Raw genomic sequence first — 85689 nt, 5'->3', positions numbered from 1 at the left:
GAGGATGGTACTAATTGGGGAGAGCATCATTTCGAGATTTATGGAGATGGGGAATTGATTGCAACATATGATCTAAAAGTTGCTGACTTGCCAGCAAATGTTGATTTACAAATTGAAAATATAACAAAACTGGAAGTTGTCTTCAGTGGACAAATAGATAACGGTGTAATGAATTTTGCAAATGTCATTATAAAATAATAAAAATGATTAAAAAAAGCATCCTTCGGGGTGCTTTTTATTTTGTACAAAGAAGGTGATGAGGTGAAGATAGTTGACCACTTAAAAGATTCTGAAAGAAAGAAGCTTAAGCAGATGACAGGACAGATGAAGAAGAGGAAGGGTAAATCTTACCGCGGTAAACCACCGGATAAAAAGAAGAAGGAAGAAAAGGTAAACTGGGTGGACATCATGGGGATGAATCGTGATACATACAAGCGTGTGGGTGGAGCGTTAAGGAGGAAATAAAAAACCTCACCTTTCACAGTGAGGTCCCGATCTCCAATGTTATGCGCATAAATTGGAATAGTCTCCAATATATAGGACAAAAGTTGTAAAGTCAAATACTCTTCTTCATTCCGCAATTGCTGCATTCTCTAAGGAACTTATTATCTTTCGCAGAGCTTTTAAATAGTGAGTGATCACAATTGTCACATCGTCCGCTCTTGATATCAGGATACTCTTTGTAGTCATAAACAATGGTTGTGTCATAGCCATTGAGTTCTTTAGTTTCTTCAATCAGTGTAATCACCTTCATATGGAATTTAACTTATACATCATAACAAGGAGGCTGTCCATTGGATAGCTATTTTTTATGGGAGGGATTAGATAAGGGCACGATTACCTGAAGGAAAGCAAAGGCTTGCATTAGGTTGTTACTACACCATGAATCCAACTAAGGGTTTGGCTTTTGATATGAATCTTGTAATCAAATGGTATGGCTGGCCATTCATGATGTGGAAGACAGCACACAAGGAGTACATCTTCAGATGGTATGAGTACCCAAGATTAATCGTTCTAATCACCAAACACACACTGGTTAAATGGATCAGGAGTGAGTAACGTGGCACTCAGACCATTGAAACCATGCAACAGAACAGGCTGCAATCAACTCACCCGTCAACGGTACTGTGAACAGCATGAGGCAGCCTACCAACAGTACAAGCTGGAGCAAGACAAGCAGAGAGGGACAGCCACTCAACGAGGATACAACAGCAAGTGGAGGAAGGCACGAGCCATGCACCTGGCACGGTTACCTCTATGCGTTGAGTGTGGAAGACCCGGCACGGACGTTGACCACATCAAGCCACATAAGGGCAATCAAGCCCTATTCTGGGACTCGAGCAACTGGCAGACCCTATGCAAGCCATGTCATAGCCACAAGACAGCCACAAAAGACGGAGGATTCGGAAGGGGGTAGGGGGGATCAAATGCCTGTTAAATACCTTGGCAGTTACTTTGGCCAGAATTTGCTAACTACCATGTTATCTACCTTGTTAGGTACCATGATAGGTGCCTTGATAAAGGATATACAGACTGCTTGTACACGTTTCCCAATTTCTCGAAATTTTTTTGTTGAGTGATGAATGTTCACCAAACGCTGTGAAAGATTGTTAGCAGATGGAAACCTTTCGTATAAATAATAAAAACTTCGTCAATAATGCATCTAAGAAATCAAGGGAGAGATCCATCATGTTTTGGGAAAGGAAAACAAGGAGTAAATTAGGGAAATTCTTAGATAAAGAGGGTTATAGCCAAGAGGAATTAGTGAAAGCATCAAAAGTTAGCAGGAATACTGTTTCACGTATTTGTACTAATCCTGATTATGTTCCATCGGGAAACGTGATTAAGAAAATAATGAAAGCTATAAGGCAAATAGATCCTGGGGCTAAAACGGAGGATTTTTTTGATATATAAACAACGCGGAGTATCAGACATCGTCAGAAAGGAAAGACTGCTGCAGCATTAAACACTGGAGGTTTATGTATGATTGGTGCGGCAGTCTTCTTTCTATTGCTTTTCTCTGCCTTTTTCTTTTATTTAAAGGCAAAAAAAGAATTTGTTCTTAAAGAGCAGATCACAGGGGATCTAGAGCGTGAAAAGTTAGAGTCACCTATTGAACGAAGGTTAGATGATGCATTGATTTTAAGGGGCGAATATGTCAAATCGCAGGTACCATGTGGTAAATACCGTATTGATCTAACGCTTCCTGCTTATAGAATTGCTATTGAATGTGATGGCAAGGCGTATCATAGTAGTCCAGAACAAAAAGCGCAAGACCGAAGAAAAAATGCTTATTTGCGGAGAGTGGCTGGAAGGTACTGCGGTTTAGTGGCCGGCAAATATATAAGGATCTGCCGACCGTCTTTCTTTATTTGTCCATTAGTGACATCCTCCCTTATAAAGATGCCCTCTAAAGGTATGACAAGATTCTATACATCTAATGTACCACCTATACCAACAATAGTTCCCATAGGAATCCCCCCGCATTTGTAATTTGCAAACATTCGGAAGGCCGTAATCAAATGGACATTCCGAAGCATTCGGAAGGACCAGGCGCCCTTTCGAAACCAGGTTCCGAAACATTCGGAAGGACCAGGCTCCCTTTCGAAACCAGGTTCTGAAACATTCGAAAGGGCTAGGCTGGCACTTTCGAACCCTGGATGTGTGCTCTTTAGGGAAATACGCGGGGGAGGGATAAGAGTTAAGTCGAAATGAAAAACTTTGATTTGAAGAAATTGTTTCTTAACTGTTTGTGACCCCCCTCGTATAAACCCAATACAGGCGATGAAATTCGCTAAATTTAATACGGAAGGGGACAAGTTCTTATAGATATATATAAGAACTTGTCCCTTTAAGAGGGGATATTACCTCACACTTCCTCTTCCTCGGATAGTGTCAGGCACCTCAACCAGGAGAACCTTCTCTAACCTTCCCTGGAAGGCGTGACGTAAGGATTAGTATCAAACAGCCAATAATCAAACCGGAAACGGCTACCAGATGAAATCCTGCTAAAGATACACGATCAGCAAAAAATAGGCCGAGCAAGCTTGATGAAAAAATCGTTCCGATGTAGCGTGAAGTCATAAATAAGCCAGATGCGATACCAGTTTCTTCACGTTTGACGAATGTATACAGGGCTGTTTGAAGTCCGAGATTGTTGAACCCATTGGTACAGCCTAGTATGCATAAAACAAAAAAAATGTAAACAGGAGAAGTCGCTTCATGGAAGGTCATGAGCAATCCTGTTCCAATAATGGCTGTAAAACTGCCTGCAATTAAAGCAGGCTTGGACGTCCCAGTTTGATCAATCCATTTGCCAGCTATTGGTGAGACGATAACACCGAATCCAGCAACGGAAAGCATCATGATTCCAGTGAAGCTGGCACTATAATGCATGACCTGCTGCAAATAGGAAGGTACCCCGAAAAACAACGAGTAAAACAGAATGTTGACTAAAATGTATTGTAAATAAACGATGCTGGCATTTCGATTACTCCGAAACGATTTTACATCAATAAAGGGATCCAGCCTTTTTGCTTCATATGTATAAAAAGCTATTCCAACTAGAATAAACAAACCCAAACTGACCCAATTGGGTTTCATCTCTAATGATAATAAAAAGAATAACAAACTGATTAGAGTGAGAGAAAATAAGACAACCCCAGCATAATCCAGCGAGGTTTTTCTTTTCTCTACAGTATTACTAGGGAAGAATTTAAGCGTTAAAATAAAAGAAAGAATGATAATCGGAAAATTAATCCAAAATATCGCTTCCCAATCTGCTGCCCCGATGACTAGACCGCCAATGGTTGGTCCAAAGGCAGCGGATATGGACGAGAACATGTTTAAAATCGCAAACATCCGCGCTTGATTCTTCGTTATTTGTTTTCTAACAGTGGCCATCCCTGCCGGATAAAGCATGGAACTGCCAACCGCCTGAATCATCCGAATGGCTACAAGGCTCTCGAAGTTTGGAGAAAAAGGCGCCAAAAGACAAGAGACAGCCACAAAGGTTAAACCGATTAAAAATAAATATTTCCGGTTAAACGTATCACTTAATTTACCCATAATCGGCTGTCCAATAGAGCTGGTTAAATAATAGGTAGAAATAAGCCATGATGCATCTACAAAAGATAAGTCAAACTGAACTTGCAGCCGTGCTAAAGCCACTGAAATCATCGATGAATTCAGGGGATTTAACAAAATACCCAAGGCTATAGCCCATATTAAAGGCATGGGAACAGATCCCCTTCCTGTTTACGATTGTTTGAGCATATTAAAGTATTCTAATACTCTATTGACCGATACCACATCGGCATATTTCGCTTGTAAGTCAAATAGGCTTTGTTTATGGGCCGCTTCTGACCGGTCCCCTACCGCTTCCTCTACAACCATTGGTCTAAAGCCATAAGACAGCGCATCGACAGCACTTGCCCGCACGCACCCGCTGGTCGTGCAGCCAGTCATAATCACCGTATCCACTTGTTGGGAAACGAGACGTGATACCATATCAGTTCCAAAGAAAGCAGACGCATACTTTTTCACAATCGTTGTATGTTTTGGATTTGTATGTAATCGTTCATCTACTTCTACTGCCTTTGTATTTGTCCGCAATGTCATGACACCGCTTTGTTTTAACGCCCAAATTCCCGCCTCCTTAAAATTGTCATCATAACTTACTGATGTGTAAATGACAGGAATGTCTAGTGTGGAAGCAGCATCCAATAAACGGTTTGTTTCAGAGATTTGCTGGTCTAAATCTGCAGCAAGTACCATCTCAGGATTTTGATAATCGGTAAAAGCATGAATTAAATCAATCACCAGTATGGCTGGTTTATCCCCAAAACCAATTTGTTTTCCAAAACCTCTTTGTTCAAAAAACGCTGTTTCCTTATTATTTTCCACTAGAATCATCTCCCTATTTCAAAATCATAAAACTTACCAAACTTAACCAAAATATATCATAATGCTAAAAAACTAGTCAAAATATTTTTTTGACTTTTCTTACAACTTTTTTCTGTTAAGATAGGATTAGATTTACAGAAAAAGGAGAGGAACTCTTATTTTAGTACCTATCAAAGAGGCAGCAAAATTACTAGGAATTTCTCCTACAACGCTTAGAAGATTAGAAACGGATAATGAAGTAAGAGGTTATGGTATTCGTGTTTACTATACCCCAGGAGGCCAAAGGAGATATTCCACCTCGGAGATTGAGCATTTCTTTTTAAATAAAGGGTTCTCTGGAAAAATAGGATTTGGAACGCAACCTGTTCTGCTCGTCATTGACTGTAATACGGCGTTTACCAATAAAGAATATCCGCTTCACGGCAGCTGGGACAAAGAAATAGAGGAAATCTCCAGACTGGTTGATACCGCACATCAAACGGATTGTCCCGTTATTTTTGCCCATTCGATTTTTGTTGAAAACGATCCAGGACTAGAGATTTATCAAAAAAAAATCCCCATTATTAGTTCCTTAAAACGGGGAATAGAGGAGATCGAATTAGATCCCCGCATCAAGGGCCGGGAAAGAGATACGCACCTTCTTTCTAAGTATTTCTCCATCTACTACGAGACAGAATTATTGAATCTTTTGAGGAAACAAAATTGCGATACGCTGATTATCTGTGGATTTTCAACTAGCGGTGCAGTCCGGGCTGTGGCTACAGAAACATTACAATATGGGATTAAGCCGATTGTCCCTCTGGACGCTGTTGGCGACCGCGATGAATTTATTCACCGGAGCAATATCGAAGACATCAGCAGAAAACTAGGAGATGTCGTATCGACTCAAGAGGTAGTACGATTTTTATATGGGAGAAAATAAGCTTTGCAGACGATGCAAAGCTTATTTGTTTGGGCAAATAGTTGATAAAAATCACTGTTAGGTTATCTAACAGTTTAGTAGAAATCCTTTAAAGGTTCCATTAGGATGGCAATAGAAAGTCAAGTTTGAATAAGTTTATTAACTTTTAACAAACTTTCAACTTCTCAGATGATACAACCATTTCATTTAAGAGGAGAATGTATGATGAATAATACTCGGTTTGATTTTTCCCCTATTATCAGTCGTAAACCTTTGAAATTACCAAATGGCGCAAGAGTTGCCTTATGGGTAATACCGAATATTGAACATTTTCACATCGATCAGCCATCGACTTCGATTTATGGAGGAACGGCGAGTTTTAATCCAGATATACTAAACTACTCTTGGCGTGATTACGGTGTTCGCGTAGGTATTTGGCGAATGATGGAGGTCATGCAGAAGTACAATGTGAAAGGTACAGTTGCACTGAACTCGGAAGTTTGCGAGAATTATCCTGAAATCATCGAAGCAGCTAAAAAATTAGATTGGGAGTTTATGGGTCACGGCAAAACAAACTCTACTCTTCTCACAGGGATTAGCGAAGAAGAGGAAAAGCAAATCATTGAAAATGTGCTTTCAACGATCGAAGCGAGTACGGGACAAAGACCACAAGGCTGGCTTGGACCGGCACTAACGGAAACCTATCATACTCCAGATTTACTAGCGGAAGCAGGGGTAGAATATGTGGCTGATTGGGTAAACGATGATCAGCCGTACCCAATGAAAGTCAGAAATAACGGGTCACTTTACTCTATCCCCTATTCGATTGAAATGAATGACATCACGTCCTTCCTAAGCTTCGGGCATACTCCAGAGCAATTCGGCCAAATGATTATTGACCAATTTGATGTCCTTTACCAGGAAGGTGCGGAGAACGGCAGGGTAATGTCGATTTGTTTACATCCCTTCTTAATCGGACATCCATTCAGAAGTAAATATTTTGAAAAAGCATTACAACACATTACCAGCCACGAAGACGTATGGGTGGCCACCGGTTCGGAAATCATTGAACATTGCAGACACGAACTATATGCAGAAGTTAAATAGAAGGTTGATACCCTTGATTGGAAGAGAAATTCCTAGGGTTTAGCTTTACAAGTAACCTAAAACCAAAGGTAGGAATGTCACGTCAATTCTTTAAAAGGATTAAGAAAATAAGGGAGGTGACAAAACCCTCCCTTTAGTCTTTTTAAACCATATTTTATAAGAAAACCTCGTTTCATTCGGATGTACGATCATCCGGTCTTCCAGATGCTATTTTACCGCACGGGCCAGAAAAACGCTTCTTTCAATTCTTCGGCCATTTTTTTACACTGTCGGAATTATTGCGGTATTCGACACGGCCGAGGTTCTGCTCAATGATCGGCCCTTCATTAAGATAATTGTTTACATAGTCAGAGGTCTCCCTTATGAGTTTGACACCTCGCCCCTGCATTAACAAGAACACTACGATTAAATATTAGTTTAGTCCGTTTCCCAATAGTATCATCATTTTTTCTAAGCCGCGTGTAGCTGCTCTACTATGGAAGAAGACATTCCAACAATGGTCTGATTGATGTTTCCGCCACTATTCGCTTGCAGAGGACTATTATCGTTCGGCTATTGCCATCCGTGCAGGTTATCTCCGAGAGGACCATGCGGGGGTAGGGGAGGTGCTGGTTGACCTAGCTGATTAATGGCTGCAAAAGGCGATTTAGTCCAGGATATTGAATGCTATCGGCGCTTCCAATTGAACAAACGGAGCAGTAATGTTTAATAAGAATAATGGATTTTCATGATAATTTTAAAGGTGGAGGGAGAGTTATATAAAAAATATATTTTTCATTACTTTTGTCGTACTCATTACACTATCGGCTTATAGTACAGGAGAAACTTATACATATTGGACAGATAAAGCCGATAATCAAATTCAGCGTTTAGATGAAGCAAATATAAAGTATGAAATAAGAGAAGATGAAATTTGGGAAGTGAGAAAGATATGGACAGAGTAGTAGCATGCAGTTCTTAAAGTAAAGGGTGGGCCAATTATCGAACAAAATAACGGCCTAAAAGATTGCCAACTAGGAAAACCAGGATCAAAATCAAACTAACCGGAAGACTGGTGAATATCAAATGCCAGTCCATCTGTCCATATTCGACTAAAAAATAATATGTAACGAGGCAGTATGGGGTAAGGAGGAACAGTGAAGTTATGATGCCAGGCGTGTAGCCCCTGAACATGATGGTTTGAACAATATGCATCAATGCCTGCAAAACAAATAAATTAAGAATGGCTGTAAATAAAAGAAAACCCGCTCCGTTAGATGAAAAATGGGCGGTCATCACTGCAGTGAATGATATAATCAATAAAATCCATGTAGCCGAAACAGCAAGCTGGGCAGCGGTCGAACCTAGTTTCTCCCTCATTCTTAATGTTAGTTCGACAAAGTTAGTTTTCGGATAGCTGTCTTTGTTTGCAGCCATAGAAGATTCAATGGTTATGATCTCTTCTAAGTCATGGAATATAAAAATGATGGGAAACAACCAAATTAATGTTTTAAGATCCAAAAATTGGTGGAGCGCCCCTAGCATCTTTTGTCTGCCTCCTTTTAGTTGGTAAGATTTCTTTTTTGCCCAAGACTGCCGTCGGTTGTGGTTTGTTCATTTTATGGGAAAGGATATAAAAGTATGCCAAAGGTCACTCAAGAGTTTTTTTGAATACACAAATCTTAATTAAAATCCTTGTGTGACAAACCTGTTAGGAGCTGTCCACCAGTTAATTTTTGATAATGGGCCAGGGAAATCAATGGAAAAACATATTCATAACAATGATAATTGAGATAAAAGGATCCTGCCATTCCCCTTCCTTTAGGGTAGGTCGTCGTCCAATCTTTTTCCTTCTTATCCACTAAAAAAGCTGCACCGTTTTCAATTTCAGGCGTAACTCCAGTTGCGGCCGAGATGAGTGCGTCAAGGGCCCAAGCGGTATGAGTGCGGGTACTTTCGCCCAAGGGCACATAACAATTTTTGATATCACTTTTACAGGATTCTCCCCAACCCCCGTCGGGATTCTGAATTTTCCGCAACCAAGTTAGAGCGTTTTGAATAGCTGGATGATTCGTGGGAACCCCAACTGCAACCAATCCCGTTACGGCCGCCCATGTGCCATAAATATACACGCCCCATCGCCCCACCCAGGAACCATCTGAATTTTGATGCCGTAACAGCCAACGAATTCCACCTTTCACCATCGGATGGTGAAGATCCAAATGGGTATAGTTTCCGAAGAACTCTAAAGTCCTTCCCGTCAAATCAGCAGTCGACGGATCAATCAATAAATCTTTTCCACCCTCTATCGGTAACAAGTTCAACACTTTCTTGTCCACATTCTTTTCGAATGCCGCCCAACCGCCGTCATTGTTTTGCATGGAAATGAGCCAGTTTACTCCACGATCCCATGCTTGCCGGCAATCCACTTGCTCTATGGCCAAAGTACGTATCGCTCTCAGTGCAGCAGTGGTGTCGTCAATATCTGGTTGGATCGTGTTACTGTCCCCAAACCCCCAACCTCCCGGTAACAGGTTCGGTTCATGAATGACCCAATCCCCGTATTTGAGATGCTGACGGGAGAGAATGTAATGATTTGCTTTTTGAATAGTGTTGGATGAATAGGGAACTCCTGATTCTTGCAGAGCATAATTGATTAAAGTCGTATTCCAGACCGAAGCCGTCGTATACTGGCAGTGAAGTTCTCCGTCAATCCGGCAGGTCATCTCTTTTAAACCTTGCACAGCACGAGTAATCACTGGATGTGTATTGGGATACCCCCTCGCCAGTAAGGCAAAAATCATTAGAAAAGTTGAGCTGGAATAATTACAAAAGGTGCCGTCCGGTTCGATTCGGTCCAGCATATATTTTTCGGCGCGATATAATGACAATTCGCGAAGGTTTCCAGGGTTTTTTAGAGCCTGAATGCCCTGTTTAATCAAATTGATCACCGAGCGGGCCTCTTCTGATGGATTCTCTGTAAAAAAACGAACTTCTCTTTTTTGAAACAAATCTGAGAGATCGGGCGATCTTTGCGTTCTCCTACGATAATTCAAATTGGCGAGAATTAAAAAAGGGATAATGTTGGCTCTTCCGTACACGGAGAGGTCAAAAAGATTGATTAGAAAGGAGTCTGGTAAAAGCATCACTTCAATATTAATGGGGAAGTGCGGCCACTCACATTGTCCTGTTATGGCCAACATGATTTTCAAAAACATATGGACCTCCGTGGCCCCTCCGTTGGCCATAATAAACTGTCTCGCTGCCAGGATTTCCTGGTCCTTTCGATCCCGGTAACCAGAATAAAGAAGGGCATAATAAGCTTCCACAGTAGCTGTTAGATTCCCTTTTTCCTCATCATGAAACAGCTTCCAAGACCCATCTTCCTGCTGTTTTCCGGCGATACGTTTCACCAATTCTTTTATGAACTCCTCATCATTTATCTCCAATGTCCGTAATAAGATAATCATACTGCAGTCCGTAGCGATCCCGGTCTCGAAAGGATAATGCCAGGCCCCGTCCTCTGATTGGTCTTGGACGAACTGGTTGGCGATTCTGTTAATTTCCTTATATACCCGATGCCTCATATTTCCCATCCTCTCCCAAATATTCATCTTTGTATTCATATTCCGTGTGCAATATGAATATGCATTCCTTTGAAGGGGGTGACCGATACAGTCAAAATGAACTTTGATAAGGGATGATGCCGTTTTTGCTGGATTCTTTGTCAGATGTAAAAAAAGAATTAAAAAAAAAGATGAAAAAGAAATCTTCCGACCTACTGCCCTGTTTATCAGAATATGAGAAACAATGTATTCACCTTATAAGAGAACAGACGAGACAACTTAACCAAAACAATGTAACACGGACGCAAGCTTATTTTCAGTTTTACCTTCAGCACCCTGAAATACATTGGGCCCTTCTCGGACATATGGTATCGCGAAACGTCGGATGGAACATGACGGATTTAAAAGGGGAATTACTGACAAAACTTCTGCCTGAAAGAGATCAGAAAGCTTTTTTTTCTTTTTTGGAACGCGGCAGTTGGTTGATTTTTCAAGATGTGTTTCCTCAATTTTTGGTTTATGACCTGAGTGTGAGGGGTAGCCAAGGGATGTTCCATCTTTTACCTTTTTTTTACACTTCCACCTTCATGGAAACGATGTGGCGTTATTTTTGGCGCAGCGGGGATAGCTATACGTTGGCGATTGCGATGGTGATAAATGAACAAAACTATTTGGAAAAAGGATTGATTCAAAATAATCATTTCAAAAAAACCGTAACCGGTACGGTCAGCTTCAAAGCGTATGATTTTTTGCGTCTCAATAACATTCTTTTTCCCTACTGGGCAGGGGAAAAAAGGGAGAAAACTTCACTTGCCGGCGCCACTTCACGGTATTTCACTTCGCTCCACGAAAGAATTTTATTCGGAAAAAAATTGTATTCCCTTCTTTTTCAGCGTGAAAAGATTCTGGCGGGGGTCTTGACATGGGCGCATGCACGCCCTCACACGGGATCACGGAAAGATTATTGGCCTGATTTGTTTAATGATGTATATGAATCTTTTCCCCGATCCCTTTATAAGCGACGGGTCAAGAATTGCGTATTGAGAAAGGGCGCCGAGCGGCTGTACAGCCCGCCTTTAAAATACGCCTGGCCGAATACCCCTCATGAAGATGCGAAGAGCGGAGATTGGTTTCGGGATTGGCATGTTCTGGATTATATTCATAAAGAAGTCAGTTTGAATGGAGAGATTTTAAATAATTATTGCAAAACCCTTGAAACAATTGAACTTGCGGTTATGGCGAAGGAAGCCCTTCTGTTACGAGAAGAAGAATAATCATTAACGAGCGGTGGTCCTGACACTGTTCAAATGATGCCGGTGTAATGTGGAATGATTATTGTATAAATTTTGATAAAAAATCCACCTAATATCTATTATAAGTTTTGTTGCTACTCTGTTTTGTACCTTTGTAATTAGGATCACAGGTTCGTAATAAGGAAATAAGTTTGTGAACTTTTGTACTTAAACAAACGGTTTAAGTACGTTTGGATGCTGCCACTATTTAGTGGCTTTTTTCTTTTTATGTCATAAAAAAACTGGTATGTCAACACTAAACTAGACAACTTTTTTAAGGTGTTCAAGTTTGTAATCAATCGGACTTACATAACGTTGGATTTTTTATCATAGTTCCATCTCTAATCAATGGTTAATATATTGTATTGTTCTAAATACCGTTTGAATGAGGTGGACCGATGTATTTTTTTAACTCAATTTCAGTTGATGTTCGATTTGCCCAATTAGAATTTCGTAAACATACAAAAGTGAAGAGGCTGGTTTTAGGATCCTTTCTCGCCTGTATGGCTGCTTTACTTCAAGCAGCAGGTGGCTTCTTACTAGGAATCGGATATTTGATTAGCCCATTTGCCATTTTACCCATTCTGATTGGTACCATGTTTTCCCTTCAGATGGGGGTGATGTCTTATTTTCTTACCATCCTGTTGCTATTCATTCTGTTTCCAACTGAACTAGTCGTTTTTCCTTTTACAACAGGGTTGTTAGGGGTTGGTATAGGCGCAGCTTTTTCCTTTTTCAAGAAGAGATTAAGCATTATTTCTATTGGTGCCATTCTCTTAACAATAGGAATTATGAGTCTACTATATGTTTTCCACTTTCCCGTTCTTGGTCCAGCCGTATCCGATTCCTTTTCATTCCTTACAGCAGCAAGTATTTTTTTATTTTCTTTCCTTTATACCTGGTTATGGGTTGAGATGGCTTTATTCTTTTTTAAAAAATTAAAGACCATTCTAATTTAGTGACTCTCAAAATCGCCAGTATTTTGAACGGCATAGATTTTTGTCCGGGTGGCCATTAGATTCCAAAGTCAGTAATAACATTTCATTTTGTTTTTCGAAAGGTAACATCAATGGGTCTTTCCAAGCCTCCTCCACCGGTTGCTGATGTAGGACGTCCCTCTATTGTGAGGAGAAATACAAATATTTGAGATGAAATCAAGGTGTTCAGCTTTTGAATACCCGGAAAAAAAACAAACGAGACAGCATATTGCTCTCTTGTTTGTTTTATATTTCGATTCAAATCCAAGAAAGGGATTTGTCTGGTATTAAATAGAAATTTATAGTTATCAATCATGGAACAATTTCAAAAACAGTACCTTGATTAAAATCAGTCACATTCGTAGAGCCATAAACCCCTAAATATAGTCTTGTTTGATCCAAATTCGTTCCCAAATTAACATAATAAGCTGATTGAGACCCGAAATTATAATCGGTTTCAATAACACTAAAATCATTTAGTTTACAATCTGTTCTTACTCTGGTATAAGCTAAAACCCCTCTACCCGTAGGTTGAGATTTTTCATCCCGGGCAAGATCGGTAAACACAACGCTACCCGTTAAATCTGGGATTCCTTTTCCCATATAGGCTTGCACTCCTGTAAGTGCAGTTCCTCCGAATTTATCAGGTCGGGGATCTTTCTGAAAATAACTAGTTAAAGGCTGAAGGCGACTCACTGAAGTTTTTATTGCTTCATTGTAATAAGCAATTGTTTTCTCATCCATAGTCGGATTTGCAGAGCAGCCCCTAATAATTGAAGTAGGAAAAGCACCTTCCCATCCTCGCCAGCCAAAGTTAATGAATCCTTCTTGGTCAGGTTCAGATTTCATTAAAGAAGCTTGTATAAGCTGAGTAACCGGTATTGGTTGATAATGCACAAATGAAAAAATAGACTCTACCAAATCCTGTCCGACATTTCCTGCATATTTAATATATTGGTTATAAAACCTTTGAAATGAAATACCTGGTATATTGCGAACCCCTTTGGCAATTACCGTAAGAGTTTCATGGATAGGTGCGGGAAGTTCATTAAAACGTGAGACCACGGGTGGATTAAAGATAAATGTATTCTTACCTACATCAATTTCAATTATTTTACCAGCGATTTCCATGCTGTCCTGGCTTAAATTAAATGGATCATAGCCTGATCCACCATCTCCGGTTGTTAAAACAAGTTTTCCTGTTTCAGGTGAAAAGTTTAAGCTATTGACACCATTATGATTAAAAAATGGTCTTCTTAAGTTAAGTAATGTCCGTCGTTTTTCAGGTTGACCATTCGATTGTAAAATCCATTCTTCAACAGTATCAATATGATCATATTGAGTCTCTCTATTTAGCCACCTTAGGTTTAAAGTTCTAGGATCACACGGGTTGGGCTTAAAAGGTTCAGGAAGTGCACCTGGACCTTGAGTTCCAGCCACTGAATAATGAAGATAAAACAGACCGTTATAATAAAATTCGGGATGAAACGCTAATCCTAGCAATCCCCGTTCATCATATCCACCACCAGAAATACCTAGCTTTATGATTCGCGGGCGAATATTTAAAAAAGTCCTTATCACTCCGTTTCCGATGTAAAAGATTTCTCCTACTTGGGTTGCGATAAATAATCTTTCAATTGAGTCACCTGGAAGTATAGTAGTTTTCAAAACAGTGGGTAAATTTATCTTACTTACAATGGGCCGTAAACTAACCTTAACTTTTCTCAACTAATCTTTACACTCCCTTCTTATTTTTTTCTTTTATAAGAATATTGTTAGAACTGTTCTATTAGTACCAAATTAGGGCAGGGGAATTTGTCAAGGGATTTGTCAATACATTTTTCGATTTATTTATAGTGTTCAACCTTACCAATTTAAATTTCAGTATTGACATGATAATCATTATCATCTATAATTGAGAATGAAAATCATTATTACATATAAAAAGGAGAAACCGACTATGATTAGAAAAAAGTTTTTACAAGTTTTTGCTCTAATCTCCTTACTATCACTTGCCATACTAGCAGGATGTGGAGCGGGTGAAGAAAAAGCTAATTCTACAAAAAAAGAAAGCGCTCCAAAAAGTGAAGACAAAGGTGAAGTGAACCTTTACACTAGCCGTCATTATGAAACGGATGATGCACTATACGCTGAATTTACTAAGCAAACAGGTATTAAAGTAAATGTAGTAAAAGGTGAAGAAAATGAATTAATTGAACGTCTGTCTCGAGAAGGCGCAGCTACTCAAGGAGATTTGTTCTTGACTTCTGACGCTGGCAGACTACATTGGGCTAAAGAAAAGAATTTATTACAAAGTGTAGAGAGCAAGACTCTTTCTGAAAACGTTCCTGAAAACTTAAGAGATAAAGATAAAGAGTGGTACGGGTTAACAAAAAGAGCTCGTGTTATTGTGTATTCAAAGGATCGTGTAGATCCTAAGCAACTATCTACCTATGAAAATCTTACAGATCCAGAATGGAAGGGCAAAGTGCTTGTGCGTCCATCTGATAATGTGTATAACCAATCACTTTTAGCTTCTTTTATCTCATTAAATGGTGAAGAGAAAGCAAAGGAATGGGCTAAAGGCATCGTTAACAACATGGCCAGAAGCCCTCAAGGAAATGACCGCGATCAAGCAAAAGCGATCGTTGCTGGTGAAGGTGACGTTGCGATCATGAACACTTATTATGTAGGAGTTATGTTAAATTCTGAAGATCCTGAAGAAAGAAAGGTCGCAGAACAAGTAGGTGTTTTCTTCCCGAACCAGGAGACAAACGGAACTCATATCAATGTGAGTGGGATTGGACTTACTAAGCATGCAAAGAATAAGGAAAATGCAGTAAAATTAATGGAGTTCTTGTCTAGCAAAGAAGCTCAGGGCAAATTTGCTGAAGCCAATTTTGAGTACCCGGTGAATCCAGAGGTTGAACCATCTGAATTGTTAAAATCATGGGGAGAATTTAAATCCCAGGATCTTAATTTATCTGAGCTTGGCGAGAACAATGCAGACGCAGTAAAGATTTTTAATGAGGTAGGCTGGAAATAATATATCTTTCCTTCCTAACCTAAAAAAGCTAGAATATTCAAGAAGGATGCCGTATTGCATAGCGATACGGCATCCGCTTTATAAAAACACAAAATGAATCTTCTCTTCAAAAGGTAAGGAATGATGGATTTGTTGCAGCAAGTGAAACGTTACCTGAATAGTTGGTCGATCTTAAGTATCCTTTTTATTATGATTGTCTTGCTTCCTACTGTATTTATCGGTGTGCAAATCTTCTCTGAATCTAGTGAAAACTGGGAACATATTAAAGAGTTTCTTTTGACCCGTTTTGTTCAAAATACAATAATTATCGTAATCTTCACAGGAATCATAACGACATTAATTGGTGTGAGCATGGCATGGTTTGTTTCGGCTTTTGAATTTCCGTTTAGACGTTTTTTTAAATGGGGGATTATTCTGCCACTAGCTATTCCTCCGTACATTGGTGCTTACACTTATCATGGAATCTTAAATTATACGGGTGTCATTCAAGTGACACTCAGAAACACATTTGATTTATCAGTGGATCAAAAGTATTTTAATATCATGAATATTCCTGGAGTTATTTTTATTTATTCAATCTTTTTATTCCCTTATGTCTATATCGTAACAAAGAGCTTTTTGGAAAAACAATCTGCCTCCCTGGTTGAAAACGCTAGAATTTTGGGAAGAAATCCTTATGAAATTTTCTTTCGTGTTATCCTTCCCATTTCAAGGGCTTCCATCATTGGTGGAGTGAGTTTGGTCATATTAGAAGTATTAAATGACTATGGTGTGGTCAAGTATTTTGGAATCCAGACATTTAGTACGGCAATTTTCCAAACATGGTTTGGTATGGGTGACATTGGATCGGCCATTAAGCTATCGGGCTTGTTAATGTCACTGGTTGTTATTGTTTTACTTGTAGAGAGACTTTTAAGAAGCCGGAAAAGGTTTAGCTATACCACATCTAAAGTCCGGCCACTTCAACCAATAAGATTAACAGGTGTTAAAGCTTGGGCTGTTATTGCATATTTTTGCTTCATTTTTTTGGTTTCTTTTATGATTCCATTTATACAATTAATTCAATGGACATTTATGACGTATGAAAAGGTAGTAAGTACAGAATTCCTGACACTAATCTGGAATTCTACCTATGTTGCGCTTATGGCGTCTTCTGCGATAGTCATTATCTCACTGGTGATAGCGAACTTTAATCGCTTATTTAGCGGACATGTTACGAATGTCACTTCTAAAATTGTTGTATTTGGATACGCAGTTCCTGGAGCAGTGATTGCAATGGGCGTTCTGTCACTTTTTCTTTCTCTTGATAGACAAATCGCTGCTATTTCTGCAAGGCTTGGATTTACGCCAACGGTAGCTCTAAGTATAACGATTTTCATGTTGATATTTGCTTATGTGATTCGATTCTTGGCTTTAGGGTTTAACTCCATTGAGTCAGGATTTGATAAAATTGGTTTAAGCTTCACAGAAGCATCTCGAACACTGGGCATGTCAGTCACTCAGACCTTCTTTAGAGTTGACCTGAGGATGATTTCAGGCTCGATATTCGGGGCGTTTATTCTTGTCTTTATTGAGATATTAAAAGAACTGCCTTTGACAATGATCTTACAACCTTTTAATTTTTATACGCTGGCAACAAAGGCGTTCCAGTATGCTGGAAATGAACAAATACATGAGGCAGCCTCAGCATCCATTTTAATCATTCTTATTAGTGCTTTATCCATCTTTTTCTTTTATAAAGTTTTGGAAAGGGAGCCAAGCTGATGTTTGTAGAGATACAGAATTTAAATTTTCGATATAAAAATGCAAATAATCATACCATCCAAGATTTTAGGTTATCTATTGAAGAGGGGGAGATTGTTTCTATCCTCGGAAATAGCGGAAGTGGTAAAAGTACCGTTCTTAGGTTAATTGCTGGTCTTGAAGTGCCTAATAGTGGTTCCATTGTGATAAATAACAATATTGTATCTGATGAGCGCCATTTTGTTCAGCCTGAAAAAAGGGGAGTAGGGCTTGTGTTCCAGGACTATGCTCTTTTTCCTCATTTAAATGTAGCGGATAATATAAAATTTGGGCTAAAGAAAATGAGCAGTAAGAAAAAAAATGAGCGTCTATACGAGGTCTTACATTTAGTTGGGCTTGGGGAATTTGCAAAACGCTATCCTCATGAACTAAGCGGCGGTCAGCAACAGCGTGTGGCACTAGCACGGGCACTTGCTCCAAATCCGTCCTTACTCATGTTGGATGAACCATTTAGTAATCTTGATGCTGAGCTTCAATATAAAATTCGTGATGAATTACACACTATCCTAAAACAAACCGGCATTACGTGTATTTTTGTTACACACGACCGGGAGGATGCACGGTCGCTTGCAGATCGTATCGTAATTATGAAAGACGGAAAAATTGCTCAGATAGGTAGACCATGTGATCTTCTATCGGAAGATATAGAAACACACCTTCAGGTTAATCTAGGACGAGTAACTAACTAAAGGAATGTAAATGTAAAGACGATTACCTTGACCAGGTGACCGTCTTTTTTGTGCAGTTAAAAGTAAATCCCTATAAGTTGTAAAATGATTATGGGGTTGATTCATATCGTTCTTGATAGCTATGATCGCTGTTTGAGTAAACTGATTGAAAAATTCAGCGATTTCACTTAAAAATGCTTCTTGGCCTTTTCCCGTCACACAATAGAACCGGAGGAGATAAAACGAAGGACTGGATACAGCCCTCTTCATACTGTGCACTGCGGGCCAGAAGGAATTTTTATCAGCGCACTTGGAGCAGCGGAAGGCGATGGAGGACCGGGAGGCATATTGCTGGCATGGGCTATCCTGCATACTGGGGTGGGTGTATTCCTACTCTTGATGAATAGTTACGTTACAAGTCCTGTCCACATTCATTCAGGACATTAAGGAAAAATTTCTGAAAAAATAGTTATAACAGACAGTTGGGAAAAAATAGCCCCCGAAACGGTTGCAATGAAACGTTTCGGGCTTTTTTATTTTGTACCAAAGTTCCGCCCAACACGAAACATTCAAGGGAAAATTCATTCTGATTGATATAGGGTTGGGGGGTATTTTACTATATAGGCGAGGGAAGAAAACTAAAGGATTCGAATAAAAGCCATTCTACCGTCTAACAACAAGGGGATAATGTTGAATAAGTAGAAAGGTTTGATTCAGCCACGTTAGCAAAATTATACTTCTCCCAGTATGGCGAAAAGGCGTAATCAACACTTCGAAAATGAAACGATAGACGAATGCCTGTAAAGTAAATGAATGAAATGATAGGAGGAGATAGTAATGAAAGGTAAAAAGATTACACTTGTTCTTATATCCTTAATCATGGCGTTATTTTTAGCCGCATGTGGAAATGGCGGAAACGACAAGCAGGAAAGTAATAATTATGAGAACGGAAGCCATGGCAATATGAAAGACGAAAACATGGATCACTCAGAAATGAATCATTCTGGTTCAGGAGAAGTCCCTGAAGGTTTAAAAGAGGCGGAGAATCCTACCTATCAAGTAGGAAGTAAGGCGATACTAGAAACTGATCACATGGAAGGCATGAAGGGTGCGGAAGCTGAGATAGTTGGTGCTTATGATACGACTGTCTATGCCGTTTCTTATACACCAACAACAGGTGGAGAAAGAGTGAAAAATCATAAATGGGTTATTCACGAGGAATTGATGGATGCTAGTGATACACCTTTTAAGCCTGGAGATGAAGTTACTCTAGAAGCTGGTCACATGGAAGGTATGAAAGGTGCCAAAGCTACCATTAAGACTGCACAACAAATGACGATTTATATGGTTGACTACATATCAACAATAGATGGAAAAGAAGTGGAAAATCACCAATGGGTCACAGAAGATGAAATTTATCCTTTGGAAGGTGACGATCTAGGGCACACTGGTCATTAATAATGGTGGATTAACAAGGGCATCTATCGAGGTGCCCTTTTTTGTGTAATTAACTGCCCTATTAATACCCACAAGGAAATTATAGGTCAAATTCCCCACATGTGTCGAAGATTGGTTTTACTAGTTTTTATTTGTAATATAAGTGTAATATTCCTGTGATGCTAATGTTACCAACTTTCAGTTAATATAGGTTTAGCAAAGCACACCAGGGGGAATAAATATTGTTAAAGAAAATTATTGCAGCTCTTTCTATCGCATCTGTATTAGCCACTGCTGCACCAACCATGAGTGAAGCAGCTACTTATCATACGAAAGCAATTTCAGTTGCCAAAAGCAACTTAGGAGTTAAATATAGATGGGGCGGAATTACGCCAAGCGGTTTCGATTGTTCAGGTCTTATCAAATATTCTTTTGGCAAGGCAGGAAAGACTTTGCCTCGCACTGCAGCAGAAATGTACAAAAAAGGTACTCGTGTTAGTATAAGTTCAGCAAGACCGGGAGATCTAATGTTTTTTGCTCCAAATAGAGCTTCAAGAGTAACTCATGCTTCGATTTATCTTGGTAGCGGAAAAATGATTCATTCTGCATCTTCTAAAGGTGTCTCTATTACAAGCACAAGCAATGTTTACTGGAAACCAAAACTAGTTGGTATTAAGCGTATATAAAAAAGAGAGCCAATGGCTCTCTTTTTTGCGTCTCACTACATCTGATTTCTGTACTTTTTAATTCTTTCCGCGTCTTTAAATTTAAATGGTAATGCAGTCGATAAAGAACATTTTTTGGTTTAAGCTGCCATTTGGCGGCATAGCTCTGCACACTTAAAGCATGATTCTGCACATTTTTGGCAATGTTCATGGTCATGTTTTTTACATTCATTTCCACATGCTTCGCAAATTTCTGCGCATAGGGCGCAGATTTGTTTAGCAAATGGACTATTCGTTTGCATAGCTTTAGCTGCGAAGCTGCACATATCCGCACATTCTTGATCCAGACGAATGCATTCCGCCATCATGTGAACATGATCTTCTCGTAAACATGCGTCGAAACAATTATTGCAAGCTTCCATGCAGTCTAAACACGCTTTAATACATTCTTCATATTGTTGCTGAGTCATATCAGATCCTCCTTTAAAAATGTTCACTTTCTTTCTACCCAGTTGGAAGTTTGAAAAACGGAATAAACAAAAATCCCTGGAAACAGCTAGAAATTGGGCTTGCGTAAAGCCTTGAATAATAATGAACTGAAACTTGTTTATCAACCGCAAATCTACTGCAATTTCGGTCCAAGAAATCATTGTGAAGTAGGAAAAGTCTGATAATAGGTTCAACCTATTATCAGGCTTTAAATGATGATAATGAATAACCGCCGCAAACTGTGCAACCGATAATTACCAGTATTATGAAGATGACAAGGATAAAAGCAAATGGACCGCCATAGCCACCGCTAGCGTATTCACCCATAGATTCTCCTCCTTTGTGTGTTAGTGGAAAAGCTAACTTGCAATTTACATACTGTGTACAAACCAGTTGAACGGACAGGGTAGAGGGTTTGTCCTAGTGAAAAGTGTGTCTTTTTATCAATTAAATAAATGCTTTTAATGGAACTGGTGCATAGGATACTGTATAAATCTATGAAGGGAATGAAAAAGATGGACTATTCCTCTTTCAAGTATCCAGAGCAGTCTCCACGAAATACCTATTATGGTGATTTCCAAATGTATAATAATGTGAGACAGCCACATTACCGGACTATTCTTGATGAAGCTCACAGATTGGGTTTGTATCAATCAGGAGAAGGACGAAATCAAATTGAGCTAAAAGACTATGGATCGAATCCGTATGTAGTTAATATCAATGAGGCAACAAAGCAGAATAATACCTATCGTACCGCCTTGTGGACAGGAAAGCATTTGCAGGTTACATTGATGAGTATTAACGTTGGAGAAGATATCGGATTAGAAATTCACCCGAATGTTGACCAATTCTTAAGGATTGAACAAGGTCGAGGGGTTGTTCAAATGGGTAAAAGAAAAGATGATTTAAACTATGTGCGCAATGTTTATGATGATTTTGCGATTATGGTTCCTGCTGGAACGTGGCATAATGTAACCAATACAGGGAATATCCCTCTAAAGCTATATTCTATATATGCTCCTCCACAGCATCCATTTGGAACCGTTCATGTAACGAAAGCACAGGCAATGGCAGTGGAATAAAAATAGGATTAATCATTATTTGCTTTATTTAACTAACAAACGGAACTTTTTTTAACAAGGGGGGAAGGATTACTCGACTTCCCTTAAGCCCTTCCCTTCAATGATCTCTTGAACACCTTCTTCACATACCCCATATTTCCTCCAAGAACAAGATTCACATACACCTTCAATGTCAGAGGGAACAATATGCTTTCGAATTCTCGCCTCAATATCCTCCCAATATAGAATTTGTCCGATTTGGAGCCCTAATTTCTTTAGTATAGCGGCATCTCTCTCATAAATATGGACGTCTTGGCAGTGGTATTCACCTGAGTTGGGGTACTTTTCACATAAATGGTCGGGACCCTTTACTATTTCAATTCCCGTTGAGGGGTTGACTCTCAAGGTTTGATGCAGCCGTGTCATATTTTCCACGTATTCTTGAGAATAGCCCATTCCACGATACCCCAAAAGACAAAAAAGATGATGGCCTCGCAGCTTGTACATAGTTATCCTCCCAAATTTCAGATTCGATTCTAAAGTAAATGTTAACAACGAAGATTAAGAGGTTAACAAATCTTAATTATCATAACATATCTTAACAAATCATTTAGAAAGTTTTGATCATTATCCTGTGCATCACCTTTTTATCTATAGGAATTATATTCTGGAAAAAAAGAAGAATATCATTCATGTTTCCTTTTTGTACTAGTATTTTTTAAACATACATTTTTTTCTATGTATAAAGGACATATTAGAACAAACTATTAACATGCCTTAAGGGGAGGGTGATACGTTCGAGGATTTAGTAATCAGTATCAATACGGTTACATGGAAACCATTATTGTTTATTATTTATTATCCTTTCAGTTCAAGATTAGTTATGGCAATTAGTATGACAATCAAATTTATTAATATTCTCCTATTTTATTTTTCTCCTTCAGCCAGTCAAATACCTGCGCTCCGGATACATCTGGATGTTCAGTTCAATCAGTAATTTCAGTCATTTAACTTTAGGAAGTTCTAGAGGTTAGTTCATATACACATTTTTGATGAATTTCAGTCTTATTGATAGAAGATGGACAATTACCACAAACAATGTCATTCCATGACACATATACATACAGGGTAAAAGATTATATAGGAAGGGGCAACATTATCAATAAGGAATGGTTAACTAATTTGGTTGGGAAAGTTCTAAAGGTAGATAGAAGAGGGCCGGAATCTCGGACAGGATTATTATTAGGCATATACGATGATCACTTATCGATTTTAACTGAGCAAGAAGGTGTTATCTACTATAAAACCGACCATATGAAAAGTATTACCGAGAATGTAAAGAAGGGGTTCCAATTTCAACTGGAAATTCCCGGAGATTTTACTTTTAAAACAGCTGCAACTTTTAAGGGCTTACTTAATGACCTCAGAAATCAATGGGTAAATATTAACCTAGGCGGTCTAGAGAAGCTTCAAGGCGTACTTCATGATATTAATGATGAATTCGTAACGTTAATACTAAACGAAGAAAGTATTCTCCTGTCAATGTTCCATATCCGCAGCATCAGTTACGGGGCAAGAGTAGAGAAACAAAATGAAGATGAAAAATCAGAAAAAAATAAAGATAATAAGGACAATGGAAAAGCGGAAAACAATACAAATAATAAAGCAGAAGAAAAAGAAAAATAGTATATCTAATAAATGATATGTCGCTTCTGGGCCAATTAATAAGGGGGACTCATCAGATGAAAAAACAAAATTTTCAAAAGGCACTTAATTCACTGATAGGTTTTAATATAAGTATTATTTCCGATGATAAAACCGTTCATAATGGGATGGTACTTGATGTGAAAAGCGACTTTATTGTGATTCAAAACGAATCTAAATAAACATTGTTATTTTAACTTAAATCAGGTTTATGCCTTACAAAAAAACGAATATTATTCATTGATGAAATTTGCTGAAAGAATGCATGGGAAATTGAAGGCAAAAAGGTTAAAGCCTTAAGATACAATTCAAGGCTAATTGAAAGGAGGACATGGAATGATGATTTTGTTTTTTTCTGTAATTGGGGGAGTCTTCTATTCTTTTTTTGTAAAACCTCAAGACCAAACCACTCCTGATACCGTAAAACTTACACCATCCAAAAACAAGGTGGCGGAGGTAAATGCTTAGTTCACAAATTGTCTTGATGTCAATAATTTTTACTTTAACAATTATTCTCATGTTATGGAGACCATTTGGGATTAATGAAACGATACCTACTACAATAGGTGCCTTGACTGTATTAGTTGCAGGCATTGTTCCTTGGATGGATGTTTTATATATATTTGATATTATCAGGGGTGCTTCTTTAACCATATTATCCACCATAATGATGTCTATTGTACTTGAGAGCATTGGGTTTTTTAGGTGGATTGCTTTAAATATCATCATCCGGTCTAAGGGTTCAGGGATTAGATTATTCGTTTATACTAATCTCCTATGTTTTTTCATGACAATGTTTTTCAATAACGATGGAAGTATCCTTATCACAACACCTATCATTATTCATATTGTAACGTTACTAAAGATTAAACCTCACCAAAAAATCCCCTTTCTAATATCAGGAGCTCTAATTGCAACGGCAGCGAGTGCCCCAATAGCAGTAAGCAATATTTCCAATTTGATTGCACTAAAAATTGTAGGACTGAGCCTTAATAGTTATCTCAATTTGATGTTTGTTCCTTCAATGATAGGGATTTTAACAATCGGGTTATTACTTTATCTATATTTTAAGAAGGACCTTCCAAGGAAAATTGCCAGTGTACCTGTAAAATGGGATAAAACCTTTTCACGCTATGTACAAACTCATCCACTCGATGTTAAACAACAATCCGAAGATAATGATTGGAAGTTGTTTAAAATGAGTTTTGCAATCGTCATTTTAACTCGGGCGAGCTTCTTCGCACTTACACCATTTGGGGTTCCCTTGGAATTGATCGGTATGGTGGGAGCGTTCCTTTTGATAATTCTCAGATGGTATAAAACCAAAACTGGTCTTACCGATATTGTAAAGAAAACACCCTGGCATGTTCTTTTATTTGCTTTCAATATGTACGTGCTGGTATATGGTTTGAAGAATGTTGGCTTGAATGATTATATAGTCAGCAATTTAAAACCCTTAATTATGGACAGCCCATTCAACGCTACCATGATAATGGGCATATTATTAACTATCCTATCCAATTTATTCAATAATCTTCCTGCAGTTATGATAGGGACTCTGTCGATAACAGAGATGGGATTGGATCCTCACCTTGTACAAATTGCTTATCTTGCTAACGTGATTGGAAGCGATATAGGTGCTTTGTTAACGCCTGTTGGTACGCTGGCTACATTAATTTGGATGTATATGTTGAAGAAACACTCCATCGATATCTCCTGGGGAAAGTATCTTAAAGTTACCTTTTTGATAATTCCTATAGGATTAATCATAAGTTTATTTTCGCTGTATTTTTGGACCACTTGGTTATTAATGTAGGAAGGAGAAATGATTATGAGTAAAATCTTACAATATCTCAGAGAAAAAACAATTAAAATAGAAATTTCCGGAAAAAAATTCCTTTTTGGTACACTGGTTGATACTGGTATTGATGTAGTGGTTATCTTTAATGGACAGGATTTTGTGTATGTTCCAATAATTCATATTCAAAATTGCAAAGTAAATACTACGGAAAACGAGGAGATTTCCCTTCCTGTAGACTCACCTGGAATTGAAGCTGAGGAAGAATTATCACTACGAAAAACTCTTTTATCCACGAAAGGGATGTTCACGGAAATATACGTAACTGGTAACCAGCCTTTACATGGTTATATAACAAGGGTGATGAATAATTACTTTGAATTCTATTCACCAGTTTACAAGACTATGTATATACCTTTAATTCATTTAAAGTGGATTATCCCATACACAGACAATCAAACTCCTTATGGTTTAAGTAACAAGGATCTTCCTGTACATCCATCAAAACTATCAATGGCAAGAAGCTTTGACGTACAAGTGGAAAAACTGGTCGGTAGCTTAATTATTATTAATATAGGAGAAAACTCCAATTTAATTGGACAAATTAATAAGTTAGAAGATAATTTTATTGAACTTATTACGGCAAGGGAGGAACCTGTATATTTAAATCTTCATCATATTAAAACAGTTCACCTACCCTGAATTAAAGGCAGCAAATATGCTGCCTTTTTGATATTCCTTCTCTAAAGCTTAAACAAGGTGAGAATCCTTTACGAAAAACCCACTTCCTACATATCTATCTTTTAGTAAAAAAATGGGGACTCAATCCGCTTTATTTTTCCCTCATTTTATTATGGCTGTTGGCTTTTTCCATGGAGTGGTCGGTACCAAGAGAGTTTTTGTACTACCGATGAGATTGTGAATTAAAGTACTTAAAGTAACGGATGCTTTACTTCAATAAGGAGTAAGGCTTTTTCTTCTTCAACTAAAGGGGCAGTATATTTTAAGTACATTTTTTTGATTTATTCTGTTATTTATAGCTGATAGACAAGTGTGCTTGCAACCAATATACTTAAGAAAAAATAGACACTTAGGAGTAATGCTCTATGGGTTTTGAAAAGGTAAATTCAATTGAAGAATTCGCACATTTTTTAAGTAAGAGTGCTGAATCAATAAGCAGGGAAATTGTTAATTATAATCTGAGTAAGATAGAAATAACATTACCACAAGAAATAATAGATAAATCAATTGATACTAATGCTGAATTTCTTAAATTTTTAGGGATTACGCTTAAATTTTCGAATGAAGAGGTTGAACCTAGATTCATTGAATGGCTCATCAAACAGGAAACACCGGAAGATGCTCAATATATTGAGGAATTATCGAGTCTTATAAAACCCTATGCGGAAACTAGACAGCTATTAATAAAAATTTTGTCTCAATTATGCATTGACCATGGACTAACTACTGAGGAAGTTATCACTGTTACCAGTAGATTAAGTTATTTTCTCGATTTAAGTATTACTGAAACTATTCTTAAGCGAGAGAGAATAACAAAAGAAACCAAAGCAAAGCAGGACCAGAAGATCACAGAACTATCTTCACCTATAATCCCTATACAAAATGGTATCGCGGTTCTTCCGATAATTGGAGATATTGATGTAGAAAAAAGTGAATTTATTATGAATAGAGTCATACCCAGAGTCACTGAGTTGAAAATTGAATGTGTTATTATTGACTTCTCATCCATTGCCTCTATCGATACCGAAACTGCGGCTCGAATCTTTACAATATATGATGTTCTTAGGTTGCTAGGGATTAATGCAGTGTTTACAGGGATTAGAACGGATTTAGTATCAAGAATTATCAACTCAGGCATCAATTTTTCGAGTATTAAAACTTACGCCACACTTCAACAAGCTCTAGAAGATATTGGGTAATTGTTGTCTCCATAATGGGTAAGTTAGCTAAAAAGTAGTCGAAGCAGTGCGAACCATAATCACAGGTGACAGGTATTACCAAACAGCATATAGAACATCAAAGGATCGCTGCGGCGGTTCTTTTCTTTTTGCGACCCGGAAGTTAAATTGAAAATTCGAATATATGGTAAAATGGTGTGAAACCTGTGCCATTATAAGATTTTTAAATGAAAAAATTTCAAAGTACTAATTTCTAAGTGCATTTTCTTTCTCTTCGTCTTTACAACAGGTCAGATTCTTCAAGGGTAAGATCATTTTTATTGTGAATTATTACTCTTAAGCTAACGTGTGCAAGAGCTAAACAAAGAGTCGTATCTGCGGCTCTTTTTTCTTGTTAAACTAAAGGATGCAGGTTAGTGCAAGAAGGACTTTTGGGAATGCTAAATAAAACCTCATATACAAATAGAATCAAGGTGAGTTAAATGAAAAATAAAGTGAAACCTATTTTGATAACAATAATCACAATCCTTGCTGTATTTATGGTTGGTAAATATGTATTGGATACATTATTTGGAGATATGTGTGGAAATGATATTGTACAAAAAGTCCCTTCTCCTAGAGGTGAGAATGTGGCTTATGTTTTCAAAAGAAGTTGTGGAGCAACAACGGGATTTTCACCTCAATTATCCATTTTAGATAAAGATGACGATTTTCAAAATGAATCGGGAAATACATTTAGGTCAGATAAAGACTTTTCTATTGAATGGCTTGATGAAAAGAACCTAAAAGTTATTTATGAAAAATCCTCTGAAACTTACGAAATGGATAAAAAAGTGAATGGGATTGTGATTGATTATGTAGAAAAACAAGATTCATTTGTCTATTTCAATAAAAAAGCAGTAAGCAAAGCAGAATTCAAATTCATTTTAAGTTCCTTAAATCGGATGGAAGCGAGCATTTTTAGAAAGATTTTTGCTACTAACAAGGGTATATATAAAATCAGTGATAAAGAGGCACTTGAGTTTCTGGTGAATCTTTCAGTTAAGGATTTGTTCTTTGTGGATTTTTTCTTTCCTTCTTTAGAAACCGTTTTATCAGGAAATTATGACCTTTGTTTTCCGATATATAGCAAAACAAAGGCAGGATTTGAGCAATGCCGAGAAATTATTGAACTAAATAAGTGATTTATACGCGAGTAAACAGAGGGGCAGGCTAGAAAATATCTTCAAAAAGTACATTTTTTATTTATGATTAATACTTTTAATTGATTTAGAAGGAGTTTTTAGATGGATATTCTCGACGATATAAAGAATAAAGTAAAGGACTTGCCAGAACAGGAAGTAAGGTCATACTTGCAATTTATTCTTTATAGGATTGCATTGTTAGAGGATAAAGAGAATTCTTTAGTTGAGTTGGCAAAAGACCTTAAAGAAATCTTTAATGAAATTCTCTATCCAAAAGTTACAGACCCAGATCCATTTGGAAAAGGTAATTACAAAAAAGTTCATATACAATTTGGATACCCATTTTTAAGACAGCCATTAAAAGAATTAAACTTACTTGAAGAAGAGTTTATTATTGCTTTCCACGATAATTTTTCTATTGCTCCTATATACAGTTTAGATTCCGAAAAGGGTCAAACAGATAGAATCGATTGGTTAAAAAACAACCTTACTAATGAATATGAAGTTGAATTTTATAAAGAAAGTTTTCCGAGAGTAATTGCTCAATTATCATCAATTCCAGAAAATGTTCCAATTTACATATGGGTATCTGAAAATGCACATGAACATACAGCTCTTCTTTTTACAATGTATTTGTTGCGGGAACAAAAAATCAATATTTCAATCATTGATACTGCAAAATTGTATAGAGAATTGTATAAAAAAAATGCTAAGAGGTATGTACCCGTATTTTCGGGTGAAATAATTGAAGAAGAATTACAAACCATATATAAATATAGCCAAGAAAACAAGCAGATTTTATCAGACATAGAGCGTAAGCATTTTGAAAAAGAGTGGTTAGACCTCTCAAACAATTTCGGTACATTAAGAATATGGGAAAACGGAGAAATAAAAGTTGTAGCTGAAAACTACTACGATGATTTTATAATTGAAAAAGCTAAGAAGCTGATTGGGAAGAAAAAGGGGTTTCTTATGTGTGCAAGATTAGTCGGTGAAGTTTATGGACATATTCTTCAATATATCGGTGACAGCTTTTTGGAATATAGGGTTAGGAAATTAATTGAAAAGGGAATTTTTGAATATAAAGGTAGCCTAGAAGCAATGCGTTATTACAGTATTAAATTTAAGTAAATGTTCTGCTGGAGGGAAGCACTAAAAATGCTTCTCTTTTTTGTGGTAAATTCATAACAACTTAAAATATTACAACAAAAAGGACAATACCTAAATAAAGGTATTATCCTTTTTCTTTATTACAGTAGAGAATGTTCTTTTAATTATTTACTTGAAATCTTCGGAGCCTCATTTCACTAATAAAAGTAGAACCTAATAAGAGAATTCCACCTATGATTTGTAAGTGCGTGAATTGCTCTTGTAAAATTATTCCGGATATTAAAATAGCTACAAATGGGTCAACATAACTCAACATAGCTATACTTTGACCTTTTAATTTTTCCATACCAGAGAAATACAACCAAAACCCTACTCCTGTATTTACTACTCCTAATAAAATGATAAAAGGAATGGAGGGTGTTGATATATTTAGTATGTTAAATCCTTCTGTAATAAGAACGTAAGGTATTAGAATAAAAGCTGTTGTAGCCAGTTGAATAATGGTTACTTCCAACCTGTCTATTTCTTTGATAAACTTATTTAACAACATCAATGCAGAATAAAATGCTGCTGCAAATAACCCCAAAATTATTCCAAGTAGATCATCTTTTCCAGATGCGCTTATACCATTTCCCACAATGAACATCATCCCTATTACTGCTATAACAATACATATTAATTTTTTTATAGGTAGTGGTTCCTTTAAAACAATGGGTGAAAGTAACATCACAAAAACAGGTGCAAAGTAATAACCTAATGTAGCATTTGCTAGAGATGTGTAATCATAGGATTGATAAAGAAAAATCCAGTTTCCTCCCAAGGCTATTCCTGATGCCAAAAGAACTAACGCATTACTCTTAATCTTGTTCCAAGTAAATGTTTTTCTCTGATTAAAGAATACAAGTAGTAAAAAGAGACAACCAATTGAGCTGCTTAAAAATGCTGTTTCCCTCGAAGATAAGTCAATGTATCTTATAACTAAACCAATTGTTCCAAAAATAATCATCGATAATATAAACTGAATGTTAGATTTCATTTCCTACTCCTTCGAATCTGCGAAACAGCTTATATTTCGCAGATTCTTAATCTGTTTTAAATATAAGCGTGTTTATGAGCAGAAACGGTGGTGGTGGAGAAGTAGCCAGTCTAACACTTGGATTAGAAATTGATTTTGATAATGGCATAATAAACTAACCTCCATTTTCTTAAGTTTAAATAAGTATACAATAAAAAAGACGTTTGTATTAACAGATACTTGAAGTTTACTGCTTTAATTACAAAAAGGGGGTAGCATTTCTGTAATAAAGAACTGTAAAATAGGACAAGTTTGTGAAGAATTGTACTAAAAGTAAATGTGCTTGAGTATAAGATCCTAGCTGCTTTGAAGCAGCTTTTCTTTTTCCACTAAAGGGGCAGGTTAGTTGAAGAATACATTCACTTTGAAGGAGGAAAAAAGGACCTCCTTCCTATTAAAGGGACTGTAAGTGTTTTGACCTTATATCTCTTGCTTAAGCTCTTTATGCTTTCCTCAATTTTAGACAGAGAGGATTGTAACTCACAACTATTAAGGTGGTGTGGAATCTCCACAATAGCATTTAGAAGAAAACACCTATGGGTATATCTCAGCCATTAGTAAAAGTAATGGAATTGGAAAGAAACGTTTTATTGTTTGGCAAAAAATCACATACAGCGATATGAGTTAGGCTAATTTCAGTTCGATTCATTGGTTCATCTGTCTTAATCCAATCAATATTCTCAAAACTGAATATCGCTTCTCCAAACGGGTAAGTCCTCGAAATCTTTGTGGCGACCTCTTCCAAAGTTGAAGAATCCACCCTTTTGTGGTGTCCATTAGTGTTATAACTATGCCAATAGCCTTTAACCATATTGGATACTGCTTTTTTTAAAAGGCAGTTTCTCCTTTAGAATAATCAAGTTCATATGGAAATCCTCGTATAAGAAAGGTGATAATTCAGGAAAACTCCTAATGGCCTTTTCAACTGCGGTTGCTGTTTTTGGATATAATAGATCAACGAAATAGAAACAATTATTTACAGGCTGATTATTGTTTTGGATAATGATATCTTTATGTGTTCAAATAGTAAGCTAACATTTTCTTTACGAAATAGTTTTAATTAGTATAAGTAACTAGAACGGTGGATTTAATAAAGGTACTTCATGTAGAACTGATTTATTGAAACCTAAATGATGCATGTATGCTAAAATAAACGGGTGTATTAATAGCCGGGAGGGAATACTATGACGTTTGTAAAGGACAAAGTTACGGTTAAAGTAAACAGTAACGAGTTCGTCTGGGACCCAAAAAACGGGCTCTTTACCTTTGATGGTGCACCAGCACTTTTGTTTTGGGATTCAGCAATAGAATTATTTTTAAAAACCATTGAAGAAGTTTCTGGTGAAGTTGTATCTAAAACTGTTTACGAAGCAACAGGGTACCGAATGGGTCACTTAGTATCATCTTATTATAGTGGCCGAAGGGACCTCGAACAACTCCTTGAAGAATATAGCGACATATACAGAAACGCAGGCTGGGGTAATGTTAATATTGCTTACTATAATTTTGAGGAAAAGAGAGCAGTCGTTCAGTTGACCAACAGCTGGGAACATAGAATTTTTAATAATACAGACAAGGAAACTGCTGGCGTGTTATTGCCTAGCCATTGGGCAGGGGTTTTTACAGGTTTATTTGAACAAAAGGTATGGTACAAGATCAATAAAAGTCAATTGGATGGAAATGAATACGATGAAATTGAAATATTTCCTTCTGATGTGACACCCTCAAGAAACATTTTCGAATTGGCAAGACAAAAAGAGACAGAACATATTTTAGAGTTGGAGCAAAAGGTAAAAGAAAGAACTGAAGAACTTTCCACCCTTGTAAAAGAATTATCAACTCCTATTATTCCAGTTTTAAAAGGTATTCTTGTTGTACCACTTATAGGTAATTTTAATGAAGAACGCGTGGCAAATTTTATTGAACGTTCACTGCTTGAATTTACCAGACAACAAGGCAGTTATCTGCTAATTGACCTAACGGGTGTGAAAGGATTGGACAGCTACACTATGGATGGGATACAAAAGCTGATTCTTTCTATCCGCTTAGTAGGTGGGGAATGCTTTGTTGTAGGTATCTCCGGAGAACAAGCAATTATGATGTCAAAAACAAACATTCAACTGAATAATGTACATACCTTTGCTACGCTACAACAAGGGGTAGAATTTGCAATTGAACAAATCGGTTTTGAAATAAAAAGAAAGAAGGCAAAATAAAACGCCTTCTTTTTGTATTTTTATTCGACTGAATTTGTGCATTCAACACCGTCTAAATCCTCCTCTAAACTAATAATTTTCCCAGTACCCCTAATTCCTCCATGCAGTGTCACAGCTTCGCTTGTTATACGAGATCTATGCCCCAACCAGCCTCAATCATGTTTCTGCAAGCAGGGGGCGAACGGTTTAGCTGACGGGGTCAAAGCCCCACAGGCAGGTACGTTCTACGTTCCTTACTGCACTAACGGGGCGGTTAGTGGAAGTGGACAATAGACTCATACTGTAAAATAGAATAAGACTTCCCTAGGGGAAAAGAGAGGAGTCAAAGAGAAGATCAACAAAGTTCTACTTACTCATTTTTCGAAAAAAATTTCGTTACAAATCATCATTCGGTTTCTTCTGAATGTAATCAGGAATAATGATTAAAGGGCCGATAAAGAATAATGAGCCACCGATCCAGTGTGTGTACATCAATTCTGGATATACAAATTGAGTGTGTATAATAACTATTAATGCACCCATGAAGGTAAGGAAAATACCCAATTTCTTTCTTGAAATCATTTAACTCTAGTCCTTTCTTTCTAATTTTCCATCCTTATTTATTTTTAACAGTATTATAAATATTTGGAAGTTTTAATTAAGCAATCAAAAAACTGTAAAGGTGATATACAGTGCGTTTTTACTATCAGACATCTGATAATCTAACTGACATCGCAAGACAAATGTAGTGAACCTAATGAAATTTGTATGATTCGTTGCGATCAAAATTTAAGGAACCTTATAGATTGTATATTGATACATATACAAAAAGAATAGCTCCAGTATTTGATAACATTGAAGAAGAAGCAAAACAAATTGCTGATGAACATTATAGAGAAATGGGTGCCTATTTCAATCCGGATTATCACGACGAAGGAGATTTCGCTGAAGCCGCTTGGGAAAAAGGATTAGAGCATTTCGAAGGATTATCCTTGATTCGATATAATACTAAATTAATGTGGATTTCTACAATGTATCAGTTTTGGGAGCAGCAAGTAAGAAAATTTTTATTTCGAAGAAATTTCTCGTACTCATAAAATGTACGACAAAAAGAATAATGAAATCACTTTTAAAAATTTCTGTACCAGAGGTATAGATGAAATAAAGGAAGCGTTTTTAGAATTCAATTACAATTTAGAGACGCTTACTATATGGTCTAATATTGATGAATTAAGATTATTAGCAAATGTAATTAAACACGGAGATGGGCGATCAGCGTCACAATTGGAATAGTTGAACCCAAGTTTTTTTAAAAGCCAAGTATCAAATTCAAATTTATTAGAGCTATATAAAAGCACATTAACAGAAATAGTCTTAAATATTGGTGAATCAGACTTTTTAAGATATGGCGATGCACTAATAAAGTTTTGGAACGAACTTCCTGAAAGAATGTATTCAAAATAATTAATCCTGATGACATATCTAAAACAGAATGAACTTGTTGACTATCGGTTGCTAGAGTTTAAGAAAAGAGCTGTCATTGAGACAGCTTTTCTTATTGTGCTAACGAAGCAGGTTACTTTAAGAAAATGTGGTATTTTATAAATAACAAAAGAAAGGGGATTAGGTATGGAGGACAAAAAGAAAATTTATTACGAACGAGGTACGGATGAACTAAGGTTGAAAAATATTATTGCCCATAAACTTGTTCAAGAGTTTAACAATTGTCCAATCGAAGATTCAGAAAGAAAAGAGGAAATTATTAAGGAAGTGTTCGGAAGTGTCGGAATAAATCCGAGTATTGAACATAATTTTCACTGTGATTTAGGATACAACATCCACGTTGGAGACAATTTCTATGCTGGTTATAACTGTACGATATTAGATATGGCAGAAGTAAGGATTGGTGACAACTGTATGATTGGTCCTAATGTTGGACTATACACGGCTGGTCATTCAATCGAACCTAAAGATAGACACAAGAGTGGTTATGCGATTCCAATAAAGATAGGCAATGATGTCTGGATAGGTGGTAGTTGTGTTATCTTACCTGGAATCACTATTGGAGATAATTCAATAATTGCTGCTGGTTCTGTTGTTACGAAAGATGTACCTACTAATTCAATAGTGGCAGGAAATCCTGCAAAGATACTGAAAAATATATAAAGTTCCTATGCTACAAGAAAGATTGTGAAATATTGTACTTAAACTAACAGGTGCTAGAGTTGGACAAAGTTGCGGTTAAAACATATTTCATAGGGGAGTTTAGAATAATGCTTGAACTTGTTAAAGAAATATACTCACCTAGTAAGGCATATAAAGTGGAAATAAATAAACGTTTGAGAGATGGACTTTTAGAAATTGACGTTTATTTTGGGATAGTGAATGGGAAACTTGGCTACAAAAGTCGACTGGATTATCACTTACTGACAACTTAAACAATGCAATGGAAATTGCTAATGAAAAACTGAAGGTTTATTCAGGTGAGTTAAATTGAATAGATATGTGAAATATTGCACTTAAACTAAAGTGGGCAAGAGTTAAACATCTGCGGCTCTTTTTTCTAGTTAAACTAAAGGATGCAGTTTAGCTCAAGAAGGTGTTTTTATCAGTATTGGAGAATATGTAAAATGCCTTGTTAAATGCAGTAACTGGAGGATTTAATATGAACCAAAAAGAATTTGAATCGGTCATTAAACAGCCACCAAATATAAGATATGAGTATTTTATTAAAAAGGTTACTGATTATGAGGAAGTTTGGGGGTTATATGACGATGGTTGGGCAACAACACAGGATGATGATGGAAATATGTTGATTCCTTTCTTTCCTAAAAAAGAATTTGCGGAATACTGTGCAGTTAATGAGTGGAATAAATTCAAAGCTGAACCAATTGACTTATATGAGTTTATTGAAAACTGGCTTGTTGGTATGAAGGAAGATAGAGTTAAACCATCCATTTTCCCAATAAATGAAGATTCAGTAATGGTCAAGATAGATGTGTTATTAAGAGATTTAAATAATGAGTTAGAGAATTATTAAGGCAGGAAAAGAAATTCAACATACTAAGGGATAAGATTGTGAAAAAGTGTACTTAAAGTAATGGGTGCTTTAATTCAATAAGGAGTAAGGCTTTTTCTTATTGAACTAAAGGGGCAGGATAGCTGAAAAAATAAAAAATAAATTAAACCAAGTAAAGTACCTCGATATGGTATAATAATTAAGTTACTTCGCCGTTATTTGTCCAATTGATTGGGCTCTTATACGGCTTCTTTTATGTTAAGAATATCTTGTTTTAACTTAAATAACTTAGCTCTTAGCTGTCAGTCTTGGCAGCTTTTTCTTCTTGTACAGAAGGTGCAGATTAGTTGAATAAGGATTCAACACCAAAGATAGATATATTCCAACAAAAGTTCAAAATGTGTTATTGCTTGTATACGAATTGTATGGTGGAGAAACATGTGAAAGGTGTGCAGAAATGTGAACAAAAGAGTAATTTCCGTTGTAGCGACAGTGGTTTTGCTATCCTTCCTTGCGGGTTGCGGAACCATTACCGAACAGGCTTCGACAAAAAAAGTGCAATCCCAAACAAGTGCGGCCGCTAAGACTGTTAAAACTAATGACACGGAAAAACCAAAGAGTGACAGTGAACCCACCAAAGCGGCTCCTGCATCCAGCACGCCAAAGGCAACAGGCACAGCGGGCGGATTTGATGACAGCAAATATACCCTACTTAAAGTAGACGGCGGGGACATGTCAGGATATAGACAGCCAAATGCCAAAGTGGATGTCGGTTTCGGAGGACGGGAATATTGGGCGTATGCAAATGACTACGGTCAGCTCATTCGTGTTGAGGCGAAAAAAGTAACACTCCAAAATCCGAATACTGAACATGTTTCATCGTCTGGGAGATACTATTCCGATGAAGCAAACGTTCCCGGCACAGAGAGTCCAACGCTAGATGAAGGGCATGTAATTGCTGATTCACTTGGGGGAGTATCTAACGCATATAACATTACACCTCAAGACAGCATTCTCAATAGGCACGGCAATCAATCTTATATGGAAAAAGTAATTCGAGATGCTGGAGGTTGTACAGATTTCGTAGCAGTGATTCAATATCCAAATACTCAGACGCAAATTCCTAACCATTATAAATTCACATACAAAATTCAGGGCAGAACCATTACAGATGAATTTGACAATGTAAACCCAGATGAAGTGAACAAAAATTTAGGGAAAACGACAGGTACGAGCAGTACGCCACCGAAAACAAACAATGTACCGGTAAACGAACCGGTAAGTAGCAATGAAGTTGTTAGTAAGGTGGATACCAATCATAATGGAAGTGTTACGATCTCTGAAGCCAAAGCTGCTGGCTTTAAAATGCCAATTACGCGAGATTCATGGCTCTATCAATATATGGATGATAGAGATGGTGATGGCTTAGTAGGTGAATAAATGGGGTTATGCGGCGATTCTTTTCTTCTTATTGAAGTAACGGAGCAGTTTAGTAGCATAAAAAATATTAATTAAGTGCAACCAATCAATATGATAGATGGTAAAATTATGTATATAAAAATGTGTATTTTCTAAATAAATAGAATAGGGGCATGAATGAAATGACTGAAGAATTTTTTGTATGCGGAAACACGAACGAAGAAAGAGATTGAGTATAAAACGGTATTTCTTGACGACGGTTGCAAAGAAGTTAAGAAAAAAGTTTGGGTATGCAAAGATGAAGATGATTGTGGCATGAGAATGTTTGGAAACAAGAACTAGTTTTAGAAACTATACAGGAAAAAACTGATCAATCATTAATGAATAACCAGAATGTTCAATAACCTATTACTTATTAAATAACAATTATTTTATAGAACTAACGGGTGCTTTACTAAACTAATTAAGAGGGATAGAAAAATGACGAACTATATGACACTTAACTCCAATGCTGTACATCCTATTTTAGAGAACTACTTAAAATTTATTCCTGTAGTTCATTCTATGTTACCGGATATCGCTATTGGGTTAACAGATACTAATGAATGGCTGTGTTATCACCCAGGGAGAAAAATTGATATAGGAGCACGGCGAGGCTTGAAAATAAACCCAGGAGAACCCTTGGCTGCCTGTATAAAATATAATAAATCTATTGAGGAAGAAGTCCCCGAGATGTTTTTTGGTATTCCATTTACTGGCTTAGCAACCCCTATTGTTGCAGAAGGAAAAGTGATTGGTTCAGTAGCTATTCAGCTCCAGAAACAAAATGAAAGAGCATTAAGAAGGATTTCAGAGGAGATTGTCCAATCACTTGAACAAGCAAATACTCGTGTCACTAACATTACAGAAGGTTCTGAAACTCTTGCGGGTATCAGTAACGTTCTTCTTGAACAAGCCAAAGAAGGTTCAGAAGAAGTAAAAAAAACCGATGAAGTCTTAAAATTTATAAAGAAAGTGGCGGATCAAACGAACCTATTGGGTTTAAATGCATCTATTGAGGCCGCGAGAGCTGGTCAGCAAGGGGCTGGATTTACAGTAGTTGCTAACGAGATTAGAAAACTTTCAGCTGAAACAATGTCCTCTACTGAAAAAATAAGGGAAACTCTAACAAATATCCAAAAGTCAATGGACGATATCACTACATCCATCCAGAAAGTGGTTTCCGTTGGCAAGGAGCAAGCGATGTCCACAGAGGACATTTCAATGTTTATATCAAAAATCGAAACTATGAGTAAAGAATTAAACAAGTACGCCTCGGAATTATAATGCAAAAATGAAGTTGCATAGAATAGCAACTTCATTTAGTTTTGTTGTTGAACTAGAACAGATACAAGTTAAAGGGGAGTAAATATGTGCCTTAAAATTGCTCTTGGATGTTGTTGATGAATTGAAAGAAGCTAATTGAATAGGCTGATGAATTTTAGGGTGCTGGGTTTCCAGGACCTTTTTTTATGGTTCTTAAACGAAATTTCCCATTAACTGGTTTTTGTAAAATGAATTATTATTCCTTTAAAACAAATAAAACTCCCATGAAAATAAAAACTGAAAAAAGGCATACAAAATAGACCCAGAAAAACCAGTTTTTAAAAAGAGGCTGGGCCTCATAAAAGTTAGATATAAAATTAGTGGTACATGGCTTGGATTCAGACCTTTCTCGTTGGAGTAAAATAAGTGCAGCTGGAGCAACAACCAGAATTAGGATTAATCTCCCATGAGTGCTATCCATCAAGGGTGCGACAGTCGGTGTACACCGTGGTAGTTGGAGTCAGCCTAACGGATGGGCTCAATGGCACCATAGTGTATCGACCTTCCTCTCCGGCCATAGAAACAGTATGGACGGCTTAGGAGCATTTTCATTCTCTGTGGTGAATCGCTGTTTTTGTGATTTATAGGTGGCTAACGGGCAGTTAGTTTGAATAATAAATCAAAGTTTCTTATAGGTATGAATATATTGATAAAATTGGAGAGAGGAATGGATGGGGATTAGATAAGCCGATCTTGAGGATTGGAAGCAAATTTCTTCTTTATTAACCCAGTTAGAGTATCCAGATACGGAGCAATTTATAAAAGATAAAGTGGAAACACTTCTTATGGAAACCAATGAGGAATTATTAGTGTTTGAAGAAGATGAAAAGGTTATTGCTTTAATTTCCATTCATTTTATACCTCAATTAGCTGTAAAAGGAGACTTCGCAAGGATAAGTTATTTTGCAGTTGATACAAACATTAGAAGTAAGGGGATAGGACCAAAGATTGAAGAATACTCTACTGATTTAGCAATAAAAAGAAATTGCGATAGAATCGAAGTCCATTGCCATTCAAGGAGAAAAGATGCACATAGGTTTTATATGCGACAAGGGTTTACTGAATCCCCAAAATACTTTATTAAAATGTTACCTCAATCTGACTAATATCTGTAATCTTCTTCAGCAAACGGGTGCGTTGATCCAGGAAGAATTAACGGCCTTTTTTATTGAATTCCTCTTATTGAGCTAAAGGGGCAGGTTAGTTCAAGAAGAATACAGTTAAAATTATAAAATTGAATAAAAAAGGAGCAAGTGTGCCTATATACTTGTCATTGACAAGGTCATATAAGCACTCGAGCTCAACTTCTTGCTATTTTTGTAAGGGAGCGGGAAGCAATGATTGTTAAAGCTGATAGCATTGTAAAAGCTATTGTCCAATAAAATAAAGGTAAAAATTTAACATTCTGTGAAGTCATATAGATATTGTGACAGAAAAACGATAGAAAAAAGAATAAAGGGACATATTTTGGTTTCTTAATTTTATGAGAAAGAACCAATGAGATAATAATAATAAGCATTGGGATAATTAAAGGCATACTTTTCCTCCTTTTTTATTCTATGGAATATTATACCATATTTACATACAGTGACTATAACAAGGTTATTAATCCGGACGGATTAATGCCTTTGTTGTTGAGTACGCTTATTAGGGATAGTTTAGAAGCAGGCTAATGTTGAAGCCCTAACAAGTGTTAAAATGAACTTAAAAGGAGGTAAAAGATGAAAAAACATTCCCTGTTCGGAAAAGTAACTTTTTGGTTAGGTTTTTTATCTTTTATATTCGGGATTGCTCCTCCTATCACAGGTACATTTAAATATTCAGAGATAACTCCAAATCAATCAATGGCCAGTACCTATATAGGAATTGCAGCGTTTATGATTTTATCATCGAGTTTTTTAAGAAAGGAAGTAATGGATCTTAACATTCCAAGTGTTTTTTTTGTTTCTTAATACGGTACAACTGCTTAAGATCTAGCTCCAATTGGCTGGATTTTTCTTCTTCAGCTAACGGGGCAGGTTAGCTGAAGTACATTTCTTCACAAACTTATGGAAAAAGTGGGAATTCGTCTCAAGTAAAATTAACGAACTCAAAAATAATAAAATCAAAAGGAGAGAAGTAAAATGAATATTTTTGAAAAAATTATCGGAAGTCTGGATGACAAGCGGGAATGGAGGGAGATGGAGGCACGTGCGAAGGCACTTCCAAGTGAGTACTGCAATGCTTACAAAGCTATTCAAAAATATATGTGGACTGCTGGTGGTGGTCCCACCGACTGGAAGGACAGCAGCCGTATCTTTGTCGGCATTCTCGACCTCTTCGAGGAAGGAGCAGCAGAAGGCAAGAAAGTCACTGACCTTACGGGCGAGGACGTGGCTGCTTTCTGCGACGACCTAGTGAAGGATGAGCAAACTTGGAATGACAAGTATCACAAGAAGTTGAACGATACCATTGGTCGTGGTTAACGGCGAAATCCTAGTGAATTTTCGCCTAGCATCGACACTAACGATTTAACGAGTTGTTCGAAGCAACTATGTACTAACTTTTGTATAAAGAATGTACTTAAAGTAACGGGTACTTGAGTTTAAGAAGGATTGCTGCTGCAATCCATTTTTCTTATTCAACTAAAGGGCAGGTTAGTTTAATAAAGGATATTTGAAGTTGAGAGAGGATATATCCATAAAAAGGGTGGTGTAGTGTTTATGTTTAAAAAAAGTTTTGTTTTAATTATTTCAATTATTGTTATCTTAACTACTGTTGGATGTACAAATAAGAATAAGGAAACCATAACTACAAATGTAGAAAATAAAAATCAAGCACAAAAATGGAATCAAAGTCCTCTGTTCAAATCTGGTAATTACACTATGATTGGTGAAAAAGGGCGTTTAGGTTTTATTTATGATGATAGTGAGGTTGTTAGATTTTATCCAAATAAAACCCAAAAATATATGTGGCATTTTTGGGGAGAAGACCAAGAGTTTGATGGCAAACTAAAAGTAGTTGCCCTACACGAAAATGATAATGAACAAATAACTGTGTTAGAAGATATAGATATAGGTGGTGGTGCAAATAATGGGGCAGACCGACACACGCCATCACAGATGTTACTACCAAAGAGTGGAATGTGGAAGTTAGATGCTTATTTTGGAGATAAACTATTTGGAACTGTATTTGTTAAGGTTCATAAGAAATAAACAGCTTCTTCAACTAACGGGTGCTTGTCTTCAACAAAGGAGCAAGGCTTTTTTTCTTATTCAAGTAAAGGCAGGTAGTGGAAGAACATCCTTTGTGGTGCATCCGCGGCTGCCGGATTTTCCTTTTGTAAGGCATGTAACACTGACATCGTGCGGATAAACGACTCACGTACGGCAGGCTACATTTTTAGTAATACCCTTTGTCCATCTTTATCTTCAAGATTCAAATTGAAATCTCCTGTCCATAAAAAATTCCGCGGACTACTTAAGTCCAGCGGATTTTTTGAAATAATTATTGATTCCATTGAAAATTCCTGTGCTGATTTGGGTCTGAAATGTGCTGGAAGCAAGACGTTTCTCGTCAACGGGATTGGATAGGAACCCTAGTTCCAGCAGTACTGCTGGACGCTTGTTCTCACGTATCACATGGAAGTTTCCAAAATGAACCCCTTTATCATTCATTTTGGTTGCAGCAATCATTCCTTCCTGGATAGACTTCGCGAGCTCCAATTCTTTGGAAGACGTATAGTAGAATGACATAATCCCGCTGCTAGTTTTGCCGGCTGCATTGTAATGAATGCTGATGAACGCATCAGCATTATTTTTATTGCTGACCTCTACCCGTTGTTGCAGGGTCAGATACGTATCGTTTGTTCGGGTCAGGATCACTTTTGCCCCGGCTTTTTGAAGAAGGGCAGCTACCTTTTGTGTAGATATGAGGGAAAGATTCTTTTCTAAGTTTTCCTTTCCACTTGTACCAGAATCTTTTCCTCCATGTCCGGCATCCAGGACAATCACTTTTCCTTTTACCGCATTGGAAGAAGAGACGGGCGGGATACTAGGCACGGTCTTCGTCAAGTATGCCATGGATACCCAACCTGTTCCAAAAGATGATTGGACTTTACCCCAATCATTCTTCTTTTCTAGCAATTGAACACTGGCATTGGTCGGTAATTTAAACAATAGTGGAGAGCTTGTGCCAGGCTGTGTTCGGACGTTTAAATACGCCTTTGTATAATAGATATCCAGTGAAGTGTCACTAGCCGGTTTCGATGCTACAACCGCCTTTTTGGAAACATAACTGGCTGCCACCCATCCACGGAGTTTTTTGGATGAAACATACACCTTTAACCAAGTTCCTTGCTGACCTTCGACGGTTAGGGTAGTTCCTTTGACCAAAGAGGCAAGTATTTGGCTGGTTGAACTTGATGACTTGCGAAGACTCAAGGAAGTGGCATTTACATATCCAGTCCATGTTTTATAGGAATTTGTATTTGTATTAGTATTAGTATTAGTATTTGTATTGGTTGTCGCAGCCGTTTTCGTTAGATAGGAAGAGGATACCCATCCATACGTTTTTCCGAAACTGATTTTGCTCCAACTCGACTGTTTTTCATAGACCGTAACGACCTGGTTCTTCTTCAAGGAACCGATTGTGGAATACTGGGTTCCTGGTTTGGAACGGACATTTAAACTATCCACGTTTACCTTCATTTGAACGGAAGCAGCCTCAGCAAATTTTGGGATAAAAGAAACGAAAAACAAAAATGCAAGCAGGATAAAGATCAATTTACTAGAAGACTTTCCTTTCATTCACTCACCTACCTGATATGTCTATTGCTGTCGATATATAACAGTTGTCTCCAATGATAGAGGAAATAGGTGAAGAGAATGAGAGTCTAAAGTCCTGTTTTAGGCAAGAATATGAAAAAAGCACCAGGTTCTGCGGGAGAAATTGTGCTTCACGCCAACCTTTCGGCATAGGAGTAGGGGGCGGTGGCGTTCCTCCATCCTTGTATTTTTCATCAATCATGTTTCGTATGTCCTTCAAAGGTTTTCGCTATTCAAACTGTGATTTAGCCTATGTTTACGCAGACCGGTCAGCCAAACCCATGGAATCCAAGGTGACTTGCTTATTCTAAACTTTTTTCACGAAGCAATTTGTATTTTGGTATGCCCATCTTTATCATAGCACCAGGAATAACAAGGCATATAGTTCAACACATTGTTGTAAATTCCCTGGATCTTTCAATGCCTGTTCCATTTTTAAAATCAAGTATAACTTTCCTTACTTAAATGCAAAAAGCCGTTGCCTTAAATAAAAACATTAATTCTTTTTTTAACTATCATGTGATTTCTCTCTTTTCTTTATCAAATAATAGGCATTAATCCAGGAGGTGATTGGAATAATGAGAGCGATGCCAATTCCTGCACAAAATATAGAAATCATCTCGGCACTGAATAATTTTGAATTTATGATTTCTCCTATGGAATAAGATAAGTCTTTAAACCCAACGCCATAGAACCTCCAAAAAAGGCAAAAAACAGCGTATTTGTATTTGTACCTAATATATCCTTCCCAATGCTAAGAAAATGTTATCCGCTTGGTTTCTTTTTACGTTAAGAGGCTATATTTCATAATGAATGCAATCAAGGTTTCAAATTATAGATTGCTTTATGTTCTTTTAAATCGTTATATTCCTATCCTTTTATCAGCATCCTAATTTATTTACTACATGATTTTCCACGGCTCGGGGTTCTTTTCTACAGACCATAAGATTTTCACTGTACGGATGATCAACTCACGTGGTTAAATAGAAAATTCCCCTTCAAAGTATTTTACATAATTTAAACAATGCCTTAAGATTATAAGTAGCTATATTTTGCCTTAGGGAAACTTTTTTGAAACAAGGTTAATATTGGGTAGGGGGGAAACAGTTTGAAAAAACGAAAGCTCGAAACCATCTTACTAAAAAATAAGACATTAATTTCCGCGGAGGCAGTTTTAAGAGGGGATGTAACTGGTTTTAAAAGGATTTTACCCTTCCTCGGACCGGCTTTCATTGCCTCTGTTGCGTATATAGATCCTGGTAATTTTGCAACCAATATAACGGCTGGTTCAAAATTCGGTTATCTTTTGCTATGGGTGATTGCCGTATCTAATATAATGGCCGTGTTAATACAATCCTTATCTGCCAAACTGGGAATTGCGACGGGTATGAATTTACCGGAAGTAGCACGTGATTTATTCCCAACATCCGTAGCTCTTTTTTTGTGGATACAAAGTGAACTGGTTATCATTGCAACCGATTTGGCAGAATTTATTGGAGCGGCTCTAGGACTTAATTTACTATTTGATATACCTATGCTTCCTGCTGCACTCATCACTGCGGGTGCATCTTTCCTTATTTTGGAATTGCAGCGTCGTGGATACCGCTCATTGGAGGCCGGCATAGCAGCGATGGTTATGATTGTGGTAGTAGCATTCGCCTGTCAGGTAGTTTTGGCAAAGCCTGATATAAGTGCTGTAGCGGAAGGGGTTTTTACTCCAAAGTTTGAAGGGGTAGACAGCATTCTTTTAGCTTCCGGCATTCTGGGGGCGACGGTCATGCCTCATGCCATCTATCTCCATTCCTCCCTCACTCAAAAGCGTGTGGTAGGACAGAACGATTTCGACAAAAAGCAAATATTCAAACTGGAATTTTTGGATATCATTATTGCCATGATGCTGGCTGGGGCCATTAACATGAGTATGCTGATCGTTTCTGCATCGCTTTTTTTCAAAAACGGTCTAATCATTGAAGATTTGTCTACAGCCTTCCATCAATTTGGCCATTTAGTTGGTCCTGTTGCGTCGATTTCTTTCGGACTAAGCCTATTAATTGCCGGGTTGTCCAGTTCTTCAGTAGGTACGATGGCCGGCGATGTGGTGATGCAAGGATTTATAAACAAGAAAATAAATCTGTATTTACGGCGTGCTATCACGGTGGTGCCACCTTTACTCATTATCATATCTGGTATTAATCCGACAAATGCCTTGGTTATGAGTCAAGTCATTCTATCCTTTGGCATTGCGTTCGCTCTGATTCCGTTGATTATTTTTACGAGCAACAAAAAAATCATGGGCGGGCTGACCAATCATAGGCTGACAACAGTAGTAGGCTGGGTCATAGCAGCAATCGTTATTTTATTAAATATTTTTCTGCTTTTTGAGACTTTTCATTAATCTCAATCTATATGAGCAAAGTAATGTTTAAGTGTCAAATGTTTATCAAAGGAAACAGTTTGGCACAAAGTCAATGTTTTCAGTGTAGTATGTAATAAGGTGAAAATGGCTGCAACTGTTCGCAGGGGGAGATAGACCGATGGAAGAAAACGTGATTTTGGCTTTTAGCCTTACATTGTTAGCCGGACTGGCAACCGGAATTGGAAGTGTTATCGCGTTACTTACAAGAAAGACGAACAAAAAATTTTTATCTTTGACGCTCGGTTTTTCGGCGGGTGTTATGATTTATGTTTCATTGGTAGAAATTTTTGTGAAAGCCAAGACTGCCCTGGTTGATAGTGTTGGGGTCCAGTTAGGTAACTGGCTGACCGTTGGCGGGTTCTTTGCAGGCATGCTCCTTATCGCATTCATTGACAAATTTATACCTACACATGGGAATCCTCATGAACACCAGAAGGTAGAGGATATGAATTCCTCCGTTGAAGAGACTGCATTATTGAAAATGGGTACATTTACTGCGTTAGCCATTGCCATTCATAATTTTCCCGAGGGAATTGCTACATTCACGTCAGCCCTGCAAGACCCGTCTTTGGGTATGGCAATAGCCTTTGCGATAGCAATTCATAATATTCCAGAGGGCATTGCAGTGGCCGTGCCGATATACTTTGCCACGGGAAACAAGAAGAAAGCCTTTAAACTGTCATTTTTATCAGGATTATCGGAGCCTGTCGGTGCAGTTATTGCCTACCTGATCTTAATGCCGTTCCTTAACGATGTAATGTTTGGAATGGTTTTTGCTGCGGTGGCTGGCATCATGGTTTTTATATCACTTGATGGATTAATTCCTGCTGCTAAAAAATATGATGAAGGTCATGTATCCATTTATGGATTGATTGCCGGGATGGCAGTAATGGCTCTCAGTTTATTGTTGTTCATTTAATATTAATTGAAATGTCTAATCCTTCACACTACTGTCGGACACTGATGAAAACAGGCCTGACATGCAAATAAGAAGACTACTCCCGAAAAAGAGCAGTCTTTGAAACCTTTTCTAAGTATAATCATGCTACTCCTAATTTAATTGGTCATCCTCTCATTGGCCATATCATGTCGATCCCTGTCTGAAATAGTAGGTAGGCCAGTTGATGATTTGACCAATAAAGCTGCACGGTCGTCACCTCCAAAACACAAGTATGTGAAAAGTTGCACTTAAACTATAGGGGGCGTTAGTTGAATAAAGAAAAGACGATTTTTGCCATATCAATTTTGAATCCTTCCAATCCCTATTTTGAGTTTTATACACTTTTATACATCTTAACAAGTTTCTCGACACCCTGGAAAAAGCCTTCATTCCCCCGAATGAAGGCTTTTTGTGATGTTGTACAGCGCTGTTGTAAATTTAGATTTTGCTGAACGATGTTATTTATTCAAGGAGGTTAGAAGGTTTTTATTTATAGATGAACAGCAAAATTACATACTCCAAAAATCTAATGAAAAATGTGCATTCTCATCAATTTAATAGATACTCATTAAAAACACTGTCACTTTGATAGCCTGTACATATGATGAGATTGAGTAAAAGGAAAGGAGTGAATAGTATGGGTGAAGAATACGGACGTGGCAGAGAGGCTGCATTTGTTCTGGTTATTTTCGTTCTGTTGGTGATTATTTTAGGTTTCTCTTTTATCTACTAGAAAAAGCCTAATAATAGGTCAAGCCCATGTGGTACAACCCTATTCTTAGGCTTTTTGATAAATGGAATGTCATACAAACTTAAAAAGTAAGGAGTGCTATTATGGGAGAAGAATACGGACGTGGTCGTGAAGCTGCATTCGTTCTTGTTATTTTCGTTTTGTTGGTCATCATTATAGGAGCAGGTTTCTGTACTTGGGGTTGCTAATCTAACTAATAAGGCCTAATAATTTGGTGTAAACCTTATTATTAGGCTTTCTCTTTTAAATAAAAGGCTGTCAGTTGGAGAGCTTGTACATATTATATATTAAGCCATCGCGTTTTTTGTACCAAAGACATTCAGAAAGCCATCCACAACCCCTTCTCTGATATTCCGCCCCATCTTACATTGACCGCCATAATGATTGAGAGCTGTATAAGAGGCCCTGAGGAAATTACGGAGAATAGATGAAAACTCACCTCTAATCCGCTTTTTATTTTCCAAAAAAAGTAAAGCGGAAGGGTTAATAAAAAACTGACTCAGAAAGTCGTCGTTTAACGACCTTTTGAGTCAGCCTCTTTTGTGTAACTGTGTGGGCTAAAGACTAAGTGTCCATATCAGTGTATTAAAGGTTGAATCATGTTTGTGCTATTATCCTATAGGATATTTTTTCAAGTTTATCTAACTTATACTTGAAATTCATCTGATTAGTAGTAATATAGTCCTAGTTGCTTATTGAACACGGTACCTTTTTGTTTCGGGTCTGCATATGACTGGGGGCAAAACGAGTTGACATTAAGTTTGGTCGTTTAAGTGTTAACCGATGAATATTTCTAAGAGAGCTAAAAAAAGATACTTACATTTACATAATTTTAACCGCAGTTAGGACTTTATTGATTTGAATGTATGTTAATCTTATACAGTAGTGGAAAATCGAACTAATTTTTAGAAAGCTTATGTAGTTATTAATATAAGGGGGATGCTATATGGAAACATTCCATGGTACCTATCAAATCTCACTTGTCACACTTTCTATAATCATTGCCATCCTTGCATCTTATGCTGGATTGGCGTTAGGTATACAAATCAATAAAGCAAAAGGCATGTTACGGCACATTTGGCTGTGGACAGGCGCGTTTGCTATGGGTATGGGTATATGGGCCATGCATTTTATCGCAATGCTTGCTTTCCATTTATCCATACCCGTCTCTTATGATCTTGTATTGGTAATTCTTTCTATTTTTCCAGCCGTTATATCTTCCGGCATTGCTTTTTTTATTATCAGTCGGACTGCGATGGGGAAATGGCAAGTCATACCGGGAGCCCTTTTTATGGCCATAGGAATTGTATCCATGCATTATACCGGAATGGAAGCCATGAAGATGGGAGCAGAGATTGAGTACAACCTCCTATTATGGGTTCTTTCCGCTATTATTGCATTTATCGCCTCAATGGTGGCCTTGTACCTTTTATTTTTCATCAGCCAAAATTCACACACTCCCAATATGCGGTGGAGAAAAATGGGTAGTTCATTAGTGATGGGAGTCGCGATATCTGGCATGCATTACACTGGAATGAGTTCTGCTAGCTTTAAGGGTCACGTGCACGTGCACAGTTCAGAATCTGTACCTGAAAGCACATTTCTCGCGTATGGTATTGGCATGGGAATGCTTATCATTTTCGGGCTAGTATTCATTAGTATTTTCGTAGATAAGAAATTTGAATCTCAATCGATTAAGTTCGAGAGTAAGTTTCGGTCGGTTATAGAATCAGCAACAGATGCCATTATTTTAGCCGATAGCCATGGAACCATCATTTCATGGAATAAGGGTGCAGAAGAGATGTTTGGCTATTTAGAAAAAGAAGTTTTAGGGGAAAATTTACAACTGATCATTCCCAAAAATTTTAGAGAGGCCATTCAAATAGGAATGGAACGAAACTTTTCTGCTCAAGAAACTGAAACAATCGGGAAAATGGTAGAATTACAAGGTTTAAAAAAAGGGGGCAAAATCTTTCCCATTGAACTTTCTATCGGGACGTGGCAGGAAGAAGGAAATCTGTATTTTAGCAGTATCATTCGGGATATTACAGAAAGAAAACAATCTGAGGAAAAAATTAACCAAATGGTGTACCGTGATCCTTTGACTGGTTTGCCCAACCGTCGCTTATTAAATGACCGTCTTAATACGGCATTAGGTCAAGCACATGAGCATAAACAATCTCTTAGTGTGATGTTCATCGATCTAGATCGTTTTAAGTACATTAATGATACGTTAGGACACGCCATAGGTGATCAATTATTAATAGAAGTAGCCAAGCGAATTAAAGCCTGCGTGGGAACATCAGATACAGTTTCTCGTCAAGGCGGTGATGAATTTATTGTGCTCGTTCCACAGTGTGATACAGATAAAATGACTAAGATTGCGCAAAAGATTGTTGATTTATTTAGAAGCCCTATAATGCTAGGCACACATGAACTATTTGTAACGCCATCGATTGGTATCTCTGTTTATCCAACTGATGGAAGAGATACAGAAACACTGATTAAAAATGCCGATACTGCTATGTACCGGGTAAAAGAAGACGGAAAAAATAATTTTCAGTTTTACACTCCAGATATGAATGAGGCCATAACCAAGAAAATGAAGCTGGAAATTAGCTTACGTAAAGCTTTGGATCTTAATGAATTTAAAATTTATTATCAGCCACAAATGGATGTGAAGACCGGGAAATTACGTGGAGTTGAAGCCCTGATTCGGTGGCAGCATCCAGAGTGGGGCATGGTGTCTCCAGCTGAATTTATTCCTTTGGCGGAAGAAACCGGATTAATATTGCCCATAGGAGAATGGGTGCTGAAAACTGCCTGCCTTCAGAACAAGGCCTGGCAGGAGGATGGGTATCCACCTTTACGGGTGGCTGTCAATATTTCTTCACGCCAGTTCCAGCAGTCTAACTTTGTAGAGACGGTAAAAAAAATATTGAAGGAGACGGAACTTGATCCCATGTACCTGGAACTTGAACTTACTGAAAGTATTATTCAAGATTCGAAGCATGCCATATCGACGATGCATACATTGAAGGAAATGGGAATTCATTTATCGATTGATGACTTTGGAACTGGATATTCTTCTTTAAGCTATCTGAAGACATTTCCTATTGATACCTTAAAGATCGATCAGACTTTTATAAGGAACATTTTTAATGATCAGAAAGATGCTTCTCTTGTTAGCACCATTATTAATATGGCTCATAACTTGGATTTGAAAGTGATTGCAGAGGGTGTGGAGACAACGGAACAATTAGATTTTCTCCAACAGGAAAAATGTAATGAAGCCCAAGGATACTTCTTCAGCCGGCCAATACCAGCTGGGGAGATGAATACGATTCTTCAACAACAACTGATACCGAATCTATAAAAGTAATATAAAGTACGAGCTTGATTAAAAGACAAGAGTTTTTAGGGTCCGTTATTCTGTTAATACGAACGGTTGCTTTGCTAAATAACTAGGGCTGCTTTGGCAGCCTTTTTTGTTTTTCTCTACAGTGGGGAATCAGGAGAATAAGAATGAAACCTTTTTGGGCAACAAACGTATGTGTATACATATGAAGAATTACAGAAATAGTAATACAAAGTATTAAAAGGGTATTAAATAAATAGACGGGAAGAATGAACATGGGCTCTATTATTTTGCATATTGGACAGTATGTTTACGATATTTATTATTGGTTAATTTTAATATCCATCTTTGGTTCCTGGTTCCCTCAGTTTAATACAACCAAGATTGGCATATGGGTTAGTAAACTAGTTGACCCATACTTAGATATATTTAGGCGGTTTATCCCGCCTCTTGGTGTAATTGACATTTCACCTTTCATCGCTTTAATTGCATATAGATATTTAGGTGGATTTGCTTTAGAAGGTCTTCGTCAATTATTGAAAATGATGGGCGTATAGATAAATACTTATGGAGCATTCATTAAGTTAAATGCGGCCATATTTGGAGAGGGGAAAAACACAGGGCAAAGGCTGAATCACATTATTGTGTATATTCTACGGTCATTCCATATGTGGATCAAAATGGCAGGCCTTATCAGTATATTGCGATTCGGCATAAGGTTACCGATAAAAAAAGGGCCGCCCAGATGCTAAACGAAAGAGTATCCTTGGAACATAAAACATATGTAGAGATTATACTAGACGAAATTGACAGGATAAATTCCATTGTGAGTGAATTTATGTTGCTGGCTAACCTCATATCGTTCATTTTAATCAAACGGATATCGTGGCTTTGGTCAAATCAGTAGTAACATTTATGCAGCCCGAGTCCATCTTAAGAAATGTAAATATAATATTTAATGGCGATCAACGGAACATCCTTATCCATTGTGAAAGCAACCAATTAAAGCAGGTATTGATTAACTTGATCAAAAACGCAATTGAAGCGATGCCTGACGGAGGCAATGTTTCCGTATCTTTAGCAAATGAACACGGACAAGTTTCCATTATCATTAAGGATGAAGGTAAAGGAATGCCAAAAGAAACCCTTGAGAAGTTTTGGTTAGTAGAGGTAATTTACATTAAACTTATGGAATTGGATGAATCTTCGCATTCGGACAAAAATGTACAATAAAATTATTAAAGACCTGGATAATAATCTAAGTTTCCAATCCCCATGATAAAAATGTTCAACATATCCTTCCAGCCTCTTTCGTAGTCGCGTGGTTCCACCGCATCCCCTGTAAACTCAAGTATTCCTTCATTTTGATAACGTTCTACGTTGAATGGTCGCCGTTCTATAATTTTAAACTGTACCAAGTGCACATGAATAGGGTGATTAAGAGGGGTTGCATTAATAAAATTCCAAATCTCAATGCTATCAAACGAAGGCTTTTCGGTGGCTGGTTCATGATACATGCGGTCATTCAATAATAACATTGGCCTTCCATACTGATCTGTACTAATACTTAATGGCAAATCCCTAACAATATGAGCGTGATCCGTGTCCATCACTTTCCCAATCAACATTTGCTCCATGTAAATGGACTACAGTTCTCACTTCTGGTGAATCAACAGCACTGTGAAGGGTATAGTCAACTGGAAAAAAGTGCTTTGTGGGCAAATTATTGAGGTACTTAACATAAGTCGTTTTATCTTTCGGAGCCTCAATTGTCGGGCCAGGACATATCCCATCATATCCCCATATAGTTGATTTTGGGAAGTCTTTATGGAAACGATGTTCCGCTTCTTTCATTTTAAGCTCATAGTATGAATTTTTGGGATAGTCACTACAAATTTTTGGTATAGCAACGGGAGGCTTCCTAAGTTCATCCACAAACTTGGGGATGGAATTTGGATCTGACGGATTTACCGGTGAAGTCAAAATATCACACCTTTCTTCATATTTCCCTTTATTATATTTCGTAAAATATGTAAGAGGAATCTGACAATTGCGGATTTTAGTAATAGAACTATAAATAGTTGATAACTATGTGCAGATAATAGTCATAAAAAAGGAGCCAATATGATTTTAATATTAGCGTATAGCCCTAGGGTCTTATTCACCTTTTTGAACTAATGTGTGGAGTATAAGATCCAAGCTGCTTTTGAAGCAGCTTTTCTTGTTCCACTAAAGGGCAGATTTGTTAAAGAAGGAATATAAATGAAATTGGTAGACTAAGTAAAATGGATATAAATCTGAGCGTCTAAATATTAATAAGAGGAGAATCTCTATGGGAACTAACGAAGTAAAAATTTAAACTAAGATAAACGCGGGGGTTAAAAAATATGAAACAATTGGGGACGCTATACTTTTTCTGTGGAAAAATGGGAGCTGGAAAATCAACTAAATCAAAGCGATTGGCGATAGATAAACATGCGGTACTGTTGTCTGAGGATGAATGGCTTTCATCACTTTATCCCAATCAGATTGCATCATTTGAGGACTATCTAAAATTCTCATCGCAGCTCAAGCCATTGGTGAAAAAGCATGTCCAAAACATATTAAGTGTCGGTACAGATGTAGTGATGGATTTTCCAGCTAACACTCAAAAACTGCGAAAGTGGTTTTTGGATATGGCGTCAGATGTTAATGCAAGCCATCAACTAATTTTCCTTAATCTAAATAACGAGCAATGCTTACGTCAAATTGCACAAAGGCGTAACGAACAACCCGAAAGAGCAGCTTTTGACACGGAAGCGGTGTTTATTCATGTTACTAAATTTTTTGAAGCACCAGTTGCATCCGAGGGTTTAAATATTTTAGAGTTTAGCGGTAAAGAATAACAAGGAGTTCAATGACTCGTGTGTATAGAGTACCTTTTGTTCTGGGAGGCGCTCTATATGATATAAAATGAAATGTGATTAAGAAAAAGTTTCAATGTATATATGTTAAAATCGATGTAACTTTGTGAAGTGGTACACTTAAACATACAGGGTGCTTTTGTTTAATATCAATAAGTATCAATAAGTCAAAAATATGCAAGTTTTTATTCATTTCTTGCATATTTTCGGCTTTTTTATATTCAAAAGACATACTGCCATAAACAGCATTTCTTAATTGCCAAATACATCCACAGGGATTGACGTTTTTAGTTTATTCTCTTATTGAACAAACGGGACAGGTTAGTTGAAAAGAACCGAATGGTAAACATCTTCCCCGTTTAAACCGACATAAACAACAAGGGGGAACGACTATGCACAAAAAATGGAAAGCCATGTTGTCATTTTTGATGGTATGTACGATTGGAATGGCCATTCACGCCATGGCAGCCAAGAAAACGGAACAAACCGGGCTGTATGTCTCTCCTGTTGGCGATAACAAAAATCCAGGAAGCAGGAACAAACCGCTTAAAACCATACAAAAAGCAGTCAATCTCGCAAAACCTGGTACCACGGTCTATGTACGAAATGGGACTTATCGTGAACAGGTGGTCATCAAAAAATCCGGGCGTAAAGAAGCCCCTATTACGTTGAAAGCGTATCCGAAGGAAAAGGCGACCATTGATGGAAGCCTCGTTCAGGTGTCGTGGGACCATCAGGGCTTGGTTTCGATCCATGACAAAAGCTATGTCACGGTCGAGGGATTTGAAATCAAGCAGTATAAAACCAAAAAGGAAGACCTGGTGCCCATCGGCATTTCCGTCAGCGGGAGCGGAAAAGGGGTCAAGATTTTACGGAACCATGTGCACCATATCGAAACGCAGCATAAAAACGGGAACGCCCATGGAATTGCGGTATATGGCACCAATGCACCGGACGCGATCGAGGATATTATCGTTTCAGGAAACAAACTGGAAGACATGAAGTTGGGTTGGAGTGAGTCTCTCGTGTTAAACGGGAATGTTTCGAACTTTAAGGTGACAGACAACCTCCTAAGGCGAAACGACAACATCGGAATTGATATCATCGGATTCGAAGGTGTATCCACTGAGGAGAAGTTCGACCAGGCGAGAAACGGAATCATCCGCAACAATACGGTCTATCACATTTCCAGTTACGGAAACCCGGCCTACGGAAACCATTATTCTGCGGGCGGTATTTATGTCGATGGCGGAAAACAGATCACCATCGAAAACAATCGTGTCTATCAGAATGATATAGGCATAGAAGCGGCCAGTGAACATGGCGGAAAATCCACAAGCTCGGTCACGATACGGAACAATGTCATTTACGAAAACAGAAGTGCAGGCATTGCAATCGGTGGCTATGATCACAAAAGAGGAAGCACCGTGAAAAATAGGATTACAGGGAACATCCTGTATAAAAACGATACCAAATTTCAAGACGGGGGCCAACTGCTCATACAATACCACACAAAGCAAAACAGGATTGAGAACAACATCATGGTGGCCGGGAAATCACAGCTTTTGATCAGCAGTCCTACCAATCAAATTAACAGCAATAAGATCGACAACAATGTCTATTACTATGAAAAAGGCGATAAACAAACACGCTGGATCTGGCAATCGGAAGAAGTCACCGGCTTTGCAGCGTATCAACAGAAAAGCCTCCAGGATCGTAAAAGCACGTTCAGGAAGCCCATCTTCGCGGATGAAAGGAAACGCGACTTCCGAATGGTCACCAAAAAGTAACCAGTAGTATAATGGGTACATACTACATCTCGATAGGAACGATGATAGATGACAAGGATACCCGAACATGATGAACTTCATCTACATAGAGTTAGTCTTGGCGTATTTGCCGGTTAAGTTATTTTTCAAAAAACGAGGATTTTGGATTTAAACTCTTTTTTGTTATTCCTTCTTCCACTTTTAATAACGAGAAAGATTCCGAGAATCAGGTGTTTTAAATCGGAGCTGTTTTTGGGCAGCTTTTCTTGTTCCACTAACGGGGCAGGTTAGTTGAATAAGGATTATTAATAATCGAAATTGTAAGAAACGCTAGATGGTTCCGCGTTTCTTACAATTTGAGACAGCGGACTGTTCCTTTATCTCAAAACGAGAACATTAACTAAAAGTGCAGGTTGGAACTAAAACTGATAGGCGTTTAGGCAGCAAAACTCCTCATGAAGTCCTTCTGCTATGTCTACAAATCCATCCTAATTAACCGGATGCCACTTCGTTAATGGATTTCGGGCTCAAATTATCCGAACAATATGCAGGGAATGCAACTACAAACTCTGTACCTAAGCCTATTCGACTGTTAATATGAAAGTTGCCTTTTAAGGCACGTATAATACTCAAAGATACCATTAATCCTAGACCCGTCCCTTTGTTCCCTTTTGTAGAATAGTATGGCTCACCCAGGCGTTGCACTTGTTCTACTGACATTCCTATTCCTGAATCGGATATTCTAATTCGAATCTCATCCTTTGTGTTACTCGAATGTACGGTAAGTTTGCCCCCATTAGGCATTGCCTCAATACTATTTTTTATGATATTTAGTAAGCATTGACGAAAGAGGCCGCGATCCCCAATGATAAAACATTCAGTATTTATTACTGTTACTACCTCTACTGAATTCATATTGGCAAGAGGATGCAATGATTTAATCACTTTTTTAAGCTCTTCATTTACACAAAAAGGATTTACTTCGTTTAATGAGGGCTGCGCGAAGGTAAAGTAATCCTTTATTACACGCTCAGCTTCGTGCAACTCATTAATAGCCGTTTCAATGTACCCCTTCGTTTTTCCCTGAATACTAATGTCTTCTGTAGCAAGTTGAAGAAAGCCTAGTGCTGCCGTTAGAGGGTTGCGGACTTCATGAGAAATAGCAGCGCTCATATGGCTCGCAAGCTCTATTTTTTGTGACTTCATCATTTGATTTCTAAAAAACTCATTTTCAATCATTACCTCGGTAAGATAAGACATCATTCCTATTCCAATACATTGAATGAAGGTAATTACTAAGGCGATTTCAAGTTCAGAAATAGTTATATCACTAATTAATAAAACACCAAAGGTCAGCGCGCTTATTGCAGCAACAATGAAAACAGAAACTTGAATGCGTTTTCGGGATTTTAGTTTTAGAAACCATGGGTGAGCGAGCCATAAAGCCAGTGCTAAAAGAAGATATATTGGTGTTATCGCCAATAATTGACTATTAAAGCCAAATAACAACCCTCTGAGGATTAAAGATAATATAGCCAACAATGGTCCTAATCCATAATAAAGCCCACCAATAATAATAGGAATTTGCCTGAGATCCAACATTACCCCGTCAATAGGAATCGAAAACCAAAGGCATACGATAAGTGATAGAAACAGTCCGAGAAAACAAAAAACAGGTGGAAATGGTTCAGAATAGTATCGTTCAGCGGCAAGCTTGAAGATAAACGTAAATAGCAAGATAAGTGAAAGATTAAAAAGCAGGTGTTTCAGCAATTCCAGCATAACAATCCACCGTCCGACAGTTCTTTTTATTGATAGTTTAAAACTAAATGCGATATGTTCACAACCATTTTCGGAAAAATGAAAAAAAACAGTTCATAAATACGTTAAGAATCAATAAATAACTGTTTTTTAAACTAAATGACAGTACAAGCTAAAGAGGGTTCATTTGTTTATGATTTTAGCACTGGATTTATTTGAAAAAAACGTAATACCAATAGTATCAATTCAACCTCTTATGATTACTGAAGCAATTATTCTCAAACTGACAGGTGCTCGAGATTCAGGTGCCATTTCTTATTGCACTAACGGGGCAGCATTCCTGAAATAAAAAATAAGTTTGTGAACAATTGTACTTAAACTATAGGGTGCTTATCTTCAATAAGGATTCAAAACAGGACCCCATCAAGGGTCCTTGTTTTTATGGTCATTTATCAACAATATTATTTAACATAGCTAATATAAAAGAAAAAAGAACGGATTTAACCGTCCTTTCATTAAAAGATTATAATACCGGTGTAATAGAGGGAATTTTTCTTTCTTATCGAATTAATTAAAGGAGTAGAATACCTTAATAGGAGTTGATAGAAAGTTCTAGAACAATGTAAATCTTGATTTTTTCCATTCTTATGTTTCATTACTGAAGAGCTTGTATAATTCACATCTTGGTGGTAAATGCCATGGCGATAAGTTGGAGAAAGTCCAACTAGAGAAGATTAAGGAGAGAGATTATTATTGAAGGATTCCGCGTGAATGGAAGCAAACCGTTATCTCTCCGTGTGAAAAATAAGAAGCAGATCAGTTCAGTTCACATCATAGTCAAACTCCAAAAGTCATAATTTTAAAATGTTAATAGGAATCAGCTTTTAGGAGGAATGTATATGGAGCATATTATCGTGGATACACACAATGGGGTTCGGACATTGACTTTAAATAGACCTGAGCGTCTCAATGCCGTCAATGATAAACTGAGTGAGGAGATCATCCAGGCCATTGCGGACGCATCGGTTGATGATGAAGTCCGTGTCGTTGTGATTACCGGAAGTGGAAGAGGTTTTTGTGCGGGCCTTGACCTGTCAGATTATGCGAAAAGAGATTCATCCACTTATTCCCGTCATAAAAAATTAGATGACTTGGGATGGGTTGGTCATCAAGCGTTAGGAATCGTTCATTGTGATAAACCAGTCATCGCCGCGATTAATGGGATAGCTGCTGGTGCAGGACTCGCTCTGGCCCTTGCTTGCGACTTGCGTTTTATGTCTGCTGATGCCAGGGTAACAGCAGGATACATTCGCCGTGGTCTTAGCCCTGATGCAGGAATGACCTACTTTTTACCGCGTTTGGTAGGAAGAACCAAAGCTGCGGAATTGATATATACAGGTCGGGACATTTATCCCGAAGAAGCCGAACGGATTGGTTTGGTTAACGGGATCTTCCCTGATGAAGAATTTCAAGATAGAGTTATGAATTTTGCCATGGAATTAGCGGAAGGACCAGCTGTTGCCATGACACTTTCCAAAAGATTGCTAGCCGCAAGCTCTGACACAGATCTTACCACAATTCTAAAACAGGAATACGCTTCTATTAAAGTCTGTTTTGGAACGAAAGACGTCCAGGAAGGCGTTAAAGCCTTTGCTGAGAAAAGGAAACCTGTGTTCCAGGGAGAGTAGTTATATTTCAAATAGCTGAGTAAAAAAATACACAGAGATTAGCAGGATGGCACCAGAAGAACAAATTATTATACCTCTTTCTGGTGCAGAGAAATAAATTATATCAACCGCAATTATAATCTAGTGGTAGTTCTTCAATGGAATTACCACTTATTTTTGTTGTATAGGGTTTAAGAATAAAAACATACTCCCGGATATATCAGCCAACTCCTGAATATATCAGTTAAGTTCTCAGATATATCGGCCAAGTTGATTTTACTTGTATGATCCGGGAGCATGATTTTCTTTGTTCAATATTCTTAGAGTTTATATTACCTAAATGTAGAGTGAAAAATTTTTTGAAATTTTTTACTAGTTACCCTTTGACATGCTCAAAAAAATATTGTACATTTACAAAGGTTAAACGAACATTTAGGTATATTTAAATATTAATATTCGTATTTAGAGGTGGATATAATGGATACAGTATTTGATTACGAAGATATTCAATTAATTCCGGCAAAATCTGTAGTGGATAGCCGTTCCGAGTGTGATACCACTGTTACTTTTGGCAGACGCACATTTAAGCTGCCTGTTGTACCTTCAAATATGCAAACGATTATCGATGAAAAGGTCTCCATTTATTTAGCGGAAAATGGGTACTTTTATATTATGCACCGTTTTGAACCAGAGAAACGGTTGACATTTGTTAAGGATATGAAATCGCGGGGATTGTATTCATCCATTAGCGTGGGTGTCAAGGAGGAAGAATACAGTTTTATCGAGCAATTGGCAGATGAACAGCTTACACCGGAATACATTACGATTGATATTGCACATGGGCATTCTAATGCGGTCATTAAGATGATTCAGCATATCAAGAAACACTTGCCGGACAGCTTTGTTATTGCCGGTAATGTAGGAACCCCAGAAGCGGTAAGGGAATTGGAGAATGCTGGTGCAGATGCCACTAAGGTAGGAATCGGACCAGGAAAGGTATGCATTACAAAAATTAAAACTGGTTTTGGTACGGGAGGATGGCAGTTGGCGGCACTTCGCTGGTGTGCAAAGGCAGCCAGCAAGCCAATCATTGCGGACGGAGGTATTCGTACACATGGCGATATCGCAAAATCCATTCGGTTTGGTGCATCCATGGTTATGATTGGCTCTTTATTCGCCGGGCATGAAGAATCACCAGGGAAAACGATTGAAAAAGACGGGATACTTTATAAGGAATATTTTGGTTCCGCTTCCGAATTCCAAAAAGGTGAGAGGAAAAATGTAGAGGGTAAGAAAATACTTGTGGAACACAAAGGCTCTTTACAAGATACCTTAACCGAAATGCAGCAGGATCTCCAATCCTCTATTTCCTATGCAGGAGGAAACAAAGTGGATGCAATCCGCAATGTGGATTATGTCATTGTTAAGAATTCAATCTTTAACGGAGACCGGGTATTTTAAAAGGCTAAAGATTTTTTTGTAGGACTGCATTCTTTTACCGTGTGTAATATTAGCTTATAAAAAAGAAACTGGAAAGAAAATTTAGTCTGCATCACCGGAAACCGAAGAAGCTGCTATTCAGAATTTCCGAATCTGGAATTAAACAATTGTTAGAATGGAGAGCTGTCTTTTGGCAGCTCTTCTGATATATAAAGTAGTGGAAGCATATTGATCTTTTTTAAAATGAATTACTCCGCTTTTTATTTTCAGCATAGTAAGTTGTTTTTTATTTGAATAACTTGCAGGATTATTCAGGAGTATTGGATTAGTAACACTTTAATACAAAAAAAGTGCGTAACGATAGGGAACTACATACAAATTAGTTTGGTAATTTAATCCGATTTTGTGGTATTATACTAAATGTAACCGCTTTCGTTTTATGTTTTAGTTAGGAGATGATGAAAGGTGACAACCCATACTACATTAAAGGAAGAAACTATTTTTCATCACATCGGTAATAAAATTCAAACAGTGGATAGAGAGATTCATATAATTGCGAAGATAGAGGAACCCTTAATAGCAATATTAGGAAATGTTTTGAGTGAGGAAGAATGCGAACAGCTGATTTTGATGGCAAAAGACAAAATGCGACGTTCAAAAGTTGGGGCAGAACGGGAAATGAATGCGATCAGAACAAGCAGCGGTATGTTTTTTGAGGATGGTGAAAATCAAACGGTTGCCAAAATTGAAAAAAGAATTTCTTCTATTATGAATATACCGATTGAACATGGGGATGGTATTCAAATTCTAAAATATGTTCCTGGTCAAGAGTATAAAGCACATTATGATTATTTTTCGCCCATCAGTAGAGCGAGTGAAAATAATAGAATTAGCACAATCGTTATCTACCTAAATGATGTGGAAGAAGGGGGAGAAACTTTTTTTCCTAAGCTGAATTTTTCAGTGTCACCTCAAAAGGGTATGGCCGTATATTTTGAATACTTCTATAACGAAAACTATTTAAACGAACTAACCTTGCACGGTGGAGCACCTGTTCTAAAGGGGGAAAAGTGGGTTGCAACACAATGGATGAGACGGCAAAGATTAAGGTAAAGCCAAGTAAATAATCAGGTAGGGCGCAGTTGATGTCAGGTTATTTATTAGTCTGGGATTTTCGTATTCTTCTAGTTATGTACTCTGATATAAAAAAGACAGCTAACCCCATAATAAGGATACTGAAAGAACTAAAAATACACTCCTTTTTATAAGTTTCGAACACGCCATTTATAAGAAGGATTATTCCCCAGAATAGGAAGGTTATCCAACAAGCGATGTCCACTGATTTTCTGTCTATATTTTCATCTTTTTTGAAGAACATCCAATCACCCCTATCGTAAATCCCATGATAACATATGTGGTCTCTAAGACTATAGTGTGAGGGTTTTATTGTTAATATTCTGTTAATTATTGGACTGTTTCCAGCGGAGGGAGTATAATTGAGGTAGTAAGGTAAGGATTTTGCTGCATATATTGATCATAACAAAAAGGAGTGATCGAAATGCCCCGCTTATCCGAGAATGTAAACGTATACAAATTTATCACACCTATGCTTATATCCGGTTTTTTCTTCTTCATAAGCTTTTATCTACGCATTTTAGACGTCTACTTTTATATCTTCACACTTCCATTCTATGCCCTATTCTTGATGATTTCTTTGTATCTTTTTTATCAAACAGACAAAAAAATGATACAACATGAAGATCATGTTACTGACAAAAGTTGGAACCGCTATTCCTTTTATCACAACTGTGTCGGCATATATTTTGTCTTATCCGTGGTTTTATTCTTCGTTTCAGTTATATATATTCCTTTCTACCATGATGGCGGACAAATTTTCATCTGGTACTGTGCCCCCATGAGTCTTCTCTGTCTAATCAGTTTAATTAATTCCAGAAAGCGGTTAAAAGAAAACAACAATGACACACCTGCAAAAACAGGATGAAGCCTTGTATTCAGTGCATGAATATCGACCGAAACAAAGACTATGATGTCCAAATCAGTCTTTGTTTCGGTACAGAGTCAATCATTGGTTTTTATTTTTGTAAAAGTAGTTCATCATTATAAACCCTCTTCGGTTTTAGAAATTTAAATCAATAACGATGCAATAAAGTAAATAAACTGTTTCCAGAATTAAATCAGATAATGAATCTACATGCGTTTTAGAAGTTTTTTCAAGATCCACTTACGCTTGCGTTTCTTAAGGCGTCTTAGCATTAAAAATCCCCCCTTTATGACTGTCTTTTATAGTTTATGAAGCTTGTACAAATTTGCGCAGGCTATAATAGCAATTTGTTAAGTAGTCTATTTTCAGGATTAGCTATACCTATGTATTACAAAATGCTTGTTACACTTATGAGACATATACTTTAGTAGGAAGATGGTTTTTTTCTACGATAACGGAAGGGGGGGAGGTAAGTTCTGAAGAGAAATAAAAAAAGGATGCAGTTTAAACAAATAGCTGCTCTATATTGCTTGATCCTAAAAGAGAAAAGTTTAGAAGGAAACAAGCACTTTTAAGAAGTGCTTGTTTTGTTCACATTTCATCCAGTGAAATGATTCTATGCTTTAATTCCGAGTTCGAATCTAAAAAACCTATTACAATTTGATTATCTTCTGTTAGTGTGATGTATCTGAAATGAACATTTCCGTGAAGCATTACATCGGTCTTTTGCGACGTTTTTTCCATTTTAGCGAAAACATCTTCTGTGTATTCGAGTTCAAAATAATCGTCTACTCCTTCCGTAGGGCTACCTACCCACGTATACAGAATATCTTTCAATGTAATTTGTTCAATCATCGATAAATGTTTCTTCAATTTTAACTGATCTACTGTTATTGTTTTCAACTTCTAATCACTCCTCAATAGCATCAATTGTAGACATCGCCCTTTACATCTCAATGTTAATCCCATAACAACCTTTTTACAATTTAGTTACTAGGATTGTTAGTTTGTCTTAGTTTTCGTTCGATCCTTGCCGTATGATTTGTGCATTTTATTGTTAAAAAAGAGGAAAGAGGCGTGGTTTCCTGTCTCTTTTTTTTCCCTTCTAATTGAAATTCTATTTTTCTTATCAACGAGACCAGTTACAACAACCTAAATCTATAACAAAACTATTATTCTACAGTGGAGGTTGAGTAATGGAACTTAGGCAATTATATTATTTTATAGAAGTTGCAGAACATGAACATTTCACAAAAGCCGCTGATAACCTTCACGTTGCTCAATCATCAATAAGTTTCCAGATTGCTAAGCTAAAAGATGAACTGGGAGTTACCTTATTTGAACGGGTTGGGAGAAACGTTAGGCTGACCGAGATTGGCGAGATTTTTCTAATGCAGAGCAAAGAAGCATTAAAAGCTCTTAATCATGCAAAAGAGAAAATCGTTGAATACCTGGACCCTGAAAATGGGACTGTTAAAGTTGGCTACCCAACAAGCTTGGGCAGCTATTTTGTTCCAATGATCATTTCCGCTTTTAAAAAGCAACATCCGGATATTTCTTTTTACTTAACACAAGGATCCTATTCTTTTTTAATCGATGCAGTTAAAAGCGGAGATATCAATTTAGCATTCCTCTGACCATTGCCCGAAAAGGCTGCCGATATGAAAACTGATATTTTATGTACCGAAAACATCTTAGCTTTGCTGCCTATTAAACACCCTTTAGCTCACAGGAAAAGTATATCTCTGGCTGAGTTGAAAAATGACGGGTTTGTCACTTTCCCAAGAGGATACATTCTTCACATGATTGTGGAAAATGCTTGCAAGAGGGTGGGTTTTCTTCCAAATATTACTTCGGAAGGGAGGATATGGACGCTATTAAAGGTCTTGTATCAGCAGGTATAGGGGTGAGTCTCTTGCCTGAAAGAGTATTTCCACATCTACTATTTTTACGAACTTTTTAATGTTGTAGATATACAAAACAACTCCTTTACCACCATCTTCAATTTTGTCTTCAATAATGTGATTAAACATCCAAGCCCAATCGAATGTCTTCCAAATATTGACTACTAACTTACTTGCCAAAACAACAGGAAATCACTTTACTCTAATATAGGTATATACTAAATTAAATTTGGTAGGTATTGTCATTAAGGCAGCCTTTTTTCTTTTACTAACGGGACAGGTAGTTTAGAAGAAAATACGTCAATCTACTTGTATAATGCTTAACAAAGGGGTAATTTGGATTGGAATACTTTCTATAGGCATATTAATACTGTTCTCCCCCTTTCATTGTATAACGACCCGTTTAAAGTAACAGGTCTGCAACGGGTAATAGACTTGTCCCTGGTGAGAAGGAATTTAAGATAGGAAAGACTTTTTGCTATTTAAGGGGCCTCCCGTATAATCAGAATAAGAAAACCGTACTAGAGAAGAGGGATATAAAGTGTTGTTTGTAATGGAAAATGATTGGTTGAAGGTAGAGATAGCAACCAACGGTGCAGAAGTACGTAAAGTGAAGCATAAGAAAAATGGGCTAGACTATATGTGGACAGGGGATAACGCATACTGGGGGCGCGTCTCTCCGGTCTTGTTTCCAATAGTTGGACGTTTAAAGGAAGATCGATATCAGCTTAATGGCCAGACCTACTCTCTTCCACAACATGGATTTTTGCGGGATGTTATGTTTGATCTGCACGAACAGACAACAACAAGCGTTTCTTTTGTAGTTGAGTCTGCAGGACGCTTCACCAATGTTTATCCTTTTGAATTTAAAGCCTTTATTCATTATATGATTAAAGAGGACTCGCTTATTGTTCGGTGGGAAATAGTGAATGAAAGCAAGGAAGAGATGTATTTTTCCATTGGTGCGCATCCTGCATTTAAGGTTCCGCTTTTAGGAAATGAAACAATTGAGGACTACAGCTTACACTTTACTCCTGCTGGAAATAAAAATGTGATGGAATATGAGCTAAAGGATTCTCTTATTCATGAGAAAGGAATGGCTAATGATATTTCAACGATTCAGCTCTCTGATTCTCTATTTGTAAATGATGCTCTTGTTTACAGTAATATTGATTCCATTACACTGGTATCCAATAAATCGAGTCATGGTGTAGAAGTAATGTTTGAAGAATTTCCGTTTGTGGGGATTTGGTCAAAATATATGGATGCCAATGGTACAATGGCGCCGTTTGTTTGCATTGAGCCGTGGTACGGCATCGCGGATACATATCATACATCCGGGGGATTTAAGGATAAATTCGGAATTAATAAGCTTGAGATAGGAGAAACATTCCAAGCCGAGTATAAAATAAATTTTAAATAATAGTTTTTAGCGGCAATTTTGTTTACTGAACAACGGGCAGGTAAGCTGAATAAGCAAAAAAATAATAAAGGGACAATACCTGTTTTTTTTAAGGTAGTGTCCCTTTTCCTTTGGAGGATTTACTTGGAGTTCGGCTGTATACGCTTGTTTGGATTCGAGTATTCAGCAAGATCATCATACTAGGTTCTGCATTTAGACCTAAACCAATAAATGAAAAAGCACAAAGCTAAAAATTAAACCATAAACAAGCCGGTGGCAATTTAATCGTTATAAAACTGTAATGTTCCTGTGAAGTTAGCGTCATGCTCGTTCATATATAATAGGTTTAACAAAATGCATCAGGGGGTAAATTACTTTGTTGAAGAAAGCAATTGCAGCATTGTCTCTTGCAGTCATGTTCGGTAGTGTTTCACCAATGATGGGTGAGGCGGCAACATACCACACCAAAGCCATTTCAGTAGCCAAAACCAATCTGGGTGTACCTTATAAATGGGGCGGCACTACACCAAACGGATTCGATTGCTCAGGATTAATTCAATATTCTTTCGGGAAAGCAGGAAAGTCATTGCCACGAACATCGGCAGATATGTACAAGAAGGGTACACGGATCATGCATTATACCTCTCTTAAACCAGGAGACCTAGTCTTCTTTGCTCCAAACAGAGCATCAAGACCTACTCATGCTTCCATTTATATGGGCAGCAACAAAATGATCCATTCCTCATCTTCAAAAGGCGTCTCCACAACGAGTATCTATAATACATATTGGAAACCGCAATTTATAGGTGCAAAACGAATATAATCTTTTAAAAGACCTAGAATCTAGGTCTTTTTTAACGGATAAATGTATCAAGCTGATTACCCCATCTCATTATTAAAAGAACCTGCTTCTGTGGCATTAAAGAAATTAAACTTAAAAACCAGATACTGTTTCTTAACAATATACTGCCAACGACGACTATCCCAAGGATTATTGGTTCCTTGGGGTTTTTTTATATAAAAGACATATCCCAAAAACAATTGTTGAATTTAAAACGAAAACTTTCTTTGAAAATGCTTGAAAACTTTGAAGGTATTATATAAAATAGAAAACATTGCATTATAGGCCCTATTGCTTATGATCAAATACCTACAATAATGATAAAGGCAAACTTATCGAAAGGTGAGGACGCAAAGCCTTGGGTCTAACGCTCTGAAGGACAGAGTTATGATTGCCAGGTTGCCGAATAGTCCGGATTTATAGGATGGCTATTCCATTTTTTGGAGCAGCCATTTTTGTTTGCCGAGATAAAAGGAGGAAACTGAACCCATAAACCCGGCTTATTTTAAAGCATTAATAGAAGAATAATAGAAAAAGGAATAGCAGGAATGGGCAATGATTTTGTCTTTTACTGCTAATATGGCAGGTAGATAAATATGAAAAATAAAAGGATATCGTTTAAAACAAAGTTATTGATTTACTCTTTGCTGCTTTCGCTGATACCAATGCTGTTTATTGGGTTCTTCCTTAATAAAAGTGTCACCGAAACTACGGAGAAGGAATATATAAAATCTAGTGAAAGAGAAATCAACCAGGTAGATAATGCCATTTCTATGTACTTTGAATCAATAAGAGAAAACGCTATGCTAATGGCAACGAACCCAGATGTAATAAGTGCTGACAACAGTGTTACCTCATATAAAAATGTAACGGGCGGGGAGACGATTCAAATGACTCCTTCCCGGAATGGGAAGAAGGAAAAAGAGATTTTTGATGTGTTTTCCCACTTTGGAAAAACACATCCTAATGCAGCATATGTCTATATGGGAACATCTGATGGCGGGTATATCCAATACCCCGAAGGACCTACAACTCCTGGTTTTGACCCGAGAGAGCGGCCTTGGTATACCACAGCAATGGAGGAACCCGGGAAGGTGACGGTTACAAGCGCTTATGCAGCGACGGGGCAAGAGGGCATCATTGTCAGTAACGTGGTTACCATTGAGCAGGATGGAAAGCAAAAAGGCGTGTTAGGGTTGGATGTAAGTCTTGACGGCTTAACCAGCATTATCAAGGATATTAAAATCGGAAAAAATGGATACGTAATACTGACACAGAGTGATGGCACTATTCTTGCGAATCCTCATAACCCCAAGTTGAATTTTAAGCCAATCACTGAACTCAATGTTCCTGAACTAAAGAATTTAAACAAAGATGAGTCGTTCGATGCGAAAATTGACGGCAAAGATTATGTATTGAATACAGTGTCGTCAGATAATGAAGGCTGGAAGTATATTGCGGTCATCGAGAAAAGTGAACTGGCTGCAACGGCCGATAATATTCGTGGCGGTCTTCTTGTATTAGGTGCCATTGTGGCAGTATGTGCTGTTTTGGCTTCAATATTTATGAGTTTACGGATCACACGCAATATTAAAAAAATAAGTGATTTATCATTGGCAATGTCACAAGGTGATTTGACACAACGGGTTACCATGACAGCAAAAGATGAAATCGGTGAAATGGGCCAGAATTACAATGCTATGGCAAACAGCTTAAAAGAGGTTATGACAAAAATTTCTGGCAGTTCTCAGCAGCTGTCGGCTACATCCGAGGAACTTGCTGCTGGTTCAGTAGAAAATCAAAAAGCATCGAATCAAATATCTGAATCCATTCAAAGCGTCGCTGCAGGAACGGATGAACAGAATAATGCCATGGAGGATGCTGTACAGATCATAAATGAAGTATCCAAGCATGTCGAAGATGTTGGCGAAAGCATGAAGAATGTGAGCAACTCCATCAATCTTTCTACAGAATCGGCCCAACAAGGCAGCAATGTTGTAGATCAGACAGTAAAGCAAATGAGCGAGATAGATGAAAATGTATCGTCCTCTGCTAAAAAAATCGGTGAATTAAGTGAGAAATCAAATGAAATTAGCCAAATCAGTTTAATGATACAATCCATATCGGAACAAACAAACCTATTAGCATTAAATGCGGCTATTGAAGCCGCGAGAGCAGGGGAACATGGTAAGGGCTTTGCAGTTGTAGCCGATGAAGTGCGGAAGCTAGCGGAGCAATCCAGCAAATCCGCTTCGCAAATCAATGACATCATTATTGATATTAAAGATGGAATCAATGATTCTATGAACCTCGTAGGAAAAGGGTCGAGCTCTGCCAAGGAAGGACTTATGCTGGTTAATGAAAGTGGAAAGGCCTTTGACGACATTAAAAATTCCGTTTTAGCTGTTTCGGGCAATATATCTGAAGTAGGAGCAGCAATGGATAAGATGAAGAACCGTATCTCTGAAGTTGTTAAACATATCGAAAATGTTTCTGCAACATCCTTAGATGTAAATGTGCACTCACAAAATGTTGCTGCTGCCTCCCAGCAAATGACTGCCTCAATGGAAGATGTTTCTTACGTAGCGCAGGAGCTGGCAAAAATGGCGGCAGAACTGGAGCAGACTATCTCCCAATTTAAGCTGTAATAAAAAGAAGAATTCTATCAGCATACAAAGTGTTAGACGTTTCTGATTTTCTAATACAACATACATCACGCTTTTCTTCAGGAATGATTTGGTCAGGAGGTATTGAGGATCCAGACTGCTAACTGGACGTACTTGTTGAAGATATAAAAGAAGTGAATGGAATGATATCTCAAAATGCAGCTTACCTTTCAGAAGTGGTAAAAACGGATCGAGGATTCATCACGTTACTCAACCTGGAAGAGTTGATCACTAACTTGGAAGAAATAGATACATTGCAGGAACAAATCGCGCAAATAACAGGATAGAGCCTTTTATTTCGTCTTGATAAGAATATTTTATTTGACCTTTGGACAATCAGCGGAAATGACTTTTTCTTCAATATAACAGATTTAACCAAAAATGGAAACCTGTGTCGAAAAACTATTTGGTTTTCCTCTCAGACTGTCGACAAACCCTATTCCCAATCTTGAGTGGGAGTAGGGTTTGTTACATTTTCCTCAATATTGACTTTACACATGGTTTCATCCGGGATCATTTTCTATTTACATTCAAAGGAATTGAATAGAAACTTAGCCTTCATTTACTTTCTTTATCCCCGCAGGGTTACCCGCCTGATGCTATGCTTTTCTTTTGCATCGTGCCTCGGCAAAAACATTTAATAACTACTTTCCACCTTACATAGATTCATTTGTTTTGTGATGTGACTTGAATGGTCAGCCTCTTTTATGTAGTTTTCCTATATTTTCAATGAATGATTTTCGTGTAATTTTGGCTTTTTAGTATATTCATTCAAGAGAGGCTACCGTTTACACAGTTCTGGGTTTGAGTTACTGCTTGGGCATACTCTAACGTTAATATATGAAAAAAAACTAGGTCATATGGAATATTATTACGAGGGAGGATTTACCAATGTTTTATCGAATTGGTAGTTTGTAAGTTGGAACAGAAATCAAATCCAAAAGAGGGAGAGTGAATGAGGGAATGAAAAGGATGTTTTCTAGTAGATGCTTATCGCTTCTCCTTGCTCTACTTGTGGCACTCAGCGTCTTCTTGCCGATGAAAGCAGAAGCAGGCGGAACTTATTATAAAGATTTGCCTGTCTCTATATCTAAAGAGATTAATAAAATGACAGAGCTTGGATACTTAAATGGTTATAAAGATAAATCTTTTAAACCTTATCGGCCAATAACGCGTGCAGAAGTAGCGGCAAGCCTTGTAAAAGCATTAAAGCTTCCAAAGCCCAAATCATTAACAGGATTTAAAGATGTAACGAGTAAAAACCCCAATGCCAGTGCTATATATGCATTAAAAGAACAGGGACTATTTAGCGGGGAAAATGGCAGATTTTATTCGGGAAAGAGTTTCACCAGAGAGCAAGCAGCTTCCATATTGGCTCGTGGTTTTAAATTAAAGGACAATGGTATCCAAGCTGTTTATCAGGATGAAGCAGTGATATCAAAAACTTTTCTAGCCGACACGAAAGCGATGAAGCAACATTTCATTGTTACAGAAAGCAACTTTAAACCTAATGGATTTGTGACCCGAGCACAATGGGCTGTTTGGTTATATCGTGCGTTAGAAATAGATTTTAAGAAGGATGGTCAAATACCGCTTGATCACTTTTTTAAGCAGCCAGAGAAAGACCAGTTTTCAGTTTCTCCGAATGGCGAGTACATTGCTTTTGTCCAACCGTGGGAAAACCGCTTGAATATTTTTGTACAGAAATCAGGGGAAAAGGAAGCCAAACGAATCACCAGCGAAAAAGACCGGGATATTATGTACTTTACCTGGAAGAATAACGATAAGATAGTCTATGTAAAGGATAACGGTGGGGATGAGAATTTTCATATTTTCATAGCCAATCGTGATGGCAGCGGAGCAAAAGACATGACGCCGTTTCCAAATACACTAGCATGGCCATTAGACGAGCTTGAAAGCCAGCCTGACGAAATTCTTATTCAAATGAATCAACGTAATCCAGCATTTTTTGATGTATACAAACTAAACATCCGGACAGGTGAATTAAAAATGGCAGCGGAAAATCCAGGGAATATTACCGGGTGGCTAACCGACCATAAGGGGGATGTACGTGTTGCCGTTGTTTCAAATGGAGTAAACAACCAGATTCTTTATCGGGAAACAATTGAAAAACCGTTCCAACCAGTAATGTCCACTAAATTTGGTGATTCCTTCACGCCGGTTATGTTTACGTATGATAATAAGAAATTATATGTAATTTCCAATGTAGGGAGAGACAAAGCAGCATTAGAACTCTTTGACCCTACCATGAAAAAAGTGACGGAGACTATTTATGAGAATGATCAAGTAGATGTTTTAAGCTTTATTCCTGATGAAGAAAAAGGAATCGCAGCTGTTTTATACGAAACTGACAAAGTACAATTCCATTACATGGATCAAGAATATGAGGAACTTCATAAAAAGCTAATGAACAAGTTGCCCGGTAAACAAGTGTCTTTTGGCAAAGTCAACAAGGAAAGCACGAAGCTAATGGTTCGTACCTGGAATGATAAATCGCTCGGAACTTACTATTTTTATGATCCAAAAGAAGATAGGTTAGAAAAAATTGCTGATGTAACTCCTTGGCTGAACGAAAGTAAGCTTGCGGACGTAGAGGCAATCTCATACAAATCCCGTGATGGTTTAACGTTACACGGCTACTTGACATTGCCAAAAGGTGTACCGGCAAAAAATCTCCCTGTCATCATTAACCCTCACGGCGGGCCATGGGCACGGGATTCTTGGGGCTTTAATCCGGAATTGCAATTTCTGGCCAATCTCGGTTATGCGGTGTTGCAAGTGAACTTCCGCGGCTCCACAGGATACGGCAAAGCTTTCATGGATGCAGGCAATAAGCAATGGGGAAAAGCCATGCAAAATGATTTAACAGATGGGGTTCAATGGCTGATTAAAGAAGGAATAGCGGATCAGAAGAAGGTCGCTATATATGGCGGTTCGTATGGAGGATATGCAACACTTGCCGGCCTTGCCTTCACGCCGGATTTATACGCAGCAGGAATAGACTATGTGGGTCCTTCCAATTTATTTACTCTATTAAACTCATTGCCTCCTTATTGGGAATCGGAGCGCCGTATGTTTCATGAAAGAATGGGCGACCCAGTCAAGGACAAGGACTTATTAGAAGAAATCTCACCATTGTTCCATGTTGATAAAATTAAAGCACCTTTATTTGTCGTCCAAGGGGCTAACGATCCACGTGTCAAAAAAGCAGAATCAGATCAAATTGTTTCAGCCCTCCGGGAGCGTGGTGTCGATGTTCCATATATGGTAAAAGACAATGAAGGCCATGGGTTCTACAATGTAGAGAATCAATTAGATTTTTATAAAGGAATGGAAAAGTTCCTTCACTACTCACTAAAAAGGTAGATTCGGTGTTTAAAAAAACAAAAGGTGTCCTAGCAGTATGCTGTGGGCATCTTTTTTGTTTCAAATATATAATAATTTTGAATACGTTGATATGAGACAACGATGCTGTAAAGCGTAAGTGGTTACTGTCTGGTTTTCGGAGTTCATCTTCCCTGTCCGAGATGAAGGACATTTTACTTGCCTGATCCTTCAATTTTGTCCTTCATACCCCCGATGAAAATCAATCGAGGTCGTGTTAAAGTTTATCTTACTACTGATAATAAAAACTGGATATTCTTTAATAAAATTTTAGCAACAGAAAAAGTTTAAAACAAATGATAGGCGGGTATAAAAGTTAAGTTATTGTTAGATATTATTATCAATTATTAAAGGACGTGTCTTTTCCGTTGTCTCAATAAGGAATGTTAATTATACTAGTTATTAACTTAATATTAATTTTATTTTTGTGGGGAGTAAGGTTTGGATATGAATACAGAAATGAATATAGGCGGATTGGATTTTAAGTGGGACTTGGAACACGGAAGATTTTTGTTCGAGGGTCAGGATGCGGTGTTATTTTGGATTTCGAGTGCGATGAAAACGTTTTTTGACACAATTGAAGAGATTTCAGGTGAAGAGGCTTCCCGGCTCGTTTTTGAGACTACTGGCTTTCGGCAAGGGCTGGTAGTAGGGGAATATTTTGAAAAGATGAAGAACGTAGATGTAGATGAAGCAGCTAAAATGATAACAAATACGTATGCATCTGCAGGGTGGGGAAGAACAGAGATCAAACATCTGGATTTCACCTCTAAAACACTTGTTGCCCATATTAAAGACAGCTGGGAACACAAAATTAACATAGCACAGGGAAAAAAAGAAGGTGGTTTATATTTAGCAGCCCATTATGCTGGAATATTTACTGGATTATTTGGAACGCAAATCTGGTATAACATTGTTCAGCATCAATTGGAAGGACACGAATACAGCATCGTTGAATATTTTCCTTCCAACATTACCGTATCCAATAATATTCATGAATTATCCCGTAAGAAAGAATCAGAGCAAATTCAGCGGCTTGAAAGTATGGTTAATGATAAAACGAAGGAACTAAAAGAGCTGGTCCAACAGTTATCATCCCCAATTATCCCGGTATTAGAAGGGATTGTAGTAGTGCCGCTCATTGGGAAATATGATGAAGAACGTTCAGAAGACCTTATTGTTAACACGTTAAATAATCTTCCTAAGTATACGGCAAATTTCCTCCTCCTTGATTTAACTGGTCTTGACAGGGATATTACCCATTATACAGTCAGCTTTCTAGAGAAAATTGGGGCTGCTGCCTCCTTGATTGGTATAAAAACAATACTAGTTGGTATTTCTCCGGAATTAGGAATGATCATTACACAATCAGGTGCCAATCTTTCTAGATTTGATTGTTTTCAGACGCTGCAGCATGGAATTCATCACGCTTTAGCTGAAAAAGGAAAGACAATTGTGTAGATTAAGACTAATGAGTGCCATAATCGAAAACAATTACTAACCACCAAAAGGTGGTTTTTTCTATTATAAAGGCAGTGCTTCACGCCATAACATATGATGAAGCAATAAGGTGAATGGAAGATAGAAAGCCGAAAAGCATTAAAATTAGTTTCCTTTATTTAATATAGCATTCATCATCAGCGAAATGGAAGTCACGATGAATGATATGATAGCGAAAGGAAATTAAATTCCAAATATGGAAACATATGATACACTTAGGTTATCTAAGTTCACAATACGATAAATATTTTTCATTCAACTAAGGTTATAGGGAAATTGTTGTAGGGGGGAGCCAATGAAGAAAAGTTATGTCCCTATTTTACTCTCATTGCTCTTAATCTTTATAGGAGTAAGTTACTTTATCCTACGGTTAAACAATGTTAGTGATGTTTTAGTGGTTTTATTAACCTTGAGCTTAATAATTCTACCTCCAATAAGCATCTATTTATTATTGATACGTTCAAGTTCAATGCCGAAAATATTAGTATATCTTTCGTTTATAGCGTGTTTGGGAGTATCCTATTTAATAATCCCTTCATCACAAAAATATTTCTATAATCCAATCTTAGTTTGGTTTATACCTTTCTTGGAAGTTACTATCGTAATTTCAATGGTATATAGTTTTATAAAAAGCATAATTCTCTATAAAGAAGGTAAAGGAAATGACTTTCTTGAAATAACGAGAATGTCACTTGAGCCCAAATTGGGTAATGGATTTGTTTTAGGAGCGATTTTAACAGAACTAGGTGTGTTCTATTACTCCCTAATAGGATGGTTTATAAAACCAGCCGGGACTGAAAATGAAAAAGTATATTCCTATCATAAAACGTCCCAAATAAAGACTATTGTCATCCTATTTTCAATCCTAATTACATTTGAAGGAGTATTATTCCATTTTCTTATTCAATTATGGAGTGAGGTTTTCGCGTGGATTTTCACGATACTAAATATGTATGCTTTGCTTTATATGATAGGGCTGTATAATTCCGTAAGGTTTTTGCCTCATATTGTCTCTTTTAATAAGCTCATCATTCGATTTGGATATCAAAGCAGCATTGAATCGGATATAAGGAATATAGAGAGTATTAAAAGAGCTAATGAAAAAGATGAATTTTTTGAAAAACAACCTAAAGAAACGTATTATGCAATGTTAAATATAGACTCTCCACAGTATGAAATATTTTTAAAAGAACCTGCTTTAATGAAAAGTGCATATGGAAGAAAAAAATATGTTAAGTCTGTAATATTTAGGGCTGACAATCCTACAAAATTAATTGAGGACATAAGCTCAAATTCCAAGTCTTTAAGTAATGGCTTAACAAACAATAGTATAGCTAACATTGTAAAATAAACTTCCATATTATTGGAGGTTTATTTAATAATCAAAAAACAATATTAAACTGTAACAGAGCCTTTTTTTAAAAAAAAGCCTAACAATAGGCGGCGTACGTACCACAAATGGGCTTGACCAATTATTAGGCTTTTTCTATATAGTTATTACTTAGTAGATGAAAGAGAAGCCTAATATAATCACTAACAGAACGAAAATTACAAGAACGAATGCAGCTTCACGTCCACGTCCGTATTCTCCCATAGTAGTCACTCCTTTTCCCTTTTCTCAATCTATAATATGTACAAGCTCTCAAAGTGACACCCTTTTTTAAAAGCATTTATTGAATTGATGAAAAGACACATTTTTCATTAGGACAAACTCTATACCCTGTCCGATCAATTGGTTTGTACATAGTATGAAAATTGTAAGGTACTTTTCCACTAACACACAAAGGAGGAAAATATATGGGTGAGTACGCTGGCGGTTGCTACGGCGGTCAATTTGCTTTTATCCTTGTAATCTTCGTATTACTGGTGATTATCGGCTGCACAGTTTGCGGCGGTTATTAATCATCATGTAAAGCCTGTTAATGGGTTGTACCTGTTATCGGGCTTTTTTATTTCAGAATGATATCTTGGACCGTTTAATTCAGTAGCTTTTTCTATTTGGCTCTGTTAAAACAACCATTTTTAATTTTCTTATTCGGCTAACGGATGCTTGGATTTAAAGTCGGGGGTGTGGCATCAATCCCTTATTAAATTGTATGAGGGCAGGTTGTCTATAGGCAAATTGATCATCGATGCAGAATGTTGAACATATTATGTATCGTACATCTAGTTAAGTCAACGGGGGTGTCTTCATTAATGGGTGCATTTGATAAACTTGAGATTGAATTACAGGAGTTAAACAGAATTTTGGATATCCTCCATTCCTTAGTTACGCAAGGAAGAATAACTCATGATGAGTATGCAAAATTGGCAGCGTATCCATATCGTAAAAAACAGGAAATAAAGAGCAGGCTCGACATGTTAATGATCGTACGTAATAGGTCGTTATAAAAAAATCAGGATTTGAACTAATGGTTAAAAAGGATATTAGACAAATAAAAGGAATAATATAGAAAAAGAGAGTTTTATAGAAGGGATGCGCAAAATGTTTATATCCGTTACAAGAATGCGTTTAAAAGGGAAGAGAAAGTTACCTATATTTATTTGGCATACGATGAAATCAATCAGTCAATCAAGGAGAGCAGAAGGTCTCTTGTATTCTTCGTTTCATAAGGAAGGATGGGATACTTACTTGACACTAACTATTTGGGAAAACCAAAATAATATAAATGAATATAGAAACGAAGGCAGTCATTTCAAAGCAATGAAAATATCGAGAAAGATTGCAGACAAATTAGAGCTAATCCATTGGGAAGGAGATCATCAGCCTACTTGGGAGGAGTGTAAGGAGCGATTGAATAAAAAGTTTGGAAGATAAAGGAATTGCTGTTCTTCCATTGATTGGCGACATTGAAACTCAAAGAGTTGAACATATTCTCAATAAGGTAATACCTGAAATTCCTCGATTAATTGTTAAATATCTGATAATAGTTTTCAGGAATCCTTACTGTTGATACATACGTTGCAAGTCAGTATTTAAAATAAATGCTGTTTTTCGCTTGTTGACAATAAAAATGGTCTTTACCGGCATTCGCCCTGATTCAGCAACAAATTCTATGCGTGCAGGTATAACTTTTCATCAGTGAAGACATATGCATCAGTTTTACAAGCCGTACAGCCATAAAAAAAACAAAATACTTTATCTTATATGTATTCTTTAAGGAATTAGTGAAAAAGTACCCATCAAGTGAATGAGTGCTGGCTCCCAACCGTAATTTTTCTTTGGTCGGTGTTTAATCTAAAGGTGTAAGCTCGGAAAGTTCTACTAGCTTTATTTGATCATCTTTTATAATTTCACAATAGCCGCTATCGTAAATCCAATGAATGACGTAAATTTCCGAATCAAATAAGACTTTACTTCCTTTTAGCGATTCAAACGCCTCCTTATTGGTTGGGAACCAAAATTAAAATAACAGTGTAATCGATTTCAAGTCAAAGAAAATATAAGAGAATTTACCTATTTTTTTATCTAATGACAGGAATTTACTTGCGGTTTAGTCCTTTTTTATTATTTAAGGAAAACAGGGAATAAAGTTGGCCTTTAAACATAACGTTCTTCAGGCCATGTATTATGTGAGGGTTTATTTATTTGAAATTTTAAGATTTGGTAAAATTTCTATTTGTCTTTCTTTCTCTTTTTTTTATAACGTTGAAAGATCAATATTGAGAAGAAGAGCCAAAAACCGCTAATAAAATAACCAGCTATAATATCACTGGGATAATGTACACCAAGATAGACCCGGCTTATTCCAATTGTGGAAATCATTAAGCTACTAATAATTATGACTATCACACGACCCAATCTGGTGGAAATATGCCGCCAAACCAAATACATTATAGAACCATACAGAGCGAATGCCATGGTTGCATGTCCGCTAGGGAAACTATAATTGCTTGCCTCAGCTAAACGATGCAAATCCGGACGCGCCCGATGAAAAAACAATTTTAATGTGACAAACAGTATATTTGCACCAGTTATAACAGCAATAAATAAAATGAGCTCTGAACGATGCTTTAAAACTGTATAGAGTAAAACTAAGACAAGAACGGAGAGCACCAAAACTGGAATCATTCCACCAATAAAGGAGAAGAATTTCATAATGGTGGTCAGGATTGGTGTTTCAAACCCTTGTACAAAGCCTATGATGGTACTGTCAAACTTAACAATCGTTTGTTTGCTAACTAATACCGCCATTACACCAAAACCGAAAAGAAATAGTAAACAGAGAACGAACGCTTTACTCAGCTGTATCTTTAAGCCCATTATGATAAACACCTCGGATTTACAGATTATATGTAACAGAAGTTCATTAATAAAAAATTGGTACTGCCAGCGAGAACTTCAAAATTAACGAGATTCCTCCTTCCCCCTATACCCCAGATACCGAACCATTAGTGAGCTATTCCTTTGGCTCTAAATGTCGCCCTGAAAAAATTTTAGCACGCTTTCCAAAGCTAAAAGAAAAATTGGAATTAATGGGGCCTATCTTATATGTACCATATCTGTTAGAAAAATGACAAAACTTACGCCACATTCTTTTAAGTTCGATTGTAAGCGATATGGGTTATCTTCACATAATCGCAAATTTTATAGTACTAATCATTTTATTGGTTATATATATCTACAAGAAGTACATAATTGCCGCGCTTCGCTCCAAAAAATGAAAAAATAGAATACGCAGTTTAGGAGGCACCGAGCCCCCTTGATATGAGGGGCATTTCTTATGAAGAGAAGAACAGTAATGATGGGTGAAGTCTTGCGGATTTTACGTAACAAGCATCTATAGGTTGAATAGTGAAAAAGGTAATAACACTGCTAGGCTTTCATAGATAAAAACTGATAAAAAGACCCATTTCAAATAGGACAAACTGTCTATGATGTCCGTTTCAATGGGTTCCGCATACAATGAAGAGAAACCACCACATATCCTTATTCATTGTAAGCCTTCTTTCACTAATCAAAAAAGGGAGGGGATTTCATGAGCGGTTACGCTGGCGGCTACGGCGGGAGCTTTGCTTTTATCATTGTAATTTTCGTGTTGCTGGTTATTGTTGGATGCGCTTGTTTTGGCGGCTATTAATAAATAAAAAAGCTTAATACGGATTTACTCCGTACTAGGCTTTTTTATTTGAAAGCTCCCATGACGATATAGAGAGCAGTTTTTAGTCTCAAATTTTGTACAACAAATTTTATTCCATATTCTTCAGTGTTAAGCTGATGCAAGTCCCGCCCTTTAAGAGGTTCCTGTTCCCCGATGCATCAGTGGATACAGTATGTGGTAAAGAGGAGAAATGATGCCGGATTGGCGGACGCATGGGATATGGCAAAACACGAGTAGGGTCCGGATTTTACCTCTCATAGTTTTAAAGGACTGGAAGCGGAAGGCCAGAGCAAGATCGACTGGGTGTTATACCGAAATCCAAAAGTAAAAATTGAAAATGATGAACGGTTCCTGACAGAATTCGTTACATATAGCAAAGACGGGATGTATCCATCTGACATTTCCCTGTCGTGTTCACAACCTCGGGACGTCCGGATATCACAGCCGGCAAAAAAACAAATTTCCATACGGGTATACGATGACCATGGGGGCGGCGGCCTCCATGGAGGACCGCTTGGAATCCTACCTTTAAAAATGCAATAATGATTTGAAACAAATATCGTAATAAGATGTTAAAAAACTTCTCGGCTCTGTCTAACCCGTTCGGTTATGATAAAAGTACAATGAGCAAAGAAATGAACATATCAGCTAACACTTCCTCAGTAGTGAATAAGTACCCTGTTAAATTAACGGAGGATCACTCAATCTCTTTCTCTTGCTCTCTGTGTATCTCTTATATTTTTTTGCACCGTTATGGCTGCAAATAAACTAAGAACAAATGCCATAGCATAAAATCCCTTTTCGCTTAAATCAATACTTCCTGCATTGTATAAACCAATCACCATTAATGAAATAGATACAATAATTGCAAACCAACTGATACCATAATAAATATTTGTAACTGGTATTCCCTCATCTTTATCTCTTACTGCTTTTTGTAAAGATACAGCTGAATACAGTCCGAACACTAGAACTGCAAAGTAATATCCTTTTTCGTTCAGTTGCATCGCTGCATTATATAAGCCTATGAGATAAGCTGTGATACCTACTAATAGAGCTGCCCAAGAAGCACCTTTGAAAGCTGGAGTCGGTTCACCCTCTTTCCTTTCTACTTTCATTTTTGATTCATTTTGTTTTCCTTTATCCAGTAAAACCTCATGATCGTTAGACATTGAATATTTCGCCTCCATCTTTTATCTAATATGGATGGAACACCACGGATGTACAGCAGTGCTCCTACCTAAATCAATTATATAGAAATATTTTACAAATTATAGATAAATTTTTTTATTTTCCAATTATGATGTATGAACGTAAGAATTGTTAAACTGAGGGAGTTGAACAAAAGTAGTGAAGCAATCTTGTCATATGTTCGTGAATCTCTAACTGACTATTGAAGAGAGTGAAAAAATGTACTTTAGTGACTATTTTCGGTACTTACATGGAATAAACAAGAACATACCTTTTCTACACTAGAAAAAGCGAATGGATTAATTGGCGGAAAATGGCTTTATATCCGATAGTAATAATAATGAATGCTAATAAAATACATACATATAATATGCAAAAAAGCCATTTCATTGGCGTCGGGGGTAAAGAAAATGGAATTTTCTTTAAGCAGCTTTGATGGAGCTTTTCCAGTAGAAATCACTTTAGATGAGGACAATGGTCGCTATATGATTCGAAAAAGCGATACGAGCGGGGAAGTATTTAATAGTCCAGCGGAACTGATTCAATGGGTAAGGACGAATTTTACCGAAGAACAGTTTTGTAATCCTGCTGAATTCCGGGGGATGATTGCTCAACTATCCGAGTATTTATTAGATTCTAGTTCGTACCAATAATATTGTTTTACCTGTAAACAGTTATGTGATTTCTTGTGCCGGAGTGATGGTTGGCACAAAGCCAAGAGCAAATTCATTGGAAAGGTTTTGCAAGCCTTCCTTTACAAGCCGTTCCATTTCTTCGGAAGGGTACACCTTCCCTGTACAAGTCTCCTTGTTTTTGTTGGCGGAACATCGGTATACTCCATACGGTTTGTTTTTTGAGCCGGTACGGTCATAACTCATCCCGGATCCACATTTTCCGCACTTTAGCAACAAAATGACTACTTTTTTTGTTTAATGCAAAGGTCAAGGATAATAAGAACATTTGTCCTCGGTCAACCCTCCATTTTAATTAAAGATGGACAAATGATGATGAAAGAAATAAAAAAGGCTCGATTGACTACTGACGAACTGGAGATTGCACTTCGCAAACAAAAAGTAGGGAATATTCAAGATGTAGCGGAATGTTTTTTAGAGTCCAGTGGGAAATTCTCTGTTACTTTAAAACCAAATAAATCAGCAGCTGTAACAAAGAGGATATTCAAAAACTAGTGGATTTGTTGGCCCAAAATGGTGTCATTTCTCCAGTCAATATTATGGCAGGGGCGCAAACTTCACCACACTTTTTGGAGGCTTATACCGAAGCGGAGAATACGCAATACAAAGATTTTTAAAAAAAAGCCAAACGGTAAAAAAATTAACACTATTATACAGTCTTGAATATCGTGCAGATTGGTTTAATCCATTCTTTCACCTATGTTACACTTAACCTTCGGAAGGGGGTTTTAGTTATACAAAAATTACAATTTGAAGAGTCTTGGGATAAAGCCTTAGCTGCTCAGGACCGACAAAAAATAGAAAGAATCTTCAGTGAAACAAAATATCTAAATATTTCCAACATTCTATGCTCTCCTATTCGAGAAGCAATCAACCATAAAGAGGCACTACTAGTGTCTGTATTGGTCCATAACTTTACCGACCATACGCTTACTTTTAATAATGCCAGATTACTTTACAGCATTCAGGGAGAGGTCATTGCAGATAAGGCATTCAATCTACCTGCACTTACTATCTCATCTCAAGTGAGTATGCCCTGGACGTTTATATTTCCAAAGGATAGTTATATACCACAGTCTTCTTTTGAGAATGGGCGATTAGAAATACTTTAGATCCACTTTGCAATTTTTTTTACATTGGCTGTTTTCTCAAAAGGGTAGAGAGTTATCAAGATGGTGTTAAGCTAATCGAGGTGTTGATCCAAGAAGGGGTAACCCCTCTTTTTTAGTTTATTTTGGACTAACAGGGCAGGTTAGTTCAACAAGAGTAGGGACAACAAGGCCTGGCGTTTTTAGGGAGATTGTTGTGCTCTTTGCACATTGTTCCATGAGTGATTTTTATTATTAACCAATGCCTATGTGAAAAACTAAAGTTTCTTCTTCGATGAATACCTGTCATAGAATCCCAATTGGATAGCCAGCTAGTGATTCTGGATTTCAATGAACCGTGTTCTTCTGGAATAGATCGGAGATTAAATATAGATTGACGAACATGATTATCAATGATTGAAACAGCACGGGAAGCAGTCTCAGTGTCGCCTTGCTTAAGTTTAATATATAGGAAGAAAAGGGATTGTGCAATTCCGTCATGAAGTTCCCGAGCAAGTCTTTCCCTCTCTTCATAGACAGCCCGTTTCGCCTGTTCTTGAACCAGCAGTTCATTCGAAGATTTAATAATCCGAAACACCCAAAAAAAACAAAAGAGAGAATAAACGTAAGAATCGTTATATATACATTTCCTGTTTCCATCGAAAATGGTCCGAGAAGGAAGTCATGGAGTATATACTCACATCCTCCGATTAATAAAGTTGGTAAAATAACAGTAAGTATATGCAAAACACGGTAATACATTTAGGACCTCTCCTTATTACTTTCTTAATCTTTTAAATATAATAACCCTAATCGTATGTGTACTGATAGCTAGTTCGGGCTATTTACACGTTGGAGGATTTAGATTTATTGTGACATAAAATATTTTAGGTTTCACCCGTAGTCAAGTGGTTCAAACTAATCAACAAAGCTGCTTAAACGGACAAACATAATGGAGTTGATATAATGAGTAAAGCTAAGGGCAAAGGCGGAACAGGAAGAGGAACTGGAAAGAAGGGCTGGAATCGTTGGCAAGCAAGTAAAAATAAGGCAAAGAGTGCCAAGCCCTATAAAAGCAAAGGTATTAAACATAGTGATAGTACAAACAACCCTCAACAATAAAGTGGGGATTTAAAGACTTTTGGATAAAAGCCATCTCGTTACTTAGCTTATGGGTGCATTGATCCAGCAGGGATTAATGCTTTTTTTCAATTTCTTTTTGAACAAACGGGGCAGATTAGCATTCCTGTAGATCGTTAAATATCGGTTTGAAAAAAATAGAGCCCCTCAGTAAGATACGAGTATAGAGTCCAATCTAACTCAAAGTCTTAAGGAGGAAGCCCTACTATGAATTTTAAAATGCAAGACAAACAAAATCAACTAATCGAAAGAACTTCTGATACACATCTAATTGTAGGTGTGGATATAGCCCAACAATTACACGTTGCTCGAGCTGTTAACTTCCGTGGAACATTATTGCGTACCAAGGGATAAAAAAAGCCGCTTTAAGAAGCGACTTATATTTTTATTTTTTCGAATCTTTTGTAACAGGGTCTATTGGCGGTGGCGGTGAAATACGTTCTAAAGCATCCGCAATCCTTCCTAATTGCTTAATCATTTCTTCGGATTGTTGGTCGTTCATATCGATTCACTTCCTCCCCAAGTCGTTTAGACTTAAGTAAATATAATCTTATAATTGTTTCTAGTATCTACTTTCCACTAAAAAAATCTGATTACAGTGCTATGACAGGAATGGGGTAGCTTTTTTATTAGCTTTTTTCATAACTACCTTTCACCAATCTAATCATATCACGCCCTGATATTTTTTCTGTTTCATGATAACCCTCTTCATCACGCAAACTCAAGTACCAGCTGCTATCGTTATCTTCATTTAACCTATATAACTTATTGGTAAAAACATTTGTATAAAAATCTCCATTTCTTAGCCTCATACTATCCCCCTCTCGAATGTATATAAACCGTATTATGCCCAAGATACTGACCTGGAGCCATTAGACTTTTTCCTTATTCAGCTAACGGGTGCGATTCTTCAATAATGAGGGATCGCCTTTCTATATTCAAGTAACGGGGCAGGTTTGTTTAAGAAGATAAGTGAAAGAAGGAGTTTGTAATGAGAGTTAATGAAAAGGAATTTCACGTTCATGATTTACGTTATATCATAAGGTCAGCAAACGAAAATGATGCGAAAAACTTGTCTGAAGTAAGATTGCAAATTGATGGCGAAACAGAAAATATGGATAGAGAAAAAGGTGAAGCATACATAGATGAATTTGGTTTTAAACATAATTAGTTTTCACTATTCAACAAACGGGGGCAAGAGTCAAAGATTGGAATGCAACAGAAAAAGACCAACTCAAAGAATTGGTCCCTAATCTTTTCCGTTTATTCAGTAATGACTTTTTTATCCTTACCCTTAATGATGATTTCATAATGGCCATCGTCTTGCTTTACTTGGTTCCAGATCTCGTCAGTATGGATAAACTCTTCAATCATGGTTCGAAGATCAGCTGCCAGCACTGCTGCTTTCGGGTCGGTACTTGGGAGTTTAATGCCAATGTGGATTTGCATCATCTCGCCCTTTAGACTCTTATAGCCGACACTAGAAACTTTGTATTTTTTGTACATTTTTAATTCGCCCGCTATACCGGAAATCACATTTCCCCACCGCTGGTACTGCTGTTCCTTTGCCAAGTTAAAAATACGACGTTCTATCTTTACGTTGTCCTTGCCGGCTGCTTTCAAAGCATCGGTTAAGTTTTTTTCAATTTCAGCAATTTTTTCGGGGCTTTCTGTATTGGGGAATTCGAGATGAACCGTGTTCTGTCCGCCTCCCCATGATTGCTTGTAATCGTGAAATTTCAGGATCGGCTCAACTATTTGTGCTAGTTCATCCCATTCCTTTTGATTACGGGCATCTTCTTCTTTCCATTCCTGCGAAGGCTCTTTATGTTGTTTTACCTTCACATAATAATCTTCATAAATTGTACCCTTATATTGGTTACTGTTAATTATGTTGAAAGCAGTTTTTTCAACGCCTTCTTTCATTTCCTCTACCTGTTCTTTTGAAGCATCAAGAAAGATATAAACACCTTCCTTGCTGCCACCTACATGTTCGCCCACTTGTTTAACCGGGAATCCTTCTTTTTTAAGGTTCTTTTCAATCTGCTGTACTGGTGTATCAAAGCGATCATAAATAGTACTCAGCGGGGGAATCTTTGAGACCATTTTGGCCATCGTTGGCGATACAAAGCCGGAACCAATGAATAATAGAAAACAGGCTGAGGCAGCCAGCACGGTTGCAGCTGATTTTTTCACTGCACTCCATTGTTTCCTCGTTCTTTTTTCATACTGTCCCCATTCTCTGTCAACCTGATTGATGCG

88 protein-coding genes, 8 pseudogenes and 1 riboswitch (1 of these 97 cut by a window edge) are annotated in these 85689 nt (G+C 37.3%); of the genes and pseudogenes, 68 read left to right on the top strand and 28 right to left on the bottom strand.

Translation table 11 applies throughout. The annotated features are described in order from the left end of the window. A partial coding sequence (locus tag CUU64_RS17215) for a hypothetical protein (RefSeq protein ID WP_142383647.1) occupies nucleotides 1–198 on the top strand: 198 nt, incomplete at its 5' end. Nucleotides 199–240: 42 nt separating this feature from the next. Next, entirely contained in the window at nucleotides 241–465 is a 225-nt protein-coding gene (locus CUU64_RS17210) for a hypothetical protein (RefSeq protein ID WP_101634856.1), read from the top strand. 91 nt (nucleotides 466–556) lie between these two features. Here the strand turns inward: CUU64_RS17210 and CUU64_RS17205 are convergent, their stop codons facing one another. After that, nucleotides 557–736, bottom strand: coding sequence for a DUF8096 family protein (locus tag CUU64_RS17205; protein WP_101634872.1), 180 nt, complete (start codon nucleotides 734–736; stop codon nucleotides 557–559). A 146-nt stretch (nucleotides 737–882) separates the two neighbouring features. Between CUU64_RS17205 and CUU64_RS22165 the strand changes: the two genes are divergently transcribed. The 4 genes from CUU64_RS22165 to CUU64_RS17190 all read left to right on the top strand — a co-directional run bounded on the left by CUU64_RS22165 (nucleotide 883) and on the right by CUU64_RS17190 (nucleotide 2493). Continuing rightward, a complete protein-coding gene (locus tag CUU64_RS22165; RefSeq protein ID WP_180954653.1) occupies nucleotides 883–1059 on the top strand; it encodes a hypothetical protein in 177 nt (58 codons plus the stop codon). A gap of 175 nt (nucleotides 1060–1234) precedes the next feature. Then, the gene (locus tag CUU64_RS22970; RefSeq protein WP_308302390.1) at nucleotides 1235–1417 is read left to right on the top strand and encodes an HNH endonuclease signature motif containing protein; all 183 of its coding nucleotides are present in this window, start codon (nucleotides 1235–1237) and stop codon (nucleotides 1415–1417) included. A 272-nt stretch (nucleotides 1418–1689) separates the two neighbouring features. Continuing rightward, on the top strand, nucleotides 1690–1914 hold the full coding sequence (locus CUU64_RS17195) for a helix-turn-helix domain-containing protein (RefSeq protein ID WP_101634854.1): 225 nt from the start codon (nucleotides 1690–1692) through the stop codon (nucleotides 1912–1914). A 69-nt stretch (nucleotides 1915–1983) separates the two neighbouring features. Then, on the top strand, nucleotides 1984–2493 hold the full coding sequence (locus CUU64_RS17190) for an endonuclease domain-containing protein (protein WP_257985575.1): 510 nt from the start codon (nucleotides 1984–1986) through the stop codon (nucleotides 2491–2493). A gap of 411 nt (nucleotides 2494–2904) precedes the next feature. Here the strand turns inward: CUU64_RS17190 and CUU64_RS17180 are convergent, their stop codons facing one another. Next, on the bottom strand, nucleotides 2905–4236 hold the full coding sequence (locus tag CUU64_RS17180) for an MFS transporter (protein WP_101634852.1): 1332 nt from the start codon (nucleotides 4234–4236) through the stop codon (nucleotides 2905–2907). A 21-nt stretch (nucleotides 4237–4257) separates the two neighbouring features. Continuing rightward, nucleotides 4258–4905, bottom strand: a complete 648-nt coding sequence (locus CUU64_RS17175) for an isochorismatase family protein (protein ID WP_257985574.1) — start codon at nucleotides 4903–4905, stop codon at nucleotides 4258–4260. A 130-nt stretch (nucleotides 4906–5035) separates the two neighbouring features. Here CUU64_RS17175 and CUU64_RS17170 point away from each other — a divergent pair, with 130 nt between their 5' ends. Continuing rightward, nucleotides 5036–5827 (top strand): isochorismatase family protein, encoded by a 792-nt coding sequence (locus CUU64_RS17170; protein ID WP_308302391.1) that lies wholly within the window; start codon nucleotides 5036–5038, stop codon nucleotides 5825–5827. A gap of 201 nt (nucleotides 5828–6028) precedes the next feature. Further along, nucleotides 6029–6913, top strand: a complete 885-nt coding sequence (locus CUU64_RS17165; protein ID WP_257985573.1) for a polysaccharide deacetylase family protein — start codon at nucleotides 6029–6031, stop codon at nucleotides 6911–6913. A 207-nt stretch (nucleotides 6914–7120) separates the two neighbouring features. Here the strand turns inward: CUU64_RS17165 and CUU64_RS22755 are convergent. The 3 genes and pseudogenes from CUU64_RS22755 to shc all read right to left on the bottom strand — a co-directional run. Then, a pseudogene (locus CUU64_RS22755) lies at nucleotides 7121–7292 on the bottom strand (formyltetrahydrofolate deformylase); the annotation flags it as partial. A 599-nt stretch (nucleotides 7293–7891) separates the two neighbouring features. Beyond that, a complete protein-coding gene (locus CUU64_RS17160) occupies nucleotides 7892–8437 on the bottom strand; it encodes an HXXEE domain-containing protein (RefSeq protein WP_101634847.1) in 546 nt (181 codons plus the stop codon). 137 nt (nucleotides 8438–8574) lie between these two features. Next, nucleotides 8575–10479, bottom strand: coding sequence for a squalene--hopene cyclase (gene shc / locus CUU64_RS17155; protein ID WP_101634846.1), 1905 nt, complete (start codon nucleotides 10477–10479; stop codon nucleotides 8575–8577). Nucleotides 10480–10595: 116 nt separating this feature from the next. Here shc and CUU64_RS17150 point away from each other — a divergent pair, with 116 nt between their 5' ends. Continuing rightward, nucleotides 10596–11732, top strand: coding sequence for a DUF2515 family protein (locus CUU64_RS17150; protein WP_101634871.1), 1137 nt, complete (start codon nucleotides 10596–10598; stop codon nucleotides 11730–11732). Between the two features lie 416 nt (nucleotides 11733–12148). Beyond that, complete coding sequence (locus CUU64_RS17145) at nucleotides 12149–12709, top strand: hypothetical protein (RefSeq protein ID WP_101634845.1); 561 nt, start codon at nucleotides 12149–12151, stop codon at nucleotides 12707–12709. A gap of 330 nt (nucleotides 12710–13039) precedes the next feature. Here CUU64_RS17145 and CUU64_RS17135 read toward each other — a convergent pair whose 3' ends face one another. Next, the gene (locus CUU64_RS17135) at nucleotides 13040–14455 is read right to left on the bottom strand and encodes a PQQ-dependent sugar dehydrogenase (RefSeq protein ID WP_101634843.1); all 1416 of its coding nucleotides are present in this window, start codon (nucleotides 14453–14455) and stop codon (nucleotides 13040–13042) included. A gap of 232 nt (nucleotides 14456–14687) precedes the next feature. Here CUU64_RS17135 and CUU64_RS17130 point away from each other — a divergent pair, with 232 nt between their 5' ends. The 6 genes from CUU64_RS17130 to CUU64_RS17105 all read left to right on the top strand — a co-directional run bounded on the left by CUU64_RS17130 (nucleotide 14688) and on the right by CUU64_RS17105 (nucleotide 20367). Beyond that, complete coding sequence (locus CUU64_RS17130; RefSeq protein WP_101634842.1) at nucleotides 14688–15773, top strand: Fe(3+) ABC transporter substrate-binding protein; 1086 nt, start codon at nucleotides 14688–14690, stop codon at nucleotides 15771–15773. A gap of 123 nt (nucleotides 15774–15896) precedes the next feature. Next, on the top strand, nucleotides 15897–17537 hold the full coding sequence (locus CUU64_RS17125) for an ABC transporter permease (RefSeq protein WP_101634870.1): 1641 nt from the start codon (nucleotides 15897–15899) through the stop codon (nucleotides 17535–17537). Then, nucleotides 17537–18265 (top strand): ABC transporter ATP-binding protein, encoded by a 729-nt coding sequence (locus CUU64_RS17120; protein WP_101634841.1) that lies wholly within the window; start codon nucleotides 17537–17539, stop codon nucleotides 18263–18265. The genes CUU64_RS17125 and CUU64_RS17120 overlap by 1 nt, the downstream gene beginning before the upstream one ends. A gap of 180 nt (nucleotides 18266–18445) precedes the next feature. Further along, a complete protein-coding gene (locus CUU64_RS23210; protein ID WP_101634840.1) occupies nucleotides 18446–18691 on the top strand; it encodes a selenium-binding protein SBP56-related protein in 246 nt (81 codons plus the stop codon). A gap of 390 nt (nucleotides 18692–19081) precedes the next feature. Then, on the top strand, nucleotides 19082–19702 hold the full coding sequence (locus CUU64_RS17110) for a YdhK family protein (RefSeq protein WP_101634839.1): 621 nt from the start codon (nucleotides 19082–19084) through the stop codon (nucleotides 19700–19702). A 221-nt stretch (nucleotides 19703–19923) separates the two neighbouring features. Beyond that, the gene (locus CUU64_RS17105) at nucleotides 19924–20367 is read left to right on the top strand and encodes a C40 family peptidase (RefSeq protein ID WP_257985572.1); all 444 of its coding nucleotides are present in this window, start codon (nucleotides 19924–19926) and stop codon (nucleotides 20365–20367) included. 119 nt (nucleotides 20368–20486) lie between these two features. Here the strand turns inward: CUU64_RS17105 and CUU64_RS17100 are convergent, their stop codons facing one another. Together CUU64_RS17100 and CUU64_RS17095 are read right to left on the bottom strand one after the other, a co-directional pair. Further along, nucleotides 20487–20816: a four-helix bundle copper-binding protein gene (locus CUU64_RS17100; RefSeq protein ID WP_101634838.1), complete on the bottom strand. Its 330-nt coding sequence runs from the start codon at nucleotides 20814–20816 to the stop codon at nucleotides 20487–20489. Between the two features lie 220 nt (nucleotides 20817–21036). Then, the gene (locus CUU64_RS17095; protein ID WP_101634837.1) at nucleotides 21037–21162 is read right to left on the bottom strand and encodes a YjcZ family sporulation protein; all 126 of its coding nucleotides are present in this window, start codon (nucleotides 21160–21162) and stop codon (nucleotides 21037–21039) included. Nucleotides 21163–21350: 188 nt separating this feature from the next. Between CUU64_RS17095 and CUU64_RS17090 the strand changes: the two genes are divergently transcribed. Further along, entirely contained in the window at nucleotides 21351–21917 is a 567-nt protein-coding gene (locus tag CUU64_RS17090) for a cupin domain-containing protein (RefSeq protein ID WP_101634868.1), read from the top strand. Nucleotides 21918–21986: 69 nt separating this feature from the next. Here CUU64_RS17090 and CUU64_RS17085 read toward each other — a convergent pair whose 3' ends face one another. Then, a complete protein-coding gene (locus tag CUU64_RS17085; RefSeq protein ID WP_101634836.1) occupies nucleotides 21987–22403 on the bottom strand; it encodes a DUF1284 domain-containing protein in 417 nt (138 codons plus the stop codon). A gap of 675 nt (nucleotides 22404–23078) precedes the next feature. Here CUU64_RS17085 and CUU64_RS17080 point away from each other — a divergent pair. The 8 genes from CUU64_RS17080 to CUU64_RS17055 all read left to right on the top strand — a co-directional run bounded on the left by CUU64_RS17080 (nucleotide 23079) and on the right by CUU64_RS17055 (nucleotide 29632). Then, nucleotides 23079–23582: a hypothetical protein gene (locus tag CUU64_RS17080; protein ID WP_142383646.1), complete on the top strand. Its 504-nt coding sequence runs from the start codon at nucleotides 23079–23081 to the stop codon at nucleotides 23580–23582. 56 nt (nucleotides 23583–23638) lie between these two features. Beyond that, nucleotides 23639–23782, top strand: coding sequence for a DUF2642 domain-containing protein (locus CUU64_RS21740; protein WP_142383645.1), 144 nt, complete (start codon nucleotides 23639–23641; stop codon nucleotides 23780–23782). 154 nt (nucleotides 23783–23936) lie between these two features. Beyond that, nucleotides 23937–24068, top strand: coding sequence for a hypothetical protein (locus CUU64_RS22750; RefSeq protein ID WP_257985570.1), 132 nt, complete (start codon nucleotides 23937–23939; stop codon nucleotides 24066–24068). Next, nucleotides 24061–25416 (top strand): arsenic transporter, encoded by a 1356-nt coding sequence (locus CUU64_RS17075; protein ID WP_101634834.1) that lies wholly within the window; start codon nucleotides 24061–24063, stop codon nucleotides 25414–25416. Before CUU64_RS22750 ends, CUU64_RS17075 begins: the two co-directional genes overlap by 8 nt. A gap of 15 nt (nucleotides 25417–25431) precedes the next feature. Then, a complete protein-coding gene (locus CUU64_RS17070) occupies nucleotides 25432–26100 on the top strand; it encodes a DUF2642 domain-containing protein (RefSeq protein WP_101634832.1) in 669 nt (222 codons plus the stop codon). Nucleotides 26101–26504: 404 nt separating this feature from the next. After that, the gene (locus CUU64_RS17065) at nucleotides 26505–27338 is read left to right on the top strand and encodes an STAS domain-containing protein (protein WP_101634831.1); all 834 of its coding nucleotides are present in this window, start codon (nucleotides 26505–26507) and stop codon (nucleotides 27336–27338) included. A 461-nt stretch (nucleotides 27339–27799) separates the two neighbouring features. Beyond that, on the top strand, nucleotides 27800–28501 hold the full coding sequence (locus CUU64_RS22160) for a hypothetical protein (RefSeq protein WP_180954652.1): 702 nt from the start codon (nucleotides 27800–27802) through the stop codon (nucleotides 28499–28501). Between the two features lie 102 nt (nucleotides 28502–28603). Continuing rightward, nucleotides 28604–29632 carry a DUF1835 domain-containing protein gene (locus CUU64_RS17055; protein WP_101634829.1) on the top strand — a complete coding sequence of 343 codons (1029 nt, stop codon included), beginning with the start codon at nucleotides 28604–28606 and terminating at the stop codon, nucleotides 29630–29632. Nucleotides 29633–29771: 139 nt separating this feature from the next. On the opposite strand, the gene CUU64_RS17050 is transcribed toward CUU64_RS17055, so the two are convergent. Continuing rightward, complete coding sequence (locus CUU64_RS17050; RefSeq protein ID WP_101634828.1) at nucleotides 29772–30647, bottom strand: DMT family transporter; 876 nt, start codon at nucleotides 30645–30647, stop codon at nucleotides 29772–29774. A gap of 586 nt (nucleotides 30648–31233) precedes the next feature. Beyond that, on the bottom strand, nucleotides 31234–31497 hold the full coding sequence (locus CUU64_RS17045; RefSeq protein ID WP_101634826.1) for a hypothetical protein: 264 nt from the start codon (nucleotides 31495–31497) through the stop codon (nucleotides 31234–31236). A 373-nt stretch (nucleotides 31498–31870) separates the two neighbouring features. Between CUU64_RS17045 and CUU64_RS17040 the strand changes: the two genes are divergently transcribed. Continuing rightward, a complete protein-coding gene (locus CUU64_RS17040; protein ID WP_101634825.1) occupies nucleotides 31871–32902 on the top strand; it encodes an STAS domain-containing protein in 1032 nt (343 codons plus the stop codon). 375 nt (nucleotides 32903–33277) lie between these two features. Here CUU64_RS17040 and CUU64_RS17035 read toward each other — a convergent pair whose 3' ends face one another. Beyond that, on the bottom strand, nucleotides 33278–33463 hold the full coding sequence (locus CUU64_RS17035) for a hypothetical protein (RefSeq protein ID WP_101634823.1): 186 nt from the start codon (nucleotides 33461–33463) through the stop codon (nucleotides 33278–33280). 224 nt (nucleotides 33464–33687) lie between these two features. Between CUU64_RS17035 and CUU64_RS22745 the strand changes: the two genes are divergently transcribed. From CUU64_RS22745 to CUU64_RS16980, 10 genes are all read left to right on the top strand, one after another. After that, nucleotides 33688–33978 (top strand): hypothetical protein, encoded by a 291-nt coding sequence (locus tag CUU64_RS22745; RefSeq protein WP_257985569.1) that lies wholly within the window; start codon nucleotides 33688–33690, stop codon nucleotides 33976–33978. Between the two features lie 532 nt (nucleotides 33979–34510). After that, nucleotides 34511–35047, top strand: coding sequence for a sugar O-acetyltransferase (locus CUU64_RS17025; protein ID WP_101634821.1), 537 nt, complete (start codon nucleotides 34511–34513; stop codon nucleotides 35045–35047). Between the two features lie 107 nt (nucleotides 35048–35154). Beyond that, a complete protein-coding gene (locus CUU64_RS17020) occupies nucleotides 35155–35319 on the top strand; it encodes a hypothetical protein (RefSeq protein WP_257985568.1) in 165 nt (54 codons plus the stop codon). A gap of 227 nt (nucleotides 35320–35546) precedes the next feature. After that, the gene (locus CUU64_RS17015; protein ID WP_101634819.1) at nucleotides 35547–35921 is read left to right on the top strand and encodes a DUF2750 domain-containing protein; all 375 of its coding nucleotides are present in this window, start codon (nucleotides 35547–35549) and stop codon (nucleotides 35919–35921) included. 438 nt (nucleotides 35922–36359) lie between these two features. Next, nucleotides 36360–37340, top strand: a complete 981-nt coding sequence (locus tag CUU64_RS17010; RefSeq protein WP_101634818.1) for a DNA/RNA non-specific endonuclease — start codon at nucleotides 36360–36362, stop codon at nucleotides 37338–37340. Nucleotides 37341–37799: 459 nt separating this feature from the next. Further along, complete coding sequence (locus CUU64_RS17005) at nucleotides 37800–38645, top strand: methyl-accepting chemotaxis protein (protein WP_257985567.1); 846 nt, start codon at nucleotides 37800–37802, stop codon at nucleotides 38643–38645. A 749-nt stretch (nucleotides 38646–39394) separates the two neighbouring features. After that, entirely contained in the window at nucleotides 39395–39790 is a 396-nt protein-coding gene (locus tag CUU64_RS17000) for a GNAT family N-acetyltransferase (protein WP_101634817.1), read from the top strand. Nucleotides 39791–40405: 615 nt separating this feature from the next. Next, nucleotides 40406–40636, top strand: coding sequence for a hypothetical protein (locus CUU64_RS16990; RefSeq protein ID WP_101634815.1), 231 nt, complete (start codon nucleotides 40406–40408; stop codon nucleotides 40634–40636). Nucleotides 40637–40807: 171 nt separating this feature from the next. After that, entirely contained in the window at nucleotides 40808–41149 is a 342-nt protein-coding gene (locus CUU64_RS16985; RefSeq protein WP_101634814.1) for a DUF1048 domain-containing protein, read from the top strand. Between the two features lie 237 nt (nucleotides 41150–41386). Beyond that, nucleotides 41387–41878: a hypothetical protein gene (locus CUU64_RS16980; protein ID WP_101634813.1), complete on the top strand. Its 492-nt coding sequence runs from the start codon at nucleotides 41387–41389 to the stop codon at nucleotides 41876–41878. 261 nt (nucleotides 41879–42139) lie between these two features. Here the strand turns inward: CUU64_RS16980 and CUU64_RS16975 are convergent, their stop codons facing one another. The 3 genes and pseudogenes from CUU64_RS16975 to CUU64_RS16970 form a co-directional block, all read right to left on the bottom strand. Continuing rightward, nucleotides 42140–43471, bottom strand: a complete 1332-nt coding sequence (locus CUU64_RS16975) for an N-acetylmuramoyl-L-alanine amidase family protein (RefSeq protein ID WP_101634812.1) — start codon at nucleotides 43469–43471, stop codon at nucleotides 42140–42142. 160 nt (nucleotides 43472–43631) lie between these two features. After that, a pseudogene (locus tag CUU64_RS23205) lies at nucleotides 43632–43882 on the bottom strand (PCYCGC motif-containing (lipo)protein); the annotation flags it as partial. A gap of 115 nt (nucleotides 43883–43997) precedes the next feature. After that, a pseudogene (locus tag CUU64_RS16970) lies at nucleotides 43998–44248 on the bottom strand (YibE/F family protein); the annotation flags it as partial. 349 nt (nucleotides 44249–44597) lie between these two features. Here CUU64_RS16970 and CUU64_RS16965 point away from each other — a divergent pair. The 3 genes from CUU64_RS16965 (at nucleotide 44598) to CUU64_RS16955 (ending at nucleotide 47784) form a co-directional block, all read left to right on the top strand. After that, complete coding sequence (locus CUU64_RS16965) at nucleotides 44598–45884, top strand: Nramp family divalent metal transporter (RefSeq protein ID WP_142383644.1); 1287 nt, start codon at nucleotides 44598–44600, stop codon at nucleotides 45882–45884. A 139-nt stretch (nucleotides 45885–46023) separates the two neighbouring features. Continuing rightward, a complete protein-coding gene (gene zupT, locus CUU64_RS16960) occupies nucleotides 46024–46824 on the top strand; it encodes a zinc transporter ZupT (protein WP_101634811.1) in 801 nt (266 codons plus the stop codon). Nucleotides 46825–47679: 855 nt separating this feature from the next. Further along, a complete protein-coding gene (locus CUU64_RS16955; RefSeq protein WP_101634810.1) occupies nucleotides 47680–47784 on the top strand; it encodes a sporulation protein YjcZ in 105 nt (34 codons plus the stop codon). A 111-nt stretch (nucleotides 47785–47895) separates the two neighbouring features. On the opposite strand, the pseudogene CUU64_RS22740 reads toward CUU64_RS16955, so the two are convergent. Next, nucleotides 47896–48057 (bottom strand): annotated as a pseudogene (locus CUU64_RS22740) (GMC oxidoreductase); the annotation flags it as partial. A 485-nt stretch (nucleotides 48058–48542) separates the two neighbouring features. On the opposite strand from CUU64_RS22740, the gene CUU64_RS16945 reads away from it, so the two are divergent. The 3 genes from CUU64_RS16945 (at nucleotide 48543) to CUU64_RS16935 (ending at nucleotide 52187) form a co-directional block, all read left to right on the top strand. Continuing rightward, nucleotides 48543–50972, top strand: a complete 2430-nt coding sequence (locus CUU64_RS16945) for a bifunctional diguanylate cyclase/phosphodiesterase (protein WP_101634808.1) — start codon at nucleotides 48543–48545, stop codon at nucleotides 50970–50972. Nucleotides 50973–51229: 257 nt separating this feature from the next. Then, on the top strand, nucleotides 51230–51511 hold the full coding sequence (locus CUU64_RS16940) for a YggT family protein (RefSeq protein WP_257985566.1): 282 nt from the start codon (nucleotides 51230–51232) through the stop codon (nucleotides 51509–51511). Between the two features lie 334 nt (nucleotides 51512–51845). After that, nucleotides 51846–52187, top strand: coding sequence for an ATP-binding protein (locus tag CUU64_RS16935; RefSeq protein ID WP_101634806.1), 342 nt, complete (start codon nucleotides 51846–51848; stop codon nucleotides 52185–52187). A gap of 5 nt (nucleotides 52188–52192) precedes the next feature. Here the strand turns inward: CUU64_RS16935 and CUU64_RS22735 are convergent, their stop codons facing one another. Both CUU64_RS22735 and CUU64_RS22730 read right to left on the bottom strand, forming a co-directional pair. Further along, nucleotides 52193–52591 (bottom strand): multicopper oxidase domain-containing protein, encoded by a 399-nt coding sequence (locus tag CUU64_RS22735; protein WP_257985565.1) that lies wholly within the window; start codon nucleotides 52589–52591, stop codon nucleotides 52193–52195. Next, entirely contained in the window at nucleotides 52536–52808 is a 273-nt protein-coding gene (locus CUU64_RS22730; protein ID WP_257985578.1) for a multicopper oxidase domain-containing protein, read from the bottom strand. The genes CUU64_RS22735 and CUU64_RS22730 overlap by 56 nt, the downstream gene beginning before the upstream one ends. 533 nt (nucleotides 52809–53341) lie before the next feature. On the opposite strand from CUU64_RS22730, the gene CUU64_RS16925 reads away from it, so the two are divergent. Next, a complete protein-coding gene (locus CUU64_RS16925; RefSeq protein ID WP_101634805.1) occupies nucleotides 53342–53839 on the top strand; it encodes a P-loop nucleotide/nucleoside kinase family protein in 498 nt (165 codons plus the stop codon). A gap of 410 nt (nucleotides 53840–54249) precedes the next feature. Continuing rightward, complete coding sequence (locus CUU64_RS16920; protein ID WP_101634803.1) at nucleotides 54250–55647, top strand: right-handed parallel beta-helix repeat-containing protein; 1398 nt, start codon at nucleotides 54250–54252, stop codon at nucleotides 55645–55647. A 471-nt stretch (nucleotides 55648–56118) separates the two neighbouring features. Here CUU64_RS16920 and CUU64_RS16915 read toward each other — a convergent pair whose 3' ends face one another. Next, nucleotides 56119–57408: a sensor histidine kinase gene (locus CUU64_RS16915; RefSeq protein WP_101634802.1), complete on the bottom strand. Its 1290-nt coding sequence runs from the start codon at nucleotides 57406–57408 to the stop codon at nucleotides 56119–56121. A gap of 166 nt (nucleotides 57409–57574) precedes the next feature. Here CUU64_RS16915 and CUU64_RS22155 point away from each other — a divergent pair, with 166 nt between their 5' ends. The 4 genes from CUU64_RS22155 (at nucleotide 57575) to CUU64_RS16900 (ending at nucleotide 61607) form a co-directional block, all read left to right on the top strand. Continuing rightward, nucleotides 57575–57736 carry a hypothetical protein gene (locus tag CUU64_RS22155; protein ID WP_180954651.1) on the top strand — a complete coding sequence of 54 codons (162 nt, stop codon included), beginning with the start codon at nucleotides 57575–57577 and terminating at the stop codon, nucleotides 57734–57736. 550 nt (nucleotides 57737–58286) lie between these two features. Next, nucleotides 58287–59075 carry an enoyl-CoA hydratase/isomerase family protein gene (locus CUU64_RS16910; RefSeq protein WP_257985564.1) on the top strand — a complete coding sequence of 263 codons (789 nt, stop codon included), beginning with the start codon at nucleotides 58287–58289 and terminating at the stop codon, nucleotides 59073–59075. 456 nt (nucleotides 59076–59531) lie between these two features. Continuing rightward, nucleotides 59532–60515 carry a GMP reductase gene (gene guaC, locus CUU64_RS16905; RefSeq protein ID WP_101634800.1) on the top strand — a complete coding sequence of 328 codons (984 nt, stop codon included), beginning with the start codon at nucleotides 59532–59534 and terminating at the stop codon, nucleotides 60513–60515. Nucleotides 60516–60959: 444 nt separating this feature from the next. Next, nucleotides 60960–61607 (top strand): 2OG-Fe(II) oxygenase, encoded by a 648-nt coding sequence (locus CUU64_RS16900; protein ID WP_101634799.1) that lies wholly within the window; start codon nucleotides 60960–60962, stop codon nucleotides 61605–61607. Between the two features lie 1480 nt (nucleotides 61608–63087). On the opposite strand, the gene CUU64_RS16885 is transcribed toward CUU64_RS16900, so the two are convergent. Next, nucleotides 63088–63399, bottom strand: a complete 312-nt coding sequence (locus CUU64_RS16885) for a hypothetical protein (protein WP_101634795.1) — start codon at nucleotides 63397–63399, stop codon at nucleotides 63088–63090. A gap of 293 nt (nucleotides 63400–63692) precedes the next feature. Between CUU64_RS16885 and gltC the strand changes: the two are divergent. The 9 genes and pseudogenes from gltC to CUU64_RS16850 form a co-directional block, all read left to right on the top strand. Then, a pseudogene (gene gltC / locus CUU64_RS16880) lies at nucleotides 63693–64420 on the top strand (glutamate biosynthesis transcriptional regulator GltC); the annotation flags it as partial. Nucleotides 64421–64941: 521 nt separating this feature from the next. Then, nucleotides 64942–65823, top strand: coding sequence for an aldose 1-epimerase family protein (locus CUU64_RS16875; RefSeq protein WP_257985563.1), 882 nt, complete (start codon nucleotides 64942–64944; stop codon nucleotides 65821–65823). Between the two features lie 355 nt (nucleotides 65824–66178). Then, nucleotides 66179–66625 (top strand): C40 family peptidase, encoded by a 447-nt coding sequence (locus CUU64_RS16870; protein ID WP_257985562.1) that lies wholly within the window; start codon nucleotides 66179–66181, stop codon nucleotides 66623–66625. Nucleotides 66626–66958: 333 nt separating this feature from the next. Beyond that, nucleotides 66959–67050, top strand: a riboswitch (cyclic di-GMP riboswitch). Nucleotides 67051–67239: 189 nt separating this feature from the next. After that, nucleotides 67240–68352, top strand: a pseudogene (locus tag CUU64_RS23200) (cache domain-containing protein); the annotation flags it as partial. Then, nucleotides 68344–69291: a methyl-accepting chemotaxis protein gene (locus CUU64_RS23195; protein WP_374702732.1), complete on the top strand. Its 948-nt coding sequence runs from the start codon at nucleotides 68344–68346 to the stop codon at nucleotides 69289–69291. The pseudogene CUU64_RS23200 and the gene CUU64_RS23195, both read left to right, overlap by 9 nt. A gap of 161 nt (nucleotides 69292–69452) precedes the next feature. Next, nucleotides 69453–69596 carry a hypothetical protein gene (locus CUU64_RS22150; RefSeq protein ID WP_180954650.1) on the top strand — a complete coding sequence of 48 codons (144 nt, stop codon included), beginning with the start codon at nucleotides 69453–69455 and terminating at the stop codon, nucleotides 69594–69596. Between the two features lie 676 nt (nucleotides 69597–70272). Continuing rightward, nucleotides 70273–72696: a S9 family peptidase gene (locus tag CUU64_RS16860; RefSeq protein ID WP_257985561.1), complete on the top strand. Its 2424-nt coding sequence runs from the start codon at nucleotides 70273–70275 to the stop codon at nucleotides 72694–72696. Nucleotides 72697–73161: 465 nt separating this feature from the next. After that, nucleotides 73162–74175 carry an STAS domain-containing protein gene (locus CUU64_RS16855; protein ID WP_101634862.1) on the top strand — a complete coding sequence of 338 codons (1014 nt, stop codon included), beginning with the start codon at nucleotides 73162–73164 and terminating at the stop codon, nucleotides 74173–74175. Between the two features lie 334 nt (nucleotides 74176–74509). Beyond that, entirely contained in the window at nucleotides 74510–75565 is a 1056-nt protein-coding gene (locus CUU64_RS16850; protein ID WP_180954649.1) for a hypothetical protein, read from the top strand. A 150-nt stretch (nucleotides 75566–75715) separates the two neighbouring features. On the opposite strand, the gene CUU64_RS16845 is transcribed toward CUU64_RS16850, so the two are convergent. Next, a complete protein-coding gene (locus CUU64_RS16845; RefSeq protein WP_101634793.1) occupies nucleotides 75716–75808 on the bottom strand; it encodes a sporulation protein YjcZ in 93 nt (30 codons plus the stop codon). Nucleotides 75809–76011: 203 nt separating this feature from the next. Here CUU64_RS16845 and CUU64_RS16840 point away from each other — a divergent pair, with 203 nt between their 5' ends. From CUU64_RS16840 to CUU64_RS16830, 3 genes are all read left to right on the top strand, one after another. Next, the gene (locus CUU64_RS16840; RefSeq protein WP_101634792.1) at nucleotides 76012–76116 is read left to right on the top strand and encodes a YjcZ family sporulation protein; all 105 of its coding nucleotides are present in this window, start codon (nucleotides 76012–76014) and stop codon (nucleotides 76114–76116) included. A 294-nt stretch (nucleotides 76117–76410) separates the two neighbouring features. Then, nucleotides 76411–76605: a hypothetical protein gene (locus tag CUU64_RS16835; RefSeq protein WP_101634791.1), complete on the top strand. Its 195-nt coding sequence runs from the start codon at nucleotides 76411–76413 to the stop codon at nucleotides 76603–76605. Nucleotides 76606–76699: 94 nt separating this feature from the next. After that, nucleotides 76700–77032 (top strand): DUF3291 domain-containing protein, encoded by a 333-nt coding sequence (locus CUU64_RS16830; protein WP_101634790.1) that lies wholly within the window; start codon nucleotides 76700–76702, stop codon nucleotides 77030–77032. Between the two features lie 798 nt (nucleotides 77033–77830). Here CUU64_RS16830 and CUU64_RS16825 read toward each other — a convergent pair. Continuing rightward, complete coding sequence (locus CUU64_RS16825) at nucleotides 77831–78478, bottom strand: phosphatase PAP2 family protein (RefSeq protein WP_101634789.1); 648 nt, start codon at nucleotides 78476–78478, stop codon at nucleotides 77831–77833. Between the two features lie 715 nt (nucleotides 78479–79193). Between CUU64_RS16825 and CUU64_RS16820 the strand changes: the two genes are divergently transcribed. Continuing rightward, nucleotides 79194–79295 (top strand): YjcZ family sporulation protein, encoded by a 102-nt coding sequence (locus tag CUU64_RS16820; RefSeq protein ID WP_101634788.1) that lies wholly within the window; start codon nucleotides 79194–79196, stop codon nucleotides 79293–79295. A 324-nt stretch (nucleotides 79296–79619) separates the two neighbouring features. Continuing rightward, nucleotides 79620–79859: a hypothetical protein gene (locus tag CUU64_RS16815; RefSeq protein ID WP_101634787.1), complete on the top strand. Its 240-nt coding sequence runs from the start codon at nucleotides 79620–79622 to the stop codon at nucleotides 79857–79859. Nucleotides 79860–80017: 158 nt separating this feature from the next. Here the strand turns inward: CUU64_RS16815 and yiaA are convergent, their stop codons facing one another. Beyond that, entirely contained in the window at nucleotides 80018–80488 is a 471-nt protein-coding gene (yiaA, locus tag CUU64_RS16810; RefSeq protein ID WP_101634786.1) for an inner membrane protein YiaA, read from the bottom strand. A gap of 429 nt (nucleotides 80489–80917) precedes the next feature. Here yiaA and CUU64_RS16805 point away from each other — a divergent pair, with 429 nt between their 5' ends. Then, nucleotides 80918–81160: a hypothetical protein gene (locus CUU64_RS16805; protein ID WP_101634785.1), complete on the top strand. Its 243-nt coding sequence runs from the start codon at nucleotides 80918–80920 to the stop codon at nucleotides 81158–81160. 21 nt (nucleotides 81161–81181) lie between these two features. Here the strand turns inward: CUU64_RS16805 and CUU64_RS16800 are convergent, their stop codons facing one another. After that, entirely contained in the window at nucleotides 81182–81415 is a 234-nt protein-coding gene (locus CUU64_RS16800; protein WP_257985560.1) for a recombinase zinc ribbon domain-containing protein, read from the bottom strand. Nucleotides 81416–81439: 24 nt separating this feature from the next. Between CUU64_RS16800 and CUU64_RS16795 the strand changes: the two genes are divergently transcribed. Then, the gene (locus tag CUU64_RS16795; RefSeq protein ID WP_101634783.1) at nucleotides 81440–81694 is read left to right on the top strand and encodes a YetF domain-containing protein; all 255 of its coding nucleotides are present in this window, start codon (nucleotides 81440–81442) and stop codon (nucleotides 81692–81694) included. Nucleotides 81695–81867: 173 nt separating this feature from the next. Further along, nucleotides 81868–82311 (top strand): SLAP domain-containing protein, encoded by a 444-nt coding sequence (locus CUU64_RS16790; protein ID WP_257985559.1) that lies wholly within the window; start codon nucleotides 81868–81870, stop codon nucleotides 82309–82311. Nucleotides 82312–82456: 145 nt separating this feature from the next. On the opposite strand, the gene CUU64_RS16785 is transcribed toward CUU64_RS16790, so the two are convergent. Then, nucleotides 82457–82885 carry a histidine kinase gene (locus tag CUU64_RS16785; RefSeq protein ID WP_257985558.1) on the bottom strand — a complete coding sequence of 143 codons (429 nt, stop codon included), beginning with the start codon at nucleotides 82883–82885 and terminating at the stop codon, nucleotides 82457–82459. 368 nt (nucleotides 82886–83253) lie between these two features. Here CUU64_RS16785 and CUU64_RS16780 point away from each other — a divergent pair, with 368 nt between their 5' ends. Together CUU64_RS16780 and CUU64_RS16775 are read left to right on the top strand one after the other, a co-directional pair. After that, complete coding sequence (locus CUU64_RS16780) at nucleotides 83254–83409, top strand: DUF3934 family protein (RefSeq protein WP_101634782.1); 156 nt, start codon at nucleotides 83254–83256, stop codon at nucleotides 83407–83409. Between the two features lie 225 nt (nucleotides 83410–83634). Then, nucleotides 83635–83766, top strand: a pseudogene (locus tag CUU64_RS16775) (IS110 family RNA-guided transposase); the annotation flags it as partial. Nucleotides 83767–84056: 290 nt separating this feature from the next. Here the strand turns inward: CUU64_RS16775 and CUU64_RS16770 are convergent. Further along, nucleotides 84057–84239 carry a hypothetical protein gene (locus CUU64_RS16770; RefSeq protein ID WP_101634781.1) on the bottom strand — a complete coding sequence of 61 codons (183 nt, stop codon included), beginning with the start codon at nucleotides 84237–84239 and terminating at the stop codon, nucleotides 84057–84059. Between the two features lie 179 nt (nucleotides 84240–84418). On the opposite strand from CUU64_RS16770, the pseudogene CUU64_RS16765 reads away from it, so the two are divergent. Further along, nucleotides 84419–84589 (top strand): annotated as a pseudogene (locus CUU64_RS16765) (GNAT family N-acetyltransferase); the annotation flags it as partial. 101 nt (nucleotides 84590–84690) lie between these two features. On the opposite strand, the gene CUU64_RS16760 reads toward CUU64_RS16765, so the two are convergent. Then, nucleotides 84691–85689: the 3' portion of a DUF4179 domain-containing protein gene (locus tag CUU64_RS16760; RefSeq protein WP_101634780.1), read on the bottom strand. Its footprint extends 126 nt past the window's final position; the window shows 999 of its 1125 coding nt (coding positions 127–1125); its start codon lies beyond the right edge, outside the window; the stop codon is at nucleotides 84691–84693.

The sequence above is a fragment of the Bacillus sp. V5-8f genome (assembly GCF_002863565.1).
Classification (GTDB): Bacteria; Bacillota; Bacilli; order Bacillales; family DSM-1321; genus Peribacillus.
The sequence above is the reverse complement of the archived record's forward strand: the minus strand, read 5'-3'. Positions and strand labels throughout refer to the sequence as shown.

Bases quoted from the DNA above. Each gene is read 5' to 3' on its own strand.
- CUU64_RS17145 (WP_101634845.1), top strand. From the start codon at position 12,149: ATGTATTTTTTTAACTCAATTTCAGTTGATGTTCGATTTGCCCAATTA.
- CUU64_RS16855 (WP_101634862.1), top strand. From the start codon at position 73,162: ATGAATACAGAAATGAATATAGGCGGATTGGATTTTAAGTGGGACTTG.
- zupT (WP_101634811.1), top strand. From the start codon at position 46,024: ATGGAAGAAAACGTGATTTTGGCTTTTAGCCTTACATTGTTAGCCGGA.
- CUU64_RS17040 (WP_101634825.1), top strand. From the start codon at position 31,871: ATGACGTTTGTAAAGGACAAAGTTACGGTTAAAGTAAACAGTAACGAG.
- CUU64_RS17130 (WP_101634842.1), top strand. From the start codon at position 14,688: ATGATTAGAAAAAAGTTTTTACAAGTTTTTGCTCTAATCTCCTTACTA.
- CUU64_RS16940 (WP_257985566.1), top strand. From the start codon at position 51,230: ATGGGCTCTATTATTTTGCATATTGGACAGTATGTTTACGATATTTAT.
- CUU64_RS16915 (WP_101634802.1), bottom strand. From the start codon at position 57,408: ATGCTGGAATTGCTGAAACACCTGCTTTTTAATCTTTCACTTATCTTG.
- CUU64_RS16920 (WP_101634803.1), top strand. From the start codon at position 54,250: ATGCACAAAAAATGGAAAGCCATGTTGTCATTTTTGATGGTATGTACG.
- CUU64_RS16845 (WP_101634793.1), bottom strand. From the start codon at position 75,808: ATGGGAGAATACGGACGTGGACGTGAAGCTGCATTCGTTCTTGTAATT.
- CUU64_RS16945 (WP_101634808.1), top strand. From the start codon at position 48,543: ATGGAAACATTCCATGGTACCTATCAAATCTCACTTGTCACACTTTCT.
- CUU64_RS22735 (WP_257985565.1), bottom strand. From the start codon at position 52,591: ATGGAGCAAATGTTGATTGGGAAAGTGATGGACACGGATCACGCTCAT.
- CUU64_RS17035 (WP_101634823.1), bottom strand. From the start codon at position 33,463: ATGATTTCAAGAAAGAAATTGGGTATTTTCCTTACCTTCATGGGTGCA.
- CUU64_RS17120 (WP_101634841.1), top strand. From the start codon at position 17,537: ATGTTTGTAGAGATACAGAATTTAAATTTTCGATATAAAAATGCAAAT.
- CUU64_RS16975 (WP_101634812.1), bottom strand. From the start codon at position 43,471: ATGAAAGGAAAGTCTTCTAGTAAATTGATCTTTATCCTGCTTGCATTT.
- CUU64_RS16830 (WP_101634790.1), top strand. From the start codon at position 76,700: ATGTTTATATCCGTTACAAGAATGCGTTTAAAAGGGAAGAGAAAGTTA.
- CUU64_RS16985 (WP_101634814.1), top strand. From the start codon at position 40,808: ATGAATATTTTTGAAAAAATTATCGGAAGTCTGGATGACAAGCGGGAA.
- CUU64_RS17015 (WP_101634819.1), top strand. From the start codon at position 35,547: ATGAACCAAAAAGAATTTGAATCGGTCATTAAACAGCCACCAAATATA.
- CUU64_RS16825 (WP_101634789.1), bottom strand. From the start codon at position 78,478: ATGGGCTTAAAGATACAGCTGAGTAAAGCGTTCGTTCTCTGTTTACTA.
- CUU64_RS16955 (WP_101634810.1), top strand. From the start codon at position 47,680: ATGGGAGAAGAATACGGACGTGGTCGTGAAGCTGCATTCGTTCTTGTT.
- CUU64_RS16795 (WP_101634783.1), top strand. From the start codon at position 81,440: ATGCAAAGGTCAAGGATAATAAGAACATTTGTCCTCGGTCAACCCTCC.
- CUU64_RS17025 (WP_101634821.1), top strand. From the start codon at position 34,511: ATGGAGGACAAAAAGAAAATTTATTACGAACGAGGTACGGATGAACTA.
- CUU64_RS17050 (WP_101634828.1), bottom strand. From the start codon at position 30,647: ATGAAATCTAACATTCAGTTTATATTATCGATGATTATTTTTGGAACA.
- shc (WP_101634846.1), bottom strand. From the start codon at position 10,479: ATGAGGCATCGGGTATATAAGGAAATTAACAGAATCGCCAACCAGTTC.
- CUU64_RS16835 (WP_101634791.1), top strand. From the start codon at position 76,411: ATGGGTGCATTTGATAAACTTGAGATTGAATTACAGGAGTTAAACAGA.
- CUU64_RS17195 (WP_101634854.1), top strand. From the start codon at position 1,690: ATGTTTTGGGAAAGGAAAACAAGGAGTAAATTAGGGAAATTCTTAGAT.
- CUU64_RS22160 (WP_180954652.1), top strand. From the start codon at position 27,800: ATGAAAAATAAAGTGAAACCTATTTTGATAACAATAATCACAATCCTT.
- CUU64_RS22150 (WP_180954650.1), top strand. From the start codon at position 69,453: ATGATATCTCAAAATGCAGCTTACCTTTCAGAAGTGGTAAAAACGGAT.
- CUU64_RS16780 (WP_101634782.1), top strand. From the start codon at position 83,254: ATGAGTAAAGCTAAGGGCAAAGGCGGAACAGGAAGAGGAACTGGAAAG.
- CUU64_RS17190 (WP_257985575.1), top strand. From the start codon at position 1,984: ATGATTGGTGCGGCAGTCTTCTTTCTATTGCTTTTCTCTGCCTTTTTC.
- CUU64_RS16770 (WP_101634781.1), bottom strand. From the start codon at position 84,239: ATGAGGCTAAGAAATGGAGATTTTTATACAAATGTTTTTACCAATAAG.
- CUU64_RS16805 (WP_101634785.1), top strand. From the start codon at position 80,918: ATGGAATTTTCTTTAAGCAGCTTTGATGGAGCTTTTCCAGTAGAAATC.
- CUU64_RS22970 (WP_308302390.1), top strand. From the start codon at position 1,235: ATGCACCTGGCACGGTTACCTCTATGCGTTGAGTGTGGAAGACCCGGC.
- CUU64_RS17045 (WP_101634826.1), bottom strand. From the start codon at position 31,497: ATGGTTAAAGGCTATTGGCATAGTTATAACACTAATGGACACCACAAA.
- CUU64_RS17020 (WP_257985568.1), top strand. From the start codon at position 35,155: ATGCTTGAACTTGTTAAAGAAATATACTCACCTAGTAAGGCATATAAA.
- CUU64_RS16820 (WP_101634788.1), top strand. From the start codon at position 79,194: ATGAGCGGTTACGCTGGCGGCTACGGCGGGAGCTTTGCTTTTATCATT.
- CUU64_RS16925 (WP_101634805.1), top strand. From the start codon at position 53,342: ATGAAACAATTGGGGACGCTATACTTTTTCTGTGGAAAAATGGGAGCT.
- CUU64_RS17095 (WP_101634837.1), bottom strand. From the start codon at position 21,162: ATGGGTGAATACGCTAGCGGTGGCTATGGCGGTCCATTTGCTTTTATC.
- CUU64_RS17125 (WP_101634870.1), top strand. From the start codon at position 15,897: ATGGATTTGTTGCAGCAAGTGAAACGTTACCTGAATAGTTGGTCGATC.
- CUU64_RS16910 (WP_257985564.1), top strand. From the start codon at position 58,287: ATGGAGCATATTATCGTGGATACACACAATGGGGTTCGGACATTGACT.
- CUU64_RS17075 (WP_101634834.1), top strand. From the start codon at position 24,061: ATGCTTAGTTCACAAATTGTCTTGATGTCAATAATTTTTACTTTAACA.
- CUU64_RS17005 (WP_257985567.1), top strand. From the start codon at position 37,800: ATGACGAACTATATGACACTTAACTCCAATGCTGTACATCCTATTTTA.
- CUU64_RS22165 (WP_180954653.1), top strand. From the start codon at position 883: ATGAATCCAACTAAGGGTTTGGCTTTTGATATGAATCTTGTAATCAAA.
- CUU64_RS17085 (WP_101634836.1), bottom strand. From the start codon at position 22,403: ATGTACAAGCTGCGAGGCCATCATCTTTTTTGTCTTTTGGGGTATCGT.
- CUU64_RS16990 (WP_101634815.1), top strand. From the start codon at position 40,406: ATGAAAAAACATTCCCTGTTCGGAAAAGTAACTTTTTGGTTAGGTTTT.
- CUU64_RS22730 (WP_257985578.1), bottom strand. From the start codon at position 52,808: ATGAAAGAAGCGGAACATCGTTTCCATAAAGACTTCCCAAAATCAACT.
- CUU64_RS17090 (WP_101634868.1), top strand. From the start codon at position 21,351: ATGGACTATTCCTCTTTCAAGTATCCAGAGCAGTCTCCACGAAATACC.
- CUU64_RS23195 (WP_374702732.1), top strand. From the start codon at position 68,344: ATGGCAAACAGCTTAAAAGAGGTTATGACAAAAATTTCTGGCAGTTCT.
- CUU64_RS17110 (WP_101634839.1), top strand. From the start codon at position 19,082: ATGAAAGGTAAAAAGATTACACTTGTTCTTATATCCTTAATCATGGCG.
- CUU64_RS16840 (WP_101634792.1), top strand. From the start codon at position 76,012: ATGGGTGAGTACGCTGGCGGTTGCTACGGCGGTCAATTTGCTTTTATC.
- CUU64_RS17160 (WP_101634847.1), bottom strand. From the start codon at position 8,437: ATGCTAGGGGCGCTCCACCAATTTTTGGATCTTAAAACATTAATTTGG.
- CUU64_RS17070 (WP_101634832.1), top strand. From the start codon at position 25,432: ATGAGTAAAATCTTACAATATCTCAGAGAAAAAACAATTAAAATAGAA.
- yiaA (WP_101634786.1), bottom strand. From the start codon at position 80,488: ATGTCTAACGATCATGAGGTTTTACTGGATAAAGGAAAACAAAATGAA.
- CUU64_RS16980 (WP_101634813.1), top strand. From the start codon at position 41,387: ATGTTTAAAAAAAGTTTTGTTTTAATTATTTCAATTATTGTTATCTTA.
- CUU64_RS17165 (WP_257985573.1), top strand. From the start codon at position 6,029: ATGATGAATAATACTCGGTTTGATTTTTCCCCTATTATCAGTCGTAAA.
- CUU64_RS17100 (WP_101634838.1), bottom strand. From the start codon at position 20,816: ATGACTCAGCAACAATATGAAGAATGTATTAAAGCGTGTTTAGACTGC.
- guaC (WP_101634800.1), top strand. From the start codon at position 59,532: ATGGATACAGTATTTGATTACGAAGATATTCAATTAATTCCGGCAAAA.
- CUU64_RS17180 (WP_101634852.1), bottom strand. From the start codon at position 4,236: ATGCCTTTAATATGGGCTATAGCCTTGGGTATTTTGTTAAATCCCCTG.
- CUU64_RS17150 (WP_101634871.1), top strand. From the start codon at position 10,596: ATGCCGTTTTTGCTGGATTCTTTGTCAGATGTAAAAAAAGAATTAAAA.
- CUU64_RS17055 (WP_101634829.1), top strand. From the start codon at position 28,604: ATGGATATTCTCGACGATATAAAGAATAAAGTAAAGGACTTGCCAGAA.
- CUU64_RS21740 (WP_142383645.1), top strand. From the start codon at position 23,639: ATGAAAAAACAAAATTTTCAAAAGGCACTTAATTCACTGATAGGTTTT.
- CUU64_RS16850 (WP_180954649.1), top strand. From the start codon at position 74,510: ATGAAGAAAAGTTATGTCCCTATTTTACTCTCATTGCTCTTAATCTTT.
- CUU64_RS16860 (WP_257985561.1), top strand. From the start codon at position 70,273: ATGAAAAGGATGTTTTCTAGTAGATGCTTATCGCTTCTCCTTGCTCTA.
- CUU64_RS17065 (WP_101634831.1), top strand. From the start codon at position 26,505: ATGGGTTTTGAAAAGGTAAATTCAATTGAAGAATTCGCACATTTTTTA.
- CUU64_RS22750 (WP_257985570.1), top strand. From the start codon at position 23,937: ATGATGATTTTGTTTTTTTCTGTAATTGGGGGAGTCTTCTATTCTTTT.